The sequence below is a fragment of the Achromobacter sp. FW305-C-30-7 genome, from assembly GCF_058783105.1.
This window is the reverse complement of record NZ_JBYSYI010000003.1, coordinates 226,261-340,663: the sequence shown is the minus strand read 5'-3', so window position 1 is coordinate 340,663 and position 114,403 is coordinate 226,261. Positions and strand designations below refer to the sequence as shown.

The window sequence follows — 114,403 nt, the reverse complement described above, 5'->3', positions numbered from 1 at the left end:
GGTCGGGCGCGCAATGCCGGGCAGGCCACCCGCCACGCGCACCGCCGCATGGGCCAGCGCCGCGTAGCGCAGCGCATTGTCGGTGTGCTCGCAACCGTTCTCGTCCAGGTAAAGGCCCGGCCGGTCATAGAGCGCATCGTTCTCGAGCAGCAGGAAGTCCAGCCCGGACTGGGCGCAATGTCCGGCGAGCAGCCGCGCCTCGCCTCCCGGCAAGTTGTGGAGGGGGGCCACTACCCGGACCCGCTCCAGGCGCTGCCGCACGCCGCGGTACGCCGGCAGCAACACCATCAAGGGAAATCCGGCTTCGCGCAGCGCGCGCGCCATGCCCGTGATGGCATCGCCCAGGCCACCCGTCTTCGCCAGGGGAAATGCTTCACCCGCTACTACCAGGGTTCGAATCTTCGCCATGCCAACTCCCTTTGTGTGGCGGATCGTCCAACGCGTCCGCCGCAAGGCTTTCATCCGCAAGCGCCGTGCCCGCCGCAGGCGCCAGGACGCCGGGAATGGCAATTGCTGATCCCGGCGTTCTGTCGAATGGCGGGCGACCGCGGGAGACTCGAATGAAGACTGTGGCGGACTTTGTGCTGGAGCGGCTGTCCCAATGGGGTGTCAGAAGAATCTATGGCTATCCGGGGGACGGCATCAATGGGTTGATCGGCGCTTTCGGGCGCACTGAGGAACCGTTGGAGTTCATCCAAGCCCGCCACGAAGAAGCCGCCGCGTTCATGGCCTGCGCCCACGCCAAATTCACCGGGCAAGCCGGTGTATGCCTGGCGACTTCAGGCCCCGGGGCGATCCACCTCCTGAACGGCCTCTATGACGCCAAACTGGACCATCAGCCTGTCGTGGCGCTGGTGGGCCAGCAAGCGCGCAGCGCGCTGGGCGGTGACTACCAGCAAGAGGTCGACCTGATCAGCCTGTTCAAGGACGTGGCGCACGATTACGTGCAGATGGCGGCGACCGCCGAGCAGGCGCGGCACATGATCGACCGGGCCATGCGCATCGCCATGGAGCGGCGCAGCGTGACCTGCGTCATTTTTCCAAACGATGTGCAGGATTTGCCGGCGGTGGAAAAGCCTGCCCGCGAACATGGCACCGTGCCCACCGGCATAGGCATGACCTCGCACGCCGGCGTGCCCGGCGATGCCGCATTGCGCAACGCAGCCGACATCCTGAACCGCGGCGAACGTGTCGCCATGCTGGTCGGCGCCGGTGCGCTGGACGCGGGCGAGCAAGTGCGCCAGGTCGCCGAACTGCTGGGTGCGGGCGTTGCCAAGGCGCTGCTGGGCAAGGCGGTCGTGCCGGACAGCCTGCCGTACGTCACGGGCTGCATCGGCCTTTTGGGCACGCAGCCCAGTTGGGACATGATGAACGAGTGCGACACCTTGCTGATGGTGGGCACGTCGTTTCCGTACTCGGAGTTCCTGCCGGCCGAGGGGCAGGCGAGGGCGGTGCAGATCGACCTGGACGGCCGCAAGCTCAACCTGCGCTATCCCGTCGAGCTCGGACTGGTCGGAGACAGCCGGCTGACCCTGCAGGCCCTGATTCCCTTGCTGCAGCCCAAGACCGCGCGCCGCTGGCGCGAGCGCATCGAGAGCAAGGTCGCGCAGTGGCATGAGACCGTCGAAGCGCGCGCGATGGTCCAGGCCAGGCCGTTGAATCCGCAGCGCCCCTTTCTGGAACTATCCAAACGGCTGCCGCCGAGCAGCATTCTCACCTGCGACTCGGGCTCGGCCGCCAACTGGTATGCGCGCGACATCGCCATGCGCGAAGGGATGATGGGCTCGGTATCGGGCGGCCTGGCCACCATGGGCTGCGGCGTGCCTTATGCCCTGGCCGCCAAGCTGGCCCACCCGGCCCGGCCCGTCATCGCGCTGGTGGGCGACGGTGCCATGCAGATGCTGGGCATGAATGAACTGATTACCGTCGCCCATCGGTGGAAGGACTGGGCCAATCCCACCTTGATCGTCATGGTCTTGAACAACGGCGACCTCAATCTGGTCACCTGGGAGCAGCGCGTCATGGGCGGCGATCCGCGGTTTGCGGATTCGCAATGGTTGCCGGCGTTTTCCTATGCGGAGTACGGCCGCCTGCTAGGCCTGGAAGGCATACGCGTCGATGACCCCGATGCCGTCGGGGAGGCCTGGGACCAGGCCCTGGCGGCGACCCGTCCGGTAGTGCTGGAAATGGTGACCGACCCCGAGATGCCGCCTCTGCCGCCGCACGTTCCGCTCAAGCAGGTGGCGGCGTACTTCCAGGCGCTGCGCAAGGAAGACGCCTCCGCGGGCGGAGCGGCCCTGCGCGCGACCATCAAGCAATGGTGGGCAGGGTGAGGCCGCAAGCCGCTCTGCCGCATCGATCACATTTGCCTCTGCAGGAGCCTGACATGACCAAGACCACGCCTTCAAAGCCTGCCCAGCCCCGGGACCGGCAGCAACCGGACCCGGCGCAGCACCCGGCGGAACAGCCAGGGCCCGATCCGGCCGGACAGGAAAAAGACCAGCGCGGCCGCTGGCCGCCCGACAGTCTGCCAAACCCCATGCCCGGGCTGGATCCCCAGCAGACGCCCGGCATCGACCGGCTCGACGGACCGCGTCTTGCGACGGTTCAGAGCGCACGCTTTTTTCACGAGGAGCACGTATGAACAAGCACCATGGATTGCGGGACTTTTTTCAACCGGCTGACAACTCCGCGCGCACGATACGCGAGCTGATCTCCGGAACCGAAGCCTTGCTGCGCAGTACGGCCAGCTACGGCGGCTCGGAGATCGAAGCGGCGCGCGACGGCCTCAAGCAGCAACTGGAAGCCGCGCGCGAACACGCCAAAGGCTGGGAGCAGGCGGCCTGGGACCGGGCCAGGCAGGCCTCCCATGCCGCCGATGAATACGTTCACGAGAACGCATGGAAAAGCCTGGCCGGCGCCGCGCTCATCGGCGTGCTGGCGGGCGTGTGCCTCATGTCAGACCATAAACGCCGCTGAGCGCCTAATCCTTTTTGCCCATTGATGAGACGGGGCGTTTCCAGGACCATGCACGGATTGCGCCGCACCTCCGGAACCCACGATGAACCTCGACCCAGCCGCGCCACGCCGCAAGTCGCCATGGGGGAACGCCTTCGCGGTCTTGACCCTGATTTTGGCCGTGGCCGTCGTGCTGGCGTTTGCTGCCTTGCGCATTGCGGAACAGCGCATCGCGAACATGCTGGGCCCGCGCGGCCAGGTAGGCCACGTCGAGGTCGGATACCGGCAGGTGGTCCTCAAGGACGTGACGATCTCCGGCGGCACCGGCCAGGCGGGCGCCACGGCGCGCCAAGTGATCCTGGAGCCTGAATGGTCCGCCTTCCTGCGGCACGAGGCGGTCTTCAAGACTGTCACCATCGAAGGCTTCGACTTCACCGTGGTGCGCAGGACCAATGGGGACATGGACATCGCGCCCGCCCTGCAATCCTCCTTGCGGGCCGGCGAAGGCGGCGACAGCCAGTCCCGGCCCAGGACGCCGATCCGCATCGCGGAATTGATCTTGCGCGACGGCCGCCTGGATTTCGAGGACGCGGCGATCTCCAGGCCTGCGCACCGGATCCCGTTTTCGGACGTCCAGGCGCATCTGCGGCCGCTGGCCATACCCGGCGACGGCAGTCGCAGCGACATGGAGTTCACTGGCAATATCGAAGGCAACCGCAACGGCGCGGCGACAGTGCGCGCGGAGGGCTGGCTGGTGGTCGGCGGCACGGATGCGGACATCAAGGTCGCGGTGCGCAATATGGACATCAAGCATGCCGCCCCATACCTGGCCGACAATGGCGCCACCTCGCTGGCAGCGGGCGCCATGGACCTGGATATGCGCACCGCCATCGCCAAGCGCCAGCTTCAGGCCACGGGCACGGTGGCGTTGCGCGGCTTGCGCTTCAGCGGCGACGGCAGCCTGTTTTCATTGCCGCGCAAGGCGGTGCTGGCGGCGCTGAAGGACCAGAGCGGCACGCTGCGCTTCGACTTCGCCCTGGCAGGCGACCTGGACAATCCCAAGTTCTCGGTCACGCGCGGCTTTACCGCGCAGGTTGCGCGGGGCTTCGGTCATGCGATAGGGGTGGGCGCCGAGGGCGCGGCGGAGGGCGTCACTGGCGCCGTGAAGGAGCTGGGCAATGCCTTGTCGGATCTGCTCACGCCTAAACCTTGAACGACCCGTGCGCATTCTTGCCGCTACCATCCGCGGGCACGACCGCGTGCGCCCGCCTGTGTCTCAGCTTCACTTCCATCACGGCAAACGCCGTCAGGGCCAGGAACAGCGGAGTGAAGGCATAAAGCGCGCGGTACGTCAGTACCGCGCCCAACACCTCGGTGGCTGGAATCCCGGGCGCGAGCGTGGCCACGAAGATCGCTTCGGTGGTACCCAGCCCGCCCGGCACGCGGATGATGAGGGCAGCGAAGCTGGCGCACAGCAGTATGCCCAGCACGGCGGGGTAGCTGGCCTTGCCCTGCAACAGCAGATAGATGATGGCGCCCATGATGGCCCATGACAGCACGGCCACCAGGCTTTGGGCCGCCGCCATCCAGGCGCCGGGCAGGACGGCGTGCTGTCCCATCCAGGTCCAGGTGCGCTGCCGCGCCCGCGCGCACACCGCCACATAGCCCGCCGCCAGTACCAGCAGCGCCACGCCGAGCGCGCGCAACAGATTCGAGCCTATGGCCCAGCCCTGCGGCACGGGCACCGCGCCCGCGACGAACAGCGCGCCCGCGACCCATGCGTAGCCTATCCAGTTGGAGGCCGCCGAAAACAGGGCGACGCGCGTCGCCAAGGACTTGCGGCAGCCCAGGCGGGCGTACAGCCTGAGTCGCGCGCCCAGGCCTCCCAACAGCACGCCCAGACTGAGGTTCAGGGCGTAGCTCATCATGGCCACGCCCAGCACTTTCGGCCAGGGTAGGGTATGGCGGGTGTAGCGTTTGCTCAGTAGATCCAGCGCGCCATAGCTCAGGTAGCCCGCCACGACGAGTACGGCTGCGGCGGCAATGGTGCCTGGCGGAATCCTGCGCATGGCGATCCAGACCTGGGCCCAGTCGACCGAACGGCCAAAGTAGTACAGCAGCGCTGCGACCAAGGCCAGCACCAGTGCCGGCAGCACGCGCTTGAGGCGGGGCCAGCGATGCCACCATGCACGCGTCAACGTTGAGCGGAACACTCTCATGCCGACTCCCGCTGCGGTTCCATGGCTATGGATTTCAGGCGGGGCTTGTGCGCAGGCAAGCTGCCGGCCCAGGCGGGAAAGCGCCGCAGGAAGTGGAACACGACCACCCCGATCCACAGCCGCCGCAAGCGCCGCTTCGAACCCTCGGGCAGCTCGATGCGTCGGCAATCCTGTTCGATTAGCCGGTCCAGGCTGCCGCGCAGCGCAGTGTTCAATCCGGCGTCGCGCGCCACCACATTGGCCTCCAGATTCAGCGCCAGGCTGAGCGGATCCAGGTTGCTGGAGCCTATCGTGCTCCAGTCCTGGTCCACGCAAGCCACCTTTCCGTGCAGCGGGCGTTTGCAGTATTCGTAAATCTCCACGCCGGCGTCGATCAGATAGTCATACAACATGGACGCCGCCAGCCGCGCCACCAGCACGTCAGGCTCGCCCTGCAGCAGCAGCCGCACGCGCACGCCACGGCGGGCGGCGTTGGCCAGGTCATGCAGCAACTGATAGCCGGGGAAGAAGTAGGCGTTGGCGATCAGCACGTCTTCGCGCGCGGCGCGTACGCCCGCGCGGTAGTAGCGTTCGATGTCGGTCTGATGCTCGACGTTGTCGCGCACCACCAGGCGTCCGCCGCCATCGCCCACCGGCATGGGATCCAGGCGCGCCGGCCGGCGCCGCCGCGGGCGCGCCCAGGCGTCCACGGCCAGCGCGGCGCGGGCAAAGTCCGCAATGTCCGCCGCCAGCGGGCCTTCCAGCCGCAACGCGTAGTCCTGTTTGGCTTCAGGACCGTAATCAGGCAGATGGTCGGCAGAAAAATTGATGCCGCCGACGAAGGCGATCCGGCCGTCCACCGCCACGATCTTGCGGTGCATGCGCCTGAACACATTGGTGCGCACGCCCAGGAAGCGCGGACGCGGGTCGAAGACATGGACGCGGATGCCGCTTTCGGTCATGGCGCCGACGAAAACATCGCTCAGTTCATCGGACCCATAGCCATCCACCGTCAGGTCCACGCTGACGCCGCGGCGGGCTGCCGCGATCAGGGCGCGCTGGAATTCCTGGCCGACGGCGTCGTCGAAGAGAATGAAGGTCTCCACCAACACTTCGCTGCGCGCCGCGCCGATCGCTTCCAGCACCGCCGGAAAGTAATCGGTGCCGTTTTCCAGCAGCGTGTAGCGGTTGTGCTCGCGCCAGCGCAGGTTCATAGCGCGATCTCCGCGCAGATCGGCACATGGTCGGACAGCCGCGACCAGACTCGCGAGGCGAGCGGTACCGGCTGCCAGTCGCGGACATTGCGCACATAGATGCGGTCCAGCCGCAAGAGGGGCCAACGTGCCGGAAACGTGCGGGCAGGGCGGCCCAGGCGCGTAGTAAAGACCTCGCGCGTGCCGCAGCCGGTCATCAAGGCATCGGCGCGCAGGCGCCAATCGTTGAAGTCGCCCGCGATCAGCAGCGGTTCGTCGGCAGGCACGCCGTCCGCCACCAGTTCGCACAGGCGCCGCAGCTGCTTGCCCCGATGCCCCTCCAGCAAACCCAGGTGCACGCATATTGCATGGACCGGGGAAGGTAGCGAGGGCACCCGCAGGACGCAGTGCAGCAATCCGCGCCCCTCATGCCCATGGACGGTGACGTCGTGGTTTTCATGGCGTTCGATGGGATACCTGGACAGCAGCGCATTGCCATGGTGCCCGGCCGGATAGACCGCATTGCGGCCATAGGCGAAATCGGTCCATAGCGAGTCGGCCAGGAATTCATACTGGGACAGGGCGGGCCAGGCCTGGTGCCGTTCCGCATGCCCTTGGTGTTCTCCCAGCACTTCCTGCAGGAACACGATGTCGGGGCTCGCCAGCCTCAAGGCTTCACGCAGTTCATGCAGCATGAAGCGGCGGTTGAAGCTGGTGAAACCCTTGTGCGTGTTCACGGTGAGCACGGTCAGCGTGGTGGCATCGATGTAGTGCGAGGAGGGCATGGACGCTCCGGTAGGGGTCGATCCGCAGTGCGGAGCAATCCGCGTTCCCAAAACGTAAACAGGGGTAACTGACGCAGCGTCACGACAGCCGTGCGCCACAGAAGCTGTGCGCCACAAAAGCTGTGCGCCACAGAAGCTGTGCGCCACAAACCGAATGAGCAAATGAGAAATGCGCAGTTCCCACGCGATCCGGGCAAGCCTACGATCCAGGGCTACTTCGTGGTGGACCACTCATGACCGAATTGCTGCGCATCCAGAATCTGACCGTGAACCTGCCGCCGGGGGCCGACCGTCCGCACGCGCTGAAAGACTTGTCGCTAAGCATCAGCGCGGGCGAGATCGTGTGCGTGGTGGGGGAAAGCGGCTCGGGCAAGTCGCTGACCGCCGGCGCGATCCTGGGGCTGCTGCCGCCGGACGTGCGCGCAAGCGGTGGCCAGGTGCTGTGGGAAGGGCAGGACCTGCTGCGGCTGGCGCCCGAGGCGCTGCGCCGCCTGCGGGGCCAGCGCATCGGCATGATCTTCCAGGAACCGATGACGGCGCTCAATCCGTTGCGCACCATCGGCGACCAGATCGCGGAAGTCTTCCGCACCCATACCCGCCTGGGACGGACCGAGATCCGGCGCCGCACGCTGGAACTGCTGGACGCCGTGCGATTGCCGGACCCGGCGCGGGCGCTGGACGCGTATCCGCACGAACTGTCCGGCGGCCAGCGCCAGCGCGCCATGATCGCCATGGCCCTGGCACTGGAGCCAGCCCTGCTGATCGCGGACGAACCGACCACCGCGCTGGACGTGACCACGCAGGCGCAGATCCTGCACCTGATCCACGACCTGCAGCGCCGCAAGGGCACGGCCGTGCTGTTCATCACGCATGACTTCGGCGTGGTCGCCGAAATCGCCGACCGCGTAGCGGTCATGCAGCGCGGCGTACTGGTGGAAAGCGGCGCGGCGCAGCAGGTGCTGGAACACCCCCGGCACTCGTACACGCGCGCCCTGATCGCGGCGGTGCCGCCCTTGGCGCCGGCCGCGGCCCGGCCGGCGTTGCCGGCCGACGCGCCAGTCATCCTGCGCGCGCAGGGCGTGTCCAAGACCTATCGCAAGCGCGGGTGGTTCGGCCGTCCGGGCCGCGAGACGCGGGCGCTGGACGACGTGACGCTCAGCCTGAAGGAGGGCGGCACGCTGGGCATCGTGGGCGAAAGCGGGTCCGGCAAATCGACCTTGGCGCGCGCCTTGCTGGGACTCGCGCCGCCGGACGCGGGCGGTATAAGCCTGGCCGGCGAACCGCTGGCGCTCAAGGGGACCATCGCGCGGCGCGAGCATGCGCGGCGAGTGCAGATGGTGTTCCAGGATCCCTACGGTTCCTTGAATCCGCGCCAGCGCGTGGGCGAGATCGTGGCGCGCGGCCCCATCGTACATGGCACGCCCAGGAGCGAAGCGCTGGCGCGCGCGCAGGAGCTGTTTGAATTGGTGGGTTTGTCGCCCGACGCCCTGCGGCGCTATCCGCACGAGTTCTCGGGCGGCCAGCGCCAGCGGATCGGGCTGGCGCGGGCGCTGGCGATGCGGCCGCAGGTGTTGATCGCGGACGAACCGGTATCGGCGCTGGATGTGTCGGTGCAGGCGCAGGTGCTGGATCTGCTGGCGCGGCTGCGCGAGCAATTGGGGCTGTCCATCCTCTTCATCACGCATGACCTGCGCGTGGCCGCGCAGGTCTGCGACGACATCGCGGTCATGCAGAACGGCAGAGTGGTCGAAGCGGGCGTCTGCGCCCAGGTCTTCGGCCAGCCCGCGCATCCATACACCCAAGCCTTGCTGGCCGCCGTGCCGGGGCGGCGCTGGGATCCGGCCTCGGCGGCGTTGCGCCAGGCGGCCTGATCCGGGCTGCGCTACACCGTGCGGGCCGCCCAGAACGCCGTACGCACGGCGGGCGAGGCGGCGATGCTGGCGGTGACCCGGTCCAGGTCCAGTTCGTCCACCGACGCTTCGCTGAGCGCGGCCTCGATCTCGACCTCGTTCTCGCCGAACTGGTCGATCTTCAGTTCGGACAGGGGCAGCTGCTCGGTTTCGAGTACGTCTTCCAGCACCGTCATCGCCGCCTGCCGCTGCTCCACGTTTGCGATGACGTGTATCACGGTCGTGACTTCCGTGGTCTGCGCATCCACCGGCTGGCGATTGACGTAGCTGACCACCGGCCGCAGCAAGGTGTTCGCCGCCAGCACGAAGGCCGTGGCGGCAACCGCTTCCAGGATCAGCGATGCGCCCGCGCAGGCGCCGATGGCAGCCGAGCCCCACAGCGTGGCGGCGGTGTTCAGGCCGCGGATGCTGCCGCCTTCGCGCATGATGGCGCCGGCGCCCAGGAAGCCCACGCCAGAGACCACATAGGAAATCACGCGCGAGCCGCCGTCGGCGCCACCCACCCGGAACGCCAGGTCCACGAAGATGGCGGCGCCCACCGCCACCAGCACATTGGTGCGCAGGCCGGCGGTACGTTGGCGGAATTGGCGTTCAAAGCCGACCACGGAGCCCAGCACGAACGCGGTCAGCAGGCTGACCAGGGTATTGGCCAACGTGATGAACTGGATATTTTCGAAGTTCTTCATCTTCTTCTCGATGCTTCAGCATGTTGTGAGGGGAGTGCAGGGCGCTCAGGGCAGGCGCCAGACCGAGGCCAGGACCAGCACCAGCCCCGCCAGCCAGATCAGCGCCAGCGCGACGACGCGCGCAATCATCAGGGTTTTGTACGGATCTTTCATGACAGCCTCCCGGCTGCGGCCGCGGCCGCGCTTATGTCAGGCGGGCAGGACGGCAATGGCCGCGCCCGACTCGCATTCCCAGTGCACCCGGCGCACGTCCGGGCTCTGGCCCAGCCGCAGCGCAACGGCTCCCAGCAGATTGCGCAGGTGCGGCGGGCAATGCAGCGTGACGATGGTCGACGCCAGTTGATCCGATTCGCTGCGCGAAATGCGCACCGCCAGCACGCGCAAGTCCAGGTCGCGCAGTTCGTAATAGAGCTGCTTGCGCAGCGCGTTGAGCGTGTCGCCCAGGCTCACGATAGTGAATTGGTAGATGGGCGGGGCCGCCTTAGGTGCGGCCGGCTTTGGCGGGGTTGCCTCAGGCGCGGCCGGCTTATGTCCGGCCGCCGCCGTCAGTGCGGCGCCGGTCCGATCCAGGAAAGGCAGGAATCGCTTGATACGCATGATCGTCTCCTTAGCGGGGAGTACGGTGGAAGGTCCACATGCATGCGCCGCCTGGCCGGCCGCGGGCGCGCGCAACCCGGCGCAACGCATCGCGTGTCGGCAAGCAGTAGGGGATAGGGCTGTCGGCCCTTGGGAGGGGGCCGGAGAGCCGGGTCCTGGCTTCAGGCAGGACCGGCGCGGACTATGGCCGCGGATCCTGCGTCAAGCGGCGCTTGCAGTCGTGTGTCGACTACATCCGTCGTTGTCCACATTGATCTCGGGTGAGTTGAAAGTGCCGGCAGTATATCGCTGGCCTAGGGTAAACACCAGTAAAAATCCCGCGAAGTTGAAGAAGTACATTGAACTGGCAACTTTGGTCATTGAATTTGCAATGTAGCCTTGCTGCATGGCGGTGCGCTGCTACTGCGTCGTCCCATGCATCTGGAGTTTTGGCCCAACCGTAGTCGTCGAAGGCGGACGCAAGGCTGGGCCGCCATCATGTCTATTTGCCGCCTGGCTCTGCCCCGATAGATTCTCTAGCGAGTTGTTCCCGCTTCTCGATCAGGAAGTCCATCAACGCCCGGATCTTGGCCGGCATCTGCGCGCGCGAGGGCACGTAAAGGAAGAACCCTGGGAACGTCCTGCACCAGGGCGCCAACACCCGCGCCAGCGAGCCCTCTGCCAGGTGATGTCGCACGCACAGATCGATGTGCTGCACCAGCCCCACCCCTTGCAGAGCGCCGCGCAACATGCTCTCGTCGTCATTGAAAACGGCATTGCCCTGCGGCTCGAACACCACCGTGCGCGCCTTGACGTCCGGTGAAGTGAACGACCAACGGTCGATGGTTCCACTCGATGTGAATCGGTAGGCCAAGCAGTTGTGCCGCATCAGGTCAGCCGGAGTTTCGGGCATGCCGTGGCGCGCGAAGTAAGCTGGAGAACCAACGATGGCGTACTGAAGGGGAGGCGTGACCGGCACCGCCACCATCCCTTCATCCAGACTCTCACCCAGGCGTAAACCGGCATCCAACCCCTCGGCCACGATGTTGGTGAAGCCGTCGTCCATTACCAACTCTAATCGCAGCTTTGGGTAGCGCGCCAGAAGTTCGCCCATGTGCGGCTCGATCAGCAGCCGCGCTGCTATGCGCGACGAACTCAAGCGGATCAATCCCGATGGCTCGGCATGCGCCTCGCCCAATTCCGCCACTGCTCGCTCAATTGCGGTGAGCGCAGGTTGCAGAACGTCCAGCAGGCGCCGGCCTTCCTCGGTCAACGACATATCCCGCGTCGTGCGGTTGAGCAGCCGCACGTTCAGGCGCTGCTCCAGCCCCTTGAGGTGCTGCGACAGTGCGGCGCGCGTCACCTCCATCTCCGTCGCAGCCTTGGTAAAACTGCGATTTCTGGCGATATGGGCAAACCAAGTCAGGGATGAGGCGAGGGAGGGTTCAATCGGCATTTGTTTAGATTAACTAATCATTAATGTCTTGAAAAGCCTATTTATCAAATGCAATAGCGTCCTTACCATTGAATCCTGTCTATGTCGTCCAGCGACGATTTTTCATTCCTGACTGGAGAACCTCATGCCCAATGTCTCGTTCAAGAACCTCAACGGCCAAGGCGTTACCATGGCCGCCATCATCAATTTCCCGGCCGGTTTCGATGAATCCCGGAAGTACCCGGCCGTCGTCGTCTCCCACCCTGGTGGCGGCGTGAAGGAGCAGGCCGCAGGTCTCTACGCCAAGAAACTCGCTGAGAACGGCCTCATTACCATCGCCTTCGACCGCTCCTACCAGGGCGAAAGCACCGGCGAGCCGCGCCAGCTGGAGAACCCCTACATCAGCACCGAGGACGTTAGTGCCGTCATCGACTACCTGACCACGCTGCCTTACGTGGATCAGGACAGGATCGGCGCCATGGGCATCTGCGCTGGCGCGGGCTACAGCGCAAACGCCGCCATCAACGACCGCCGCATCAAGGCGCTGGGCATGGTTAGCGCGGTGAACATCGGCCAGATGTTCCGCAATGGCTGGGAGAACACGGTCAAGGACGCCGACGCGCTGCCTTACCTCGAAGCCAGCTCCGCGGCGCGCACGGCCGATGCGAACAACAGCGACATGGCCACCATTCCGCTGGCCCCGCTGAAGGAAGAAGACGCGCCCAATACCGAGTTGCGTGGCGCGTGGGAGTACTACCACACGCCGCGCTGCGAGCACCCCAACGCCCCAGGCTACACGCTGGCGCGCAATCTGACCCAGATCATCACTTACGACGCCTACAACAAGGCTGAAGCCTTCCTGACCCAGCCCGTCCTGGTCGTGGCCGGCAGCAAGGCCGGCAGCAAGTGGATGAGCGACGACCTGATCGCCCGCGCCGCCAGCACCGACAAGATGCTGCACATTGTCGAAGGCGCCGATCACATGGATCTGTACGACGTGCCCCGGTATGTGGACGAGGCCGTCTCGAAGCTGGCGCGGTTCTTCCAGGCCAAGCTGAAGTAAGCCACTGAAACCAAGGCACGATCCGGGGCAGATCGCGCCCCTCCTGTACCGAAAGGAGTTCAACATGAGCGCCATCCAAACCGTTACCTACCAGAACCTGGGCTGGGAATCCGCCGCCGACATCTACCTGCCCCTAGGCTTTGACGAGAGCAGGAAGTACCCCGCCATAGTCAGCACGCACCCCATCGGCAGTTGCAAGGAGCAGACCGCCGGCAACATTTACGCCAAGGGGCTGGCAGAAGCGGGCTTCGTAGTGCTGGTGCATGACGCCAGTTTCCAGGGCGCCAGCGGCGGCACGCCACGTTTCATCGAAGACCCGGCCATTCGCGTCTCCGACATCCGTTTCGCGGTGGACTACCTGCAATCGCTGCCCTACGTGGATGCCGAGCGCATCGGCGCCATCGGCGTGTGCGGCGGCGGTGCCTACACGGTACATGCCGGTATCACCGATCACCGCCTGAAGGCGCTGGTTTCGATCACGGGCGTGAACTATGGCCGGCTGATACGTGAGGGCTTCGCACAGTTCAAGCCGCGCGAACTAGCCGCCAATATTGCGCAGATGCGCACGGCCCAGGCCCAGGGCGCTGCCCGGTATGCAGCGAACCTGCTGCCGGAGTCAGTGGGTACCGCGAAGCAGGCCGGCATCACCGACATCGACGTGCTGGAGGCCACCGACTACTACAAGACCGCGCGCGGCCAGCAGCCCAATGGCGCGACCAGCCAGCTCATGTCGTTCAGCGGTGCGGCGATGGGTTGGGACGCTTTCCTGCACGCTGAGGAGCTGCTGACCCAGCCATTGATGGTAGTGATCGGAGACAAGCCGGGCGGTTTCGGCGCCTTCCGCGACGGCTGGGAAATCTATAGCCGTGCCGCCTCGACGGACAAGCACATGGTTGTCGCCGAAGGCTGGTCGCACTACGACCTGTACGACAAACCCGAGCCCGTGGCTATCGCCATGAACAAGGTGGTGCCGTTCTTCAAGGACCGGCTCTGAAACAGCGGATGGGGCGCCCCCAGGAAACTGACCGGCCAGGAGCCCGCCAACGCCCAGCCGGCGGCGTGGCAACTGGTCGCTGAAGGCATGCACATGGTGTTGGTCGCGCGCCGTAAAGAGCGCATCGACACGCTGGCCGCCGGGCTGGGCAGCGCCGCCCGCGCCCTGGCCGGAGCCAGGCTCGCCAGGATGCACCCGAAACCGGATTCAGGTAGTATTCAGTTTCCTGTAAGAACGAGAGCAAGGCGGGCGCTCTATACGTTTGCTGCCCCGGCAGCCAGAGCCGTCCGCCATTTATGACTGAAGACCCACCTTCTAGCAGGGCGCCGCAAGCAAGCCGGCGCCCCATGCCCCATCTTCCTGCCACGGCCAGGGCAAGCAGCCCGCACGCCGATTCCATCCTCGCCGCCGCGGCCACGCCGCGCCTGGGTTGCCGCGCTCCGCCGCCAGCCTCCAGACGCATTCGCGCCCACACTGAGCCTTCCGCCCGCGTCCGCGGCGCATTTCCCTTGATCCTGTCCGGCGTCACTTGGCGCGCGGTCCCGATTTGCATGGAATCTCGATGATTTTCGATTGGATGTCCGACCCCACCGCCTGGCTAGGCCTGGCGACCTTGGTCGTGCTTGAAATTGTGCTGGGTATCGACAACCTGGTGTTCATCGCCATCCTGGCGGACAAGCTGCCGCCCGCGCAGCGCAACCGCGCGCGCCTGATCGGCCTGACGCTGGCGATGGTCATGCGCCTGGGCCTGCTGGCGAGTATCGCGTGGGTGGTCACGCTGACCGAACCCATGTTCACGCTGCTGGGCGCCGAGATCTCAGGCCGCGACCTGATCCTGATCCTGGGCGGCCTGTTCCTGCTGTTCAAGGGCACCATGGAATTGCATGAACGCGTGGAGGGCAGCGCCAGCCACGACCAGGGCCAGAAGCCGCAGCATGCGGTGTTCTGGCAGGTGATCCTGCAGATCGTGGTGCTGGACGCGGTGTTCTCGCTGGACTCGGTGATTACCGCCGTGGGCATGGTGCAAGACCTGAGCATCATGATGATCGCGGTGGTGGTGGCCATGGCCGTGATGATGCTGGCCAGCCGTCCGCTGATGGCCTTCGTCGGCCGCCACCCCACGGTGGTGATCCTGTGCCTGGGCCTGTTGCTGATGATCGGCTTCAGCCTGGTGGCCGAAGGCTTGGGCTTCCACGTGCCCAAGGGTTATCTGTACGCCGCCATCGGTTTCTCGATCCTGATCGAGCTATGCAACCAGCTGGCGCGCCGCAACCGCGCCAAGGGCACGCACGCCCTGGGCCGCCGCCAGCGCACGGCGCAGGCCGTGCTGCGCCTGCTGCGCGCCGGCCGCGCCGGACAGGCGGGCGCGCAGGCCGACGAGGTGGCCGCGCTGGTCGACGGCGCGGAGGGCGAACCTGCCTTTGCGCCTGAGGAAAGCACCATGATCGAGCGCGTGCTTTCCATCGGCGGGCGGGACGTGCGCTCCATCATGGTGGCGCGCGGCGACATGGTCTGGCTGGACGTGGCCGATACCCCCGAGGCCATCGTGCGCAAGTTCGCCAGCGGCCACTCGCGTCTGCCGCTGTGCGCCGGCGATCCGGCCAATGTACTGGGCGTGCTGCACTTCAAGGACCTGCTGCCGCTGTTGCAGAATCCTGGCCCGATCGATCTGGTGGAGCTGGCGCGCGAACCGCGCTACGTCATGGAAACCACGCCGGTGCTAAAGGTGCTGGACGAATTGCGCGCCTCGCGCGACCACATGCTGATCGTGGTCGACGAGCATGGCGTGTGCGAGGGCCTGATCACGCCCATGGACGTGCTGACCGCCGTCGCGGGCGATCTGCCCGAGCACCAGGAAGACCAGCCCGAAGCCTTGCAACTGGCCGATGGATCCTGGCTGCTGGAGGGCCGGCTGGCGGTGGCGGAAGCCGCGCGCCTGCTGGACGCGCCGGCGTTGGCCGATGAGTATCCGGACGCAACCTTGGCGGGCTGCCTGCTGCGCGCGGGCGGACGGATTCCCGAGACGGGAGACTCGATCGCGTGGCGCGACTGGCGCTTCGAGGTCACCCGGCGCGATGGGCTGCGCATCGATCAGGTGCACGCCAGCCCGCTGCGGCAGGAGGCTGAGCAGGCGGGCTGACGCACGCCGCCGGTAATCGCTGTCCCTGGGGATGCCGCGAGGCATCCCTTTTTCATTTGGCCGTCATATGGCGGCGCGACAGCTTTCGCCGGGCTGAAAAGGCATCGCGCGCCTCGGAAACCCGGCTTGGTGAAAGTAAAACTCTGTGCGAATATTGCGAAGGATTTCTCGACTTTTGGTTTCGGCGCTCATTGCTGAAATCAGCGTTTCCGTACGGCGTGTCTTTGCATCTTGTTATCTCCAGCCGGGGTACATCGCATGGGCAGTACGAGTTCGGCATTCAAGAGAATCAGGGCAGCAGTAACCGCGGCCAGCAGCGTGCTGTTGGCGCGCGCAGTCGTGCTCTGCGCCGCACTGTCGTCGCCCACGGCGGCCTGGGCCACCGAGGGCGCGCTGGGACGTCAGATCACCGGCACCAACGTGCAGCCCAACGCAGGCATCGTGTCGCCCGAACCGATCTGGGCCGTCAACCTGTCGCAGATCTACCTGGACGGAAACATAGGCGGCAGCCGGGAAGTGCCCATAGGAGGACGCACCTCGCTGGGCCTGGACGCGAAGGTCGCGTTCACGCTGGCCACCGTCCTGAAGACCTGGGACACCGGGCCGGGGCGCTGGAACTTCGCCTCCAGTTTCACCTTGCCCTACGTCTGGACCAAGGTGAACTCTACTGTGACGGGATCCGGAGGACGGAGCGCCGGCCAAAGCGATACCGCGTCGAACCTGTTCGACCTTTATTTCTCGCCCATCATCGCGGGCTACCACTTTTCCGAAACCTCGCACATGGCGCTCAGCCTGAATATCTGGGCGCCCACCGGCAAATACAACGCCGACGATATGGCCAACCCCAGCCTGAACAACTGGACCTTCATTCCGCAGGTGGCGTACACCAAGATATTCCCGGACTCGGGCTTTCAGTTCGATACCGTGGCGGGCATCCAGTTCTATACCCGCAACAACGCCACCGATTACCGCAACGCGCCGCTGTTCAGCATGGACCTGATGGGTCGCAAGGTATTCAGCAATGGCGTCAGCGCGGGTTTGATCCTGGGCACCATTCAGCAGCTGGGCAACGATTCCGGGCCGACCGCGGACCGGCTCAACGGTTTCAAGGGACACGATTGGGCGCTGGGTCCCATCGTGACCTATGACAGGAAGCTGGCGGACAAGCGCTCCCTGTCCCTCAGCCTGCGTTGGGTGCCCACGATCAGCAGCACGAACCGTCTGGACAGCAACGACACGGTCATGGCGACCGCGACGCTGGTGTTCTGAACGTCAGCACGATTTCAAGGGGGCTGTCAGCCCCGGGCGCGGCCCCGCCGCCCCTGAACCGCTAGCTTTCGGGTGATTGAAATGGCAAAGCAAACACAAGGAAAGACACGCTACGCCGCAGCATTGCTGCTGGCCGGCGTGGTGTTGGGCGCGGGCGCGAGCACCGCTTATGTGGTCATGGGCAAGGACGGCCCGCCGGCAGCCGTCAAGGTGGTGCTGGGCGACGGCAAGAGCGGCCCAGCCGGCATGGCCTGGGTGCCGGGGCGCGAATTCCTGATGGGCAGCAGCCACAAGCTGGCGCAGCCCAACGAGATGCCGGCGCACAAGGTATCGGTCAGCGGCTTCTGGATGGACGTCAACGATGTGACCAACGCGCAGTTCCGCCGCTTCGTCGAAGCCACGGGCTACGTCACGACCGCCGAGCAAAAGCCCAAATGGGAGGACCTGCAGGTCCAACTGCCGCCCGGCACGCCGCGTCCCGACGAGCGCCTGCTGGTGCCCGGCGCCATGGTGTTCGTCGGCACCGGGAGCGAAGTGTCGTTGCGCGACTATTCGCGCTGGTGGCGCTATGTGCCTGGCGCCAATTGGCGTCATCCGCAAGGACCGAGCAGCTCCATCGCCGGCAAGGACGACCATCCGGTCGTGCAGGTGTCGTATCAGGACGCGGCAGCCTATGCCAAATGGGCCGGCAAGCGCCTGCCCACGGAATCGGAATGGGAGATGGCCGCGCGCGGCGGGCTGGAGCAGGCCACCTATGCCTGGGGCGAGGAACTGCTGCCGCAGGGCAAGCCCATGGCCAACATCTGGGACACGCAGCAACCGCAGCCATTCCCGGTGGTGAAGGATGAGAAGGTGCAGGTCGGCACCATGCCGGTGGGCAGCTTCTCGCCCAACGGCTATGGCCTGTACGACATGGCGGGCAATGTGTGGCAATGGACCGCCGACTGGTATCGCGCCGACGCCTTCAAGATCCAGGCGCAATACCGCCAGCCGCCCGCCAACCCCGCAGGGCCGGCCGACAGCTACGACCCGGACGATGGCATCGTCCCGCCGGGCGCGCCCAAGCGCGTGACGCGGGGCGGCTCCTTCCTGTGCAGCGACACCTATTGCATCAGCTACCGCACCAGCGCCCGGCGCGGCACGGACCCGATGAACGGCATGTCGCACTTGGGATTCCGCACCATCATGACGCCTGAACAATGGAAGCTGGCCCAGACCGCCAGGAACGGCGTCGCCAGCCGCTAGCGCGAAATGCCATCCGTCACGCAGGAGAGGGAATGACCACGAGCAACCGCGACAGCATCCTGGAGCTGGAGCGCGCCATCGCGCGCTCGGTGCTGGGCCAGGGCGCCGTCATACGTGAAGTATTGCTGGGCCTGTTGGCCGACGGCCATCTGCTGCTGGAAAGCCTGCCCGGGCTGGCCAAGACGCGCACCGTCAAGACCCTGGCCCAACATCTGGCCGCTGCCATGAGCCGCATCCAGTTCACGCCCGATCTGCTGCCTTCGGACATTACCGGCGCCGAGGTGCTGCAGCAGGATGCGCAAGGCAATAGCCGCATCCAGTTCCAGCAGGGGCCGCTGTTCGGCAACCTGATCCTGGCCGACGAGATCAACCGCGCGCCGGCTAAGGTGCAGGCCGCGCTGCTGGAGGCCATGGAAGAGCGGCAGATCACCGTGGCGGGCACCACCCACCGCATGCCGCGGCTTTTCATGGTGCTGGCCACCCAGAATCCGATAGAGCAGGAGGGCACCTATCCCTTGCCCGAGGCGCAGATGGACCGCTTCATCATGAAGGTCGTGCTGGACTATCCCGACCCCGACAGCGAAAGGCAGATGCTGGCCATGCTGCGCGGCGAGTCGCGCCAGGACGCGGGCGCCGATTCCGCGCCGCTGACGCAGGAAGCCTTGTTCGCCTGCCGCGCCGACATCGATCGGGTGCACGTGTCCGAGGCGCTGGACCAGTACCTGGTGGACCTGGTCAATGCCACGCGCCATCCGGCCGGGCAGGACGCCGATCTCGCGCGCTGGATCCAGGTCGGCGCCAGTCCGCGCGGCGCGATCGCGCTGGACAAGGTGGCGCGCGCCCACGCCTGGCTGTCGGGACAGGATTACGCCTCGCCCGATGACGTGCGCAGCGTGGCCAGGCCGGTGCTGCGGCATCGTCTGCATCTGTCTTATGACGCGGTGGCCGACGGCGTGTCGGCGGACCAGGTCATAGACAAGCTGCTGGACACCGTCGCGGTGCCGGCCTGAATCCGCCATGCCCTCAGCCGCTCCTTCCCCCGAAGTCCAGGTCCGCATCACAGACCTGATGGCGCTGGAACCCGCCGCGCGCGGCCTGGGGTTCTTCAGCCGCCAGCCCGTGCGCAGCATACTGGCCGGCCAACATGGTTCGCGCCTGCGCGGGCGCGGGCTGGACTTCGAAGAGCTGCGGCGCTACCTGCCGGGAGACGACCTGCGGCAGCTGGATTGGCGCGCCTCGCAGCGCCTGGGCAAGCCCTATGTGCGCACCTACAGCGAGGAGCGCGACCGCCCGGTGCTGGTGGTGGTGGACCAGCGCATGGGCATGTATTTCGGTTCGGTGCGCAGCTTCAAGTCGGTGGTGGCTGCGCGTGTCGCGGCGCTGTCTGCCTGGATGGCCTATCAGGCGGGCGACCGCGTGGGCGGCCTGGTGTTCAGCGACGCGGGCATCGACAGCGTGCGCCCGCTGCGCAGCCGAGAACGCATCCAGGCGCTGTTCGCCGCCATCGCGCGGCGCAGCCAGTCCATGGGCGCCGATCGGCCTGATGTGGACGCGTCTGGCCGGCTGAATGAAGCTCTGCAAGGCGCGCTGGCGCATGCGCCGCACGATTGCCTGGTGTGCGTGGTCAGCGACTTCGCTGGCGCCGACGATATGAGCTTGCGGCTGTTGCGCAGCTTGGCCGCGCACAACGACGTGGTGGCCACGCTGGTGTATGACCCGCTGGCGCTGCGTCTGCCTTTGCGCGGCCGGTTGGTGGTGACGCAAGGCGAGCTGCAGGTCGAGGTGGCGGCGGATCGCAAGCAGGTGCGCGAGCCGCTGTCGGACTTCTTTTCGGGACGACTGCACGACGTGGCCGAGTTGCTGCGACGCAGCCGCGTGCCGCTGCTGTCCATCGACACGGCGGACGACACCGTGGCGCAGTTGCGCCGCGAACTGGGTCGGCAGGCGAACCGTGCGCAAGCCAGGGGCAGGGCATGAGCGCTGACGCCGCACCGTCCATCGAACAGCTGCGGCAGCTTCCGCTGCCCGCACCGGTCAGCTATTGGCCGCAGACCTGGGGCTGGCTGGTCCTGCTGGCCGCTGTGCTGGCGCTGGCCGGCTGGGCTACATGGCGGATTGCGCGCCGCCGCAGGCGCAATCGCTACCGCCGCGAAGGCCTGCGCATGCTGGAAGCCCTGCGGCGGGAAACGCAGTCGGACCCGCTGGCCGCGCGCGCACTGCCGGAACTGCTCAAGCGCGTCGGATTGTCCTCGGTGGCAGAAACCGACAGGGCCAGGGTGGGCGCCTTGCAGGGCGCGGAGTGGGTGGCCTTCATGGACGACGGCATGGCCGTGTTTCCTCCCGACGCCGGCGTCTTGCTAAGAGCGTTGGCCTATGCGCCGCCGCACACCTTGCGGGCCATCGACCCCGCGCTCGTGCGGAACTTGTTCACCGCCAGCCGGCAATGGATGGAGCGTCACCATGTGGCGGCTTGAGTATCCCTGGTTGCTGGCGCTGCTGCCGCTGGGTTGGCTGGCGTACCGCTATCTGCCGCCATATGTGCAGCGCCGCAGCGCGGTGCGCATTCCATTCTTCGAATCGGTGGCGCGCAGCACCGGCCAGACGCCGCAGCGCCCCGGCGTGCGCGGCGACCGCTGGCAACTGGCCTTGAACGCGCTGGTTTGGCTGCTGCTGATTCTTGCCCTGGCACGGCCCGAGCGGGTCGAGCCGCCGCTGGAACATCGCCAGCCGGTGCGCGACCTGCTGCTGGCCATCGACATCTCGCAATCCATGGAGACCGAGGATTTCGTGGCGCCGGACGGCCGCCGCGAGGACCGCTTGAGCGGCGTGAAAGCGGTGGTGGCCGATTTCATCGACCGCCGCCAGGACGACCGGCTCGGCCTGATCGTGTTCGGCACGGCCGCCTATCCGCAGGCGCCCCTGACCCAGGACCATGCCACGCTCAAGCTGCTGCTGGGGCAGGTCAGCACGCGCATGGCCGGACCCAACACCGCCATCGGCGATGCCATCGGCGTGGCGATCAAGCAATTCGAGCACGCCGGCGAGCATGACCAGGTGCTGATCCTGCTGACGGATGGCAACGACACCGGCAGCGCCGTACCGCCCGACCGCGCGGCGGCCATGGCGGCCGCGCGCCATATCGTGGTGCACACCGTCGGCATCGGCGATCCGCAGGCGGAAGGCGAGGAAAAGGTCGATTTCGATGCCTTGCGTGCGATCGCCGCCAAGACCGGGGGCCGTTTCTTTCCGGCGCAGGACCAGGCATCGCTGCGGCAGGTCTACGCCGAGCTGGACCGCATCACGCCGCACGAGGTCCGCGAGCTGCGCCATCAGCCCAAGCAGGATTTCTTCTGGGTGCCGCTGGGCCTGGCGCTGTTGCTGCTGGCGGGCTGGCATCTCGCGGCCGCGCTGCGCGGCTGGCGCCACGGCGCCAAGCCGCAAGGCGATGCAAGCGTGGAGGAGGGCCGATGGAAGTCGATCTGAGCGCCTTCCATTTCCTGCGTCCCTGGTGGCTGCTGGCGATTCCGGCCGCGGCCTTGCTGCTATGGCGGCGGCGGGACGAGGACGGCCAGCTCGGATGGCGCAGCAATATCGCGCCAGCGCTGCTGCCGTACCTGACCCTGCGCACGCAAGGCAGCCGCGGGCCGCGTCCCGCGCAGATGCTGGCCGCCTTGCTGGCGCTGGGGGGCATCGCCGCGGCGGGGCCGACGTGGCAGCAGGACCGCCCGGCCTTCCTGGACAATCTCGCGCCCCTGATCGCGGCGGTGGACCTGTCGCCATCGATGGACGCGGCCGATCTGCCGCCCAGCCGGCTGGAGGCCGCCAAACGCAAGCTGCGCGATCTGCTGAAACGGCGCGCCGGCGCCAAGACGGGCCTGATCGCCTACGCGGGCTCCGCGCACCTGGTGCTGCCGCCCACCGACGATCCCGCGCTACCCGACATGTTCGTGCAGGCCCTGTCCACCGGACTCATAGCCGCGCCGGGCAAGGACGCTGCCGGCGCCATCGCCCTGGCGGCGAGTCTGCTGCAGTCCGGCGAGGCGGGCGGCACCTTGCTGCTGGTGACGGACGGCGCAAACACCGGACAGTTGGCCGAGATCGAGCGCCTGGCCCGAGCCAGTTCCTTCCAGATACTGGTGTGGGCTGTGGGCACCCGCGACGGCGGCGTGGTGCGCGACGCCCGCGGCCAGCCTCGCATCGATGCACAGGGCAGGCCGGTGCTGGGGCATTTCGACGAGGACGCCCTGAAACAGCTGGCGCAGGCCGCCCGCGCACCGCTGGGCAGCCTGACCTTGAACGATGACGACCTGGACTGGGTGACGCTGCACGCCGAGCGCCACTACCAGGAGGTCCAGGACGCGGACAAGCTGCTGCATTGGAAGGACGCGGGCTATTGGCTGTGCTGGCCGCTGGCGCTATTGGCGCTGCTGTCGCTGCGGCGCGGCTGGAACATCAACTGGACGGCCTGCCTGCTGCTGACCGTCATGGCCGCGCTGTACACGCCTCGGGTGGACGCCGGCCCGCTGGCCGACGCCTTCTTCACGCCCGATCAGCAAGGCCGCTGGGCCTATGAGCACAAACGCTATGCCGAAGCCGCGGCCTTGTACGCAGATCCTTACTGGAAGGGCCGCGCCGCCTACGACGCGGGCGAGTACCAGGCAGCGTTGGCGGCGTTCGCGAAACTGGATACGCCCGAGGGCTACTTCTATCTGGGTAATACACAGGTCCGGCTGCGCAGCTACGACGCGGCGCTCGCCGCGTATGACCAGGCGCTACGCCTGCGGCCGGACTTCAGCGCGGCGCGCGACAACCGCGAACTGGTCGCCAGGCTGATCGCCGCCGCCGAAAGCGAGCAACAGGACGACGATTCGGAGAAGCCCGACGAAACCCGCGTGGACAGCAACAAGAGCGCGGGCAAGATGATGCGGACCACGGTGCCGGAGGCCGCATCCGACGAGGTCTGGCTGCGCAACCTGAGCCTGTCGCCTGCCGGCTTCCTGAAGCAGAAGTTCGCCATTGAAGACGCGCGCAAAGCCACGCCGGCGCAGGAGAAGCAGCCATGATCCGCTGCCATGCCGCGCTGTTGCGCCACCTGTGCCTGCTGCTGTTGTTGCAGCTGGGGCTGTACGCCGGCATGGCACGCGCCCAGTCCGCGGATGAGGGGCCGCAACTGCGCGCCGAAGCCCGCATGGCGACGTCCGGGGACCTGATGGCGGGCGCCACGTCCATCCTGCAGGTCGACGTGCTGACTTCGACCTGGTTCACCCAGCCGCCGCAGCTTCCCGCCCTGGATATACCGGGCGCGCTGGTCTCGGGGCCGTCGGGACAGGCCAGCATCATCCGGACCTCGATTGGCGGCGTCGCGTACAGCGGACTGCGCTTTTCGTATCTGATCAGTCCGCAAACGGCGGGTACCCTGCAGGTGCCGGCCATCCACGTCAGCGCGCAGGTGGGGCAGGCGTCCGCGCCGTTGGCCGCGCAGACGCGCCCGCTGGAGGTACGCGCCGCGGGGCCGCCGGGCGGCGTCGCCGGGCGCGCCCTGGCGGCAAGCGCGGTCCAGGCCACCCAGCAGATCCGCTATTCGGCCGAGCCTCCCGCCGTGGGCGACCACGTCAGCCGCGTCATCACCATAGAGGCGCAGGGCGCGCAGGCCATGCTGATTCCGCCGCCGGCCATGGCGGCCGTACCGGGCCTCAAGCTGTACCCGTCGGAGCCCGAGTTGACACAGCTTTCCGACAACCGCGGCGGCTTCCTGGGCGGACGACGGGTGGATCGTCTGGATTATGTGATCGAACGTGGTGGCGCCTTCGAGCTGCCCGCGGTGGAAATCCGTTGGTGGAACATCGCGGCCAATAAGGAAGAGCGCGTGGCGCTGCCGGCGCAACGCTTCGAGGCGAAGGCCGGCGCCGCCTACCAGACGCCATTCTCGGTCGAACAGGACCTGCGGGACATGGGCCGGCAGGTGCAGGTGCGTATCCCGGGAGGGTGGCTGGCGCTGGCCGCCGGGGCGGCGCTCGCGGCGCTGGCCTGGTGGCTGGGCGCGCCCTGGCTGCGGCGGGCAATTGCCCGGCTGCGCGCCGGCTTGCGGGCGCGGCGCGCACAGTGGCGCGCGTCCGAACCCTATGCCGCGATGACGCTGCGCCGCCTGTTGGCGCAACCGCGGCCGCGCCTGGACGCGCTTTACGTCTGGCTGCGGCGCGCTGCTGGGGCAGCCACGGTTGCACAGGCGACGGCTGGCCTGGAATCTGCGCTGCGGCAGACCGGGACCGACGCGCTGCGAGCCATCTATGGCCGCGATCCTGACGCGACGCTGGGCTGGCGCGGCTTGCGCGGGGTGTTTCCACGGTGGCGCCGCGCCTTGGTCGCCCGGGCAAGGCCGGCCGAAGCGCATGGTCTGCTGCCTCTGAATCCCCGGCCAACGGAATCCTCACGCGGACGCGCAGGCATCGCGTCCGGCGAACCTCCAGGAGATCTCCCATGACGACGCCTTTGCTGGTCCGGCGCTGGTTTGCGCTGCTGATCCTGTTGCTGCTGGCCAGCGTGGCGCGCGCGCAGACGCCGTTGCCTTCCTGGAACGAGGGCCCCTCGCGCCAGGCCATACTCAGCTTTGTGCAAGCCGTCACGGCCGAGGGCACCCCGGACTACGTGGCGCCAGCCGACCGCATTGCCGTGTTCGACAACGACGGCACGCTATGGAGCGAGCAGCCCATGTACTTTCAGCTGATCTTCGCGCTGGACCAGCTCAAGGTCATGGCGCCCCAGCATCCTGAATGGACGACGGAGCAGCCCTACAAGGCCGCGATCGAAGGCGACCGCCAGGCGCTGGCCGCGGCGGGCACGGAGGGACTGCTGAAGATCGTCGGCGCCACGCACACCAATATGACGACGCAGGCCTTCAGCGCCGAGGTCAGGCAATGGATCAAGACCGCCCGCCATCCGCGCTTCAAGCAGCCATACACCAGCATGATCTACGCGCCGATGCTGGAGCTGCTGGACTACCTGCGCGGCAACGGCTTCAAGACCTACATCGTGTCCGGCGGCGAAGTGGAATTCATGCGGGCCTGGGCGCAGGACGTCTACGGCATACCCCCCGAACAGGTGATAGGCACCACCTTCGTCACCGAGTTCCAGATGCGGGACGGCAAGCCCGTGCTGATGCGCACGCCCAAGCTCGACTTCAACGACGACGGCCCGGGCAAGCCCGTGGCCATCAACAAGTTCATCGGCCGCCAGCCCATCTTTGCCTTCGGCAATTCGGACGGCGATCTGCAGATGCTGCAATGGACGGCGGCCGGCAGCGGCAAGCGCTTCGCCGGCCTGGTGCACCACACCGACGCGAAGCGCGAATGGGCCTATGACCGCGAGTCCCGGATAGGCCGTCTCGACAAGGCGTTGGATGAAGCGGAACAACAGGGTTGGGTAATCGTGAACATGGCAAAGGAGTGGAGAAGGGTATACGCATTTGAAACACAGTGATTCGTTTACGTGACTGGGAACCGCCCGCAAGGGTCAGGAGAAAGCGATGAACGCAAGAAAACTGTTGAGCGCGGCGCTCTTCGCCGCAACAGGCTTCATGGCACTGGCAAGCGCGCAGGCGCAAACCCAGGCGCCGCCGGCCAATGAGGGCCAGGCGGCGGCATCAGGCAAGAAGCCGAACATCCTCGTGATCTTCGGCGACGATATCGGGCAGGCCAATATCAGCGCCTATGCGCACGGCGTGGTGGGCTATCAAACGCCCAACATCGACCGCATCGCCAAGGAAGGCGCGATGTTCACGGACTACTACGCCGAGAACAGCTGCACGGCGGGCCGCTCGTCGTTCATCACCGGCCAGTCGCCGCTGCGCACCGGTCTGTCCAAGGTGGGCGCGCCCGGCGCGACGGTCGGGCTGCAGAAGGGCGACATCACCATCGCCGAGGCCCTGAAGGCGCAGGGTTACAACACCGCGCAATTCGGCAAGAACCATCTGGGCGACAGGGACGAATATCTGCCTACCCGCCACGGCTTCGACGAGTTCTTCGGCAACCTGTACCACCTGAACGCCGAGGAAGAACCGGAGCGCCCGTACTGGCCCAAGGATCCCAACGATCCTTACGTCAAGAACTTCTCGCCGCGCGGCGTGATCAAGGCCACGGCCGACGGCAAGGTGCAGGACACCGGCGCCTTGACCACCAAGCGCATGGAGACCATCGACGACGAAACCGTGGGCGCGGCGATCGATTACATCGACAAGCACGGCAAAGCGGACAAGCCGTTCTTCGTGTGGATGAACACCACGCGCATGCACATCTACACGCACATCCGGCCCGAGCACAAGGGCAAGAGCGGGATGCCCGGCAATGATTATGCCGACGGCATGTGGGAGCACGACCAGGACGTCGGCAAGCTGTTGAAGAAGCTGGATGACATGGGCATCGCCGACAACACCATCGTCGTCTACACCACCGACAATGGACCGAACGCCTTCACCTGGCCGGACGCCGCCACCACGCCGTTCCGCAGCGAAAAGGACTCCAACTGGGAGGGCGCGTTCCGCGTGCCGGCCATGGTGCGCTGGCCAGGCAAGATTCCCGCAGGGGAAATCAAGCGCGGCATGGTCTCGGGCATGGACTGGTTCCCGACCCTGCTGGCCGCCACCGGCGACGCCAACGTCAAAGAGCGGCTGCTGGAGGGCTGGGCGCCGCAGTCCGGAGGCAACAAGTTCAAGGTGCACCTGGACGGCTACAACCAGCTGGGTTACCTGACCGGCAAGCAGGACAAGAGCGCGCGCGACGAGTTCTTCTACTTCAACGACGATGGGCTGCTGGTAGGCATGCGCTGGGGCGACTGGAAGGCGGTGTTCTGCGAACAGCGCGCGCCTGGGAACTTCAACGTCTGGCAGGATCCCTTTGTCTGCCTGCGCGTGCCGAAGATCTTCAACCTGCGCATGGATCCGTATGAACGCGCCGATATCACTTCGGACCAGTACAACGACTGGCTGGCCAAGAACTCCTATCTGACCGCCATCGCGACCATGAAGGCGTCGGCGTTCCTGGAAACCTTCATCACCTATCCGCCCAGCCAACGGCCTGCCAGCTTCAGCGTGGACCAGGTGCAGGAAAGGGTGAACAAGGCCATGGAGGAACACTTCGAAGAGGTCGATAAGCAGAAGTCGAAGTAAAGCCGGTTCCGGCGCGAGCCGGCGCACGACCGGGCGGCGCCTGTCGCGCCGCCCGGCAACGCAGCAGGAGCAGCACGATGGGTGTGGGGGCAAGCGAGGCGATGCAAGGACCTGGCGTGGAGAACAAAGCCGCCGAGGGGCGGCCATTGACGGCGACCCGGCCGGCCGCGCTGCTGTTCCTGTCTGGAACGGCGGCCTTGGTGTTCCAGGTGCTGTGGATCAAGCAGCTATCGCTGGTGGTGGGCGTGGAGGTCAGCGCCATCGCCGGCGCGGTCAGCGCGTTTTTCCTGGGGCTGGCGCTGGGCGGCTGGCTATTGGGCCGCCAGGCGGACCGCTTGCGGCGGCCGGTACGCTTCTATGCCATGCTGGAAACGGCCGTGGCCCTGTCCTGCATCGCGGTGACATGGCTGCTGGCGCGCAGCGCCGCTGCCTTTGTCGCGGTCGAGAGCCATAGCAGCGTGGCGGCCTGGCTGGCGATAGGACTGCTGCTGGCCATGCCCGCGTTCCTGATGGGCGGCACCTTGCCGGTGCTGCTGCGCGCGGTCAGCCGGCAGGGCGCGGACGTCAGCCGCCGTGGCGGGACTATGTACGCCGCCAATACCTGCGGCGCCATCCTGGGCGCCTTGCTGCCCGCTTTCTGGTTGATTCCACGCTTCGGCGTGCAGGGCGCGGCCCTGGCCGCAGCCTCGTTGAACCTGCTGGCGGCGGCCGGCGCCTGGGCGCTGGACCGCAAGGCAGGCGACAGCGCGACACCCGCCGCCAGCGCGCAAGCCGCCGCCGCGCCCTTGTCCGGCGAAGCGCGCCTGGCCGTGGCGCTGTACGCGGTGGCCGGCGCCGTCGCGCTGGGCTACGAAGTGATCTGGTCGCAGATGATCGTGCCTTTCATGAGCACGCGCGCTTTCGCCTTCGCCATCGTGCTGGTCACCTATCTGGCCGGCCTGGCCCTGGGCGCGGCGCTGTATGCGCGCTGGGCCCACCGCGTGCGCAATCCCTGGCCGGTGTTTGGCTTTCTGATCGCCGGCGCGGGCCTGATCGCGGTACTGGAGGTGGCCTTGCTGGGCAAATGGCTGATCGTGGCCCAAACCCAGGCGGAAGCGGCGGTCTATCAATGGACCGGCAGCGGCTTCGCCGGGATGTGCGCACGCTTCGCGGTGGCGGCGGGCAGCCTGGTGCTGGCGCCCACGCTGCTGCTGGGCGCGGCCTTTCCCGCGGTGCTGCGCATCGCGGTGGGCGATCAGCGCGTGGGGAGGGAGGCCGGCGCCGTGCTGGCCTGCAACACCCTGGGCGGTATCGCCGGCACCTTGCTGACGGGATTCCTGCTGCTGCCTGCCTTGGGGCTGGTGCGGACTTTGGGCGTACTGGCGGCCATCGCCGCCGCGGTCGGGGCCGTGGCGGCCTGGCGCGGACGCTCCGACGGCCGCGCCGCCACCGGCTGGGCGACCGGCATCGCGGGCCTCGCCACGCTGGCCGTGGTTGCCATGTTGCCGGTGGATCAGTTCGCGCGGCTGCTGCCCGGCGCCAGCGGCGCGGGCCTGGTGTTCTATGAAGAAAGCCACGGCGGCACGGTGGCCGTGGTCGAACGCGCCGGCAACGGCAACCGTTTCCACCGGCTCTACATCCAGGGCGTGTCGAATTCCGGCGATGCCATGCCATCGCTGCGCTACATGCGGTTGCAGGCGCTGCTGCCGCTCATCGTCCACAACGCCGAGCCCAAATCCGCGCTGGTGGTGGGCTACGGCACCGGCATCACGGCGGGAGCGCTGTCGCAGTATCGCGGCCTGGAAAAGCGCGCGGTGGCCGAGCTGCTGCCCGCCGTGCTGCGCGCCGCGCCGCATTTCCAAGGCACGTTCCAGGCCGCCACGGACCCCGGCCTGGACAAGCGCCTGCGCGACGGGCGCCGCGAACTGCAGGCCAGCGCCGAACGCTGGGACCTGATCACGCTGGAGCCGCCGCCGCCGTCCGCCGCGGGCGTGGTCAATCTGTATTCGCGCGATTTCTACCAACTGGCCGCGAACCGGCTGGCGCCCCAGGGCATCGTGGCGCAATGGTTGCCGTTGCCCACGCAGAACGAGGACGACACCCGTGCGCTGGTCGCCAGCTTCATCGAGGTCTTTCCGCACGCCCAACTGTGGACCAGCGAGCTGCATGAAATGCTGCTGCTGGGATCGATGCAGCCGCTGGCGCTGGACGCCGCCCGCATCGAGGCGCGCTATAACCAGCCGGACGTCGCCGCCGCCTTGAAGGCGGTGGGCGTGCCGTCGGCCGCCGCCTTGCTGTCCACCTGGGTGACCGACCGCGACGGATTGGCGCGCTTTGCCGGCCGCACGCAGGCCGTGACCGACGACCGCCCAGGCATCGAATACGCGACCTGGGTCCGTCCGCGCGAGGTGGCGCGAGTCCTGCCCGCGCTGCTGGCGTTGCGCAGCGAGCCGCCGCTGGTCGGCGCCTCCGAGGCGCTGCGCGCCGACATGCTGCTGGAGCGGGCGCGGCTGGACACGTTCTATCGAGCCTCGCTGGCGGCCTATGTGGGCGATCGTGAAACCTGGGGCAGGGAAATGAACAAGCTGGCGCGCGACGACGGCGACAACGCCTATTACCGCTGGTTCATGCCGAGCGCCAGGCAATAGGGCTCAGCTGCATATGCGCCGCCACGGCGCGACCCCATGGGGCGAGCAATAACCGGCGCAGGGCGTCGCCATCGACATGCCGCTCTGACAGCGCAGATCCGGCGCCCGTTCGCCATAGGGCACCATGCCTTGGCAATCGCACTGCGCCAGCCCAGCGCCGGACGGCAGCTTCTTGATTGGATCGGCCTCGGCGGTGCGTTCCGCCTTGGCTGTGGGCGGCGCCGGCGCGTCGTCGTCCGCGTCGGCGCGCTCGATCACGCCCCGGATCTTGGCGGACGGCATGTTGCAAGCCTTGGCGATCGCGTTCACCGTGCGGCCGTCGTTGGCCATGGCCAGTATCTTCTTGTCGGCGCAGGCCGCCTCGACGCGCGGCGCGGCCAGGGCAGACAGCGCGAGGGCCGCGGCCAGCAAGATGCCGGATCTGGTCAAGGTCATTGCACGCCTCCTGCACCCATGCCCGAATGAGGAAATACGGCGTAGTCTGCTCAGGCTAGAGGGTTTTGCAAAGAGCGTAGTGCCGGCTGTTTGGGGGTGTCAACGCAGCCCGATTGCCTAGTTCTTCTTGCGGACGCCGGGCCGGCGCCGGCGTTATCCCTAAGCATGAGCCGGCTTGGTGCGCGCGCCATGATGCGACGGCACCAGGCAGTGTCGGACTCAAGCCGCGGCAAGTTCCGCATGCGGACCAGTTGCGAACGGATGCGCGGCGATCTCGGACTGCGCCTGCGCGCGCGCCTCGTGCAGCGCATCCGTGCCGCGCGCCGTGCCTTGCACCGAGAAGAACGTCACGCTCTTCAGGCCTATCGTGCCTAGCACGTGCCTGAGATACGGCGTGAGGAAGTCCGGCTGGCTGTGCTCGCCGCAGCCGAACTCGCCGCCGGACGAAATCGCCACGTAGACCGGACGGTCCGGCAGGCTGCCTTCCTTGCCACGTTCCGTGATCTGGAACGTGCTGCGCACCCGCACCACGTGATCGATCCAGGTCTTCAGCGAGGCCGACACGGTGAAGTTGTGCATGGGCGTCGCGATGACGACATGGGTGGCATCCTGCAAGGACTGGATCAATGCGGATGAACGGCCCAGCGCGCCGCGGTGCTGCCGGCCGTCGCTGGGATCCTGGCGCGCGCTCAGCGCGGCCGCGTAGTCGGTGTCGACCAGGGGCAGGGCGGTTGCGTCCACGTCGACCACGGCCGCGTCCGGCGCGGTGGCGGTGAGCTGGTCGACGATGGTTTGCGACAGGCGATAGCTTTCGGAGGCGCGGCCGCGCGGGCTGCAGATGATGCGCAGGATGTTCATGAGGCGGGAGTTTCCAGGGATTTGCTGAATCGGATGGCGCTGGTCAGCAGACCGGCGCGGAAATAGAAGCGCTGGGCCAGGGCGTTGCCCAGGCCGGTGTCCAGCACCAGGCGGGCGCAGCCGCTGTCGCGCGCGACAGCGTCCAGCGCTTGCAGCAACCGGGCACCCCAGCGCTCACCGCGGCGGCCTTGCGCCACGACCAGGTCGTCGACGTACAGAAAGCGGCCGTAGATCAGGTTTTCCTGCAGGCGGTAGCCGGCCAGCGCAACGGACTGGCCGTCGGCCATGGCTGCCAGCAGACGATAGCCATCCGCGCGCATGCGGCTGACGCGCTCGACGAAATCGGCGTCTTCCTTCAGGTGAGGCCTGAGCTCGCGCATGAGCGGCAGGCATGCCCGCAGATCTTGCGGGCTTTCGAGGTGTTGCATGGCGACTTCTGTCATGGATGCACTAGCGGTGTGAGAGTTCATGAGCAGCCATGTTAGGTGCCGCATGCCATAATTAGAAGGGCCATAAAATCCATTTTTAACTATGCCATGATCAACCCTCAACCCCAGGCGCTGCCAGCATCATCAGGCGACGCCGAGCCCCTGTACCGCCAGGTCTATGAGCGCTTTCGCGGCGCCATCGCCCAAGGCACGCTCAAGCCAGGCGACCGCATTCCGTCGGCGCGGGCGCTGGCCAAGGAGCTGGGCGTGGCGCGCGGCACGGTGGAAGTGGCGTATTCGCTGTTGGCATCGGAAGGCTACATCCAGGCGCGCGGCCAGGCCGGCACGGTGGTGGCGCCCGACGTGCAGCCGCAGCATGCGCCGCCGCCCGCCGCGGCCGTCCCGCCAGAGGCGCCCGGAGACGGCCTGGGCTGGCGCGAGCCATCGGGCCTGCGGCCGTTCCAGATGGGCTTGCCGGCGCTGGACGAATTTCCGCGCAAGCTCTGGGCCAGGCTGGGCGCCCGCCAGCTGCGCGGCCTGCAGGCCGGGGATCTGGCCTATCCGCCCAGCGGCGGGCTGCCGGCGCTGCGCAGCGCGACAGCCGCCTATCTGCAAGTGGCGCGCGGCATCCATTGCCAGCCTTCGCAGGTGTTCATCACCTCGGGCTACAACAGCACGATGGCGCTGATCCTGCAGACGCTGTTCGAGCCCGGCGACCAGGTCTGGATGGAAGATCCGGGCTATCCGCCGACGCGCGCGCTGCTGGAGCAGGCCCGGCTGGAACCGGCGCCCGTGCCGGTGGATCAAGATGGGATCATGGTCGGCGCCGGCATCGAGCGGGCGGGGCAGGCGCGCGGCGCGGTGGTGACGCCGGCCCATCAAAGCCCCTTGAGCATGTCGCTGTCATTGCCGCGGCGCCAGGCGCTGCTGGACTGGGCCGAGCGTCGCGGGGCCTGGATCGTGGAAGACGATTACGACGGCGAGTACCGCTACGTCGGCCGGCCGCTGCCGGCGCTCAAGAGCCTGGATACGCAGGGGCGGGTGCTGTATGCCGGCACCTTCAGCAAGGTGCTGTTTCCCGGCTTGCGGCTGGCCTATCTGGTGGTGCCAGAGCCGTTGGCCGGACGCTTCGCGCAGTCGGCGCGGCTGCAAGCGGGCGCGGCGCCGGGCCTGACGCAGGCCATCCTGAGCGCCTTCATGGCCGAGGGGCATTTCGGCCGCCACATCCAGCGCATGCGCAAGCTGTACGCGGAACGCCGCGCCGCGACCGTGGCGGGCCTGAGCGCGGCGCTGGGGCAACGTCTGCGGATAGAACCCCAGCCGGGCGGCATGCATCTGGTGGCGCGCCTGGATGATGGCCAGAGCGACGTGGCGCAGGCCGGACGGATGGAGGAGCAGGGCATGTACGCGGGTGCGCTGTCGCGCTGGTACGCCGCCCCGCAGCGGCAATCGGCGCTGCTGCTCAGCTTCACCAACATCGCCACGCAGGCGCAGGCCCATGAACTGGGCCTGCGGATCCTGAAGCTGATGCAGTCCTAGTTCAGGCCGGCCTTGTCCAGGCCGTAAGCCGCATCGGCCGAGCCCGGCACGGTGCGGAAGGCCACGTTCAGCCGGTTCCAGCCGTTGATGCCGACCACCAGCAGCGTCAGGTCGGAAATCTCCTGCTCGGACAACTGCGCGCGCGCCTCTTCATAGACGGCGTCCGACACGCCGTGCGCGGACAGGGTGGTGACGGCCTCGGTCCAGGCCAGCGCCGCGCGCTCGCGCGGCGAGAACAGCGTGGATTCGCGCCAGATGGCGACGTGATGCAAGCGCAGCTCGCGTTCGCCCGCGATCCTGGCCTGCTTGATGTGCATGTCCAGGCAAAAACCGCAGCCGTTGATCTGCGAAGCACGGATATCCACCAGTTCGCCGACCTCCCGGACGATGGGGGTCTTTTTCAGCGACATGCTGAATTCCAGGTACTTCCTGGATTGTTCTTCGGATACCTGGAAGTAATTCAAACGCTGCGTCATGTTGCTGCCTTTTCGATGCGTGTAGCCGAGCGGAATCTCGTGCCGACAGGATGACGCAGCTTGGCCCAGGGCAGAAGTGCCATAAATGGAGTTTTCATCTGTGCCATGAGCGCGGCCGCGCAGCGGCAACGCTCAGGCCGGCCAGCGCAGCACGAAGCGGGCGCCGCCCAGGGGGCTGTCGTGTATCTCGATGCCGCCGCCGTGGTTCGCGGCCACGCGCCAGACGATGGCCAGGCCCAAGCCCGCGCCGCCAGTGCCGCGGTCGCGGCTTTCGTCCAGCCGGATGAAGGGTTCGAACACGCGCGCGCGGTCGGCCGGGGCGATGCCGCCGCCGTCGTCGTCCACGATCAGCTCGAAGCCGCCCGCAGGGCACTGGCTGAGCCTGATCTCCACATGGCGGCTGGCGTAGCGCACCGCGTTCTGCACCAGGTTCAGCAAGGCCCGGCTCATGTAGCGCGGATGCAGCCGCACGCGCGGCGGGTAGTCGCGGTGCACATGGCACTGGATGGCGCGCGCCTCGGCCTGGTGCGCGACCTGGGCCAGGGCTTCGCCCAGCCAGTCGCAGGTGTCCACCGTTTCCAGCCTGACGGTGTCGTCGGCGGGGCGCTCCAGGCGCGCGTAGACCAGCAGTTCGGCCACCAGCGTTTCCAGTTCGCAGATGTCGGCCTGCATGTCGCGCAATATCTGGTGCCGCCGGGGCAGGTGCTGGTCGTGGCCCAGCAGCGCGACCTCGAAGGACAGGCGCGCCAGCGGCGTGCGCAATTCGTGCGAGACGGCATTGGTCAGGCTGCGCTGGTTTTCAATCAGCGCCGAAATGCGCTCGGCCATTTGGTTGAAGCTTTCGCCCACGTGCCGCATGCCCGCCAGGCGCGACAGCCGCACCCGCGCGCCGAGTTCACCCTGGCCCATGCGCAGCGTGGCGTTGCGCAGCCGGTCCAGGTCGCGCCACAAAGGCAGGGCCCAGAGCAGCAGCAGGATGATGCCCACGATCAGGCTGAGCGCGGCCCAGGCGGCTATCGTGATCCATCTTTCAACGGCTTGCGGCGCGCGTGGCAGGCTCAACTCCAGCCACTGACGGGGTTCGCCGGGCAGGGGAGCGACGTAGACGTTGTACTCGTCGCGCATGATGAAGCCGGCGCTGGCGAGCTGCTGCCGTTCCGCTGGCGTGGGCTGGGCTTGCGCGTCCGTGAGCAGCTTCAATCCCAGGCCGTAGTGCGGCTGTATCTCGTCGCGCAGGTAATCCGCCCGCGCGCCTTGCGCCAGGCCATCCAGTTCCTTGCGCAAGGCGTGTATCTGCCCCCGGACCGATTGGTATGAGAGGTCCGCGCTCAGCGGGTCCAGCAGATACTCGAGGCTGCGCTGCACCAGCTGCGATCCCGCGATGTAACCGATAGCGGCGACCACGAAGATGCGAATCGCGAACTTGAGCATTGGGGATCTGAACCGGAAATGGCGACCTGGGATGCTATAGGGCCGCGCCCGGGGCAGTCCGCCGATATTTGTACGGTATTTGTAAAGTTGTTTGAAGCGCTTCGGCCCGGCGAGGTAAACCGGCCATATGGCCCGGGCCGTTCAGGCGGTTGAATCCGTCACGCCGCCCGGCTATAAGCATGGGGCGGGGGCCGGACCCTCATGCCCCGCCTGCCGATGAAGCCCGAATCCCATGCCGCCGCTGCCACCCCACCAAGACGAACACGTCGCCAGCAAGCCCGCCACCCCCACGCGCGAACAGTCTGGCCAGGGCTCCTGTCTGGAAGTCTTCCTGGTATTCCTGCGCCTGGGGCTGACGTCCTTCGGCGGGCCGGTCGCGCACCTGGCCTACTTCCGCAGCGAATTCGTGGAGCGCCGGCGCTGGCTGGACGATTACGCGTATTCCGACCTGGTGGCCCTGTGCCAGTTCCTGCCGGGGCCGGCCAGCAGCCAGGTCGGCATGGCGATAGGCTTGAAACGCGCCGGCTGGGCCGGCATGGCGGCCGCCTGGCTGGCGTTCACACTGCCCACCGCCGTCGCCCTGATCCTCTTCGCGCTGGGGCTGGCGCAGTTCGGCTGGCTGTCCGCCTCGGGCGCCATCCATGGCCTGAAGGTCGCGGCGGTGGCTATCATCGCGCAGGCGGTCTGGGGCATGGGGCGCTCGCTCTGTCCTGACCGCGAGCGGGCCGGACTGGCGGTGGCGGCGGCGCTGATCACCATCCTGATGCCGACCACGCTGGGGCAATTGAGCGCGATCCTGCTGGGCGCCATCGCCGGCATGGCCGCGCTGCAAGTGCCGCCGCGTCCGGCGTTGGCGGTGCAGCCGCTGAAGGTGACGCGCCGTGCCGGGTACACGGCCTTGGCGCTGTTCGTGCTGCTGCTGGCGGGCATGCCGGCCTGGGCCGCGATCAGCGGCATGCCGCTGGCGCAGCAGCTATCCGGTTTCTACCGCGCGGGCGCCCTGGTGTTCGGCGGCGGCCACGTGGTGCTGCCCTTGCTGGATTCCGCGGCAGTGGCGGGCGGCATGGTGTCCAACGCCGATTTCCTGGCGGGTTATGGCGCGGCGCAGGCCATGCCGGGGCCGCTGTTCGCCTTCGCCGCCTTTCTGGGCGCAATGTCGTCCGGCCCCTTGTCGGGCTGGGCTGGCGGCCTGATGCTGCTGGTCGCCATCTTCCTGCCGGGCGCCTTGCTGGTGACCGCCGCGCTGCCGTTCTGGGAAAGCCTGCGGCGGCGTCCAGGCGTGCGCAATCTGATCGCGGGCGTGAACGCCAGCGTCGTCGGCATACTGCTGTCGGCGCTGTACGACCCGGTCTGGACCAGCGCCATCCGCGACCGCGCCGACTTCGGCCTGGCCTTGCTGCTGTTCGGCCTGCTGGTCTACGCGCGTTGGTCGCCCGTGTGGGTGGTGCTGGTGGCCGCTGCCGGCGGCTGGGCGCTGGCGTAGCGGGGGCCGCGCGCACGGCCCCGCCCGACAGCGCTAGGACTGCCAGCGCGGCCGGCGCTTCTGCAGGAAGGCGTCTATGCCTTCGCAGGCGTCGGCTTCCATCATGTTGCGCGCCATCACGTCGCCGGCGTAGTCATAGGCGTCCGCCAGCGCCATCTGCCGCTGTTGGTAGAACATGCGCTTGCCGTAGCGGATTGCGGCGGGGCTCTTGGCAAGGATGTCGTCCACCAGCGCGCGCACGCGCTGGTCCAGCTGCGCCTCGGGCACCGCGTCATTGACCAGGCCCCAGTCCCTGGCCTGGCCGGCGTCGATGAAGCGCGCCGTCACCAACATTTCGAAGGCGCGCTTGGCGGACACGTTGCGGCTCAAGGCGACCGCGGGCGTGGAGCAGAACAGGCCGACGTTGATGCCGGATACCGCGAACTTCGCCGTGTCCGCAGCCACGGCCAGGTCGCAGCTGGCCACCAATTGGCAGCCGGCGGCCGTGGCGATGCCATGCACCTTGGCGATCACCGGCACGGGCAGGGCCTGCAGGCCTTGCATCACGGCGCTGCATTTCCTGAAGAGGTCGCGGTAGTAATCCAGCGAGGGCTGGCTGCGCATTTCGCGCAGGTCATGGCCTGCACAGAACGCGCGGCCGCTGGATTCCAGCACCACGCAGCGCACGCTCGCATCGCGCGACAGGGCGTCAAGTTCGGCCTGCAGCGCAGCCAGCAGGCTTTCGGACAGCGCATTGAACTGGCCGGGGCGGTTCAGCCGCAGCGTCACCACGCCGCCTTCGGCATGGCGCGCCAGGACCGGCTCTTGCGCCGCTTCTTCGATATTCATGTCGTCTCCAGGATGGGCTATTCCTGGATAGTAGAGGGATATGGCGCCTGGCGGAGCGGGGCTGGGCCCTCAGCCCGCGGCCAAGCGCCGCGCCATGCCGGGCGACAGGCACAGCAGCGGCCCGACGATGACGGCGCCGATCAGCGCCATGGCCAATTGCGGCGACATGCCGCTATCCAGCAGGACGGTGGCGATGACGGCCGATCCGCTCATCTGGAAAAGGCCATACACCGCGGCGGCGGTGCCGGCGCGTTCGGCGAAGGGCTCCAGCGCCAGGCTAAGGCCCGAACCCAGCGCCAATGAAAAGCCCACGGTCAGCACGGCCACCGGCAGCATGAAGACCCAGGCCGACAAGGGCAGCCACAGCCATGCGGCCAGATGCATGGCCGCCGCCGCAAGCAGGGCAGCCATACCCACGCGCACCATGGTATGGCGGCCAAAACGGGAGATGAAGGCGGGCGCGAGGAAGAAGGCCCCAATGTTGATCGCCGCGTTGCCGCCGAACCAGGCGGAAAAACCCAGCTCGGAATAACCCAGCTGCTGCACCAGCACCACCGGCGCAGCGGAGACGAACACCAGGATCATCGCCATGCCGGCCATGCCGAACGCCGCGAAATACAGAAAACGGCCGCTGGCTGCGATCGGCGCATAGCGGCGCAGGCTGTAGAGCGCGCCTTGCGGCTTGGCGGGCTTGGCCCGCGTCTCCTCGAAACGGATCGCCAGAAAACCCGCCAGCGTCAACGCGAACAGCACCATGAAGACAAAGGTGCTGCGCCAACCCGCGTGGACGGCCAATGCGCCGCCCACCATGGGCGCCAGCGCGGGCACGGTGCACAGCGCGCCATTGAGATAGCTGTAGACGCGCGCGCCCACTGCGGGGCTGAAGCAGTCGCGCACCGCCGCGAAGGCCACCAGCGAGGCCGAGCAGGCGCCCAGCCCCTGGATCACGCGCGCGACGTAGAACACCTCCAGCGAACTGGCCGAGGCGCCCAGCGCCGAGCCCAGCAGATAGGCCAGCGCACCGCCCAGCGCCACGGGCCGGCGGCCATATCGGTCGGCCAGCGGGCCGATCAGGATCTGGCCCACGCCCACGGCGAAGATGAACAAGGTGATGCTGGCTTGCAGCGCGGTGACGGGCTGGCCATAGTCCTGCGCCATGGTGGGCAGGGAGGGCAGATAGATATCGATGCCCATCGGCGTGAGCGTGACCAGTCCCATCAAGAGACCGATCAGCCAGCGTTGGCCGCGAGGGGATAATGCAGACTTCATGGCAGGCTCGGGGTCCGTAGCGAACCCGGGAAAACCCGATATTATCCATGAACCGGCGTAGAATCTTCTTCCTATGAATGCACCCGCCCTCCGACCCCGCATCGTCATCCATTACTGCACGCAGTGCCAGTGGCTGCTGCGCGCCGGCTGGATGGCTCAGGAACTCCTGTCGACGTTCTCCACCGACCTGGGCGAGGTCGTGCTGCAGCCCGGCACCGGCGGGATTTTCCAGGTCACCTACAACGGCGACCTGATCTGGGACCGCAAGAGCGATGGCGGATTTCCCTCGGCCAAAGAGCTGAAGCAGCGCGTGCGCGACCGTCTTGATCCTGGACGCACACTGGGCCATATCGACGGCCACACTGCCGGGCCGCTGGCCACGCCTGACGCCTAGCCTGTACTCTTGTACGGGGCCTTGCACGGGCCCAGAGCATGCAACGGCCGACCCCGCGAGGCCGGCCGATGCAAAGTGAGCGCTCGCGCGGCTACACCGAAGACTCCGCTTGCTTCAAAGCCTCGCGGCCCTTGCGTTGGCGCACCGCCGACATCACCAGCAAAGCGATCAATCCCACGCAGGCCGCCACGAAACCCAGGCTGATGGGCCGCGTCACGAAGATCGCCAGATCGCCGCGCGACAGCAGCAGGGCGCGGCGGAAGTTCTCTTCCACCATGGGGCCGAGCACGAAACCCAGCAACAGCGGCGCGGGCTCGAAGCGCAGGCGGATCAGCGCATAGCCTGCCGCGCCGAACAAGGTCACCATGGCCACGTCGAACAGATTGTTGTTGGTGCTGTAGACACCGACGCAGACGAAGAACAGCGCCGCCGGGAACAGATAGCGGAATGGCACCGTCAACAACCGCACCCACATGCCGATCAATGGCAGGTTCAAGAGCAGCAACAGCACGTTGCCGACCCAGAAACTGGCGATCAGCCCCCAGAACATGTCGGCGTGCTCCACCATCATCTGCGGTCCCGGCTGGATGCCGTGGATGATCAGCGCGCCCAGCATCAGCGCCATCACCGGGTCGCCCGGGATGCCCAGGCTCATGGTGGGAATGAAGCTGGTCTGCGTCGATGCGCTGGTCGCCGCTTCCGGCCCCGCGATGCCCTCGATGGCGCCGCGCCCGAAGCGGCGCGGCTCGCGCGCCACCTTCTTTTCCGTCGCATACGAAATGAACGAGGCGATGGTGGGGCCGGTGCCAGGCAGGATGCCGAAAGCCGCGCCGATGGCCGTGCCGCGCACCAGCGCGCCGCGCGATTGCTTGATGTCGCCGGCTTCGGGCCGCATCGACTTCATGCTGATCTTGGCGGTGGTCACCTTGGCGTCGCCGCCGATGCGGTTGATGTTCTTCAGGAAGTCCGCCACGCCGAACAGGCCCATGGCCAGCGCCACGATCTGCAGGCCATCGGACAGTTCAAGAATGCCGAAGTGAAAGCGCATCGTGCCCGTGTTGACGTCGGTGCCCACCACGCCCAGCAGCAGTCCCACCACCACCATCGCCACGCCCTTGATCGCCGACCCCTTGGCCAGGGTCGCGCCAGCCAGCAGGCCCAGCATCATCATGGAGAAGTACTCGGCGGGACCGAACTTGAAGGCCACGTCCACCAGCATCGGCGAAAACAGGATCATCGCCAGAATGCCCACCGACGCGCCGCAGAACGACGAGAACATCAGCATGAACAGCGCCGAGCCTGCCTTGCCGTTGCGCGCCAGCGGATTGCCGTCCAGGCAGGCCACCGCGTGCGAGGCGGTGCCGGGCAGGTTCAGCATGATGGAGGTAATGCCGCCGCCATACTGCGAACCGTAGTAGATGCCCGACAGCATCACCAGCGCCGCCGTCGGCGTCATGGTGTAGGTAAGCGGCAGCAGGATGGAGATCGCGGCCAGCACGCCCATGCCCGGCAGCACGCCGATCAGGTTGCCCATGAACACGCCGAAGGCGGCCCACATCAGGTTGTCCAGCGCGAAGGCGACGGAGAACCCGTGCATCAGGTTGTTGAGGATTTCCATCGATCAGCCCCAGCGGAACAGCGGGAACTGCAACTGCAGCGCCCAGGAGAACACGGCCACGCCCAGCACGGTCACGCCCGCGGCCAGCAAGGCCGCGCTGCGCGGCGTGTGCTGACGGTCGCCCATTGCGGAAATGAAGACCAGCGCAAAGGTCGCGGGCACCAGACCGCCGTACTTGCCCAACAGGATGAAGGTCATGAGTCCGCCGATGATGCAGCCCCAGCCGCGCCAGTCTGGCGGCGGCTCGTCTTCGGCCTCTTCCTCCACGGCCGCGGGAGCCGCGGCCATGCGCGCGATCATCAAGCCCAGCAGCACCAGCAGCACGCCCAGGATGGCGGGGAACATGCCCGGCCCCATGCGCGCAAGGCTGCCGATGTTGTAGGTGGATGCCTGCGCGATGGCGCCCAGGCCCAGCACGATCATCGTGCCGGCCGCCCAGGCCTCGCGCCGCGCGGCGCTGCGTTTGGATTGCATCTGTAGTCCTCCCGTTGTTGTGCTTTTGCCTGACTACGTTCTGAACAAAAGCTGACTTTTGATTGAACGCGGAAGTCTAGGAATCCAAACTTCCGTTCACCTTTCAGGTGGACGGGCAATGTGCAAAACAGGCCTTTTTCCGGCCAAAACGGGGGAAATCCCTAGGCCGCGTGGGAACCGCGGGCAGGGCAATGCCTTGCGCAATGCGCAGACGGCTACAACGATGAGAAGAAGGAATTGAGTCGCGGCGCGTGTTCAGCCCTTGGGCACCCAGGGCTTGCGCTGGCTGCCGGCCAAGGCGGCGTCCAGGCGCTGCTTGGCTGCCTCGGGCCAGCAGGCGTCCATGTCATAGAACTCGTCGGCCGCCGGCACATTGTCCGGGATGCCCACCCACGGATGCTTGGAACGCACAAAGCAATGCGCGCCAGGCGGAAAATCGGCGGCGCGGTCCAGCGTGCCGGCGTATATCAGCGCCACCGTTTCGCCATAGCCCGGATGATGGCTCCACAACAATCCTGCGCAGGCTGCGCAACGCACGATCACGACAGTCTCGCCGTCATCGGCGGTCCGGTCCGCGGGATGGCGGCACACCTCGCCCTGCAAGCTGCGCACGCGGTTGGATTCGATCACCGCGTTCATGGCGAAGGCGGTGCCGGAATGGCGCTGGCACAAGGTGCAATGGCAGCAATGCACGAACATGGGCGGACTGGCGAGGCGGTAACGCACAGCGCCGCAATCGCAGCCGCCTTCGATGGGAGCTTGGGTCACGATGAGTCTCCTTTGAAGGGGTGCAGCCAGTGTATTGAGGCGGCAGGCGGGCGGGCAGTGGCAATCGCGTCACGATGCCGGGGGGATTTGCGTCAATATCGCGGCGGCCGAGGCCCATGCGCACGCGTCCGGGGCCTGGCCTTCCGTCCGAAAGCGAACGTCCGGCAGCCGCCTAGGCAGGGCGGCCGCCAGCGGCAGCATTGCTTTTTCAGGCAATACGATGCTAAAATACGACAACTTTCGGCAAAATCACAACAAAACCAAGCGCCGAAAAAGTCGCTGGCGGCTGCGGCCGCCATTTTCGTTTGCGTTGCCTGCGCGCATGCCCCCCGCGCCCCAATGGCATCCATTGGAACAGCATCCATGGCACGCACGAATTTCATGCATTGCGCTTAGTGCGGGGGAAAGCCATGCGCCCTGAACAGGAGAACGTTCATGTCTCATCAACTCGTCGGCAAGAAGTGGCAATTCGAGATTCCGCCCCTGGACTGGAAGGCGCCCGAGACCAACAAGGAAGCGGACATCAAGGTCGCTGCCGTGGACGCGGACTCCGCCGAAGACAAGGACGCCTGACCCGGCGCCAAATCAGCCCCTGAGTTTGCCGCCCGGCGGGCAGGGGCGTCAGGCCGCGTGTGTCACCACGCGGTTGCGCCCCTGCTGTTTGGCCGCATACAGCGCGGCATCGGCGGCTTGAAACACCGTGTCGACATCCGCGCTGCCCGCCGGCCATTGCGCCACGCCGGCCGACACCGTGATCTCCAGCGCGCCCTTCAGGCGGTGCGTCTCCGTCCTTCTGCGCAGGCGCTCGGCCATGCCCGCCGCCTCCTTGGCCCCCGCGCCGGGCAGCAGGATCAGGAATTCCTCGCCCCCGCTACGACAGAGTATGTCGGTCGGGCGCGAACAGTCGCGCATCAGCTGCGCCATGCCCTGAATCACTTCGTCGCCAGCCGTGTGGCCGTAGGTATCGTTGACCCGCTTGAAGTGGTCGATGTCCAGCGCGATCACGGCAAAGGGCGTTTCGGCTGCCTGCAACGTCTCCACCGCCTGCAGCGTACCGCGGCGGTTGCGCAGCCCGGTCAGGGGATCGGTGATGCTGGCTTGATTGAGCTTGCCGATCTTGTCCTGCAGGTTGGTGTAGCTCCTGATCACTGCGCGCTTCAGGCGTTCGGCCTCGAAATACCAGGCTTGCACCGAGCGCACCCGTTGCATCGCCACCGCCATGTCGTGATGCTCCACATTGGTCGCCAACTGCGACAAGGGCTGCGAGATCTTGCGCGCGCACCACCAGATCGCCAGCAGGAACAGCAGGGCGAAGGGCGCCGCGTAGCGGATCAGCGCCCAGATGAGGTCGTTCAAGGGTTCCAGCGTGGCCTGCGCGGGACGCTGCGCGACCACGCCCCAGCCGCTGCGCGACACGTGGGCATATCCCGCCAGCATGTCCACGCCGTGCGTATTGACCAGGCGCTGCGCGCCGTCCTCGCCCCGCATCACCGCCGCCACCACCGGGTTGCCGCTCACATCCTCGCCCACGCGTTTACTGTCGAGGTGATAGATCAGCCGCCCATCGCTGTCCACCACATACAGATAGGAGCCGTCCTGGTAGGGATGCTTGCCCAACAGATTATGCAAGGCTCCCTCGTCGCGCAGGTAGATCGTGCCTGAGACATAACCCAGGTAGGCGCCGCTCTCCGAATGAATCGGATGGGAAACGTTGATCAGCAGATTGCCGGCAATGGACACATAGGGCTTGCTGATCAGCGGCTTGCGCGTTTGCAGCGCCATGCGGCTGCTGGCATTGTCGACCCGCGAACCCTCGAAGTTGCGGATGCCCTGGCTGGCGGCCAGCATGATGCCGTCGGCGCGCACGATGCCCACGGAGTTGAAGCTGTCGGTCTGCTCGCGCAGGCGCTCAACTTCCACGGCCAGCAATTCCCGCGAATCGAAGCGCGCCGCCACGTAGCGGGCGCTGTATTCCAGCTGCCGCAGGGCCGAATCCAGAAAGGTGCCGGCGCTTGCGGCCAGCTTGGCGGCGTAGACCCGGTTGGCTTCCAGCGTGTTGGCGATGAGTTGTTCGCGCTGCACCCGATAGCTGGCGTACAGGGCGTTGGCGGTGGCGGCGAGGGCGCTGAATACGGTAAGCGCAAGCACCAGCCCGCGTAGGTTGATTCGCATGTGGATCGTGTCAGGCTGAATTCGGATTGCGGCGAGTGCGCGCGATTTTACCCGCGCGGAGCGTCCGGTTCGTCCAGCAAGCGGGCCGCGGGTGATTCGGCCGCCGCCCCGGCGCGGAAGTAACCCATCACGGTGGCCACGCTGGCGTGGCCGGTCATGGCCATGGTGTCGCCCAGCGGCACGTTCCGGCGGCCCGCCTCGGTCACGAATCCGGAACGCAGGCTGTGAGCTGAATAGTCGCCCTCCAGCCCGGCCAGCTTGCAGCGTTCCAGCACGATGTCCCGCACCGCGGCCGCGGCCAGCGGCTCGCCCAGCACGTCGCCGCGCCGCACCCGCCGGAACAGCGGGCCTTGCGTGATGCCGCTGGCGCGCAGCCATGCATCGAGCGCCTGGGCCGCCACGCCGACGATGGGCTTCTGGTCGTTGGCACGGGCGGCGCCCGATTGATTGGTCTTGGAATGCGCCAGCGCAAACAAGAAGCCCTCGGCCGTGCGCCGCGTGTTTTCCATCGTCGCGCACACCACCTCGGAGCGCCTGCGGCCGCCGCTGGCCCAGGCGAACAGGAGCAGGGCGCGGTCGCGCACTCCGCGCAAGGAATCGTCGCAGGTCGCCAGCATGGCTTCCAGCGGCTCGCGCGTCAGCGCCACCTTCTTGGCCGGCGCCACGCCGCGCCGGGCGTAGGCGCGGCGCGTCCGAGAGAGCAATTCGCGCACCGCCGCAGCACGGCAGGGGTTGGGGTGGCCGTGCAGTTCATGCGCCTTCGACAGCACCGATATGCGCTGCAACAGCGTGTTTAGGCTGGGCGCGCCGAGCCTGCCTTTGGCCTTGAGCCGCACCAGCTCCTGGTCCAGCGCCAAAGGCAACTCCCATTTGAGCCCTTGCTCGGTCGAGCGCTGGGCATGGTCGACCACGAACTGAATCACCGCGGCTTCCGGGACGGGCAGGGCGAAGGGACGGGAATAGCGCAGCTCGAACCATGCGCTCCAGTAGCGGATGGCGGCGCGGTAGCTGGCAACCGTGTTGGCCGAGCTGCCTTCGCGCAGCAGGGCGCTGGCCGCGGCATCGGCCTGGGCGTCCAGGGTGAGTGGGTCCAAGGCGGGCAGCGGCGCCTGCGATTTCAGCTGTGTCATGGGCGGATGAGTAGGGGCAATCTTCTTTCATGCCTATTATTGTGTACTTGGCATGATCTTTCGGATGCATTATAGATTGCCCCGGAAAGCATTATGACGTTGCCGTCAGGCCTGGAAAAAAGCAGCCTTTATTTCCTTCATAAGACCCTTGGCGGCTTGGCTCAGGAGGTGAAAATCCCTGCTCAATAAACAGATGTTTCGGTCCGGGAGATTATCAGTGAGAGCAAGCGGGGAGAGGACCTGACGAAATGCGGCCATGTTGAATGGCGTAGCCGACCATATGCTGATTGCGTCCGAATTCCTTGCCAGCTCTATATACAGTCCGATCGACGCGCAATGAATAATCCGTTCGGGCAATGCGCAGCCCAGCATCTGAAAACACCTGACCAAGGGCGAGGTCTCGTCACTTATCGGGTCGAGTGTAATCCACTCATAATGCAGAATTTCCTCAAGAGTGGTGACGTTCAGGGCGGGATGGCCGGGCCTGACCCCAATCATCGTCTTTACCGTCGACAGTGGAATCGCCGAGCAAGCGGCAGACTCCGCAGGCATCTCGGTCGATATGGCGAAATCAAGCGTCCCATCCCGCATCAAAGTGAGCAGTTTGCCTGGCCGCTCTTCGACAATCGTGATCTGGACATCGGCGTTCCGTTTCCTGAATTCCAGAATCGCCTTCGCCACACCGGCAGTGCCAGCCACCGGCGCGACGCCGATGGTCAATGCGCCAGTGAGGCGTCCCTTTAGCGCCGCAATATCCTGGCGAGCGCGCGCGACCTCCGCATTTATCAAGCGCGCCCGGTCGGCAATCGCGGCGCCGGCCTCTGTCAGCCGCATCCCTTGCGCGGTCCGCACCAGGAGCGGCACTTCCAGATCTGCTTCCAGTTCTCTCAGCGATTTACTTACGGCCGATTGAGTGAGATGCAATCGATCGGCTGCGCGGTTGATGTTGCGTGTCTCCACAACAGCCAGAAAGGCCCGCAATTGGTTTAGTTTCATGAAACCTGGGGCACGGGTTGCGTCGATCCGGGTTTCGCGCGGCTGCTGGCCTCTCTGATCCAACGATACGTAATCCCCGATTTCTTCATTCTGTGGCGCTCCTAAGCGGGGGGATTCTACTTCTGGCTACCGCACCCTTGTGAGGAATTTTCCCTTGCACCTGACTTGGGCCACAACCAAAAGTTTTTTGATCAAAAAAAAGTCGTGAGATCTGCCCAACAAAGGTGACATGATCGATCGGCAATCGCTGCCGATTTTTACCGAGAATTTTCTCAGCGATGGCGATTTCAAGAACCCATCAATCAATTTATTCATATTCGTAATGTTTTTCGAATATGGAAATCGATATAACAGTGCTGGGCAAGGATCGAGACTGCCATGAAAAACCCTCCTTATCGACGCTTCACCCTGACCATGGTGATGGCCGTTGCGGTCATCTGCACCCTGGATAAGCTGATTTTTGCCTTTGCCGGTCCGTCCATCATCCATGACTTGGGCTTGACGCCCGTGGAGTTTGGATTCGCAGGCAGTGCGTTCTACTTCGTTTACTCCTTTGCCGGCGTGGCGGTTGGCTTCCTCGCCAATAGAGTCAAGACCAAATGGATCTTGCTGGCCATGTCGCTGCTGTGGGCCGCTGCGCAGTTCATCGTCAGTTTCGTCAGCAGCTTCGCCGCGCTCGTCGCCAGCCGAGTGTTGTTGGGAGCCGCAACGGGGCCTGCAACCGCCACCACTCAGCATGCCGGCTTCAAGTGGTATCCAGCCAATGAACGTATCGGCGTCTCGACGCTGATACAGGTCAGCATGCTGTTGGGCGGATTGCTTGCCAGCGCAGTCATGCCGTTGTCCATCCAGCACCTAGGCTGGCGGCTCTCCTATCTGTTGCTAGGCGTGGTCAGCGTGGTTTGGGTCGCGCTCTGGCTGCCATTTGGCCGGGAAGGCTCGATTGGCGAGCAGGCGGCGGGCGAAGCAAACTCAAGGGTGTCGTACCGCCGCATGTTGCTGAGCAGGTCGTTCCTGATGATTGCGGTGATGGGTTTCATCGGATACATACCGAACGTTCTGGCCGTCAGTTGGCTGCCCGTCTTTCTGCAGAAAGGAGTGGGGCTAAGCCCTGCGCAGATGTCTGCCTACCTCATATCGACGACCCTGGCGGTCATTCTCACCAATCTGATTGCGTCGGCGCGCAGCAAGAGGGCATTGCAGAAAGGCGCCTCGTTCAGGAAGGCAATGGTCCGGCCTCCGCTCTTTGCCTGCATGGTGGGGGGCGCGATATACCTTGGACTGCAGTACGTAGGCGGAAGCATGCCGGCGACCTTGGCGTTGTTCTTCGCCGGCTCGATCGCCATAAACATCATGCCCGCGTTCGGGTTCGCAATCGTTGCGTACCTGTCGCCGGATTCGCAACGAGCCTCCATGCTGGCGATCTACAACGGCATTATTACCACTGGCGGGATCCTGGCCCCCGCCTTGATCGGCTACATGATCTCCGCCACCGGCGGAGACGTCCTCGCCGGCTTCGGACAGTTCTTCACGGTGTGCGGGGCGGTGGCGGTAGGGATGAGCATCCTCGCCTTGATGGTGCTGGATCCCGAGAAAACACGCAAAGCGCTGGATCAGGACGCTGGCAAAGAAGCGCATCTGCAGTCGCCCGCATCCGTCTGACAAAAAGCACGAGCGGCAACAGGGAATCGTATTGCGCCATACCTCCATCCCGCCGCTCGTCGCCGGCTCCGGCACGCAGCGGTAGGGCGCCAAAACGCGTCACCGCCGCCCCCAGTAGCTCGCGTTCCCGGACGAATAGGGTGCGGCCGCGCTCGGCGAGGGCTGGAGTCCCTACCGCGCGTGTTCATTGGGCGGCGCGAAGTGCATGGCAGCAGGGCCGCCCGGGTCCGAAATCTGTAGGAAATCATATTTCATACATTTCATTATGTATGCTGTATGATATCTAACATAAATATGAAATTACTCACGATAAGGTTCCATTATCGTGAGTAAATATCCTACAGATGCTGAACCGGGCACGGAGCAAGCGCATGGCCACCGGAATTACCGAAACTGACGTCTGGACCGCCGCCGACGCCTTGCTGCTGGAGGGCGCGCGGCCCACCATCGAGCGCGTGCGGCAAAAGATAGGCCGCGGATCGCCCAATACCGTCAGTCCTTACCTGGAAACCTGGTTTCGCTCGTTAGGCGCGCGCATCAAGGACCCGGGCGCGTTCGCCGCGCCCGCAGCGGTGCCGGACCCAGTGGCCCAGGCGGCGGCCCACTTCTGGGAAGCCGCCTTGGCCGAGGCCCGTGCACAACAGGAACAGGCTTATCGTGGACGCTGGGAAGAACTGGCGCGGGAAGGGGAGCAGTTGGCGTCCGACGCCGAACAGCTACAACAACGCGAAACCCAGCTTGCGCATCGCGAACAGGATTTGCAGGAAGCGCTCAGGGTAGCCACTGCCCAATTGGCCGCCGCCGAAGACCGGCTGCAAGCAGCCGAACAGCAGCTGCGGCAACGTGACGAATTGCTCAAGCGGAACCAACTGCAATTGGAAGACGCCCGCAGCGCCACCCAGGCTGCGCTGGCGGAAAGCGAGAATATCCGCGCGCAACATGCCCAGGCGCTCGCAGCAACCGAAACCCGTCACGCCGCCCATGAGCGCCGCTGGCTGAACGAGCTGGACGGCGAGCGCGGCGCCGTCAAGCGGCTGCAGGCGCGGCTGGACGAAGCGCAAGCGGCCAGCCAACAACAGGCGGCCCAGGCCCGCAAGGGATTGGAGCAGGAGCAAGATCAGCGCCGGCAGGCAGAGCAGGACGCGCAGGGCTTGCGCGCCAACGTCCAGGCCCTGCAAATGCAACAGCAGGCTGACCAGGCAGCGGCGAGCGCAGCCCTGGCGGCGGCCCGTGAGCGCGAACAATCGCTCGAAGCCAGGCTCGCGGCCGCCGAGCAGCGCTCGTCCGAGTACCTGGCGCAACTGAAAGGAAAGGACGCGCAGCTGGGCGAATTGACCCGGCATCTGATGGCGCAAGTCCAGAGGCAGGATGCGGCGCTTGCCCCGCCCGATAATTCCCATCCCTAGCGCCTCGATTCGGATTATTGTTATAGACACGGCGGGCCGCGCGAAGCGCCTCGCCGCGCGGCGTACGAAAAGCGTAGCAGCACGACCGGGCCTGCCGGAGGAACTATGTCATTTCGCGTGATTGCCTTGATGCTTTGCGCGCTGTTGCAATGGTTGCCTCCAACGGCCGGGTATGCCCAGCCGGCGAAGGGCAAGGGCGACCCGCTGGCGCTGGCCTACAACGTCAAACCCTGGACCGGCGATTTCGACGGCATGGTCAAGCGGCGCCAGGTCCGGGTGCTGGTGCCCTACAACAAGACGCTGTACTTCCTGGACAAGGGCGGCACCCAGCGCGGCATCATCGCGGACATGATGACTGCGTTCGAGAACGACCTGAACAAGCAGCTCAAGACCAAGAACATCCGCGTGTACGTGGTGTTCCTGCCTACCTCGCGCGAACGCCTCATTCCCGACCTGCTGGCGGGCAAGGGCGACATCATTGCGGCCAATTTGACGATCACCGACGAGCGCCAGAAGCTGGTGGACTTCTCCACGCCCCTGGCGAGTGGCGTGCGGGAACTCATAGTCGCCTCGCCCGGGGCGCCCGAGCTGAAGTCGCTGGACGATCTGGCCGGGCAGGAGATCTTCATCAGCCCGGTCAGCAGCTACTACGGCAGCGTCAAGCAATTGAACGCGGACCTCCAGTCCCGCGGGCTCAAGCCTGCCATCATCCGCGACGCGCCTGGCACCTTCGAGACCGATGACATCCTGGAGATGGCCAGCGCGGACCTGGTCAAGTACACCGTCGCCGACCGCTATCTGGCCAATTTCTGGAAGCAGATATTCCCGCAGATCCGGGTCTATGAAAACCTGGAGGTCGACAGCGGCAACGATATCGCTTTCGCCTTCCGCAAGAACTCCCCCAAGCTCGCGGCGGTGCTGAACCCCTTCATGGAGAAGAACCGCATCGGCACGTCGTTCGGCAATCAGCAGCTGACCAAGTACCTGAAATCCGTAAAGTGGGTAAAGGCCGCCACCGACCCCGAGGAAATCGAGAAATTCCACCGCCTGGCGGACTTCTTCCGCAAGTACGGCGACCAATACAACATCGACTGGCTGCTCATGATGGCGCAGGGCTACCAGGAGTCCAGGCTGGACCAGGACGCCAAGAGCTCGGTCGGGGCGATCGGCGTCATGCAGATCATGCCGGCCACCGGCAAGGAACTGAAAGTCGGCGATATCCGGCGCGAGAAATACAACATCCATGGCGGCGTCAAGTACATCCGCTTCATGATCGACCAGTACTACGCCAAGGAACCCATGACCGATTTGAACAAGGGCTTGTTCGCCTTCGCGGCCTATAACGCCGGACCGGGCCGGATCAGCCAGCTGCGCAAGGAAGCCGCCGCCAAGGGACTGGACCCGAATGTCTGGTTCGACAACGTCGAGCGCGTGGCGGCCGAACGCATCGGGCGCGAAACGGTGCAATACGTGAGCAACATCTACAAGTACTACATCGCCTATACGTTGATCCGCGCCCAGGGCGCGGGCGCGGCGCCGGGCTAGGGCGGGGCGTTCCCACGGCTTGCGGGCGTCCGCGGTATATGTCCGCGGGAATTTCGGATAAATTCGCCACAGGCGCATCCGCATGCACCCATCCGGCAGACGCCCCGCCGGCATCGATGCGCCACAGATCAGGGCCACGGGCCCTGTCAGGAGCAGCGGTTGAATCCTCTTCCACGCCAGACGGTCGATCTCGCCCGCATCATTCTTGTCATCGTGATCCTGGCCGGCCTCATGGCGGGCAGCCTCTACATCCTGCGCCCCTTCCTGCCCGGGCTGGTCTGGGCCACCACCATCGTCGTGGCCACCTGGCCGGTCATGCTGGCGATACAGCGCTATTGCGGCGGGCGGCGCTGGATCGGCACGCTGACGATGCTGGTCATCCTTCTGTTCGTCATCGTGCTGCCGCTGTACGAGGTGATCTCGACGCTGGCGCTGCATAGCGGCACGATCATGGCGGCGGTCAAGAGCCTGCCCGACTACGCGCTGCTGGCGCCGCCCGCCTGGGTCCAGGGGATTCCCTTGGTCGGCCCCAAGATCGCGCACGAATGGCAGACGCTTTCCGACGCCGGCGCCGGCGGCCTGCTGGCCAAGCTGGAACCCTACCTGACCAGCGCCGTGACATGGCTGCTGGGGCACGCCGCCATCGTCGGCGCCTTCATGATGCACATGCTGATCACGGTGGTCGTGGCCGGCATCCTCTATACCAAGGGCGAGGTGGCGGTCGACTTCGTGCGGCGCTTCTTCAACCGGCTGGCGGGCCAGCGCGGCCTGGCGGCGGTCAAGCTGGCCGGGCAGGCGATACGCGCCGTGGCGCTGGGCATCGTCGTCACCGCCGTGGTGCAGTCCGGCCTGGGCGGCATCGGCCTGTGGATCGCGGGCGTGCCGGCCGCAGGCATCCTCACCGCGCTGATGGTGATGCTGTGCCTGGCGCAGCTTGGGCCTTTTCTGCCCATGCTGGGCGGCGTGGTCTGGCTATTCCAGAACGACATGAAGCTGGCGGCCGCGGTGCTGCTGGTCTGGGCGGTGCTGGTGGCGATGCTGGACAACCTGCTGCGGCCGTTGCTCATCAAGCGCGGGGTCAACCTGTCGCTGCTGCTGATCCTGGTGGGCGTGCTGGGCGGCCTGTTCGCGTTCGGCATCGTGGGCCTGTTCATCGGTCCGGTGATCCTGGCGGTGACCCATACGCTGCTCAAGGCCTGGATCGACGAAGTGCCGCCGCCGAGCGCGCTGGCCACCGAAGCGCAGCCGGCCGAGACGCCCGCGGAGCGGGCCGGATTCCCGCCGGTCTAGAACGGCAGGCGCCCTCCAAGATCAATCGGGCGCGCCGGGCAGCAGGCCAGGGAAGGGCGTAACATCTGCCTCACGTCGCGGGCCCATGGCCCGCTTTCCTGGCAACACCCCGGCAATACTTCATGACGATGCACCCTCTGGCGCCGCTCCAAGACGGCTTTCCTTTCTGGTCCGCTACCTGGACCGATTCCGCAGCCTCTCTCCACAAGGCGGTGACGCAATGAGCGCAAGCGTACGCCTGGCCAAGCGCCTGGCCGAGGAACTGTCGTGCTCGCGCGGCGACGCCGAACGATACATAGAAGGCGGATGGGCCGCGGTGGACGGCAAGCCGGTCGAGGAACCAGGCTTTCGCGTCGAGCCCGGCCAATCCGTCGGCCTCCTGCCCGGCGCGCGCCTGGAAGATGTGCGGCCTGTCACCATCCTGCTGCACAAGCCCGCGGGCATTTACGCCAACGACGAGCCCGGCTCGGCGCGCGACCTGATCCTGCCCGAGAACCTGATGCCCGGCGACCGATCCGGGCAACGCTATCTGAAGCGCATGTTCAACGGCCTGAAGCTTGTCACGCCGCTGGAGCGCGCGGCCAGCGGCCTGGTCGTCTACACGCAGGAATATCCGGTGGCGCGCAAGCTGGTGGAGGAAGGGCGCTACGTCGAGCAGGAGTACGTGGCGCAGGTATCCGGCCAGCTCAGCGCTGCCGATCTGGCGCGCCTGCAGCGCGGGATGGCTTATGACGGCCGCGCCGCCACGCCCATGAAGGTCAGTTGGCAGAACGAGACCCACCTGCGCTTCGCCTTGAAGACGCCTGCGCCCGGATTCATCGAATACGTATGCGACGCGGCCGGATTGCGCCTGCAGGCCCTGCGGCGCATCCGCATCGGCCGTCTGCCCATGGCAGGGCTGGTTCCCGGACAGTGGCGCTACCGCCTGGAATACGAACGCTTCTGACGGCAGCAGGAATGACCATGGAACAAGCGCCGCAAGGCTGGCGACCGGAGCCTAGTCCCGGACGCAGGAGTTTTCTGATCAACGCAGGGGGGCTGTGCCTGTCCGCCGCCCTGGCCGGCTGCGCTGCGCCCAAGCCGCCGCGCCGTATGCCGCAATCGGCCAAGCCCGGATCGGCGGCACCCCCGCTAGTCAACGGCAGCGTGGCGCCGGTGCCCGCACTCAAGCCCGGCGCGCGCATCGCCATCGTGGCGCCGGCGTCCGCCGCGCTGAATGCCGCGGACGATGCCGCCGAATGGCTGCTGGCGCGCGGCTACGACCCGCAGGTCATGCCGGCGTCACGCTCGCGGCTGGACGCGCCCTATGACTATCTGGCTGGCGCGGACGTCGACAGGCTGGCCGACCTGCACGCCGCCTTCGCCTCGCCCGAGATCGGCGCCGTCTGGTGCCTGCAGGGCGGCTTCGGCTCCTGGCGCCTGCTGGACCAGCTGGATTTCGATCTGCTGCGCCGCCATCCCAAGCCGTTCATCGGTTACAGCGACATCACGGCGTTGCACCTGGCCATGCAGCGACACGCAGGCTTCGTCACATTCCATGGGCCGATGCTGGCGCAGGACCTGCTGGCCGGCAAACGCGAGCCCACCGAATCGCATTTGCTGTCGATGATCACCGGCCAGTTGGGGCAGGGGGCATGGATTACGCCGCCCCCGTATGCGACCGCCACGGAACTGATATCGGGTACGGCGACCGGACGGCTGATCGGCGGCAACCTGGCGCTGATTGGCGCGCTGATCGGCTCCGACAACGAAATCGACACCCGCGGCGCCATCCTCTTCATCGAGGACGTCAATGAAGCCTTGCCCCGCATCGACCGGCTATTGAACCAACTGGCGGCCGCCGGCAAGTTCGACGAGCTCAAAGGCGTGCTGGTCGGCAACTTCACCCGGATCCTGGGCGTGTCGGGCGACGATGCCCAGGCCCAGGGGCTGCTGTACCCGCTGATACTGGACCAATTCCGCTCCCGCGGCATTCCCGTGCTGGCGGGATGGCCCAGCGGCCACGGCGATCCGAACCTGACCTTGCCGCTGGGCGCGCAGGTGACTTTGGACACGGGGCGCGGCGGGTTGCGCCTGGAGCAGGCGGTAGTCGTTTAGGCAGAATTTGCACTATTAATAAGTCATAAATTTAAGGTATGGCTCATTAATAGATCTTTATCAGGTTATGCCATGACTCATTAATAGTGCAATTCCTTCAATCAAGCACTATTATTGAGTCATGAAAAAGAAGATCGAACCCAGCTTCGATGGCGCCCAAGCGCTTGCCCGGATCGGCGCCAACATCCGCACCGCCAGATTGCGGCGCGCCGAAACCGAGTCCACGCTGGCCAGCCGCATGGGCGTGTCGCGCGCCACCATCACGCGCCTGGAGCGCGGCGACGGCGGCGTGTCCCTGACGCTGGCCATCGAAGCCTTGCTGCAGTACGGCTACGCCGACCAGGTCTACGCCCTGGGCGACCCCGAACTCGACGGCGTGGGCAAGCGCCTGGACGCGGTGCGCCGGCCCAGCCGCGGCAGCGGCAAGGCGCCGAACGCGCACCGCGCCGATCCCACCCAGCTGTAGCGCCGGCCTATGGTGCAGACCCGAAAACACAAGTCGGTGGAAAGCGAGCTGTATGTCTACGTGGACATCCGCGGCGAGGCGGTGCTGGCTGGCCTGCTGACGCTGGACGACACGGACGAAAATCACTTCTACGCCGAATTCACCTATGTGCAGTCCTATGTGAACGACCCGCGCGCCTTTGCGCTGGATCCGCTGAATCTGCCGCTTGTGGACGCGCGCACCACGTTCCGCACCGAAAGCCGCTACGAAACGCTGGGCGCCATCTTCGACGCCGCCCCGGACGCCTGGGGCCGCAACGTCATGCGCGTAGACAACGCCGGCGCCCGCGTGACGGAAGACGAAGTCCTGCTCAAGGGCCGCGGCATGGGCGTGGGGGCGCTGTTCTTCAGCGCCCGCCCGCTCACGCCGAACATGCGCAAGACCTATCGCCTGCCGGAACTCGGCCAGCTGGAATCGCTCGCGGGCCTGCTTACGGACATCGACCAGGGCGTCAAACCCAAGGGCTTGTACCGCGACATCCTGGGCAGCTCCTGGGACATAGGCGGCGCGCGCCCCAAAACCATCGTGCGCGACGAGCATGGCGAAATGTGGATCGCCAAGTTTCCGCGCAAAGGCGACTCCTACGACCGCCAGCGCGTCGAGTACGCCAACCTGGAGATGGCCCGGGCCATCGGCCTGACCGTGCCCGAAATCCGGCTGGTCGAGACGCACCTGGGCGCGGTGCTGCTGACTCACCGCTTCGACCGCGAATTGCTGCCGGCCGGGAAGGGCGGAGATCCGGTGGTCTCCCGCCGGCATTTCCTCAGCGGCGCCTCGCTCATCAGCCCGTCGGCCCAGATCGGCAAGCGCGAACTGGACGGGCCGCGCGGCAAGGCCACCTATTCCTACGCCCGGCTGGCGGACGTGGTCCGCCGCGTGTCGTCCAACCCGGTGCAGGACTTGAAGGAGCTGTACGCGCGCATGATCCTGAACGTGGCCGTCCACAACACCGACGACCACCTGAAGAACGTCGGCTTCCTGAAGGACGCGGGCGCGCAGACCTACCGCCTGTCGCCCTTGTTCGACGTGGTGACGCAGGAAGGCTCCGCCAGGCACTATCTGCACATCGGCGCGGCCGGCCGGGAAAGTTCGTTCCAGAACTGCTTGAGCGAGTACCGGCGCTTCGGCCTGCGCTCGGAATCCGTCGCGCGCGCCATCCTCGATCATGTGCGCGAGGTGGTAGCCGCACGCCAGCGCTACTACGCCATGGCCGGCATGACGGCGGAAGAAATCGGGCACGTGGAAGCGTCCTTGATGGCGTGGCGCCACGGTATATTGCCGGTATGAAAAAGCTGGATATTCCCGCACTGGAGATCTTCGTCGCGGCCGTCGAAGAAAAGAGCCTGTCGAAAGCGGCCGAGCGCGAAAACCTGGTCACTTCCGCCGCCAGCAAGCGCGTGGCGGAACTGGAGCGCCACCTGGAGCGGACGCTGCTGCACCGCCACGGACGCGGGGTCGAGCCGACGCCGGCCGGCGCCTTGCTTTACCAGCGCGCCAAAGCCATCCTGCGCAGCGTGCAGCTGACGGAAAGCGCCATCAATGGCTATTCGACGGATGGTCAGGCGAAAATTCGCCTCGCTTCCAATCCATCGACCATCCTGCAGTTCCTGCCTGGCGTGATGGGCCGCTTCCTGGCCGACCGGCGCGATGTCAGCGTCGACCTGCTCGATGCCCACAGCTACGACATTCCGCGCATGGTGGCGGAAGCCTCGGTCGACATAGGCATCTATCACGCCGACCATCCGGTGCCGGGCGTGTCCTCGTTTCCGTTCCGCCGCGACCGCGTCGGCCTGGTCGTCCCGGTGGGCCATCCCCTGGCCGGACGCGCCGAGCTGTTCCTCGAGGACGCGTTGGACTATGACCTGCTGGGCTACTTTCCGCGCCATTCGCTCGATCAGTTCCTGGCCTATGCGGGCCAGACGCTGACGCGCCCGCCCAACGTCAAGTTGCAGGTCTCCAATTTTGAAACCCGCTGCCGCATGATCCGCGAGGGGCTGGGGATAGGCATCGTGCCCGAAGGCATCGCCCGCAACTATCTGGCCTCGATGGGACTGGTGCTGCTGCGGCTGCGCGATGCCTGGGCCGAGCGCCAGTTCTATGTCTGCGTGCGCGACGCGGCGCAATTGGCGCGCCCCGTGGAAGAACTGCTGCGCGCCCTGACGGCGCCGGCGGCGGACGCAAGCTAGGCGCCGCAGCGTGCGCGGCTGACGGGCGACTGCCCGCAGCTAGCCGCCCGCAGCTATTTCCCCAAACGGGCCGTGGCGGCTTCCTGCAACACCGGCCGCAGATACGACAGGAACCGTTCCGGATCCTCGCTCATGGGGAAATGCCCAATGCCTTCCATGATCTGCCACTTCGAGCCCGCGATGCGGCCCGCCAGGAACTCGGTGTCCTGCGGCGTGCATGAGTAGTCATATTCGCCAGTCAGCAGCCACAGTGGGCAGCGCTGCGTGTCGATCTGAGCCACGCGTTCCCGGATGTCGCCGTCCGCGGTGTAGAAGTGCAGGTCGCCCTTGAACACGCCCGGTCCGCTTTGCATGTAGTGCCATAGCGTCTCCCAGCGGTGTTTGTCCGGACTGCCCGGACCCACCAGGCCCGAAACGATGCCGGCGCAGACTTCTCCACCATGCACGTCGGGACGGTTCAGCCATTCCAGGTCGTAGTAGGGGTCCACGTGGGCGCCCGATTGCAGGCCGATGGCCCCGCCAAAACGTTGGGCATGTTCCAGCGCCAGATGCAGCACCATGCGGCCTCCGATGGAGCAGCCCATGACGATCGGGCGTTCCAGCGCCAGCGCGTCGGCCACGCCCAGGACCGCCTCGGCATAGTCCTTGGAGGTCAGGCGATAGGTCTCTTCGTGCCAACCCTCGGGCGGCGAGGATTTGCCATGCCAGGGCAAATCAAAGGCGATGACGCGGAAATTCCGCAGTATCTCCGGATCGTTCATCAGCGCACGGTACTGGCGGGTATCGGCGCCCGCGGTATGCAGGCACAGCAGGGGCGCGCCGGCGCCGGCTTCTTCAACGTAGACGCGGTGCTCGCGCCCGCCCAATGCCAAGCGCAGGTAGCGGCCGACGACAGGTTCGAATACGGCTTGTTGCGGGTTCACGAGGATGCTCCCGGGGTGCGCGGGCAGGCCAGCACCTCCTTGAAATACAGCAGGTTGGACATGAAGGGATAGAGATCGCCCTCGGCGCGCAGGCGGCGGAACTTGATCATGGCCATCAGGTCATGAAAGCCCGGCGCCGGCCTGGGCGTCCAGTAGCGGGCCCAGTCCTCGGCTTGCGCCCGCAGCGCGAAATCCCAGCGCGGCATGACGAAGGGGCCGCGCCGCACCTGTTCGATGCGACCGCGCGCCACCGTGATCAGGTGTGCGGCATCACCGGCTTCCAGCAGGAACACGGTGTTCAGGTGCCGGCCCCGCCACACCAGCCGTTCGCGCGCGTTCACGGCGCCAGCCAGGCGATGCAGAATGAAATCGTCGTCTTGCATATCGGGTTCCTTGTCAGGACGGCGGTAGATCCAGCCGGTAGATGCCGTCTCCCGCGTCCGCGCGCGGATAGCGCCCGGCCACCAGGGGGTCATGGCCCGGCACGATGTGCGCATCGGAATCCGCCAACGACCGGATGCGCGCATAGCCCTCCAGCATGTCGCCGACATGGAAGATGGCAGGGAAGGGGTTGTGGTCAGTGTAGTTGCGGTAATAGTGCAGCGCGTCGGACGCCAGCACGATCCAGCCGCGGGCGGTATGCACGCGCACCACTTGCAGGCCCGGCGTATGGCCGCCGATCCGGTAGAGTTCCACGCCCGGCGCCACCTGCGCATCGCCGTCATGGAAACGCACCCGTCCGGCATAGAGCCGGCGCACGACCGCCTGCACGTCGTCGGCCGAGAAAAAATGCCGCATCGCCTCGAAGCACATGTAGCGGCCCGTGGCGTAGCGCATTTCGGCATCCTGCAGATGGACCTGCGCCTGCGGATAGGCTTCGACGTTGCCCGCGTGGTCATAGTGCAGATGGGTCAGGACGATATCGTCAATGTCTTCCTGCGCCAGCCCCAGCCGCGCCAGCGCGGCTTCGGGCTGCAGGCTGAAAGCGCGGCCGCGGGCCCGCGCCGAGCAGGCGCTGAAACCGGTGTCGACCAGCACCGCGCGGCCGGCGCCGCGCACCAGCCAGCAATAGAAGTCCAGGGGCATCGGCCCATCGTGCACGTCGCCGCGCGACAGGAAGTTGTCCACGGCCCGCCGCTCCACGCTGGCATAGCGGATCGCATAGACCTCGTGGACGGGCGGGGCCTCGGGTGCCGGTTGCACCGCGCTCATTTCTTGACCAGCTTGCACTGGCTTTCGGCCAGCGGCATGAAGGCCTGGTCGCCCGGCACCGTCTTGACGATCTTGTAGTAATCCCAGGCAGCGGTGGACTCCTTCGGCGACTTCACTTCGACGACGTAGGTGTCGTGGATCAGCTTGCCGTCTTCGCGCAGGCGGGCATTGCGCGCAAAGGCGTCGCGTATCGGCATGCCGCGCAGCGTCCGCATGACCACGTCCACATTGTCCGACCCGGATTTCTCGACCGCGCGCAGGTAGTTCAGCACCGCCGAGTACTGGCCTGCCTGCAAGGCGGTAGGCATCTTGCCTGCGGCCTTGAAGAAGCGTTGCGAAAACGCGCGCGTCTCGTCGTCCATGTCCCAGTAGAAGGTCTCGGCGAAGGTCATGCCCTGCGCCGCCTCCAGCCCCACGCCATGCACGTCGGTAATGCTCATCAGCATGGCGACCAGTTTTTGCCGCTCGGACAGGCCGAACTCGCGCGCCTGCTTGATTTCGTTCTGCAGGTCCGCGCCGGCGCTGGCGAAGGCCACCGCGTCCGCCTTGCTGGATTGGGCAGCCAGCAAAAAGGACGCGAAGTCGGTGCCAGGGAAGGGGTAGCGGACTGTCCCCGCGACCGTGCCGCCGCCGTCCTTCACGAAGCGCATGCCATCGCTTTCCAGCGAATGCCCGAAAGCGTAGTCCGCCGTGACGAAGTACCACTTCTTCGCGCCGGCCTCGACCAGGGGCAGGGTGCCCACCTTGGCCAGCGCGTAGGTGTCATAGACCCACTGCACGTTGTTGGGCGAGCAGTCTTCGCCGGTGATGCGGGTGGCGCCCGCGCCCGTCACCATGGTCATCCGCCCCTTTTCGCGGGCGATGTTCATGACGGCCAGGGCCACGGCGCTATTGCCCAGTTCGGTGACCACGTCGACCTGCTCGCGGTCCATCCATTCGCGGGCGCGGCCCGCGGCCACGTCGGTCTTGTTGAGGTGGTCGGCGGAGAGCATCTCCACAGGCTTGCCCAGGACCTTGCCGCCGAAGTCCTCGATGGCGAGCTTGGTGGCGAGTACCGATCCGGGCCCGACGTTGCCGGAGTAGGCGCCGGACATGTCCGTCAACACCCCGATGCGCACGACGCCGTCCGATATGCCGTCCGCCGATGGCGCCTGTGCCTGCGCCAGTCCGGTGCCGGCGGCGAGCGCCAGCAGGACGGTGATTTTCTTGTTCATGGTTTGTCTCCTGGTTTGGCCTATATCTGGCTTACGTACTTGATCTGCATGAATTCCTGCAGGCCCTCTATGCCGCCTTCCTTGCCCAGGCCGCTGTCCTTGAAGCCACCGAAAGGCGTCTCCGGCAAGGACGCCTGGCAGTGGTTGACGCAGACGACGCCGCTTTCGATGCGCTCGGTCGCGGTCCGCGCGATGCCGGCGTCTCGTGTAAAGACATAGGCGGCCAGGCCGAACGGCAGGCGGTTGGCCAGCGCCAGGCCTTCGTCCAGGTCCCGGAACGGGCTGACCAGCGCCAAGGGGCCGAAAGGTTCAGTGTTGGCGGCGAGACTGTCGGTCGCCACGTCGCGCAGCACGGTCGGCGACCAGAACCAGCCCGGCAGATCGGGCCGCGTGCCGCCGGCCGCCAGTTGCGCGCCATGCGCCAGCGCGTCGGCCACCATGGACTCCATCGCAGCCAGGCGCCTGGGGTTGGCCAGCGGTCCCATCTGCACGCCCGCTTCCAGGCCGTTGCCGACCCGCCATCCGCGAGCGCGTTCCGCCAAGCGCGCCACAAAGCGTTCATATGCGCCTTGCTGCACATACATGCGCGTGGGCGAAGTGCAGATCTGGCCGGAGTTGCGCAGCTTGGCCGCCAGCACGGTATCGGCGGCAGCCTCGGCGTCGGCGTCATTGAACACCAGCACCGGAGCGTGGCCGCCCAGTTCCAGCGTGGCGCGCTTCAGGCCAGCGGCCGCCATCACGGCCAGCTCGCGCCCGATGGAGGTGGACCCGGTGAACGTCACCATGCGGATCAGCGGCGACTCGATCAGCCGGCGCGAGATTTCGCCCGGGTCGCCGAATAGCATGTTGAGCGTGCCGGCGGGCAGCCCCGCGTCGGCTAGCGCGTGGCCGATTTCCAGCGCGATCGCGGGAGTCTCTTCGGAAGGCTTGATGACGACGGAGCAGCCGGCGCCGAGCGCGCCCGCGATCTTGCGCGAAGGCGTGATGGCCGGCGCGTTCCAGCCGGAGAAAGCCGCCACCGGTCCCACTGGTTCCGGAATCGCCATCTGGCGGATGCCGGCGACGCGTCCCGGGATCAAGCGGCCATAAGTGCGGCGGGCTTCCTCGGCCGCCCATTCGAACATTTCGGCGGCCGTGGCCACTTCCTTTTCGGATTCCGCCAGCGGCTTGCCCAGCTCGCGGGTGATCAGCCAGGCCAGGCGCGGCGTGCGCTCGCGCATCAAGGCCGCCGCGCGCCGCAGGATTGCGGCCCGTTCCAGCGCGGGCGTGTCGCGCCAGCGCGGAAAGCTGCGATGCGCCGAGTCCAGCGCCGCGTCGATATCTTCCGATGTAGCGACCGGCAGGCGGCCCAGTACCGCCTGCGTGGCGGGATCCACCACGTCCAGAGTGCGGCGGTTTCCCGCCGGCAGGGCATGGCCGCCGATCAACAGCTTCAGTTCGGGGTAATGCAATGAGTTATCCATTTATTCCGCCTTGGCGATGTTGCCGTCCCGGATCACTTGCGCCCAACGCTCGGTCTGGGACTGGATGTGCCGCGCGAAGTCATCCGCGCTGCCCGTCATCGGAAACTGGCCCAGTTTCAGCAGCGCCTCGCGCGATTCCGGCGTGCCCATGACCTTGTTGACCGCCGTGTTCAGGCGCAGCGTCACGTCGGGCGGCAATCCCGCCGGCGCCAGCACGCCGTTCCAGGGTTCGGCCGTGAAACCCGGGATCCCCGCGGCTTGCGCCACGGTCGGGATGCCGGGCGCGACGGCCGAGGGTTCCGCGCTGGCGATCGCCAAGGCGCGCATCTTGCCGGCCTGCACCTGGGGCATGGCCGCGATCGCGCTGAGGAACGCCATGTCGACCCGGCCCGCGACCAGGTCGGCGATGGCGGCCGAATCGCCCTTGTACGGCACATGCGTGATGTCCAGCTTCGCAGCGCTCTTGAACCATTCGCCCGCCAGATGGTTGACCGCGCCGCTGCCGGCCGACGCGAAGGTCAAGCTGCCCGGCTTCTGGCGCGCCCCGGCGATCAGTTCCTGCACGGTGTTGAAGGGAGAGCTGGAGGGCACCACCAGCAGGTAGGGATAGCTGGCCACCAGCGCCACGGGTTGGAAGTCCTTCAGCACCTGGTAGTCGACCTTCTGCTTGTAGACGGGCTCGATGGACAGGGTGCCGCTGCTGCCCAGCATCAGCGTGTAGCCGTCGGCGGCGGCGCGCTTGACCGACTGCACGGCGACCACGCCGTTGGCCCCTGCGCGGTTCTCGACCACGACGGTCTGGCCCAATTCGGCCTCGAGCTTGCGCGCTAGGTATCGGCCCACCGCGTCGGTGGGGCCACCCGCGGTGAAGCCGATGACCAGCGTGACCGGCTTGGAGGGATAGTCGGCCGCGGCCGCGTTGCAACTGATGATGGCGGCGAGCGCGGGCAGCGCGCACCTGGCTAAGAGTGATTTCATATCAGCTTGACCATCACCGGGTAGTACTCCTTGACGAAGCCGGCTGCGCGGGTACGTTCCAGCAGGTCATGCGTCAGCTTGGCGGAGCGGGCGTCCACCTCTCCCTGCCGAGCCAGTTCCAGCGCCAGCAGGATGTCCTTGATCGCGTACTCGGTCGGAAAGGTCTTTTCGGGATAAGTCTCGGCGGCCAGCGCCTTCAGACCGGGATTGCGCAGCACGAAGCTGTCGGCCGACCCCTTGCTCAGCGCGTTCAGCAGCAGCGCGCCGTCGACGCCGGCGCTGCGGCCTATGGTGATGGCCTCGGCCAGCGCATGCACCGTCATGAACACCACCATGTTGTTCATGATCTTGACCACCTGGCCATTGCCCACGCCGCCGCAAAGCAGCACGTCGGTGCCCATGCACGACAGATAGGGCAGCACGGTCTCGTAGTCTTCGGGCGTGGCGCCCACGGTGATCATCAGCGTGCCCAGCCTGGCGGCCTCGCGCATGCGGGCGACCGGCGCGTCGATCAGCAGGATGCCGTGGCCACGCAAGGTCTCGGCCAGCTTGCGCGTGCGGGTGACGTCGCTGGTGCTCATGTCCACCACGATGCGCACGCGTCCGGCCGCCTCCACCAGGCCCCCCGGACCGGTGCACACCTGTTCCACCTGCACGATGCTGGGCAGGGACAGGAACACGATCTCTGCGCTTTGCGCCACCTCGATGATGGAGGCGCAGGCATGGCCTCCGAGCGCGCCGATCCGCGCCACCGGATCGGGGCTGATATCGGTCACATATACCGGATGGCCGGACTTGCGGACCAGGTTGGCGCACATGGGTTCGCCCATGACGCCCAGGCCGATGAAGCCCAGCGGGGTCTTGCTGTCGCTCATTACTTCCTCCTTTGTGTTGCGGGTTTTTTAGTTGTTGCATGCAGCTTACGGAGCGCGCCGGGCTGCCGGTATGAAAAATTGGCAAAGCAACCTTCTCCATTTCCGTCCCCCCGGGATCAAGAACGCTCGTTTTCCTTTTTATCAACGCTGACCGGCCGGCGACGCATAGAGTGATCGGCAGAGATGAATATGAGCGAGGCGCCGCCGCGCCGCGACGACAACGGAGACACGCATGTTGCTGGACACGATTGCGGCCTATGGCGCGCACGACACCCGGGCCCGCTTGCCCGACGAAGTCATCCACCACGCCAAGCGCGCCTTCCTCGACTGGCTGTCGGCCCTGTATCCGGGCACCCCCGGCCAACCCTGCCTGCAGTTGCTGGGCGCCCATGGCGCGGAACTCGGTGCGGGCAAATCCAGTCTGCCGGGCTGCGCCACCACGGCCTTTCCGGCCACCGCGGCCTGGATCAACGGCAGCGTGTCCCACGCCGTCGAGTTCGACGACATTTACCGCGACGCGATCTACCACCCCGGCTGTCCGACCATCGCCGCGGCGCTGGCGCTGGCGGAAGACGCCGATGCCAGCGGCCAGCAACTGCTCAACGCCATCGTGGTGGGCTACGAGATCTCGACCCGTATCGGCGCGGCGGTCCAGCCTGCGCATTACCGCTATTTCCATACGACTGGCACCGTGGGCTGCTTCGGCGGCGCGGCGGCTGCGGCCGCCTTGTGCGCGCCGGGCGACGCCCAGGTCATGCTGCATGCGCTGGCCACGGCGGGTACGCTGGCCAGCGGCCTGCAGCAGGCTTTCCGCTCGGACGCCATGAGCAAGGCGCTGCACGCGGGGCATGCGGCAGCCGTCGGCGTACGCGCGGGGCAGGGCGCCGCCCACGGCATCACCGGCGTGCCGGACATCCTGGAAGGCGAGGTCGGCTTCGGCGCCGCGCTGGCGCAGGACCCCGACTGGAACCTGGCGATCGACGGCCTGGGCCAGCGCTACAACATCCTGCGCATCACCCAGAAGAACCACGGCTGCTGCGGCCATACTTTTGCCGCGATCGACGGCGCCCTGGCGCTGCGCGCACGCGGCTTGCGGGTTGAGGACATCGCATCCTTGCGCGTGGACGCCTACCAGACGGCCCTGGACGTCACCGGCAACTTCGCCCCCGCCACGGCCTTCGAGGCCAAGTTCAGCCTGCCTTACGTGGTGGCGCACGCCCTGGTCCACGGCTCGGTCCGCCTGGACGCTTTCGAGCCAGAACGCTTGCAAGACCCGCAAGTGCGCCAGCTGATGCAAAAGCTGGAACTGCGCGCCGATGCCGCGCTGACCGCCGGCTTTCCGCGCATGCGCGCCGCCCGCGTCTCCATCACCACCGCCAGCGGCCAGACGCTGGAACACCATGCTCCCTACCGCAAGGGCGATCCCGAAGCGCCGCTCTCCGACGCCGAACTGAATGACAAGTTCGAAGAACTTGCCGGTCCGGTGCTGGGCCGCGAGCGCGCCCTGGCGCTGCGCGACGCCGTCTGGCGCCTGGACGGCATGCCGGTTCGCGCGCTGCGGCTGGCCGCCGACATGCCCCGGCCCTGACGCATTTCCCCTCCGTCCATCCATGACACCAGCCTCATCCATGTCAGACATCTCTTTTGCAGAAGCGCTCCTGTCGCCTCGTGCCATCGCCCTGGTCGGCGCTTCCGGCGACGCGCGCAAGAATACCGCCCGGCCGCTGCGCTTCATGCGCAAGCACGGCTATGCCGGCGCGGTCTATCCCATCAACGCGGGCCGCGCGGAAATCCTGGGCGAAAAAGCCTATCCCTCGCTGGCCGGACTGCCAGGGCCGGTCGACCACGTGTTCGTCATGATCCCCGGCAGCGAAGTCGCGGCCATGCTGGCGCAATGCGCCCAGGCCGGCGCCCGGGTCGTGACCATCTATTCCGACGGGTTTGGCGAGACCGGCGCCGAAGGCCAGGCGCGCCAGGCGGCGCTGGTGGCGCAGGCCCGCACGCTGGGCTTGCGCCTGCTGGGGCCCAACAGCATCGGGTCCGCCAACCTGCATACCGGCGGCATCCTGTCGGTCAACGCCGCGTTCGAGGCGGACACCCTGCTGGCGGGCGACCTCAGCCTGGTGTCGCAAAGCGGTTCGATGATGGGATCGCTGCTGTCGCGTGCGGCGGCGCGCGGCTTCGGCTTTGCCAAGTCCGTCTCCGTCGGCAACGAGAGCGACATCACGGTCGGTGAAGTGGTCGATGCGCTGGTGGACGACCCGCAGACCAGGGCCATCCTGCTGTTCCTGGAAACTTTGCGCGACGCCGCCACCCTGGCCCGGGCGCTGAGTCGGGCGCGAGCCGCGGGCAAGCCCGTGATTGCCTACAAACTGGGGCGCTCCGAACAGGGCGATGCGCTGGCGCAGTCGCACACCGGCGCCATGGCGGGCAATGACGTCGCGGTGGATGCGTTCCTCAAAGCCTACGGTGTCATGCGGGTGCGCAACCTGGAGACGCTGTTCGAGCTGGCGCCTCTGGCGTCGCGCCATTCCCGCGCAGGCAGTTCGCTGCGTGCCCCGGACCGGCCGACGCGGGTCGCTGTGATCACGACCACAGGCGGCGGCGCGGCGACGGTGGTCGACAATCTGGGGCTGCACGGCATGGTGGCGGTGGCGCCGCCCGCCGACTTCGTGCAACGCATGGGCGAGCACGGCCTGCGCATCCGCGAAACACCGGTCATAGACCTGACCCTGGCGGCCAGCAGCGCCCAGTACAAGATGCTGCTGGAACATTTGCTGCGCGCCGGCTGGTGCGATGCGGTGCTGAGCGTGGTCGGCTCGTCCGCGCAGTTTCATCCTGGACTGGCGGTGCAGCCGTTGCTGGAAGCCGACAAACCCGCAGATAAACCCCTGGCGGTATTCCTGGCCCCGGAGGCGCCCGAATCGCTGGCGCTGCTGCGCGCGGGCGGCATCGCTGCATTCCGCACGCCGGAAGCGTGTGCGGACGCCCTGGCGGTGTACTTCGCCGCGGGCGGCAGGCCGCCAGCGGCTGGCGCGGCGATGGCCTGGCCGGCCGGATTGCCCCGCTCAGGCATGCTGAGCGAGCACGAGGCCGGCGCCTTGTTCCGCGAACTGGGCGTGCCGGTGGCGCAGGGTCAGCTTGTGGATCCGGCCACGCTGCAGCATGCCGTGCCGTATCCCGTGGTCGCCAAGATCTGCTCGCGCGACCTGGCGCACAAGACGGAGCTGGGCGCCGTGCGCGTCGGCATCGCCGATGGCGACGCCCTGCGCGGCGCCGTGCAGGAAATGCTGGAAAACGTCCGGCGCCACGCGCCGCAGGCCCGGATCGACGGCATCCTCGTGCAGCCCATGGAAGCGCGCCTGATCGAAATGATCCTGGGCTATCGCCATGATCCCCTGGTCGGCCCGACCGTGCTGCTGGGCGCGGGCGGCGTTGCCGCTGAACTGTCGCCCGACTACGCCGTGCGCCTGGCGCCGGTGGACCAGGAAGAGGCCCGCAGGATGATCCTCGAAGTCCGCCAGACCCGGCTGATACGCGGCTTTCGCGGCTTGCCCCAGGGCGATTGCGAGGCGCTGGCCCGCGCCATTGCCGCGTTTTCCCGTCTGGCTTGCGCCACCGGCGTGCAGATCGAAGAAGCCGAAATCAACCCCTTGTTCGTCCGCGCCGATGGCGTGGTCGCGGTCGACGGCCTGGCCCGTCTGGCCTGAAGCCCGTTCAGATTACCCCTTACCAGGAACCCAAGATGGATTTCAACCTGACTCCGGAACAACTGGATTTTCAAGGCGCCGTGCGACGTTTCGCGCAAGGCGAACTGCGCGCGGGCGCGGTCGAGCGCGCCCATTCCGACGACTACCCTTGGGACGTCGCTCGCAAGATGGCCAGCCAGGGCCTGCTGGGCATCACCATCGCCGAGGCTGACGGCGGGGTGGGCGGTTCGCTGATGGATGCGGTAATCGCCATCGAAACGGTCGCCTCGGTGTGTCCGCGCAGCGCCGACGTGGTGCAGGCGGGCAACTTCGGCGCGATCCGCGTGCTGGCCGAGTACGGCAGCAGCCTGCAGAAGCAAAAGTACCTGAGCGCGCTGCTCGCGGGCGAAGGACTGATCTCGGTGGGCATGACGGAGCCGGATGCCGGCTCGGCGGTGACCGAACTCAAGACCAGCGCCACGCGCGCCGATGGCGGCTGGCGCATCAACGGCACCAAGATCTTCACCACCCACGGTCCGCACGCCAGCGTGATCCTGACCTATGTGCGCTTCGGCCCGGGCACCGGTGGCATCGGCTCGGTGCTGATCGACACCAAGGCGCAAGGCGTCAAGCTGGGCAAGCGCTCGGCATTCATGTCCGGCGAGGAATGGGTGGAAATCTTCTTCGACAACGTGTTTGTCGCCGACGACATGGTGGTGCTGGGAGAGGGCGGTTTCAAGAAGCAGATCGCCGGTTTCAATGTGGAGCGCATCGGCAACACGGCGCGCTCGCTGGCATTGGGCCGCTATGCCTACGAAGAAGCGCGCAACTGGGCCATGCAGCGCAAGCAGTTCGGCCGCCTGCTGTGCGAATTCCAGGGCTTGCAGTGGAAGTTCGCCGACATGCGCATCAAGCTGGACGCAGCCCAGCTGCTGCTGTACCGCGCCGCCAGCGCGGCCGACACCGGCTTTCCTTCGGCCACGGAAACCGCCATCGCCAAGGCCTACTGCAACCAGGTCGGCTTTGACGTCGCCAACGACGCGCTGCAGGTCCTGGGCGGGCTGGGCTACAGCCGCGAATCGCTGGTCGAGTACTGCGTGCGGCGCTGCCGCGGCTGGATGATCGCGGGCGGCTCGATCGAGATCCTGAAGAACCGCATCGCCGAAGGCATCTTCGAGCGCAGCTTCCCGCAACGGCCGCCGCGCTAGGCCCGCTACACCCGCTTGGCCGACCAGTTCCCCCGGCCAGCGGCGCTGCCGCTCATCTGCTTGCCATTGACCGTTCCGGTATAGCGCACGCCGTTGGCGACAAACGAGATCTCGCTGCCGTTCAGGCGCGCCTCCGAGATCGGCGCGCTGCCCAGCTTGCCGGACAGGCGCTGGTAGCGCTGCTCCAGCTGCAAAGGCTGGCCGTCCACTTCCCAGTTGCCCGCCACCTTGGCGGGCACGATCCACAGCAACGCCGTGCAGTAGGTACTGCAATCCTGCCGGATCGTTTCCTCGGCGTCCGGCTCCCAATCGCCCATGCGGAAGGAGTTCGACACGATCCGCGTGCCGGGCGCCAGTTCAAGCAGCCTGGGCCGCAGCTTTTCGTTGATGGTCGACAGGAGGAACATGGTGATGACGTCCGCCCGCGACAGATCGGTGGCGAACAGGTCCGCCGTTACGAAGGTGGCGCGGTCGGCGACGCCGGCGCGCTCCGCGTTGCGGCGCGACAGCTCGACCAGATCCGGGTTGTATTCGATGCCTTGAGCCGTAAGGCCGCGCTGCGCGGCGGTAATGACGGTGCGGCCGTCGCCCGAGCCCAGGTCCATCAGCCGGTCCTTGGGCGTGACTTTCGCCATGTCCAGCATGGTATCGACCAGGGCCTGTGGGGTGGGTACCCAGATGACGTCCTTGCCGTCCTGGCCGACGTCGGGAACATACTCTTTCTGTTCGGCGGACTGCGCCGCCGCGGACGCGCTGTGCGCGGCTGGCGGCACGCAGGCCAAGGCCAGAGCCATCGCCGAGGCGAGCAGGGCGCCGCGCAGCCGCGGCGGGTTTGCCCGGGCGGCGGGCCTGAAGGACGGGATCGCGATTTGCATGATGTAGGCTCCTTGCAGGTAAGGCATGCGGACGGATCGACCTTGCTTGGCGGCCGTCCCGGGAAACAAGGCTAGGCCTGCGGCTGCGCCGGCTCCAGCAGGCGCAGCAAGGGCAGGCCCGCGGCCAGCACTGCCAGGCCGATCAAGGCGCCAGCCCCGGCGTACATGGCGCTGGAGTACACCAGGCCGGCGCAGGTCAGCGCCAGCAGCAGCGGGGGCAGGGGATAGAGCGGCACGCGGAACGGGCGCGGGCGGTCGGGATCGATGCGGCGCAGCCGCCATACCGAGGCCGCGACCAGCAGCATGAAGATCCAGAACACCGGCGCGGTGTAGGCGACCAGGGTCTGCACGCTGTTCTGGCTGAAAGCGCCCAGCGCGATCAGCGCCAGCGTGATCGCCCCCTGGACCAGCAGCGCGGACGTGGGCGTCTGGCCCTGCGCGCTCCAGACCGCCAGCGCCCGCAGGCGCGGCACGTCGCGGCCCAGCGCGCAATACACGCGCGCGCCGGTGATGATGGTGCCGTTGATGGTGCTGAGCGCGGTGGCGCAGATCGTCAGGCTGAGCAAGGCCGCCGCGTACGGACCAGCGGCCAGTTGCATCACGTCGGCGCCCAGGGCCGGCGTGTCGCGCAAGCCTTGCAGGCCGAAGATCTCCAGCAGCGCCAGATTGGTCAACACGTACGCCCCGGTCACGAGCAGCGTGCCGATCAGCAGCACGCGGCTCATGTTGCGGCCGGGATCGCGCAACTCGCCGCTGAGATAGGCGGCCTCGTTCCAGCCGCCATAGGTCAGCAGCACGAACACCATGCCCATGCCCAGCAGGCCCGCGGTGTTGCCCGTCAGCGGCGCCAGTTCGGCATTGGCGCGCGGCGCGCTGTCTCCCGCCGCCGTCAGGCTAGCGACCAGCACCGCAGCCAAAGCCGCCACCGTCAGCGCGGTGAACAGCCATTGCAGGCGTTTCGAGTAGCGAGTGCCCGCCACGTTCAAGGCGGTCAACGCTACTACCGATATGGCGGCGTGCAGCGCCGGGCCATAGGTGCCCAGCGGCGCGAGACGTTGCGCGTAGTCGCCGTAGATGTAGGCCACGACCGCGATGGCGCCGGTCTGGATGACGGAGCAACGCGCCCAGGCGAACATAAGTCCCACACGGCGCCCCCAAGCGCGCGTCAGGTACAGGTACTCGCCGCCCGCGCCGGGATAGGCCGATCCCAGCTCCGCGTAGCAAAGCGCGCCGACCAGCATCACCAGGCCGCCCGCGCACCAGAGCCCGATATAGGCTGCCTCGGAACCGGCGTGCTGTGCCACCAGGGGCGGAAAACCGAATATGCCGATCCCGATCACCACGCCCACCAGCACCATGGTGGCATCCATTACCGACAAGCCGGCTGGCGCGCGCGGCTGGAGCAGCAGGGCCGGATTCGCGGACGAGCGCAGGGTGGGCTGTGTCATCGGAGGCTCTCGGTGGGGCGCGGCGGGCGCGGGAGACGACGGCGTTTCGGGGACGGGGCCTGACAATCACCTGAACAAATTGCGACCGGCAGCGGTGCGTAAAAGTTTCTCCGGGTTTTCCCAGGGAGTGCGTCGATTACGCTAATTCAGCTGGCATTCAGATATTAGATACTACCTAATAAAGAACTCTTAACTCATTGTTTTTGTTATATTTTCAATGCTTTTGAAAGTGCTTTATTTAAAGTAATTTCTTAAGTTCGTGACGATCTCGATATGCCGCGCTTACCGCGCTATGCTGATTGCGCCGGACGCGCGCCACACGAGCCGCCGCCGCAAAGGGAAGGGAGCCAACCGCAATTCAGGAGCAGCGATATGAAGCTATCCATACGCGTGGCAACGGCAGGACTGACGCTTTCCGCGCTGCTGGGCGTGACGCCCGCTGCGCTGGCGCACCATGGCTGGTCTTGGGCCGAAACCGAACAGATGACGCTGCAAGGCACCGTCCAACAGGTGCAGATCGCGCCTCCGCATCCCTGGCTGGACGTGCGCGCCGACGACGGCGTCTGGCGCGTTGAACTGGGCAATCCCACCCAGACCAAGGACGCCGGATTCGTCGAGGGTTCCGCCAAGCCGGGCGATGCCATCATCGCCATCGGCAACCGCGACAGCGAAGCCGGCACCAAACGCATGAAGGCCGTTCAGATCAAGGTGGGCGGCAAGACCTACGACATCTATCCCAGCCGCATCAAGAAGTTCTGAAGCGCGGCTGCGCCCATGCCTGAGCTGCTGCGCCTGGCGCTGGAACAGCTTGAATCGCTGCCGCCGTCGATCTGGCTGCGGCGGTCGGGCACGCTATATCTGCTGGTAAACGCCGCTCACATCGGAGCCATCGGTCTGCTCATCGGCTCCATCGTCCCGCTGGACCTGCGCCTGCTGGGGCTGCTGAAGCCCGGACCGCTGGCCATGCTGGCGCCTGTGCTGGCACGCACGGCGGCCGCGGGCCTGGCGCTGGCTGTGTTGACCGGTGCCATGCTCTTCAGCGTGCGGCCGCTGGAATACCTGGAGAATCCCGCCTTTGGAGTCAAGATGGGTCTCTTGGCCGCAGGCGCGGTCAACGCGCTGCTGGCACGGCGCAGCAAAGCCTGGGAGATGCTCCAGGAGCAGGGCATGGCCTCGGCCGGAATGCGCCTGCGAGCAGGCGCGTCTTTATTTTTGTGGCTGGGTTGCCTGGTCGCGGGGCGCTGGATCGGATTCCTTTGAAAGCTGCCTGAGCCTGCGTCCGCGGCAGGCGCGGTCGCGATTCCGGCGCCCCGAGCTTCAGCGCGTTGCGCTGGTGACGGCCTCGACCGTGATGCGCAGTTGCACTTCGTCGCTCACGCCCGGCGCGAACGCATCCACGCCGAAATCGCTGCGCTTCACGACCGTCATGGCGTCAAAGCCAATGGCCGGGCGTTGCGCCATCGGGTGCATGCCTTGCTTGTTCTGGCGCGCCTGCAGCACCACCGGCTTTTCGATGCCCTTGATGCGCAAGACGCCATTGATGCTGAGCTTGCCGTCGCCATGGTCGGCGACCGAGGTGCTCTTGAACTGGATGTCCGGGTACTTGGCCGCCTGGAAGAATTCCGCGCCTTGCAGCATCTCATCCAGCTTCGGCACGTGGGAAGTCAGACGCGCCACCGGCACGCTCAGATCCACCGCCGACTTTGCCGGCTGGGCGGCGTCGTAGCGGATCACGCCGGTCACGGCGCCGGCATGGGCCGTGGGCTTGGAAAAGCCCAGATGGTCCCAGGTCACCACGATTTCCGTATGTTCCGGATCGATCTGGTAGTCCACGGGCGCGGCATGCGCGGGAAGACTGCCCAAGGTAAGGAGGGATGCGGCCAGGAACGCAGCGTAGGTGTGCTTCATTTGATTCTCTTGATGTTCGGCGCCCGGAGAAGTCCGGGCGCTCATTCCGTCGTCTGCTGGCTTAAACCGAGCTGACAAAGACGGCACGAAAGAAGGATAGGAAATGATGCAATATCGCGGTAGCCGCAAGGAACTGGCCGCAGCGTTCCATTTTTGATGGCAATCAAACTTTGGTGGCAATCAAACCCGTTGCTTGGAGCATCGACGCGCCCCGCAGGCCGTGCTGGCCGGACATCGCATGCCGGCCAGTCCCCGCGGGTTCATTGCATGGGCGTCAGGCGGCGGCCTGCGCTTCGGCCAGCGCTCGCTGCACGGCCGGCCGGGCGGCGACCCGGGCCAGATAGGCCGTCAGCTTGGGAAACTGCGTCAGGTCCACGCCGTCGCCCTCCAGCCAGCTGCCTATGGTGTACAGATAGCCGTCGACCACGCTATAGCGCTCGCCTGCCGCCCAGGGGCCGGCGATTTGCGATTCGAGATAGGCGGCGCAGGCCGTCATGGATTGCGGCACCTTGGCCTGCATGGCGGCATGCGCGGCCGGATCGTCCGCCCAGCGCGCACCGCGGCGCTTGTGCGCGTGCGCCACGTGCGCGGTGGACGCCAGATAGCTGGCCAATTCCTGCATGCGCGCGAATGCGAACGGATCGTCGACCGGCGCCAGCTGCGCGTCCGGAAAGCTCTGCGCCACGAAGGCGAGCAGGGCGGGGGTTTCGGTCAGCACGCCATGTTCGGTCGCCAGCGCCGGCACGCGGCCCTTGGGATTGACGCGCAGGTACTCGGGGCTTTGCTGCTGCAGGGCGCCCATATCAAGCTTGACCAGATCGAAATCAGCGCCTGCTTCGTGCAGCGCGATATGCGTAGCCAGCGCACAGGTGCCGGGGGCGGAATAAAAAGTCCAACGGGACATCTGCATCCTCTTTGTTCAATGGTTGAAAAGCCGGGTCGCCACAACAAGCTGCCCGCGACAGGGTAGCCCGATCACTTGGCGATTCCAATAAAGACGGCCAGACAGCGCTCGACTTCCAGCAGCGTTGCAGCCTCGATGCGGCCGAAAGCAGGGCCAAGCTTGTCCCGCCTCACGGTCAGCGCCTTGTCGACCATGATTTGAGATAGCTGTTGCAAACCGTTCTGAGCAGTCGGCCTTGCGTTGACCCGCAGCAAGGGAGCCTCGACCAGACTGCTGGTCACCGGCAGGACGGTGATGCTTCCATGTTCGCTGAACAGGTCAGCCTGAATGACCAGGGCCGGACGCGGTTTGCCAAAATCGCCTTGCGCCACGACTGTCACCAGTTCGCCGCGCATCAGGGCTCCCAGCCTTCCAGCTCGGACATCGCCTGATGCATCAGGCGATGCGTTGCGTGATCTGCCGCATCGGCCTCGGTCGCCAGGCGCGATTGCCTCAGGCATTCCTCGGCGAAATCCGGCCGTCGGGTATCAGGCACCCAGATCTGGACCGGACGCAAGCCGGCCATGCGCAGCGCGGTGCGATGCTTGTTGACGCGGGCGTTCACACTGGATGTCACCATGGCAGCCTCCCTGTTGCATGTAACAGAGTACACGGGGAAGTCGTTACATACAACGGGTATCCCGGTTGCCGCCACGAGCCGCGTTTCGTCAATCAAGCATGTCATAGCCACGTTGGCCGTCCGTATGGATAGAACCGCTCACGATATCTGATCTACATCATGTCGCAATCCGAATTGACCGCAAGACCCGATGCATCCGCGGCATCTGCTCCGCCCTGCGTGATAGCATCTGCGCCGATAAGGAATCCCTGATGCACGCATCTTCCTATGCCCGTAGACGTTGGGTCGCGCTGGTCGCGATGGCCCTGTTCGTCTTTCAGGCGCTGATCGCGTCCTCCGCGCTGGCGGCCTCCGGCATGGGAACGGCCAAGGCGGGAGTCACCACCATCGTCTGCACCGCCAGCGGCCCGCGCGTGGTCACGCTGGATGTCGATGGGCAGGGGCAGGGCGCACAGCAGCACAGCGGCGCCTTGCCGCATTGCTGCAGCGCAGGCTGCGCCATGCTCAGCGGGGCCACGCCTCCCGAAATTCTCCTGCTCGCCTGGTTCCTGCCGGCGGCGGCGCCCGCCGTCCATCCTCCGGCCGCGGAACCGCAATTCTCCAGCGCTTTAGCCCGGCTGCCACAGCGGTCGCGAGCGCCGCCTCAGTCCGCCTGACCTCCTTCCCTGACGTTATCGACAGGCCATCCGCTCAGCCCGCAAGCCTGCGGGCCTGAACGGCTGCGCCAGCATCGCCGGCACGCACCGGACCACGGGTCCCGCGCGCCGCGGGGAGGGGCGTCCACGTGCCATCGATGCGCGCCTCAGACGTGCGACTGCGGGCCTTCACCCCTGAAGGCGCGGGTTGCCGTCAGTCCGCGCCCGCTACAGAACTTTCCCGATCGATAGAAACCTGACATGACCAAGAAAGAGGAATTCCTGCGTATGAGTTGCCTGGCCGCCGCCCTGGCCGCCTCATTCCCCGCCTGGCCCCAAGCCGCCGAGACGAACAACATCTACACCACCGATCCCGTGGTCATTACGGGCGTGGAACCCAGCGCGCCGTTGACCTTCACCACGGATCCCAAGATCCCGCGCCAGCCGCTGCCGGCCAGCGACGGGACTGACTACCTGAAGACGATTCCCGGCTTCTCGGCCATCCGCAATGGCGGCACCAATGGCGATCCCGTGTTGCGCGGCATGTTCGGCTCGCGCCTGAATCTGCTGACCAACGGCACCGCCATGCCGGGCGCCTGCCCGGCGCGCATGGACGCGCCCAGCTCCTATATCTCGCCCGAGAACTTCGACCAGCTTACGGTCATCAAGGGACCGCAGACCGTGCTGTGGGGACCGGGCGCGTCGGCCGGCACGGTCAAGTTCGACCGCGACACGCCGCGATTCACGGCCGCCGGCGTGCGATTCGACGGCAGCCTGACGGGCGGCTCGTTCGGCCGCAACGACCAGGCCGCCGATCTGACCGTGGGCAACGACAAGGTCTACACGCGCATCACGGCCAACCATTCCCACTCCCAGGACTACAAGGACGGCGACGGCAACACCGTGCCTTCGCGCTGGGACAAGTGGAACGCCGACCTGACCCTGGGCTTCACGCCCGACGCCGACACGCTGTACGAACTGACTGCTGGCACGGGCGACGGCGAAGCGCGCTACGCCGGGCGCGGCATGGATGGCTCCCAATTCAAGCGCGAGAGCTTCGGCCTGCGCTTCGAGAAGCGCAACCTGGGTCCGGTGCTGAGCAAGGTCGAAGCACAGCTGTACTACAACTACGCCGACCACGTGATGGACAACTACACGCTGCGCGCGCCGGACCCCATGAGCGCGATGCCCATGGCCATGGCGGCCGACGTGGACCGCGCGACCTGGGGCGGCCGCTACGCCGGCACCTGGGAACTATCGCAGGATGTCAGCCTGGTCACGGGCCTGGATTTCCAGCAGAGCCGCCACCGCTCCCGCAACGGCACCGACACCGTGCCGTACAGCAGCCAGAGCTGGATCAAGGACGCGGACTTTTCCAACACCGGACTGTTCGGCGAGCTGACCTGGCGCGCCGCGCCGGACAGCCGCGTCATCGGCGGCGCGCGGATCGACTGGGCCTCGGCCAAGGATTTCCGCCAGGACAACGGGTCGATGATGATGCCCATGCCCAATCCCACGGCGGATGAACGCCGCAACGACACGCTGCCCAGCGGCTTCTTGCGCTACGAAAAGGATCTGGCCTCGCTGCCGGCCACGCTCTATGTCGGCCTGGGCCACGTGGAGCGCTTCCCGGACTATTGGGAGCTGTTTTCCCCGGACCGCGGCCCGACGGGTTCCGTCAACGCTTTCCAGGGCGTGAAACCCGAGAAGACCACCCAGCTGGACTTTGGCGCGCAATACAAGACAGAAACGCTGGACGCCTGGTTCTCGGGCTACGCCGGCTACGTCAACGACTACATCCTGTTCAGCTACACCTCGGGCGGCATGATGGGTCCGACGTCGCAGGCCACGAACGTCAACGCGCGCATCGCGGGCGGCGAGCTGGGCGTCTCGTACAAGCCGGCGCCATCATGGAAGCTGGGCGCCACGCTGGCGTATGCCTGGGGCCAGAACCGCAGCGACGGCAGCGCGCTGCCGCAGATGCCGCCGCTGGAGGCCAAGCTCAGCGCCGCCTACGACGACGGTACGTGGTCCGCCGGCGCGTTGTGGCGCGTCGTGGCCGCGCAGCGCCGCTACGCCTTGAACCAAGGCAATGTCGTGGGCAAGGACTTCGGCCCCAGCGCGGGCTTCGGCGTGTTTTCCATCAACGGCGGCTATACGGTCAACAAGCAGGTTCGCCTGTCGCTGGGCGTCGACAACCTGTTCAACAAGACCTACAGCGAGCACCTGAACCTGGCCGGCAACGCCGGCTTCGGCTATGCCGCCAACACCGCGGTAAACGAACCGGGCCGCACGGTCTGGGCGCGCTTGAGCTTCAAGTACTGACGCACCCAGTCCGGCAGGCGCAATCAGGACGCGCGCGGAGCCGTCAACAACCCGACGATACCGCGCACGTCCCGTTCGCCCTCCAGCCCGCGCAGCCTGCGCGCCAGTTCCCGCGTCTGCGCGGCAGGCAAGGGCGGCTGCGCGGAGGCGCAGCAGGCTTCGAACTTCGCATCCTGTTCGGCCACGCCCAATGGGCGTTCCGGACTGCCGGGAAAGGCCGGCATGTCGACCGTGAATTCGCGGCCGTCGTTGAGCCGCAATTCGACCTGCTGGGGGCACATGGCGTTGGGGTCGGGATTGCCATCATCCACCACCAGAATGCGGGCGGCCAGTTCGAAAGTCCTGGCTTCGGCCAGCGCGGGCGGATCGAAATCGGGGATGCCGACCCGGCCGCGCAGCATGGCCGTGGCCATGGCATAACCCATGCACAGCCTGGCGGTGGCGGAATCCATGCCTGGATGGGCCGGGCGTCCGACCAGGCGCACGATCAATGAAGACGCGCGAACCGTGATCTGGTCCACGTCCTCGGGCCGCAGCGCATGGGCGCGCATCAGGTCCAGCACGGCGCCGATGCCGCTGTGCGTGGCGCGGCCGGTCGGATACGGTTTGTGGCTCATGCGGGTGATCTGGAACACCTGGCCTACGTCCCCGCGGACCGCGTCCCAGTCGGCCTGGCCAGCGTCGTAGAGCGCGAAGTAGCCGTAGGGGCCTTCCAGGATGTCGCGCGGCCCGGGGAAGCCCGCGCGCGCCAGTTCGAACGATGTGACGGCGGCCCTGGCGTTCAGGCCGACCTGCAGGCCGACTGCGGGAGAGCCTTCGATATGCGCCTGCATGGTGCCGGAGAGATGGCTGTATGCCAGCCCCAGCGCGTCGCGCGTGGCGGTTTCGTCCAGTCCCGCCAGCTTGCACAGCGTGGCCGTGGCGCCCAGGCCGCCGCACATGGCGGGCCGGAAGAAGCGCATGGGCGCGCGCTGGGCCAGCGCGACGTAGATGGCGAAGTCCAATCCGGCCGCGACCGCCGTGATCAGTTGACGACCATCGATGCCGCCTTCGCGCTCGGCGTAGCCCAGCGCCGCGGGCACGATGCAGGCAAACGCATGCACCACGGCGCGGTCGTGAATCGCGTCGAATTCCTGGTTGAAGACCTGATAGGCGTTCAGCATGACCGCGCTGGCCAGCGGCAACCGCTCGCCGCTGCCCCAGACGGTGGCCTCCGCGCCCTGGCCCAAAGCCCGGGCCGCCTGCCGCAGCGATGCCATGCGGGGATGGCGCGAGCCGGAAAGCCCGACGCCGACCGCATCGAGAATGAAGGTCTGGGCCGCCGACACCGCCGCCGCCGGCAGGTCCTGGTAGCGGGTGCGCAGCAAGTGCGCGACCAAGGTATCGATAGCGTTCATGCGGCGGCTCCGGCGGATTTGGCGGGAACCTGGCTGGCGTACCAGTCATACATTGCGGCGCCGGTGACAAAGGTCGTCATCGGATGCCGCTGCAACAGGTCCAGCATGGCCAGCAGATCGGCGTAGCGGTGCGGCACGCCCATCAGATGCGGATGCAATCCCAGCGTAAGGACGCGCGGACAACCCGCGGCTTGGGCCTCTTGGGCATACAGGTCCAGCGTCCGTTCCAGGCGCCGGCTGAATTCCCCGGTGGCATGCTTTTCCACCGCGTGGATGACGGAATCGTTCAGCTCCAGCGCGTAGGGCAGCGCCAGCAGCGGCCTCCCGGCGGTCTGCATCCAGTTGGGCAGATCGTCCAGGCACCAGTCGAACAGGTAGTCGATGCCGGCCTGGGCCAGGAGATCCGGCGTGTCCAGCGTTTCGCGCAGGCCGGGCGAGAGCCAGCCGCGCGGACGGCTGCCGCTGAAACGCTCGATCCGGTCCAGCGCCGCCGCGATGGTGCGGGCCTGGCCGTCGCCGTCCTCTTGCGACAGCGCCCGCTGGTGGATGCCGTGGCCGATGAATTCCCAGCCGGCCTCCAGCAGCGCCTGCGCCGCCTCGGGATAGGCATCGATGACCGAAGCATTCAGGCTGGCCGAGGCCGGCAGGCCGCGGCCGCGTATGGCGTCGATGATCCGGGGCAGCCCGCAGCGCAGGCCGTATTCGGCCCAGCTGTAGTTGGGCACGTCCGGCACCGTCTCGCGTCCATGCGGCGCGGTAAGCAAGGTACGGGGCATGGGCTGGTCGAACGGCCAGTGCTCCACATTGACCACCAGGTGCACCAGGATGGGCCGGCCGTCCAGCGCCGCCAAGGGGGGGCGCTGGCTGGAAAGCATGAAAGGAATGCGTGGGTTGTTCATGGCATCTTGCTCATGGTTCAGAGACGTCTCAACGGCCGAGAAAGACCGGCTCGCGTTTTTCGGCGAACGCCCGCCGGCCTTCGGCGTAGTCCTCGCTGGCGAAGCAGTCGGCCACCAGGGCATCGATCGCGTCAAGCCGGGCAGGCGCGGGCGGATTCATGGTCGCCAGTATGGCCGCCTTTGCCGCGCGCAGGGAGAGGGGCGCATTGGCGGCAATGCCGCGCACCCGGGCCTGGGTCTGACGGGCGAAATCGTCGTCGGCGTACCGTTCATGGACCAGGCCGCGGCGTTCGGCCTGCTCGGCGTCGAGATTGCGGGCGGTATAGAACAGATCGAACGCGGATGCCGCACCCACCACGTCCACCAGCCGGCGCATGTCGGCATAGGAGTAGCCCAGCCCCAGCCGCGCGGCCGGCATGCGGAAACGGGCGCTGGCGCTGGCATAGCGCAGGTCGCAGGCCAGCGCCAGGCCGATGCCGCCGCCCATGCAGGCGCCCTGTACCAGCGCCACGGTCGGGGCCGCGAATTCGGCCAGCAGCTGTTGCGCGTCCGCCACCGCCTGGTTGTACCTGGCGACCGCGGCCGCGCCATCGCGCGCCTGGTCGAACTCGCTGATGTCGGCGCCGGACACGAAGGCCCGGGTGCCGGCGCCGGTCAGCGCCAGCACCCGGACCCCGGCGCCCTCCAGTTCACGCAGTGCGGCGGCGAGTTGCTGCCACATGGCCAGCGTCATCGCATTGCGCTTTTCCGGATGGCAGACCGTCAGGGTCGCAATCCCTTCCCGGAGGTCCACCTGGATCTGGCCGCCGCTCATACCACCCCCTGGCCATACAGGCGCTCGATGTCGCCCTCGGCATAGCCTATCTCCGCCAGCATCTCGCGGGTGTGCTCGCCCCAGCCGGGGGCAGGCCGAGCGATCTGGGCGGGCGTGCGCGTCAAGGCCACGGGCTGCGAGATCAGGCGGTATTCATGTCCGGTCTCGTCCGCGACCGGCTGCGCCACGCCCAGATGGCGGACCTGCTCGTCCTCGAATACTTGCGGGATGCTGTAGACCGGACCTGCCGGCACGCCGGCGCCGTTCAGCAGCCCGACCCAATGCGCGACGCTTTGCTGGCGGAAGCGCTGCGCCAGCGATTCATTGAGCGCGGCGCGGTTGGCCACGCGCAGCTTCTCGGTCGCATAGCGCGGATCCTCCAGCCATTGCGGCGCGTCCAGGCACTGGCACAGGCGGCGCCAGTTGCCTTCGCCCGACGCGCCCAGGTTGAAGGCGCCATCGCTGGCTTCGAACAGGCCCATCGGGCTGCTGGTCGGATGATCGTTGCCCGCCTGCACCGGCGTGTCGCCGTCGTTCAGGTAGCGCGCCGCCTGGAAATCCATGAGCGCGATCTGCGTGTGCAGCAGGGAACTGTGGACCCACTGGCCGACGCCGGATTGTTCCCGTTCCAGCAAGGCCAGCAGGACGCCGACCGCGGCGTAGATGCCGGTGCCGCAATCGGCGACCGCCAGCCCGGCGCGCAGCGGACCGCCACCGGCAAAGCCCGTGACCGACATGAGGCCGCCCATGCCCTGGATGATCTGGTCAAAGCCTGGCCGATCCGCGTAGGGACCGTCCTGGCCAAAGCCGGAAATGCTGGCCAGGATGATGCGGGGATTGATGGCGCGCAGCGCCTCGTAGTCCACCCCAAGGCGCGCCTTGACGTCGGGACGCCAGTTCTCCACCACCACATCGGCCGTGGCCACCAGCTGCTTGAACACGGCCAGGCCTTCGGGCTTCTTCAGGTTCAGCGTCATCGACCGCTTGTTGCGGTTCAGGTTCTGGAAGTCGCCGCCGGTGCGGTCGGCGGCGAACATGGCTTCGTTGGGATCGATTCCGGCCGGCGGCTCGATGCGGATCACGTCCGCACCGAAATCGGCCAGGATGCGCACGCAGGTCGGGCCGGCGCGCACGCGCGAAAGGTCCAGCACGCGAAAACGCGCAAGGGTGGGGGAGGCATTGATTCTGGCCATGATGAGTCCGTGGATTAGTGTTGCAGGATGGCGGAAAAGGGCAGGGCGAACTGGTGCGCGAAGGCCAGCAGCAGGGCGTCGCTGCCAGGCGCGCCGACCGCTTGCACGCAGACGGGGCGGCCCAGCGCGTCGATGCCGACGGGCAGGACCAGCGCGGGCAGGCCCAGATAGTTGAGGTAGGCGTGGTGGCGATGCAGCGCCGCGAGCGCGCGCGGCTCGAAAGCAGGGCTGCTGGTGGTGACCGCCGAGCAGTCCGGCACCCCTTGCGGCAGGCAGGGCGTGAGCAGCAGGTCCGCATCGGCGAGATACGTGGCGACGAACGCGGCGCGCGACGACGCGATTTGCGACAGAGCATGCCGATACCAGATCGCCGGCATGGCCCAACCAGGCAGCGCGATGGCCTGGGTGGCGGGCGCCAGCGACGCCAATTCGCGGCGCACGCTGCCGGCGAGTGTGGCGGCAGCCTCCGCGTGCAGCACGATCTGCGCCAGGCGGTTGAGGCGGTCCAGATCGGGCCCCGCTTGGGCATCGATCCGCGCCGAATCCCGCAATCGCTGTTCGAAGCACGCCATCGCCGCGCCCACGTCGGCGCGCGCGCCGGCGGTCGCGAGCGTGGACGCCACCCGCCAGCGCCGGGGCCTGGAAAGTTCCTGTTCGATACCCGCCGCATCCGTGGGCAGCCCCGGCGCGACCGTCGCCGATGGCAGCAACGCGGCATAGACGCAGGCGGCGTCCAGCGCGTCTCGGCCGATCACCCCCACCGTGTCCAGCGTCGGCGCCAAGGCCGCCACGCCGTCCGCCGGGATCACGCCTTGGGTCGGCTTGAGCCCCACCAGGCCGCAGGTAGCCGCCGGCATCCGCACCGAGCCGGCCGTGTCGGTGCCGAGCGAGGCGGGCACCAGGCCGGCCGCCACCGCCACCGCACAGCCGCTGGAAGAGCCGCCCACCGCGGCGGCGGGATCAAGCGGATTGACCAGGGCCGGGCCATGCGGATTCTCGGCCGTGGCCCCGCAGGCGTGCTCGGCCATCGCCAGGGCGCCGAGATTGAGCGCGCCCTGATCCTGCAAGCGCCGCAGTACGGTCGCCATCGGTCCCGGCGCATCGTCGCGCAACGGCCGGCCACGGCCAGGCGCATGCGCGCCGGTCTCGAATGCATCCTTGTGCGCGAGCCCCACACCTTCCAGCAGACCGCCGGACCGGCCGGCAGGCGGGCAGGGCTGATAGATGCGCGTGGCGCAGTGCAGCTCAGCGGCGCTGCGCTCGAACGTGGCGGCCTGCGCCGAAACCAGCTCGGCGCGCTCGCCCGGCGTGGCCTGGCCATAGCGCCTGCGCATGTCGCCGATGGAAAGATGAGCGCGGAGGTCAGGCATCCTCATCCCCGCAATTCGCGATATCCGCCTCGATAACGGAGAGGCGCAGCAAGCCGCGCGCGACCGCCGCTTGGGTTTCGGCGGGCACCGTCAGGCCATGGGTACTGCACACCAGGGCCACCCAGGCCTGCCACGCCTGCTTGGACGAGTCTTCCATGCTCATTACCTCCTGCCGCACTTTGCTCGGTAAAATAAAAGTCTAGTCTCATAAATATATTTATATAAGTCAAGAAAATACTATGCTGTGGATGACTTTTCTTTATCCCCTGACCGGAGTCCGCCATGAAAGCCGCTGAGCGCATCCGCCTGTCCGTCGAAGAGTCGATCCGCGACGGCAGCCTGTTGCCGGGAGATCCCGTCGACGAACAGATGCTGATGCAGACCTACGACGTCTCGCGCACGCCGGTGCGCGAGGCGCTGCTGCAACTGCAGGCGCAGGGGCTGGTGGCCAGCCTGCCGCGCGGCGGCATGGTGGTGGCCAAGATGGATGTGGCTCAGCTGATGGCCATGTGGGAGCTATTGGCCGAACTGGAGGGAATCGGCGCGCGCCTGGCTTGCGAACGCATGACGCCCGCGGAACGCGATGAGCTGGCGGTCATCCATGAGCGCGCCGCCGCGGTGGTGCGGCGCGAGGACACCGACGCCTGGCAGGAGCACAACCGGCGGTTTCACGATGCGCTGTACATGGGCGCCCGCAATCCCTATCTACGCCAGGAGATCCTGCGCATGCGCTCGCGCACGGGCGCCTACCGGCTCCACGCCTTCTCGGCCTTCGGCCGCCTTGCGTCGTCGTGGGAGCAGCATGGCCAGCTGCTCGAGGCGATCCAGGCGCAGGACTCGGCCCGCGCGGCCGCGGTCATGACGCTGCACATGAGCCCCGGGCAAGGGTCGATCAGCTTTGCTTCCTTTGTTGCCGCATTGCCCAAGAACCTGCTGGCGTGACGATCCGGCGTTGGGGCAGGACTCGTCCCGCGCACGGACAATGCGGGTAAATCCTCATTATTGTATTTTTTCAAAATGGCAAAATATATTTATAGCAGCCGAAAACATCTGCTCGCGTGACCTTGCCCCGGTATCGGCGGGCTAGGGCGCACTCCTGATCCGCTCCACCGAGGAACCCGCTATGGATGCTGTTTCACCGCAACCCCTCTCCGCGCCGCCACAAGACGCCGCGTCGGCCGCCGCCGATCCAGGCCTGATGCACCGCAAGGTCGCCTGGCGACTCATCCCCTTCCTGATATTCCTGTTCCTGCTGGCATGGATCGACCGCGTCAATGTCGGCTTCGCCAAGTTGCAGATGCTGCAGGACCTGCGCTTCAGCGAGGCCGTGTACGGCCTGGGGGCGGGCATCTTCTTTATCGGCTACTTCATCTTCGAGGTGCCCAGCAACCTGCTGCTGCAGCGCATCGGCGCGCGCAAGACCCTGGCCCGCATCACCATAATGTGGGGCCTGACGTCGATGGCGATGGCATTCGTCACCACGCCGACTTCCTTCTACGTCTTGCGTTTTCTGCTCGGCGCCTTCGAAGCCGGCTTTTTCCCCGGGGTGATGCTCTATCTGACGTACTGGATTCCCGCCAGCCGGCGAGGGCGCATCAATGGCTGGTTCATGACGTCGTTCGGGCTGGCCGGCATCGTGGGCGGGCCGATAGCCGGTCTCATCATGAGCGGCATGGACGGCGTGGCCCCGCTGCGCAACTGGCAATGGCTGTTCGTGCTGGAAGGCATTCCGTCCGTAATCGCCGGGATGGTGGTGCTGGCGTATCTGCCGGACCGCCCCCAGCAGGCGCGCTGGCTCAGCGCGGCGGAAAAGGCCGCGCTCACGGCTGAACTGGACAGCGAGCGCCTGGATCCCGCCAAGCACGCCAGCTTCGCTCAGGCCTTGCGTCTGCCAGCGTTGTGGCTGTGTACCGCCGCCTACTTCTGCATCGTCGGCGGCAACGCGACGCTGGCGTTCTGGATGCCCTCGATCGTGCGCGAACTGGGAGTGCAAGGCACCCTGAACATCGGGTTGCTGTCGGCCATTCCCTTCATCCTGGGCACCGCCGCGATGGTGATCAACGGCATGCATTCCGATTCCACCCGCGAACGCCGGCTGCATTGCGCGGGCGCCACCCTGGTCGGCGCGCTGGGCCTGTCCTTGACCGGCGCCTATATCGGCAGTCCGGTATTGGCGATGGCCTCCTTGAGCATCGCCGCCATCGGCGTGCTGGGCGCCTTCCCGGTGTTCTGGGCCATCCCGGCGGCATTCCTGACCGGCACTGCCGCGGCCGGCGGCATCGCCTTCATCAATTCGGTGGGCAACCTGGCGGGCTTCGCCACGCCTTTCATGATGGGCTGGCTCAAGGAATGGACGGGCGGCGTCGCCGCCGGGCTGTACGTTGTGGCCGGCATGCAGCTCGTCGCCACGGCGGTCGTCGCGCTGACGATGCGCAGGCTGGCGGTCTAGGCCGGCACGGCTCCAGGCGGAATGACTCAGACGAGCCCGCCGGAGTATTGTTCATGGACAGCCGCCATGGCGGGAGCACATCATGCACGACAACCCCACACTCGAGCCCGGCACCTCCCAGCTCGGCAACTTGCTGCAATTCCTGGCCTGGATCGCCGAGCGGCCGCGCACCTATGCGCAGACCATGGACGCCTGGCGCAGTTCGTGCCCGTGTCTGTCGGCCTGGGAAGACGCAACCGCCAATGGGCTGGTCGACATGTCCCGGGACCGGGAAGAAGCGCATACCGAACCGGTCGTCATCCTGACGCAGAAAGGACGGACGCTGCTGGCGTCGGCCAGCGGCTCTACCCGTTCCTGATGTGCGGGGCGGCGGCGCCTCCAGGGGCCTAACTTTCGCTTACACCTAAGCCCGGACCCAATGTAACGATGTGGTTTTTTTTGCGGATTTCGTCGAAAAAAACCACTGATTCGTCGAAAAAAAGTTGCACGCAGCGCGCACCCTGCGGATTCTAGTGGCGAAACTTTGCCAGTTACTACTGAGCGCGCCCCCGGGCATCCGGGCGGCCTTCGCGCTCAGGCCAACAGAATCCGCGAATCGATGAAGCCCATCTCTTTCTCCGTGCGCAACCCCGGCCTGCCTTTCCCTCTGCTGCGGCAGAACACCCTGCGATTGGCCGTGGTGTCGGCGCTGGGCGCCTGCGCCTGGGGCGCGACGGGCAGCGCGCAGGCCGGCTACGCCTGTGCCGGCGGCCCTTCGCTGAATGTGTCGTCGGGAAACTACCCAAGCGCCCAGGCCATCTGCGAAGGCGATAGCGGGGTGGACCACAACGACGAGAAGGACGGCCAGAATGGGCCTGATGTGTCCGTCACCTCATCGGGCAATTACAACGCCGACGCGAATCAGACCCGGCTGAACCCGCTGGGCGTGGTCACGGCCCTATCGCGCGGCGGCGACGGCGTGGACGAAGGCACCGCGGGTGACGGCGGCAACGTCACCGTGTCCAGCAGCGGCGACGTCGCGCTCAACGGCACGGCGCTCAGCAACTTCAACAGCCTGATCATGGCGGTATCGTCCGGCGGGATCGGCGACCCTGCCAACGACAACAACGACTCGAACGGCGGCCACGGGGGCCTGGGCCAGACCGTCACCGTGACCAACTCCGGCAACCTGACGATGTCGGGTTCCTTGCCCACGCCGCGCCAGGGCCTGTACGGCATCAATGCCCGCGCCTTGGGCGGGGCGGGCGGCGACCAGAACGACCCGACGCTGGAATACGGCGAGCAGGTGGGCGGCAATGGCGGCAACGCCAGCACGGTCACGGTCAGCAATACCGGCGCCATCAACCTGGGCAGCAGCGCGGCGCGCCTGCGCACCTATGGCAACGGCGCCGCCATCTACGCGAATTCCGTGGGCGGCATGGGCGGCTACAACAACGGCAATGCCGGCACGGGCGGCACGGTGCAGGTGACGCACCAGGGCCAGGCCTACAGCTACTGGCAGGTCTACGACAGCGCCACGGTCTTTGGCATCTACGCGCAGAGCATCGGCGGCGACGGCACGGCCTCGACCGACAATAGCGACAACGGCGGCAACGGCGGCGGCACCTCGGACAGCTGGACCCAGAAGGTGACGGTGGACGTCAATGGCTCGGTGCTGCTGGATGTGGCCGGTTCGGCCGCTGGCGCTACCATCGAAGGCGCGGGCGTCGCTGCCCGCGCCATAGGCGGCAAAGGCGGCATGGGTCCCGACAAGGACCACTCGGGCGGCAATGGCGGCGCGGGCGGAAGCGTCGCCATCAATCTCTATCAGGGCGCCAGCGTCGCCACCCGCGGCGACAATCTGCCTGGCCTGGCGGCGCAAAGCCTGGGCGGGCAGGGCGGCGACGGCAGCGACAGCACCGCGCTGGCCGGGCAGGGCGGCGGCGGCGGGTTTGGCGGCAACGCCAGCGCGGTTAACGTCGTAGCCGCGAGCGGCAGCGCCATCAGTACCACGGGCAGTTTTGCGACCGGCATCGTGGCGCAATCGATCGGCGGTGGCGGCGGCACCGGCAGCGACTTCGTCTCGGTGTTGGGCGGCCAGGGCGGCAACGGCGGCAATGGCGGCAACGCCGGCACGGTGACCGCCACGACCGGCGGAACCATCACGACCAGCGGCGACCACGCCTATGGCGTGTTGGCCCAGTCCATCGCCGGCAGCGGCGGCGCGGGTGGCGCGGACACGGCCGAACTGGTTTCGCTGGGCGGGGATGGCGCGGGCGGTGGCGCGGCCAGCCAGGTCACCCTGAACAACACGGGCTCCATCGCCACGTCGGGCTACAACTCGCACGGCATGATCGGCCAGTCCATCGGCGGCGGCGGCGGGGCCTCCGGCAGCGCCACTGGCCTGCTCAGCGTGGGCGGCAGTTCGGCCGGGGCCACCGGTTCATCCGGCAGCACGGTGGTGCTCGGCAACACCGGCTCCATCACGACGGCCGGCAACGCCGCCATCGGCATGGTGGCCCAGTCCATCGGCGGCGGCGGCGGCAGCGGCGGCGACAGCATCGGCGTGCTGGGCGTGGGCGGCGGCGGCGCCGGGGGCGGCGCGGGCGGCAACGTGATCATCCAGGATCTGGGTTCTATCCAGACGGCCGGCCAATTCGGTGCAGGCGTGCTGGCCCAGTCGGTGGGCGGGGGCGGCGGCAACGGCGGCGACACCTTCACCGCATCGGTCGGCGTGTCGGTGGCAATCGGCGGCAGCGCCAGCGGCGGCGGCGACGGCGGCTCGGTCTGCATGAGCAATCAGGGCGGCTGCGATGGCACGTTGACGTATTCGACGTCGAACATCGCCACTCACGGCAACTATGCGCCGGGCATCATCGCGCAGAGCGTTGGCGGCGGCGGCGGCACGGGTGGCAGCGTCAAGAACGCCAGCGTGGCCTCGTTCGCCGCGCTGCAACTGGGCGGCAGCGGCGGCGGCGGGGGCAAGGCCGCCGAGGTCAAGGTGGGCTACAGCAACCTCAACATCAGCACCGGCGGCGCCCACTCGGCCGGCATCCTGGCCCAATCGATAGGCGGAGGCGGCGGCAATGGCGGTGACGCCAGCTACTACGACGTCACCGTGGGCTTCAACGCGGCCGTGGTGCTGGGCGGCAGCGGCGGCTCGGGCGGCACCGGCTATTCCTCCATCGTGAACCTCAGCAGCTCCCATGTCGCCACGGGCATGGACTACGCCAGCCCGGGCATCGACCCGGACACCTACGCGCCCAACGACTCGTTCGGCATCCTGGCGCAGACCATAGGAGGCGGCGGCGGCAACGGCGGCAGCTCCAGCGCCAGCGATCTGGTGCTGGCGGTGCCCACCGGCGAGGGCGCGTCGCTGGCGTTCAACTTCGAAGCGGCGGTAGGCGGCAGCGGCGGGGCGGGCAGCGACGCCTGCCCGGCCGGAGATGCCGCCTGCGTCACGCAGGTCAACCTCAGCAACGGCTCCACGGTCGTCACGCTGGGCGACGGCTCCCACGCGGTGATGGCGCAGTCGGTAGGCGGAGGCGGCGGCAACGGCGGCGATTCATCCGTGCTGTCCACGGTGCTGGGCGATGAAACCACGATCTCGCTGTCCGCCGGCATGACCTTGGGCGGCTCCGGCTCCGGCGGCGGCAACGGCGGCGCGGTCAGCGTGGGCCTGGGCGACGCCAACGGCGCCTATGCCGGCTTGCCCCCATCGCTGTTGACGCCGCCGGGCGTACGCATGCCGCCGGCGTCCACCATCGTGACCTATGGCGATTACGCCAATGGCGTGCTGGCGCAATCCATAGGCGGAGGCGGCGGTAATGGCGGGGTGGGCAGCAGCAACGCCTACACGCATGGCGGCCCCACCAACGTCAAGCTCACCCTGGCCCTGGGCGGCACGGGCGGAGCGGGCGGCACCGGCGGCAAGGTGGACGTGACGCTGAACCCCAACTACACCATCCGCACGCTGGGCTCGGGTTCGCGCGGCATCGTGGCGCAATCCATCGGCGGCGGCGGCGGGGCCTCGCAGGGCGGCACGCTGAACGTGGCCGGCAGCGCGGAAGATCGGCCGTCCGCCCGCTTGCAGGTGGGCCTGGGCGCCACCGGGGGCTCGGGCGCCACGGGCGGCGACATCAATGCAACCTTGCAAGGCGCGATCCGCACCGAAGGCGGCGACGCCGATGGCGTCCTGCTGCAATCCATCGGCGGCGGTGGCGGCCTGGGCGGATCGTTGGGCGCCGACGCCTCGTCCTATCCCATCCTGGACCGGATCGGCAACCACAGCGACAACAAGGAACGGCTCGACGACGAAAACAGCACCTACCAATTCGGCGTGGACGTGGGCGGTACCGGCGGCACGGGCGGCCATGGCGGCAATGTCAGCGTTAACTACGCGGGCAAGATCGCCACCGCCGGCGACTGGGCCGACGGCCTGGTTGCCCAATCGATAGGCGGAGGCGGCGGGGTAGGCGGATCGTCCAGCGCCTCGGGCAGCAAGATCAAGGCCAACGCCATCATCGGCGTGGGCGGCAGCGGCGGCGCCGGCGGCGACGGCGGCAACCTGAGCGTCTCCTTCGACGACGACCATGGCAACAGCATTTCCACTGCAGGCTACAGCGCCTATGGCGTGCTGCTGCAATCCATAGGCGGAGGCGGCGGGCAGGGCGGCGACGGCTCGGACCAGGCACAGGGCACCATCACCGTCGGCGCCTCGTTCGGCGGCACCGGCGGCGTGGCCGGCAACGGCGGCAGCATCCTGACCTCCGGCGGGGGCGGATGGCTGAACGTCCAGACCTCGGGCGACGACGCGCCAGCCCTGGCGATGCAGTCGGTCGGCGGCGGCGGCGGCACGGCCGGCGCCGGCAACAGCAGTTCCAAGCTGCAGCAGAACAGCCATTCCATGAGCGTCTCGGTGGGCGGCAGCGGCGGCTTGGCCGGTTCGGGCGGCGCCATCGACGTCGCCACCGGCATCGCCGCCACCACGCAAGGCGCGCGCGCCTATGGCGTGCTGGCGCAATCGATCGGCGGCGGCGGCGGCCTGGGCGGCGCGGGCGACGCCAGCAACCTGACCGGCGTGTCGCTGGGCGGGCGCGGCGGCGCGGCCGGCGACGGCGGGGCCGTGACCTTGACCTTGAATGCCGGCGGCCACATCAGCACCAGCGGCGCGGGCTCGCATGGCGTGATCGCGCAGTCCATCGGCGGCGGCGGAGGTATCGCGGGCGACATCAGCAAGGGGCTGCAACTGGGCTCGGGCGCTTGGACCCCGGGCAGCGGCCAGACGGGCGGCAGCGGCAGCGGCGGCACGCTCAACCTCAATGTCGCCAGTAACATCACGACCCAAGGCGACTACGCCTACGGCGTGATCGCCCAATCCATCGGCGGCGGGGGCGGGCTGGGCGGCAACGCCGCCGGCGGTTTCGCGGGCAGCACGGCGGGAGCTGGCAGCACGGGTTCGGGCGGGAACGTCACGGTGACGCAGAGCGGCAGCATCGCCGCCACCGGCGCCGGCGCCACCGGCATCTTTGCACAAAGCGCGGGGCCGCAGGGCTCGGGGCAGGTCGCGGTCACCGTCAACGGTGCCGTCAGCGGCGGCAGCGGCGCGGGCGCCTATGGCGTCTGGATCGTGGGAGACAAGCAGAACACGCTGACCGTGGGCACGGCGGGCACGATCACGGCCGGCTCCGGCGGCAGCGCGGTGCGCTATGACGGCGCGTCCTTGCAGCAAGCAAAGACCGCAAGCTTCCTCGCCAGCCCCTCCGGCGCCAACCTCGCCATCAACAATGCAGGGACCGTCCTGGGCAACATCGAATGCGGCGGCGGCGCGGGCGGCATCGCCTGCAATGTCTGGAACGCTGCCACCGGCACCCTGAGCGACGCCACGCTCTATCAGGCCAACATCGACAACGCCGGCCTGGTGGCCATCGGCCGGTCCGGCGCGTTCGACAACCTGACGGTGGCGGGAAACTTCAATCTGCAAGCCGGCGGCATCCTGCAGGCGGACGTGGACTTCGCCAACCTCAAATCCCCGCGCATGGTGGTGCAGGGAGACACGCGGTTGAACGGCCAGGTAAATGTGCAGCCGATCACGCTGCTGCCCGATTATGAAGTCACCGTGGCGACGCTGCAAGGCGACGTCCAGGGCAGCCCCGCGGCCAAAGACAGCCCGGTGATCGACTACGACGCCAGGCTGGACGGCCAGGACGTGCGCGTGCGCGCGGTGCAGGCCGACTTCGCCGCGCCGTCCATGCAGCTGGCGGCCAACCAGCGCTCGGTGGCGCGGCATATGCAGGGCGCCTGGAACCTGGGCGGCAATGCCGCCATGGCGTCCTTGTTCGCGGCGCTGGACATGGCCTCCCGGGAAGGCGCCGACACCTATTCGAACCGGCTGTCCGACCTGTCGGCGGGCGTCACCGTGGCGCCCGCCGCGCAGATGCAGGCCAGCATGGCGCGCTTTACCGGCGCCATGATGTCGTGCCCGGCGTTCCAGGGCGGCGACGCGCTGACCGGCGAGCAGGATTGCCTCTGGGGCCAGGTGTCCGGCATCAATACCAACCAGGATGGCGACGGCGGGGTCTCCGGCTTTTCGTTCGATGGCGTCACCTACCAGTTCGGCGGCCAGCGCCAGGTAAAGCCGGGCTGGTTCCTGGGCGGCTCCGTCGCCTATCAAAACAGCCATCTGAGCGGGGACGACGGACGGGTCAGCGGCAAGGGCGACAGCGGCTACGCCGGCGTGGTGCTCAAGCGCGAAACCGGACCCTGGACCTTGTCCGCGGCCCTGGGCGGCGGCTATGGCCAGTACGACATCGACCGCAGTATCCGCATCCCCGGCATGCAGAGCACGGCCAACTCGGACCTGGACGTCTATGGCGCGGCCTTGCGTCTGCGCATCGCCCGCACCTATGCCGCCGAACACGTTTATCTGAAACCCTATGTGGACCTGGACGCGTCCTACACCCACATGCCCGGCTACAGCGAATCCCGCAACGCCCTGCATCTGGACGTGGAAAGCAGCAACCAGTTCGTCATGGCCCTGTCGCCGACGCTGGAGTTGGGCGGCAAAGTGGCGCTGAAGAACGGCGCCACCATGCGCCCCTACATGTATGGCGGCGTGTCCTTCCTGTCCAAGGACGAATACACGGTCAAAGCGCGCTTGCAGGGCGCGCCGGCCGGCTCGGGCGCCTTCGAGACCTCGGTGCCCATGGACGACGTCATCGGCCGCATCGGCGCGGGCCTGCAGGTGTCGAACGCGGGCGGCATCGATTTCCGGCTGCAGTACGACGGCGACTTTTCGTCGCACATACAGAGCCACCGCGGCACCTTGAAGGTGGTGGTGCCGTTCTGAAGGCATAAGGCGGCAGACTTCAAGAAGCTTGAGCGCTCGCTGCCGCCAGTTCGATACTGCGAACGGTTCTTGGTATCATTTACCCCGATTGGCCGCCGGCGCTATCGCCCGGCAGGCCGCCGTTCCGTGTCATCGCGCTGCCTATCGGGGCGTTCGAGCATGTCCAACCCCCTACAGCCGCTACAGCTACTCTGCGAAAACCACTACGAATGGCTCTGCCAATGGTGGCGGCATCGCCTCGGCCATGGCGATGAGGCATCCGACTTCGCGCACGACACTTTTCTACGCGTGCTGCGCAATCCCGAGGAAGTCCGCACGCTGCGCCAGCCCAGGGCCTATCTGACGACCATCGCCCGGGGGCTGCTCAACGATCACTGGCGCCGCCGCTCGCTGGAACGCGCCTGGCTCGAGGCCATGGCCGCGCTGCCACCGGAATTGGAGGCTACGCCCGAGATGCTGCTGGGCGTGCAGCAGGCGCTGCAACAGCTGGACCGCATGCTCGGTAACCTTGCGCCGCAGGCGCGCGAGGTGTTCGTCCTGTCACAGCTGGAAGGTCTCACCTACGTCGAGATCGCCGCGCGCACCGGCCTGAGCGACCGTACGGTAAAGCGCTACATGGCCCAAGGCTTCGAAATCTGCCTGACCATGCTGGACTCCTGACAAATGGACGCGACAGGATCCAAGCCGATCGATGCCTCGGTCATTCGGGAAGCCGCCCGCTGGCTGGTGCGCCTGCACTCCGGCGAGGCAGGGCCGGCCGATCATGCAGCCTTTGAACGCTGGCGCCATGGCAATCCCGAACGCGAGCTTGCCTGGCAGCGGGCGCAGCGCCTGATGCAGCAATTCGACGCCGTGCCGGCCTCGGTAGGCGTGCCGCTCTTGACGCGTGCGCCGCAAGTCAGCCGGCGCACGGTGCTGCGCACCCTGGCAGCGCTGGGGCTGACGCTGCCGCCCGCCGCCTTGCTGGCCTATCGCATGAATACGCAGCCGGCGGGCGCCTATCACACGGCGGTGGGCGAAAGCCAGGATCTGCACCTGGCCGACGGCAGCCAGGTTCACCTGAATACCGACACGGCCATGGACGTGCGCTATTCCGACGAAACACGCCTGCTGCAGTTGCGCGGCGGCGAGGTCTATGTGCGCACGGCCGCCGACCCGTCGGGCAGGGCGCGGCCCTTTATCGTGGAGACGCCCCAGGGCCGCTTGCGCGCCTTGGGTACCCGCTTTGTGGTGCGGCAACTGGATGACGGCGACGCCCTGACCGAACTGGCCGTACTGGAGCACCGCGTCGCCGTGAACCTCAGGAACGGCAGTCCGGAACGGATCTTCAACGCCGGCGAGTCGGTCCGCTTCACCTCCGATGCCTTCCTGCCCAGCGCGCCCGCCGGATCGGAGTCGCCCGGATGGACGCGCGGCGTCATCGAAGCCGACAACATGCGACTGGACATGCTGCTGGCCGAGGTATCGCGCTACCGGCGCGGCATGGTGCGTTGCGATCCGGCGGTGGGCAGCCTGCGGGTGTCCGGTGTGTTCCGCCTGCAAGACACCGACGCGCTACTCGCCGTTGTGGCCAAGACGCTGGACCTGCGCGTCGTGGCGCGCACGTCCTACTGGGTCACGCTGACGCGCTGACGCGTCGCCAGTCCGTCCAGGTTTCACTTATTTACAACTTTGCCGCATCGTGGTTGTCCCTTTCCCCCGGCCTCATCCGGCATACCGCGCATTGATGACCTGTAGGGATGTGACCAAGTGGCAGTCGAAGACCAAACCCAAACCCGCGTCCTGCGGCTAGCCGGATTGACGCTGAGCCTGGCGGCCGCGTTCGCCGCGGCGCCGCCCGCGGCAGCCCAAAGCGCGGCTCCGTCCGCAATGCATGACTATCGCATCCCGGCAGGTCCCTTGGACCAGGCGCTTTCCGCCTTCGCCAAGGCGGGCGGCATCACGCTTTCCTTCCGGCCCGAGGACACGGGGGGGCTGCGGACCCAGGGCCTGGATGGCAGCTACGGCGTGGAGTCCGGGTTGGCCCAACTGCTGTCCGGCACCGGCCTGGTGGCGGTGGAGCAGGGCGGCCAGGGGTACGTGGTGCGCGCGCCGGCTCCCGCCGCCAAGGCCATACCAGCAGGCAACGCCAACACGCTGGAGTCGATCCAGGTCAGCGGCGACTGGCTGGGCACCGGCCTGGAAAACAGCGTGCAGACCTTCGGCGGCGCCCGCACGCTGGTCAAGCGCGACGAAATTCAGAACAGCGGCGCCACCAGCGTGGCCGACGTGCTGCGCCGCGTGCCCGGCGTGCAGATCAGCGGCAGCACCAGCGCCAGCGGCAGTTCGGTAGGCCTGCATGTCGGCATCCGCGGCCTGAACCCGCGCAATTCATTTCGCACCACCATGCTGCTGGACGGCATCCCCATGGCCATGGCCCCTTACGGCCAGCCGAACCTGGTGATGTCGCCGACCAGCCTGGGCAATATCGAGGCCATCGACGTGGTGCGCGGCGGCGGGGCGGTGCGCTATGGCCCGCAGAACGTGGGCGGCGTGATCAACTTCAAGACCCGCTCGATTCCGACTACCCCCGGACTCACCGCCGAGGCTTCCGCCCGCTACAACATCTTCAGCCAGGGCGGCACCAATACCCAGTACACCGGCTTCATGGGCACGCAGTTCGAAAACGGCCTGGGCGTGGCGCTGATGTACTCCGGCATGGACGGCGAACAATGGCGCGATGCCAGCCACGACCGCTACAACGACGTGGCGCTGAAGTGGCGCTATGAGCTGACGCCGACCTCGGAAATCTACGGCAAGTTCGCGCATTACGACGTCAAGTCCATGACGCCCGGCGGCCTGACCGTGGCGCAGTACCGCGATGATCCGTTCCAGAACACCCATCCCACCGACTACTGGAAAGGCCAGCGCGACCAGGTCGACATCGGCTACCTGAACTCCATCTCGGACACTCAGGAGTTCGAGGCCCGCATCTATCACTACGACAGCTCGCGCCAGAGTTCGCTGATCAACACCACGGCGGGACGCAACGACTACCAGCCGCGCAACAACCAGGTGCTGGGCATAGAGCCACGCTACACGCAGCGCCTGGAATGGGGCCCGACCACGCACGACGTGACCATCGGCTATCGCTACATCCACGAAAGCGGCCAGGATCGGCGCTATTCGGAATCCCTGGCCACCGGCCAGCGCGTCGGCGTCGCCCAGGTTTTCGACAACAAGACCGAAGCGCACTCCATCTACCTGGACGACCGCATCGCCTTCGGCAAATGGCGCGTGACGCCCGGCGTGCGCTATGAACACATCCGCACCAACCGCCAGCCCAGCGGCACCGTCAACGACACACCGTTCGACCTGCGCAACAGCCGCGGCCTGCCGTCGCTGAACGTGGCCTATCTGGTCGACGACGCGCTGACGCTCTATACCAACTACAACACCTCGTTCGGCGCGGTGCAGTACACCCAGCTGAACTCGATGTCGGCGTCCAACCCGCTCAGCCCCGAAGTCGCCAAGACCATCGAAGCGGGCCTGCGCTACTCGGGCGAACAGACCCACACCGAATTCACGGTCTTCGACCTGCGCTTCGACAACCAGATCCTGTCGATCCCCGGCACCAATCCGGCCGTGTTCCGCAATCTGGGCGCCACCACCCACAACGGCGTCGAATTCGCCATCGACTACGACTTCGACAAGTCCGGACCGCTCGCCGGCCTGAATCTCTACGCCAACTACACCTACGTGCGCGCCATCCAGAAATCCGGCGAGTTCGAAGGCAACGACGTGCCGTTCTATTCGCGCCAGACCGGCACGCTGGGCGGCCGCTACACCCGCAACAACTGGACCTTCAACCTCTACACCACCGCGCAGAGCGGCCAGTATTCGGACACGGCCAACACCGAAGACGAGAGCGCCGACGCGAGCGAAGGCCGGGTGCCGGGCTTCAGCGTCTGGAACACGCAGCTGAGCTACAAACTGCCGCAATGGAAGGGCAGCGAACTGGCCGTCGGCGTAAACAATCTGTTTGACCGCCGCTACTACACCCGCAACGTCGACACCAACGGCGGCCGCATGGTCGGCGCGCCGCGCATGGTCTACCTGCAGGCGCGCCTGGCGTACTGATGCCCAAGCGCATCTGGCTGCTATGCCATCGCTGGGTGGCGCTGAGCCTGGGCGGGATCCTGATCCTCTCCGGGTTCAGCGGCGCCTTTCTGGTGGCTGCCCGGCCGCTGGACAAACTGCTGCATCCGGAATTGTTCCGGGCCGAAAGCGCAGGCGTCGGCCAGCCGGCATCGTTCGAATTCTTGCGCCGCAATCTGGCCGCCGGGTTCGGGCCGCAAGCCTCCTTCACCTTCCGTCCGCCGCGCGATCCGGGCGAAACCATGCAGGTCAGGGTGAGGGCGGCTGGCGCCTGGGACGGCACGGTCTATCTGGATCCGACCAGCGGCCGGGAGCAAGGGCAGAAGGGGGGAGGACGAGGGCATCGTCGCCCTGGTCTATAAGCTGCACAGCGCCCTGATGCTGGAACAGACCGGCAAAGCCATACTGGCCTGGACGGCGCTGGCCTATCTGGTGCTGATGGTGTCCGGGCTGGTCGTATGGTGGCCGCGCAAATGGCCGCCGTCCTTGCGCATGGCGTTCGATAAGGGCACGTTGCGCGCCTTGTTCGACCTGCACCGCAACGGCGGCGCCATCCTGGCGCTGGCGCTGGGCGTCTGCATAGCCAGCGGCGCCTACATGGCCTGGCGTCCGATAGGCGGCTGGATCACGCTGGCCAGCGGCCAGACGCCGGTCGTGGCGCCCAAGCTGCCGGCGCGGCCCGCAGGCGCCATCCAGCCTCAGTCCCTGGACGAACTGGCCGCCGCCGCCCAGGCGGCATTTCCGGACGGCTCGATAGGCTATTTTCTTTACACCCCGCGCACCGACCGGCCCTTGGCCATCCGAATGAGCGTGCCGGACGATCCGCATCCCAACGGACGGTCCACCGTCTGGCTGGACCCGCGCGACGGCAAGGTGCTGGCGGCGCAGCGCTGGAACGAACTCGATCCGGGCGCGCGGATCAATTCCGTGCTTTATCCGCTGCACACGGGCGAGTTGGGCGGCGTTGCGGGCGAAACCGTCGTGGCATTGCTGGGCCTGGGCCTGGGCACATTGGGCATCAGCGGGGTCTGGCTCTGGTGGCGCAGGAGGTCGTTGAGATTGCATGGCCCGCGAATACGCCCATCCCACCGTGCATGACCATAAGTCCCGGGCGCGCCTCACCCATGGGCGGCCAGCACCGCCGCCAGGCCAGCCTGCAGATCCTTGACGAAATCCTCGGGCGCTTCCAGCGACGGGAAATGCCCGCCGATGTCGGGCGTGCGCCACCGGACGATCCGCCGATACCGCTGCTGCGCCCAGGGACGCGGACATTTTTCGATGTCGCGGGGGTAGATGCTGATGGCCGACGGCACATCGACCCGCAACTCGGGGTCCAGCGAGTCGTGGCTTTCGTAATAGATACGCGCCGACGACGCGCCGGTCCGCGTCAGCCAATACAGGGTGACGTTGTCCAGGATGCGGTCCCGCGAAATCCGCTCGAACGGGCTGTCTACGTTATCCGTCCACTCCGCGAATTTATCCAGGATCCAGGCCAGTTGCCCGACCGGCGAGTCGACCAGCGCATATCCTATCGTTTGCGGCCGGGTCGCCTGCTGTTTCGCGTAGGCGGCCCGGTAGCGCCAGAAGTCGCGGGTGTCCTCGGCCCATTTGCGTTCAGCGGCCGTCAGCCCGTCCAACGGCAACCCTGGCGGGGCCTGCGCGAGCGTGGTGTGGATGCCCATGACCCGCGCCGGAAACCTGCCGCCCAGGATCGCGGTGATCACGCCTCCCCAATCGCCGCCGTGGGCCAGGAACTTGTCATAGCCCAACCGTTCCATCAGTTCCACCCAGGCGGTTGCGATCCTCTCGGTTCCCCAACCCGTCGCTGCCGGTTTGTCGCTATAGCCGAATCCCGGCAGCGACGGCGCCACCACATGGAACGCCGGCGCGCCGGCGTCCTTCGGATTTGCCAGCTCGTCCACGATATCGACGAATTCAACGATGCTGCCCGGCCAACCATGCGTCAGCAGCAGAGGAGTGGCGTCCGCGCGCCGCGACCGGCGGTGCAGGAAGTGGATACCCAGGCCATCAATCACGGCGCGGAACTGCCCGATCCGGTTCAGGCGCGCCTCGAACGAGCGCCAATCGTACGCGGTGCGCCAGTAGTCCACTACGCTGATGAGGTCGGACAGCGGAACGCCTTGCGCCCAGCGGCGGGCGCCGGGCGCCGCGCCCTTAACGGTTTCGGCCTCCGGCAAGCGCGCCGCGGCCAGTCGAGCCCGCAGATCGTCGAGATCCGCATCGGTGGTGCGGGCCTGAAATACGTGTACGTCGTTGTTTGAAGCAGGCATGCGATCTCCTGGTCATCGTGGTTTGAAGTACGAGCCATTGCGAACCGGCTTAGATGGTTCTAACATACCGCCAATTTCACGGTCAACCGGCTTGGGGGATCTCATGCGCGCCGATTTTCCTGAATTCCGCCTCGGCAGCGTGCTGGCGACGTGCTTCACCGGAACCTTGACGGAGCGTCAAGGCGATTCCGTGGAGCGTATTCCCACACCGCGCCGGTTCCTGGATTGGCTGGCGCTGAACGGCCTGGCCGTGAAATCCTGCACCAACGCCCAGCTCGAGCTGGCCTGGGAACTGAGGGAAGCAATCCACGCCGCGGCGAGCGCGTCCGCGTCGGGAGACCCGCTGCCTGCGTCCGCCGTCAAAGTCATCAATGCCCGCAGCGTCGAGAGCAAGGCCGCGGCAACCCTGTCATCCGAAGGCAGGCGGCAGTGGTGGCTGGGCCCGGCGGCCCGCGTGGAAGACGCCCTGGGCGTCATCGCCGCCGACGCCATCAGCGTCGTCGCAGGCGAACGAGACGGAAAGCTGGCTTTGTGCGCATCGACTAGCTGCCAGGCCGCGTTTTTTGACACCAGCCAGAGCCGCACGCGGCGGTGGTGTGACATGAACACCTGCGGGAATCGCCAGAAGAAGGCCCGCTTCCAGGCCAGCAAGAGCAAAAAGAACAGTCCGACGGGATCCAGAGAGTAGGGCAGAGAGCCACTGTATCTATCGCTGTGGCCTGTCGGACTGCTGCTAGTGCATTCTGAAGTTCACTGAACCAGCGGGAAACATGGAAGCACAAGTTCCGCAATCAGACCCCCGCCTGCCCGGGGCTTCAGATTCAGCGTCCCTCCGAATCGCTCGGCAATGGCATGCACGATCGAGATACCAAGACCAGCACCGTCGTTGCGGCTTCGGCCTTGGTCTCCGCGCCAGAAGCGGCGCCCAATTTTGGCTACTTGATCCTCACTGAGTCCTGGCCCGCGGTCGGTCACGATGACGCGGCATTGTCGGGTCGGGGACTCGAAGTGCGCCGCGACTTCGACAGTCATGTTTTCGGGGGAATAGCGGATTGCATTGTCTACAAGGTTGCGGACGGCAGCCTCCAGCATCCCGCGGGGAATCGAGCTGCCGCTATCGGACCCATGGATGGAAAGCGCCAAGCGCGCCTGTGCCTCGACCGTTGTTGCATTGATGACGCTGGAGATGACTTCCTGGATGGATGCGCACCTGTCTTCCGGGTTGATCGATGCCTCGGCACGAGCAAGAACCATCATTTGGTCCAGGGTGCGCCGCAGGCGCTTTACGCCTTCTTCGGCGCTACAAAGTGAAGACGCGGCTTCTTCGCCTTCAGTCAGCCTGGCCACTTGCAGGTGAGTGTCGATCACGGTCAGTGGGGTACGCAATTCATGCGCTGCCGCATCCGTAAATGCCCGCTGGCTTGAGAGTGCCTGGGCCAGCCGTCCCAACAGTCCGTTCATCGCATCCAGGACCGGACGAAGCTCCGTTGGCGGCCTCGCGACGGCAATAGGCGTGGTGTCGTCCGTCTCCTTGGCCCGCAACTGCATGCGCAAGGCTTGCAGCGGCGCAAGGCCTTGCCCAATACCGATCCAGAGAGCAGCCAGTCCGCCAAGAAGCGCGATCAGGAATGGCACGCCTGCCGCAAACAGCAACTCATTGATCAGCGAGTTCCTTTGATCGACACGATCCGCTGTCGTTATCTGGTAGCTGTCGTCACGAAGCACATAGATCCGCCATTCCTGCCCCGCTATCATGCGCGTGCTGTAACCGCCAGGCAGGCTTTCGAAGTCCGAGGCCGGACTGCCGCTGGTGCGCGCCAAAACTTCGCCGCGAAGCGCGCGAATCTCGCAAGCGATTCCTTCGCTGCCATTGACACGAACCGCTTGCGCGAAATCCGTCGGCTTGGCGTTGGGATCTATGGCCGAGCCTGCAAGCAGGCCAGAGACCATGCGAGCCGACATGGCCAGCCGGCCGTCGAGTGTACGAGCAACGTCGGCACGCACACCCAGCATCATCCAGGCGGCTGCCGCCGCCCATAAAACCATCAGAGAAATTCCTGCGATCAGGACCGCGCGCAGACGCAAGCTCATGCGTTGATTCTCCAACCCAGCCTGTATCCCAATCCACGCGAAGTCTCAATCACTTCAGCTCCAAGCTTGCGGCGCAGGTTGTGAATATGGACATTGAGCGCGTTGCTGCTTACTTCTTCGCCCAACCCGTACAGGCGTTCACTGAGCAGATCAGGAGCAATCCATCTCGCATCGGCAGTGGCCAGATGAGCCAGCAGATCCACCTCGCGACGCGATAGCGAGATGGCTTGGCCTTCCAGCCAGGCAAGCCCGCTTTCAGGTTCCAGACGCAACGGTCCCGCCGCAATGATCTGGGCTGCGCGCCCCTGTGTGCGTCTGACCAGCGCATGCAATCGCGCTGCCAATTCCCGCAGATCAAACGGCTTGGTCATGTAGTCGTCGGCGCCCTGGTGCAGGCCCGCTATCCTGTGCTCTATGGCATCCCGAGCGGACAGTATCAGCACGGGCAAACACGGTTCTATCGCGCGCACAACGGAGAGCAACTCCATGCCGTCACGGTCGGGAAGCCCCAGGTCGAGCACCAGGGCATTGAAGGAGTTCCCGGTTTGGGCGGCTTCAGCTTCCACTGCCGTGCAAACGTGCTGCACCATGATGCCGTGCGCGCGCAAGCCAGCCACAATTCCCTTGCCGATCAGTTCGTCGTCTTCTACCAGCAATACCCGCATTTGCATCCCAATCCGCTGCAGCCAAGGATCCATATGTTAGGCCAGAAATTGTTGGCCCAGGCAGGTCGGCTCCCGGATTTCCAAGCTCTCCGCGCCTGCGTTCCCTTCTTTAGTTTCAGTTAATCGACCTCCTCCATCATCGCTGGATATGCTCCCTTTCACCGCCGCATGAGGGTGGTTGGGGGCCGACTATTGCCCGGAGGAATCAGGTTGTTTGTATATCGGCGAGTACTGGCCATTGTCTTTCTGTGTTTGCTCGCCATTGGCAGTGCGTGGGCGAGTACCGGACTGTTTTCCTGGAAGGAGGAAGCCGAATTCCTGGATCCGGTCGATGTATTCAAACTGGCGCAAGTGCAGCAGCAGGGGAGGGAACTGGCGGCGCAAGGGCGCATTGCCGATAACTACTATGTTTATCGTCACTCGTTGAAGCTGGTTTCCGGGCAGGGCGAGGAGGTCCGCCTGGATCTTCCTCCAGGCACGCCAAAGAATGATGAGTTCTTTGGCGATACGGAAATCTATCTCGGAGATGCGCTGCGCCTGCGTTTTCCTGCATCCGTGACAGGTCCGTTGACGCTGCATTGGCAAGGGTGTGCGGAAGGAGGCATCTGTTATCCGCCGCAGACCATGGCCGTGAATTTGCCCGTGACGGCGGCAGGAGCCTCTGCAGCCGCTGCCGTTCCTGCTGTCCCACCTCCGGCAAGCGCCCGTCCACGGGAGGCGGGCGCAGGCGGCGGCGCCAACGTCGCCGAGGACCAGGCTGCGGCACAACGTCTTGCGACGCTGGGGCCGGTCGCAGGCACCTTGCTGTTCTTCGGCTTCGGGCTGCTGCTGGCTTTCACGCCTTGCACCTTACCGATGATTCCTATCATTTCCAGCATGGTCGTCGGCAATCAGGCCAAGCCGCGACGCGCCTTCATCACGTCCCTGTTCTATGTCTTGGCCATGGCCGGCACCTATGCTGCCGTGGGTGTCGCGGCAGGCTTGGCAGGCGCCAATCTCCAGGCGACCCTGCAATCGCCCTGGCTGCTGGGAGCGTTTGCGGCCTTGTTCCTGATTCTCGCCAGTTCCTTGTTCGGAATGTTCGAGCTGCGCTTGCCGTCCGCGTTGTTGAACCGACTCGGATCCGCCAACCAGGGACGTTCTGGCGGCAGCGTGGTCGGCGCTGCGGCGCTGGGTTTCTTGTCAGCATTGCTGGTCGGCCCCTGCATGACCGCGCCCTTGGCGGGAGCGCTGCTCTATATCAGTCAGACGGGCAGCGCGCTGTATGGCGGCCTGGCGCTGTTTTCCCTGGGCCTGGGCATGGGTCTGCCGCTGTTGGCGATCGCTGTCTGCGGCGCCCGCATACTGCCCAAGCCCGGGGCCTGGATGGATAGCGTACGCGTCGCCTTCGGCTACGTCATGGTCGGAATGGCGGTGATGATGCTCGACCGCTTCCTGCCAGCTACCGTAAGCCTGGTGCTGTGGGGGGCTTGGATACTATCTATCGCCATCGGCCTGCTGGCCTGGGCGCAAGCGCTGGCGCAAAGACTGCGTCTGATGTGGACCTTGCGCACACTGGGAGCCATTGCCGGCCTATGGTCCATCTTCATGCTCGTGGGCGCCGCGTCGGGAGGCGAGTCGGCGTCGCAGCCGTTGGCGCATCTGCGCGCCGCGTCTTCGGCAGCCGCGTCAGCGACCGCCAAACCGGCCTACGTCGAGGCCAAGTCTGTCGAGGACGTCGATAAGCGCCTGGCGCAAGCGGCTGCGCAGGGCCAATGGACCTTGATCGATTTCTACGCCGACTGGTGCATCAGTTGCCACGTGATCGAGCGCAATGTGTTTGGCGACCCGGCCGTGGCGCAGCGGCTGGCGCGCATGCAGGTACTGCGGCCGGACGTGACGCGCAACGACGCCACCGATCAGGCCCTGCTCAAGCACTGGGGCGTCATGGGACCGCCCACGCTTATCCTGGTGGGGCCTGACGGCACGGAACGCAGGGACCTGCGTGTGGTGGGTGAGGTCAGCGCGGCTGATTTCCTGGGGCATCTGAACCAGGCGGGCACGCCATGATAGGTATCGGTCCGTTCTCCATTCAGAGCATTGGTGTCGTCGCGGCTGTACTGCTTTCCTGGCTGGTGACCCGCGTACTGGCCAAGCGCTTGCCGGAAGCCTCTCATCGGCTTGCCGGCGCCGTACTGCTCGACGCAGTTTTTTGGGGCGTCGTGGCAGCCCGCCTGGGATACATCGCCTTCTGGTGGGAAGACTATTTCGCGGCGCCCATGTCGATGATTGCAATCGGCGATGGTGGATATTACTGGTGGGTTGGGGTGCCGGCGACGATTGCGTTCGTCTGGTGGCGAACCCGGTCCATGTCTGTGCCGCGCCGCCCCATTTACGTCGGTGTACTAGCCGGAGTTGTGGCCTGGTTCGCTGGTAGCGGAGCGTTTTCATTGCTGCTTGAAGCGCCACGCCTGCCGGACCTTCAGTTGGCAACACTGGATGGAAAACCAATCGCGCTGAGATCGTACGAAGGGCGCCCGTTGGTCGTCAATCTTTGGGCGAGCTGGTGTCCGCCTTGCCGCCGCGAGATGCCGGTCTTGGAACAAGCGCAGTCTGAATTTCCGGGTGTCGGCATCGTCCTGCTCAACCAGGGTGAGAGCGCGCAACTGGCGCGTGATTTTCTTCACAACGAGGGCCTGGCATTGAGCAATGTGCTGCTCGACCCCGCGTCCTCATCCATGCAGGCGATGAATTCGCGGGGCCTGCCCACGACCCTGTTCTTTGACGCGGAGGGACGATTGGTGGATTCGCATCTGGGCGAGATCACCATGGCCAGCTTTAAGGACAAGATTTCGCGCCGCTTCAATCTTGCTTCAGGCGCCTCTCAAGATTTACCAAGATAAGGAATGATCATGTTCGCAGTACGCAAGAATTTATCCTCCATCGCAGCTATCGCCCTCATGCTGGTGGCTGGCCAGAGTCAGGCGGGGAAGGGGACCCGGCCGCCAGTCGTCCAGGCACTGGAGGCGCAAGGTCTCATGGTGATGCAGGAATTCGATGTGGGCGGCGGCTTGCGCGCCTTCGCAGGCACTGCAGGCGATCGCCCCGTTGCCGTCTACGTCACCAGCGACGGCAACGCCATCGTCGGTACGCGTCTGGACGCCAAAGGCACGCCGATCGACAGATTGACGCTGCGGGACCTGGTTGAGAAACCGATGGGCGAGAAGACGTGGGTTCAATTGGAGTCCGCTGCCTGGGTGCAGGACGGAAAACCCGACGCGCCCCGCATCATCTATGCCTTCTCCGATGCAAATTGTCCTTATTGCCACCAATTCTGGGAAGCCGCGCGTCCCTGGGTGGACGCAGGCAAAGTCCAGCTTCGCCATCTGCTCGTCGGCGTGATCCGGGCAGACAGTCCAGCCAAGGCTGCGGCGATCCTTGGCGCGCCCGATCCATCGGCTGCGTTGGCGGAGAACGAACACAAGTTTGACCAGGGTGGCATCAAGCCCGCCGATAGCGTCCCCGACGATGTACTCCGGATCCTAGAAGACAATCATATGCTGATGATATCGGCTGGTTTCCGCGGCACGCCTGGCATCGTGGTCCGGGAGGGCGACGGCTCGGTCAAGAAGTTCAACGGCATGCCCCAGGGTGCGCAATTGGCCGAAGTACTAGGGCCGCGCTGAACAGCACGGCCGATCTGCTGGGGATGATTACTCTGTCATCCCAAGCGTAATTCGTACTTTACATAATACACATTATGCGCATAACACCAACACCAGACCCAGGCATCCCTGGACACCGGCAAACCGCTTTAACCGCCTTCGTCAGCGTCCTGACGTGACTATCCATAAGTTGGCTCTGCTGAGGTCCTGAAAACCAAACCTTGCGTCCCGTCCGCGACTCTTCTAAAAGGTATCCATATCATCATCAGAGAGGCAATCTTGCGAGTTTCAACCCTGCGCGGTATCCGTCTATGCCTGCCGTTGATACTCCTTGTGCTGAGCCTGGGTTTCATCCCGACCTCATCTGCAGCGCTGCCCAGCCTGACCGGATCGACTTCCAGCAAACCCGTCGACAATGCGCAACTGAACCAGTCGCTGGACCAGGTCATCCAGACGCTTGAAAACGACAAGCAACGCGCTGATCTTCTGAACCAGCTGAAGCAGCTGCGCGACGCGACCAAGCAAGGCGCGGAGAACGAAAAGGACGGCATCCTCGCCCTCATCCGCGACACCGCCGAAAGCCTGGAACGACGCCTGGACGGCCCCGAAGGCGCCTTGACCCGCTGGGGCATGCTGTACCGGCAAGCGCGTGCCGAACTCGCCACCGGTTTGCCGGCATGGCGCGAATGGCCCACGCTGATCGCCGATTTCCTGATCGTGCTGGCGATCTGGGCCGGCCTGGCCCTGGCGCTGCGCTGGATAGGCCGACGCCTCGAACGGCGCCGGGCGCCGGCGGACGCAGCGCCGGTCCGTCCGAAGACCCGCCAGCTGCTCTGGCTGGCGGCGCGGCAGTTGGCGCCCTGGGCCATCGCCTTCGTGATCATGCTCTCCCTTTCCGTCCTGACGCCGGACTCCGTGGGCCGGCTCGGGGCCCTGGTACTGGCCTACGTGCTGCTCGTCGGCGCGCTGTTCTCTTCGCTCTGCCTGATCGCCCTGACCTTGCTGGACGGCGCGCACCGCGGGCGGGCGCTGGACATCCTGCAGCGCCGCGCCGCCCTGCCGCTTTGGCTGATAGGCAGTCTGGCCGCACTGGGCGACGCCTTGCACGATCCCGAGGTCACCAGCGTGTTCGGACTCGGCATCGCGCAGTTCGCCGGCCTGCTCGCCAACGTAGCCGCCGCGACGCTGAGCGCGCTGTTCATCCTGCGGTTCCGCCGCCCCGTCACGCACCTGATCCGCAACCAGCCCAAGGAGCGCCGGGTCAAGCGCCAAGGGCTGCACAAGCTGCTGCGGCTGATCGGGCCGCTTTGGTTCGTCCCGTTCCTCATCCTGGTGGGTATCTCGCTGTTCACCACCCTGGCTACCGCCAACGACAGCGATCAGGTGATACGCCGCGCCCTGCTCTGCGCGCTGGTGGCAATCGCGGGCATGGCCGTCAGCGGCATCATCCGCCGCGCCTACCTCAGTTCCAGCCGCGCCGCGAATCGGCGCACGGCCTATCTGGGACAGCTCAGGTACTTCGGCTACACCCTGCTCTGGATCGCCAACCTGCTGGTGTTCCTGGAAATCGGCTTGCGCGTACTGGGCCTGTCTCTGATCGCGCTCATGGAAAGCAGCGGATCGGCGATCGGCCCCAAGGTGGCAAGCTTCGTCGGCACCCTGCTGGTAGCCTGGCTGATATGGATCCTGACCGACACCGCGCTGCAGCACACCCTGGGCACCAGCGGCAAGAACCGGACCAATGTCCGTGCGCTGACCATGCTGCCGCTGATCCGCAACGTCCTGCTTGCCACTATTTTCGTGATTGCCGTGATCGTCGCGCTGGCCAACATGGGCATGAACGTCACGCCGCTGCTGGCCGGCGCCGGCGTCATCGGCCTGGCCATCGGCTTCGGCGCGCAATCGCTGGTGGCCGACCTGATCACGGGCCTGTTCATCATCATCGAGAACTCCCTTTCCATCGACGACTACGTGGACGTGGGCAACCACCTTGGATTTGTCGAAGGCCTGACCATACGCACCGTGCGCCTGAGAGACCTGGACGGCGTAGTGCACACGATTCCGTTCAGCGAAATCAAGACCATCAAGAACTACTCGCGCGAGTTCGGCTACGCCATGTTCCGCTGGCCGGTGCCGGCCACCATGCCGATCGACGACGCCGTGGCGCTGGTCCGCGAAGTGGCCCTGGAGTTGCGCACCGATCCGGCGATCTATCCCTTCCTGTGGTCGCCCATCGAACAGCAAGGCGTGGAGAGCTTCGACAACGGCCAGGCGATCCTGCGCTTTCGCTTCAAGACGGCGCCGCTGCGGCAATGGGAAGTCCAGCGCGCCTTCAACATGCGCCTGCGGCGCCGGCTGGACCAGGCCGGACTGGAACCTTCCATGCCGCGCATGAACGTGCAGTTGTCCCGAGCACGTCCGCCCAAACGCTCGGCCACGGCTTCGGAACAGGACGCATGACTCCCCTTCCCTACGCCTCTGGTCCAGGACGGCCGGGCAAACTTCCAGGCCCGTCATTTGGACCGGCTGCCGCGCAATGGGCGCCCTACTTTTCCGCTGCCCCGTCGCCACGCCAGCCTCCGCCCAGGGCTCGAAATAACGAGGCCAGCGCGATCTGGCGCTCGGTCCGGACTTCGATCAACGCGATCTGATTGGCGAAGTCGCTGCGCTGGGCATCCAGGTAGCGCAGATAGTTGTCCACGCCGCCGCGATAGCGCGCCTCGGACAGGCGCAGCGCGGCCTGGCTGCTGTCGGTCTGCGCGCGCAGCGCGTCCTCCTGCCTGCGCAAGGTGTCGGTCGCCGCCAGCCCGTCCATGACCTCGCGGAACGCGGTCTGGATCGACTGTTCGTACTCGGCCACCGCCGCTTCCTTGCGGACCCGGGCCAGATCCAGGTTGGCCTGGTTGCGGCCGCCGTCGAAGATGGGCAGCGTGATCTGCGGCGCGAAGGACCAGGCGCGCTGGCCGCCCGAGAACAGATCCGACAGGTCCGAACTGGCGCTGCCGAACATGCCGGTCAAGGAGATGCGCGGGAAGAACGCCGCGCGCGCGGCGCCGATATCGGCGTTGCGCGCCCGCAGCCGATGTTCCGCGGCCAGGATGTCTGGACGGTAGGTCAGCAGCTCTGACGGCGTGCCCGCCGCCAGTTGCTGCACCAGCATGGGCACCGCGCCGTCATGGGGCGCCAGATAGGGGCTCAAATCACTGACTCCGGCCAGCAGCGTCAGCGCATTGGTCGACTGCCGGTACTGCCGTTCCATGCGCGCCAGATCGGCGCGCGCCTGGTCCGTCAGGCCCTTCGCCTGCTCATAGTCCAAGGCGCTCCCGATGCCTTCGGCGCGGCGCCGGGCGATCAGTTGCAGCGACTGCTCGCGCGATGCCAAAGTGCGCTCGGTATGCAGCCCGCGTTGGCGCGCGCCTTCGCGCGTGAGGTAGGCGTCTATCACCTCCGCGATCAGGCTGATGCGGGCGCTGCGCGCGCCGTTCTCGGTGGCCAGATACTCTTGTAGCGCCGCTTCCGACAGGCTGCGCACGCGGCCGAACAGGTCCAGCTCGAAGGCCGTGACGCCCACGCCGGCGCGCCACTCGCTCTGCACGCCGGACGTGCCGTTGGCATTCAGATCCGCCGGATTGTGCTGCCGCGTGCCACCAGCCTGGGCGCCGATGGATGGCAACTGCTCGGAACGCTGCACGCGGTACATCGCGCGCGCCGCTTCGACGTTGAGCAAGGCCCGGCGCAAATCCCGGTTGTTGGCCAGCGCGGTTTCGATCAGTCCGCGCAGCGACGGGTCGGTCACGAAACCGCGCCAGTCCAGCGTGGCGGCGGCCGAGCCCGGTCCGGACGCGAAGTCCGCCTGGCCTTCGACTCCCCACTGCTGAGCGACAGGGGACGCTGGGCGCTCATAGGTCGGCGCCAGCGCGCAGCCCGCCAGCATTGCCACGACGGCTGCGGCCGCGGCCAGCGGCTTGAGCCGCTGGAGGGTAAGGGTCATCGCTTTCATTTCTCACCTGCTTGATTGGTCGCCAACTGGCCGGGCGCGACATGCGCCTTGGGGCGCTTGAAAACAGATAGCGTCCAGACGAAGAACACGGGCACGAACAGCACGCCCAGGATGGTGGCGCTGAGCATGCCGCCCAGCACGCCGGTGCCTATGGCGCGTTGGCTGGTGGCGCCCGCCCCCGTCGCGATGACCAGCGGCACCACGCCCAGGATGAAGGCAACCGACGTCATCACGATGGGACGGAACCGCAAGCGGGCGGCCTCGATCGCGGCCTCCTTCAGTGAACGCCCCTGCTCATGCAGATCCTTGGCAAACTCGATGATCAGGATGGCGTTCTTGGCAGCGAGGCCAATGATGGTCACCAGCCCCACCTTGAAATACACGTCATTGGGCAAGCCGGCCACGATCACGGCGGCCACCGCGCCCAGCGCGCCCACCGGCACGATCAGCAGCACGGACGCAGGGATCTTCCAGCTTTCGTACAGCGCGACCAGCACCAGGAACACCACCAGCAGCGCCAGCGCCAGCAGCATGGGCGCTTGCGAACCCGTGGCCTTTTCCTGGAACGACAGGCCGGTCCACTCGAAGCCGATGCCCTGGGGCAATTCCGAGATCAGCCGTTCGATTTCCTGCATCGCCTCGCCCGTGCTGCCTCCGGCCGCGGCATCTCCGATCAGCTTGATGCTGGAATAGCCGTTGTAGCGGATCAATTGAACCGGACCATGCTTCCAGCCAATCTCGCTGAAGGATTCGAGCGGCACCAGTTCGCCCGCGCGATTGAGCACATTCAGCTTGGCTACCGATTCCGGCGTGTCGCGACTTTCAGGCTGGGCTTGCACGATCACGCGCTGCATGCGGCCCTGGTTGGGAAACTCGTTGACCAGCGCCGAGCCGAACGCGGTGGACAGCGCCGAGTTGATGGCATCAAACGACACGCCCAGGGCCTCGGCCTTGCTGCGGTCGATGCGCAGGTCAAGCTCCGGCGCGTCGGAAAGCCCCTCGATCAGGATGTAGGAGAAGACCTTGGGATTCTCGTACACCTTCTTCATCAGGGTCTCGGTGGCCGACAGCAAGGCCTCCCGGCCCAGGCCGGCGCGGTCCTGCAGGCGCAGCGCAAAGCCCGAGGAATTGCCCATGCCTTCCACGGAAGGCGGCACCACCGAGAACAGCACACCATCGGGAACGCCCGCAAGGTCCTGATTGGCCTGGTCCGCTTCGGCCATGGCCGACTCGTTCTTTGCGCGCTGGGCCCAATCCTTGAACATCACGAAGCCCAGGCCCGCGTTCTGGCCTTGCCCGGAGAAGCTGAAACCTTGCACCGTGAGCACGTCCGAAACGGCCGGGCGCGTGTCCAGGTACTGTTCCAACTGCTGGGTCGTTTCCAGCGTGCGCGACAGCGTGGCGCCCGGCGGCAACTGTATGTCCGTGTTCATGTAGCCCTGGTCCTCGGTCGGCAGGAAGGCCGACGGCAGGCTCGCATAGACGTAGCCCAACCCGCCAACAAGGACGGCGTACAACACCATCATGCGACCGCTGCGCGTAAGCAGGCGCGCGTTGGTCGCCGAATAGCGCTCGGTCATGCGCGCAAACACCCGGTTGAACCAGCCGAAGAAGCCCTTCTTTTCGTGATGCCCCTTTTCAATCGGCTTGAGCAGCAGGATGCTGAGCGCGGGCGTCAACGTCAGCGCCAGGAAACCCGAGAACAGGATGGACACGGCCAGCGACACCGAGAACTGGCGGTAGATCACGCCTACGGAGCCCGTCATGAAGGCCAGCGGCAGGAACACGGCGGCCAGCACCAGCGTGATGCCCACGATCGCGCCGCTGATCTGCCCCATGGCCTTGATGGTCGCCTCTTTCGGCGACAGGCCCTCTTCGGCCATCAGCCGTTCGACGTTCTCGACCACCACGATGGCGTCGTCCACCAGGATGCCGATCGCCAGCACCATGCCGAACATGGTCATCATGTTGACGGAGAACCCCAGCGGCAGCATGACCGCCAGCGTGCCCAACAGGCAGATGGGAACGACGATGGTCGGGATCAGGGTGTAGCGGAAGTTCTGCAGAAACAGCAGCATCACCAGGAACACCAGGACGACTGCCTCGGCCAGCGTCATCAACACCTTGGAGATGGCCACCTCGACGAAAACCGAGGTGTCGAACGGCACGCTGTACGCCATATCGCCGGGGAAGTTCTTGGACAGCTCGGCCAGGCGCGCCTTGATGCCTTTGGCGGTTTCCAGCGCGTTGGCGCCGGGTGCAAGCTGCACGCCCATGGCGGCGGCCGGTTGGCCGTTCAGGCGGCTGGACAAGCGATAGTCCTGGCGGCCCAGTTCGATGCGCGCGACGTCGCCAAGACGAACCGTGGAACCATCCGGGTTGGCGCGCAACACAATGCCCTCGAATTCCGGAATCGTTGTGAGCTGGCCCTGGACCATGATGGTCGCTGTGATTTCCTGGGTCGACGGGCTGGGCTGTTCACCCGTGGAGCCACCCGAAACCTGGACGTTCTGCGCGGCGATGGCCTTGTTGACCTCATCGACCGACAAACCGTAGCCGACCAGCTTGGCCGGATCGATCCAGATGCGAAGCGCCCGTTCGGCCGCGAACATCTGCACCCGGCCCACGCCCGGCACGCGCCGGATTTCGTTATTGATATTGCGGGCCGCGTAGTCAGCCAGGCCCACCTGATCCTTGCCCGCATCCTTGTACGTCAACGCGTAGATCAGCAGGAAGCTGGAACTGGCTTGCTCGAGCTGCAGGCCCTGCTGGATGACCGCCTGCGGCAGTCGCGATTCCACCCGCTTGATGCGGTTCTGCACGTCGACTTGCGCCAGATCGGGATTGGTGCCCGGCTCAAAAGTCACCGTGGTTTCCGCCACGCCCGAACTATTGCTCTGCGACTCATAGTAGAGCAGGCCTTTGGCGCCGTTGAGTTCTTCCTCAATCAGGCTGATCACGCTGTTGTTGATGACTTCGGCGGATGCGCCGGGATAAGTCGCCTTGATGATGACCTGCGGTGGCGCAACGCTGGGGTACTGGGCCACGGGCAGCGCAAAGATGGCGAGCAGGCCCGCCAGGGAAATGAAGATCGCAATGACCAACGCGAAGTTGGGCCGCTGAATGAAGAAGTTCGGCATGATGTGACCGCCTGGGCTCAAGTTGGTTTGACGGTCAAGGGCGTGCCGGCGGGGATCTTGGCGACGCCGTCCACGATGACCTTGTCGCCCGCCGCCAGTCCCTGCGTGATCTGCCACTCCGTACCCTGCATCGCGCCGGTCTGCACCGCGCGCTCTTCCGCCTTGCTGTCGTCGGACACGACCAGCACCTTGGCTTGGCCGTCCGCCCCGCGCATGATGGCGCGCTGGGGGATGAGAATCGCGTTCTGGTCCACGCCCTGTTCGGCGTTGACGCGCACATACATGCCGGGCAAGAGCAGCCCGTCGGGATTGCTGAATTGGCCGCGCAGCAACACCTGGCCCGTGCCCGGATCGACGGAGACGTCGGAGAACAGCAGCCTGCCCTGGGCCGTGTAGTTCGTGCCATCCACCCGCACGCTCACCGCCGATTCGGCCTGGCCGCCAGTCTGCATCCGACCGCCCGCGGCTGCCTCGCGCAGCTTCAGCACCGCATTGACAGGCTGCCGGAAATCCGCATAGATGGGATCGATCTGCTGGATCAGCGCCATGGGCGTCGATTCGCCCTGCCCGACCAGGCTGCCTTCGGTCACCAGGCCGCGGCCGATGCGGCCCGAGATGGGCGCCCGCACGCTGGCGTAGCCCAGGTCCAGCTGCGCGGCCTTTACGTCCGCCTGGGCGGACTGCTGATTGGCCTTCGCGGTCTGAAGCGAGGCCAACGCGTCGTCATATTCCTGACGGCTGACAGCCTCGATCTTGACCAGGGGCTGATACCGGCTGACCAGCGCCTGGGCCTGCTTGACCTGGGCCTGGGCCCGCGCCAGTGCGCCTTGGGTACGCGCTAGCGAGGCCTCCAGCGGCGCCGGCTCGATCGTGAAAAGCAGATCGCCCTCCTTCACCGTGGCCCCTTCCTCGAAATGGCGCTTCTGGACGATGCCCGCGACCCGCGCGCGCACTTCCGCCACGCGCACAGGGGAAATCCGCCCGGGCAGATCGACCATGATCGCCTGGGGCCGGGGGGCAATCACCAGGGGCTCCACTTCGACGGGCGGCACCTGCGCCGCTTGCGGGTCCTGCTCGCCACACCCGGCGAGAACGGCGAGCAGGCATAGCGCCATGGCGCTGGCTCTGAATCGGGTCATCTAGTCCTCTGACATCCAAATGCCGCCTCAGGCTGAGGCGATCGAGGACCCGATAGTACTTATTGGATTTAAATGAGTCAATATTGATTCAATAGATTTTTAATAGACTCATTAGATTCGTAGTAGACTTTATGTGTTTGTTTTTAACCACAAATGAATTCAAAAAGACTCAGCAATATCGGTCGCCAGGAGAACCCCATGTCTGAAGCCCTCGACGACAAGCTCGCCCGCGCATTGGCCCTATCCGTCTCCCAACAGCCCAGGGCGAACCTGCAACAGCTGGCGCGCAGCGCCGGGATCAGCAAAGCGACGCTGTACCGGATATCGCCCACCCGCGAAGGG

The 114,403-nt window shown here is 66.5% G+C and carries 99 protein-coding genes (2 of these 99 running past the window's edge); 54 read left to right on the top strand and 45 right to left on the bottom strand.

Translation table 11 applies throughout. The features are described from left to right. Positions 1-408 carry the beginning of a glycogen synthase GlgA gene (gene glgA, locus AC3WOB_RS12255; RefSeq protein WP_013393874.1) on the bottom strand. It extends 1,161 nt beyond the left edge of the window, so only the first 408 of its 1,569 coding nucleotides appear in the window; its start codon is at positions 406-408; its stop codon lies beyond the left edge, outside the window. Between the two features lie 152 nt (positions 409-560). Here glgA and AC3WOB_RS12250 point away from each other — a divergent pair, with 152 nt between their 5' ends. From AC3WOB_RS12250 to AC3WOB_RS12235, 4 genes are all read left to right on the top strand, one after another. Then, complete coding sequence (locus AC3WOB_RS12250; protein ID WP_013393873.1) at positions 561-2,333, top strand: thiamine pyrophosphate-requiring protein; 1,773 nt, start codon at positions 561-563, stop codon at positions 2,331-2,333. A 53-nt stretch (positions 2,334-2,386) separates the two neighbouring features. Beyond that, complete coding sequence (locus AC3WOB_RS12245) at positions 2,387-2,644, top strand: hypothetical protein (protein WP_013393872.1); 258 nt, start codon at positions 2,387-2,389, stop codon at positions 2,642-2,644. Continuing rightward, positions 2,641-2,979, top strand: a complete 339-nt coding sequence (locus tag AC3WOB_RS12240) for an ElaB/YgaM/YqjD family protein (RefSeq protein ID WP_013393871.1) — start codon at positions 2,641-2,643, stop codon at positions 2,977-2,979. The genes AC3WOB_RS12245 and AC3WOB_RS12240 overlap by 4 nt, the downstream gene beginning before the upstream one ends. A gap of 82 nt (positions 2,980-3,061) precedes the next feature. Next, on the top strand, positions 3,062-4,171 hold the full coding sequence (locus AC3WOB_RS12235) for a DUF748 domain-containing protein (RefSeq protein WP_492275181.1): 1,110 nt from the start codon (positions 3,062-3,064) through the stop codon (positions 4,169-4,171). Here the strand turns inward: AC3WOB_RS12235 and AC3WOB_RS12230 are convergent. Genes AC3WOB_RS12230 through AC3WOB_RS12220 form a run of 3 tightly spaced genes read right to left on the bottom strand, consistent with a single transcriptional unit; the run spans position 4,161 to position 7,134 of the window. Then, positions 4,161-5,177, bottom strand: a complete 1,017-nt coding sequence (locus AC3WOB_RS12230) for a lysylphosphatidylglycerol synthase transmembrane domain-containing protein (protein ID WP_492275180.1) — start codon at positions 5,175-5,177, stop codon at positions 4,161-4,163. The genes AC3WOB_RS12235 and AC3WOB_RS12230 overlap by 11 nt on opposite strands. Beyond that, positions 5,174-6,370 (bottom strand): cardiolipin synthase ClsB, encoded by a 1,197-nt coding sequence (clsB, locus tag AC3WOB_RS12225; protein ID WP_492275179.1) that lies wholly within the window; start codon positions 6,368-6,370, stop codon positions 5,174-5,176. The genes AC3WOB_RS12230 and clsB overlap by 4 nt, the downstream gene beginning before the upstream one ends. Then, entirely contained in the window at positions 6,367-7,134 is a 768-nt protein-coding gene (locus AC3WOB_RS12220) for an endonuclease/exonuclease/phosphatase family protein (protein WP_492275178.1), read from the bottom strand. Before AC3WOB_RS12220 ends, clsB begins: the two co-directional genes overlap by 4 nt. Before the next feature lie 233 nt (positions 7,135-7,367). Between AC3WOB_RS12220 and AC3WOB_RS12215 the strand changes: the two genes are divergently transcribed. Beyond that, positions 7,368-9,005 (top strand): ABC transporter ATP-binding protein, encoded by a 1,638-nt coding sequence (locus AC3WOB_RS12215; RefSeq protein WP_492275177.1) that lies wholly within the window; start codon positions 7,368-7,370, stop codon positions 9,003-9,005. Between the two features lie 11 nt (positions 9,006-9,016). Here the strand turns inward: AC3WOB_RS12215 and AC3WOB_RS12210 are convergent, their stop codons facing one another. From AC3WOB_RS12210 to AC3WOB_RS12200, 3 genes are all read right to left on the bottom strand, one after another. Further along, positions 9,017-9,730 carry an MgtC/SapB family protein gene (locus tag AC3WOB_RS12210; RefSeq protein ID WP_492275176.1) on the bottom strand — a complete coding sequence of 238 codons (714 nt, stop codon included), beginning with the start codon at positions 9,728-9,730 and terminating at the stop codon, positions 9,017-9,019. Between the two features lie 189 nt (positions 9,731-9,919). Continuing rightward, positions 9,920-10,327, bottom strand: coding sequence for a hypothetical protein (locus AC3WOB_RS12205; protein ID WP_492275175.1), 408 nt, complete (start codon positions 10,325-10,327; stop codon positions 9,920-9,922). Positions 10,328-10,808: 481 nt separating this feature from the next. Beyond that, the gene (locus tag AC3WOB_RS12200) at positions 10,809-11,762 is read right to left on the bottom strand and encodes a LysR family transcriptional regulator (protein ID WP_492275174.1); all 954 of its coding nucleotides are present in this window, start codon (positions 11,760-11,762) and stop codon (positions 10,809-10,811) included. Between the two features lie 124 nt (positions 11,763-11,886). Between AC3WOB_RS12200 and AC3WOB_RS12195 the strand changes: the two genes are divergently transcribed. The 14 genes from AC3WOB_RS12195 to AC3WOB_RS12130 all read left to right on the top strand — a co-directional run bounded on the left by AC3WOB_RS12195 (position 11,887) and on the right by AC3WOB_RS12130 (position 30,239). Continuing rightward, positions 11,887-12,804 carry an alpha/beta hydrolase gene (locus tag AC3WOB_RS12195; RefSeq protein ID WP_492275173.1) on the top strand — a complete coding sequence of 306 codons (918 nt, stop codon included), beginning with the start codon at positions 11,887-11,889 and terminating at the stop codon, positions 12,802-12,804. 64 nt (positions 12,805-12,868) lie between these two features. After that, the gene (locus AC3WOB_RS12190) at positions 12,869-13,798 is read left to right on the top strand and encodes an alpha/beta hydrolase (RefSeq protein ID WP_492275172.1); all 930 of its coding nucleotides are present in this window, start codon (positions 12,869-12,871) and stop codon (positions 13,796-13,798) included. Positions 13,799-14,360: 562 nt separating this feature from the next. Beyond that, positions 14,361-15,938, top strand: a complete 1,578-nt coding sequence (locus AC3WOB_RS12185) for a TerC family protein (protein WP_013393862.1) — start codon at positions 14,361-14,363, stop codon at positions 15,936-15,938. 258 nt (positions 15,939-16,196) lie between these two features. Next, entirely contained in the window at positions 16,197-17,207 is a 1,011-nt protein-coding gene (locus AC3WOB_RS12180) for a SphA family protein (protein ID WP_492275171.1), read from the top strand. Positions 17,208-17,288: 81 nt separating this feature from the next. Further along, a complete protein-coding gene (locus AC3WOB_RS12175; protein WP_492275170.1) occupies positions 17,289-18,452 on the top strand; it encodes a formylglycine-generating enzyme family protein in 1,164 nt (387 codons plus the stop codon). A 32-nt stretch (positions 18,453-18,484) separates the two neighbouring features. Beyond that, the gene (locus tag AC3WOB_RS12170; protein ID WP_492275169.1) at positions 18,485-19,462 is read left to right on the top strand and encodes an AAA family ATPase; all 978 of its coding nucleotides are present in this window, start codon (positions 18,485-18,487) and stop codon (positions 19,460-19,462) included. A gap of 7 nt (positions 19,463-19,469) precedes the next feature. Continuing rightward, positions 19,470-20,429 (top strand): DUF58 domain-containing protein, encoded by a 960-nt coding sequence (locus AC3WOB_RS12165; protein ID WP_492275168.1) that lies wholly within the window; start codon positions 19,470-19,472, stop codon positions 20,427-20,429. Continuing rightward, entirely contained in the window at positions 20,426-20,926 is a 501-nt protein-coding gene (locus tag AC3WOB_RS12160; RefSeq protein ID WP_492275167.1) for a DUF4381 domain-containing protein, read from the top strand. The genes AC3WOB_RS12165 and AC3WOB_RS12160 overlap by 4 nt, the downstream gene beginning before the upstream one ends. Continuing rightward, a complete protein-coding gene (locus AC3WOB_RS12155) occupies positions 20,913-21,935 on the top strand; it encodes a VWA domain-containing protein (RefSeq protein ID WP_492275166.1) in 1,023 nt (340 codons plus the stop codon). The genes AC3WOB_RS12160 and AC3WOB_RS12155 overlap by 14 nt, the downstream gene beginning before the upstream one ends. Further along, a complete protein-coding gene (locus AC3WOB_RS12150; RefSeq protein WP_492275165.1) occupies positions 21,920-23,515 on the top strand; it encodes a vWA domain-containing protein in 1,596 nt (531 codons plus the stop codon). Before AC3WOB_RS12155 ends, AC3WOB_RS12150 begins: the two co-directional genes overlap by 16 nt. Further along, the gene (locus AC3WOB_RS12145; protein ID WP_492275164.1) at positions 23,512-24,933 is read left to right on the top strand and encodes a BatD family protein; all 1,422 of its coding nucleotides are present in this window, start codon (positions 23,512-23,514) and stop codon (positions 24,931-24,933) included. Before AC3WOB_RS12150 ends, AC3WOB_RS12145 begins: the two co-directional genes overlap by 4 nt. Further along, complete coding sequence (locus AC3WOB_RS12140; protein ID WP_013393853.1) at positions 24,930-25,928, top strand: HAD family hydrolase; 999 nt, start codon at positions 24,930-24,932, stop codon at positions 25,926-25,928. The genes AC3WOB_RS12145 and AC3WOB_RS12140 overlap by 4 nt, the downstream gene beginning before the upstream one ends. Positions 25,929-25,974: 46 nt before the next feature. Beyond that, a complete protein-coding gene (locus AC3WOB_RS12135; RefSeq protein WP_492275163.1) occupies positions 25,975-27,612 on the top strand; it encodes an arylsulfatase in 1,638 nt (545 codons plus the stop codon). 77 nt (positions 27,613-27,689) lie between these two features. Continuing rightward, positions 27,690-30,239 (top strand): fused MFS/spermidine synthase, encoded by a 2,550-nt coding sequence (locus AC3WOB_RS12130; protein ID WP_492275162.1) that lies wholly within the window; start codon positions 27,690-27,692, stop codon positions 30,237-30,239. Between the two features lie 3 nt (positions 30,240-30,242). Here AC3WOB_RS12130 and AC3WOB_RS12125 read toward each other — a convergent pair whose 3' ends face one another. The 3 genes from AC3WOB_RS12125 to AC3WOB_RS12115 all read right to left on the bottom strand — a co-directional run bounded on the left by AC3WOB_RS12125 (position 30,243) and on the right by AC3WOB_RS12115 (position 31,960). Further along, complete coding sequence (locus AC3WOB_RS12125) at positions 30,243-30,674, bottom strand: hypothetical protein (protein ID WP_013393850.1); 432 nt, start codon at positions 30,672-30,674, stop codon at positions 30,243-30,245. A 219-nt stretch (positions 30,675-30,893) separates the two neighbouring features. Continuing rightward, entirely contained in the window at positions 30,894-31,532 is a 639-nt protein-coding gene (locus AC3WOB_RS12120) for an FMN-dependent NADH-azoreductase (RefSeq protein WP_492275161.1), read from the bottom strand. Further along, the gene (locus tag AC3WOB_RS12115; protein ID WP_492275160.1) at positions 31,529-31,960 is read right to left on the bottom strand and encodes a GNAT family N-acetyltransferase; all 432 of its coding nucleotides are present in this window, start codon (positions 31,958-31,960) and stop codon (positions 31,529-31,531) included. The genes AC3WOB_RS12120 and AC3WOB_RS12115 overlap by 4 nt, the downstream gene beginning before the upstream one ends. A gap of 108 nt (positions 31,961-32,068) precedes the next feature. On the opposite strand from AC3WOB_RS12115, the gene pdxR reads away from it, so the two are divergent. Beyond that, the gene (gene pdxR, locus AC3WOB_RS12110; RefSeq protein WP_492275159.1) at positions 32,069-33,499 is read left to right on the top strand and encodes a MocR-like pyridoxine biosynthesis transcription factor PdxR; all 1,431 of its coding nucleotides are present in this window, start codon (positions 32,069-32,071) and stop codon (positions 33,497-33,499) included. Here the strand turns inward: pdxR and AC3WOB_RS12105 are convergent. Beyond that, positions 33,496-33,975 carry a carboxymuconolactone decarboxylase family protein gene (locus tag AC3WOB_RS12105; protein ID WP_492275158.1) on the bottom strand — a complete coding sequence of 160 codons (480 nt, stop codon included), beginning with the start codon at positions 33,973-33,975 and terminating at the stop codon, positions 33,496-33,498. The two genes, pdxR and AC3WOB_RS12105, sit on opposite strands and share 4 nt — an antisense overlap. 132 nt (positions 33,976-34,107) lie before the next feature. Next, a complete protein-coding gene (locus AC3WOB_RS12100; protein ID WP_013393845.1) occupies positions 34,108-35,406 on the bottom strand; it encodes an ATP-binding protein in 1,299 nt (432 codons plus the stop codon). Between the two features lie 232 nt (positions 35,407-35,638). Here AC3WOB_RS12100 and chrA point away from each other — a divergent pair, with 232 nt between their 5' ends. Continuing rightward, positions 35,639-36,889, top strand: a complete 1,251-nt coding sequence (chrA, locus tag AC3WOB_RS12095; RefSeq protein ID WP_492275157.1) for a chromate efflux transporter — start codon at positions 35,639-35,641, stop codon at positions 36,887-36,889. Between the two features lie 33 nt (positions 36,890-36,922). Here chrA and AC3WOB_RS12090 read toward each other — a convergent pair whose 3' ends face one another. After that, the gene (locus tag AC3WOB_RS12090) at positions 36,923-37,717 is read right to left on the bottom strand and encodes an enoyl-CoA hydratase (RefSeq protein ID WP_492275156.1); all 795 of its coding nucleotides are present in this window, start codon (positions 37,715-37,717) and stop codon (positions 36,923-36,925) included. Positions 37,718-37,786: 69 nt separating this feature from the next. After that, positions 37,787-38,986 carry a multidrug effflux MFS transporter gene (locus AC3WOB_RS12085; protein WP_013393842.1) on the bottom strand — a complete coding sequence of 400 codons (1,200 nt, stop codon included), beginning with the start codon at positions 38,984-38,986 and terminating at the stop codon, positions 37,787-37,789. Between the two features lie 73 nt (positions 38,987-39,059). Here AC3WOB_RS12085 and AC3WOB_RS12080 point away from each other — a divergent pair, with 73 nt between their 5' ends. Beyond that, positions 39,060-39,380, top strand: a complete 321-nt coding sequence (locus AC3WOB_RS12080; RefSeq protein ID WP_013393841.1) for an Rdx family protein — start codon at positions 39,060-39,062, stop codon at positions 39,378-39,380. 91 nt (positions 39,381-39,471) lie between these two features. Here AC3WOB_RS12080 and AC3WOB_RS12075 read toward each other — a convergent pair whose 3' ends face one another. From AC3WOB_RS12075 to AC3WOB_RS12065, 3 genes are all read right to left on the bottom strand, one after another. Then, positions 39,472-40,998, bottom strand: coding sequence for a tripartite tricarboxylate transporter permease (locus tag AC3WOB_RS12075; protein WP_492275155.1), 1,527 nt, complete (start codon positions 40,996-40,998; stop codon positions 39,472-39,474). A gap of 3 nt (positions 40,999-41,001) precedes the next feature. Then, positions 41,002-41,472 (bottom strand): tripartite tricarboxylate transporter TctB family protein, encoded by a 471-nt coding sequence (locus AC3WOB_RS12070; RefSeq protein ID WP_492275154.1) that lies wholly within the window; start codon positions 41,470-41,472, stop codon positions 41,002-41,004. Between the two features lie 255 nt (positions 41,473-41,727). Next, positions 41,728-42,240, bottom strand: coding sequence for a GFA family protein (locus AC3WOB_RS12065; RefSeq protein ID WP_013393838.1), 513 nt, complete (start codon positions 42,238-42,240; stop codon positions 41,728-41,730). A 435-nt stretch (positions 42,241-42,675) separates the two neighbouring features. On the opposite strand from AC3WOB_RS12065, the gene AC3WOB_RS12060 reads away from it, so the two are divergent. Next, entirely contained in the window at positions 42,676-42,813 is a 138-nt protein-coding gene (locus AC3WOB_RS12060; RefSeq protein ID WP_013393837.1) for a hypothetical protein, read from the top strand. Between the two features lie 48 nt (positions 42,814-42,861). Here the strand turns inward: AC3WOB_RS12060 and AC3WOB_RS12055 are convergent, their stop codons facing one another. The 3 genes from AC3WOB_RS12055 to AC3WOB_RS12045 all read right to left on the bottom strand — a co-directional run bounded on the left by AC3WOB_RS12055 (position 42,862) and on the right by AC3WOB_RS12045 (position 46,538). Then, on the bottom strand, positions 42,862-44,412 hold the full coding sequence (locus AC3WOB_RS12055) for a sensor domain-containing diguanylate cyclase (protein WP_492275153.1): 1,551 nt from the start codon (positions 44,410-44,412) through the stop codon (positions 42,862-42,864). Positions 44,413-44,459: 47 nt separating this feature from the next. Next, positions 44,460-45,542 carry a site-specific integrase gene (locus AC3WOB_RS12050; protein WP_492275152.1) on the bottom strand — a complete coding sequence of 361 codons (1,083 nt, stop codon included), beginning with the start codon at positions 45,540-45,542 and terminating at the stop codon, positions 44,460-44,462. A gap of 105 nt (positions 45,543-45,647) precedes the next feature. Continuing rightward, positions 45,648-46,538, bottom strand: coding sequence for a LysR family transcriptional regulator (locus tag AC3WOB_RS12045; RefSeq protein ID WP_492275151.1), 891 nt, complete (start codon positions 46,536-46,538; stop codon positions 45,648-45,650). Positions 46,539-46,916: 378 nt separating this feature from the next. Between AC3WOB_RS12045 and AC3WOB_RS12040 the strand changes: the two genes are divergently transcribed. The 9 genes from AC3WOB_RS12040 to AC3WOB_RS12000 all read left to right on the top strand — a co-directional run bounded on the left by AC3WOB_RS12040 (position 46,917) and on the right by AC3WOB_RS12000 (position 57,229). Next, positions 46,917-48,200 (top strand): MFS transporter, encoded by a 1,284-nt coding sequence (locus tag AC3WOB_RS12040; RefSeq protein WP_492275150.1) that lies wholly within the window; start codon positions 46,917-46,919, stop codon positions 48,198-48,200. Between the two features lie 371 nt (positions 48,201-48,571). After that, positions 48,572-49,606 (top strand): DNA-binding protein, encoded by a 1,035-nt coding sequence (locus AC3WOB_RS12035; RefSeq protein WP_492275149.1) that lies wholly within the window; start codon positions 48,572-48,574, stop codon positions 49,604-49,606. A 105-nt stretch (positions 49,607-49,711) separates the two neighbouring features. Further along, positions 49,712-51,151 (top strand): MltF family protein, encoded by a 1,440-nt coding sequence (locus AC3WOB_RS12030; protein ID WP_492275148.1) that lies wholly within the window; start codon positions 49,712-49,714, stop codon positions 51,149-51,151. A 159-nt stretch (positions 51,152-51,310) separates the two neighbouring features. Next, complete coding sequence (ydiK, locus tag AC3WOB_RS12025; RefSeq protein ID WP_013393830.1) at positions 51,311-52,441, top strand: AI-2E family transporter YdiK; 1,131 nt, start codon at positions 51,311-51,313, stop codon at positions 52,439-52,441. Positions 52,442-52,661: 220 nt separating this feature from the next. Then, positions 52,662-53,387: an RNA pseudouridine synthase gene (locus AC3WOB_RS12020; protein WP_013393829.1), complete on the top strand. Its 726-nt coding sequence runs from the start codon at positions 52,662-52,664 to the stop codon at positions 53,385-53,387. Between the two features lie 209 nt (positions 53,388-53,596). Further along, positions 53,597-54,538: a S66 peptidase family protein gene (locus AC3WOB_RS12015; RefSeq protein WP_492275349.1), complete on the top strand. Its 942-nt coding sequence runs from the start codon at positions 53,597-53,599 to the stop codon at positions 54,536-54,538. Positions 54,539-54,659: 121 nt separating this feature from the next. After that, positions 54,660-55,004: a helix-turn-helix transcriptional regulator gene (locus AC3WOB_RS12010; RefSeq protein WP_492275147.1), complete on the top strand. Its 345-nt coding sequence runs from the start codon at positions 54,660-54,662 to the stop codon at positions 55,002-55,004. Between the two features lie 9 nt (positions 55,005-55,013). Next, positions 55,014-56,330 (top strand): type II toxin-antitoxin system HipA family toxin, encoded by a 1,317-nt coding sequence (locus AC3WOB_RS12005; RefSeq protein ID WP_492275146.1) that lies wholly within the window; start codon positions 55,014-55,016, stop codon positions 56,328-56,330. After that, positions 56,327-57,229: a LysR family transcriptional regulator gene (locus AC3WOB_RS12000; RefSeq protein WP_013393825.1), complete on the top strand. Its 903-nt coding sequence runs from the start codon at positions 56,327-56,329 to the stop codon at positions 57,227-57,229. Before AC3WOB_RS12005 ends, AC3WOB_RS12000 begins: the two co-directional genes overlap by 4 nt. Positions 57,230-57,282: 53 nt before the next feature. On the opposite strand, the gene AC3WOB_RS11995 is transcribed toward AC3WOB_RS12000, so the two are convergent. The 7 genes from AC3WOB_RS11995 to AC3WOB_RS11965 are packed head-to-tail and all read right to left on the bottom strand — an operon-like array spanning position 57,283 to position 63,894. Beyond that, positions 57,283-58,152 carry an alpha/beta fold hydrolase gene (locus AC3WOB_RS11995; RefSeq protein WP_492275145.1) on the bottom strand — a complete coding sequence of 290 codons (870 nt, stop codon included), beginning with the start codon at positions 58,150-58,152 and terminating at the stop codon, positions 57,283-57,285. Beyond that, complete coding sequence (locus tag AC3WOB_RS11990) at positions 58,149-58,535, bottom strand: hypothetical protein (protein WP_492275144.1); 387 nt, start codon at positions 58,533-58,535, stop codon at positions 58,149-58,151. The genes AC3WOB_RS11995 and AC3WOB_RS11990 overlap by 4 nt, the downstream gene beginning before the upstream one ends. A 13-nt stretch (positions 58,536-58,548) precedes the next feature. Then, entirely contained in the window at positions 58,549-59,364 is an 816-nt protein-coding gene (locus AC3WOB_RS11985; protein ID WP_492275143.1) for an N-acyl homoserine lactonase family protein, read from the bottom strand. After that, complete coding sequence (locus AC3WOB_RS11980) at positions 59,361-60,578, bottom strand: ABC transporter substrate-binding protein (RefSeq protein WP_492275142.1); 1,218 nt, start codon at positions 60,576-60,578, stop codon at positions 59,361-59,363. Before AC3WOB_RS11980 ends, AC3WOB_RS11985 begins: the two co-directional genes overlap by 4 nt. A 20-nt stretch (positions 60,579-60,598) precedes the next feature. Beyond that, on the bottom strand, positions 60,599-62,041 hold the full coding sequence (locus AC3WOB_RS11975; RefSeq protein WP_492275141.1) for an NAD-dependent succinate-semialdehyde dehydrogenase: 1,443 nt from the start codon (positions 62,039-62,041) through the stop codon (positions 60,599-60,601). After that, entirely contained in the window at positions 62,042-63,019 is a 978-nt protein-coding gene (locus AC3WOB_RS11970; protein ID WP_013393819.1) for a Bug family tripartite tricarboxylate transporter substrate binding protein, read from the bottom strand. Continuing rightward, the gene (locus AC3WOB_RS11965) at positions 63,016-63,894 is read right to left on the bottom strand and encodes an NAD(P)-dependent oxidoreductase (RefSeq protein WP_492275140.1); all 879 of its coding nucleotides are present in this window, start codon (positions 63,892-63,894) and stop codon (positions 63,016-63,018) included. Before AC3WOB_RS11965 ends, AC3WOB_RS11970 begins: the two co-directional genes overlap by 4 nt. A gap of 232 nt (positions 63,895-64,126) precedes the next feature. On the opposite strand from AC3WOB_RS11965, the gene AC3WOB_RS11960 reads away from it, so the two are divergent. The 3 genes from AC3WOB_RS11960 to AC3WOB_RS11950 are packed head-to-tail and all read left to right on the top strand — an operon-like array spanning position 64,127 to position 68,791. Further along, complete coding sequence (locus tag AC3WOB_RS11960) at positions 64,127-65,482, top strand: MmgE/PrpD family protein (RefSeq protein WP_492275139.1); 1,356 nt, start codon at positions 64,127-64,129, stop codon at positions 65,480-65,482. 40 nt (positions 65,483-65,522) lie between these two features. Continuing rightward, positions 65,523-67,604, top strand: a complete 2,082-nt coding sequence (locus AC3WOB_RS11955) for an acetate--CoA ligase family protein (protein WP_492275138.1) — start codon at positions 65,523-65,525, stop codon at positions 67,602-67,604. Positions 67,605-67,639: 35 nt separating this feature from the next. Then, on the top strand, positions 67,640-68,791 hold the full coding sequence (locus AC3WOB_RS11950; RefSeq protein ID WP_013393815.1) for an acyl-CoA dehydrogenase family protein: 1,152 nt from the start codon (positions 67,640-67,642) through the stop codon (positions 68,789-68,791). A 5-nt stretch (positions 68,792-68,796) separates the two neighbouring features. Here AC3WOB_RS11950 and AC3WOB_RS11945 read toward each other — a convergent pair whose 3' ends face one another. Both AC3WOB_RS11945 and AC3WOB_RS11940 read right to left on the bottom strand, forming a co-directional pair. Continuing rightward, positions 68,797-69,666, bottom strand: a complete 870-nt coding sequence (locus AC3WOB_RS11945; protein WP_492275137.1) for an SAM-dependent methyltransferase — start codon at positions 69,664-69,666, stop codon at positions 68,797-68,799. A 71-nt stretch (positions 69,667-69,737) separates the two neighbouring features. Beyond that, the gene (locus tag AC3WOB_RS11940; RefSeq protein ID WP_492275348.1) at positions 69,738-71,036 is read right to left on the bottom strand and encodes an APC family permease; all 1,299 of its coding nucleotides are present in this window, start codon (positions 71,034-71,036) and stop codon (positions 69,738-69,740) included. A 450-nt stretch (positions 71,037-71,486) separates the two neighbouring features. Between AC3WOB_RS11940 and AC3WOB_RS11935 the strand changes: the two genes are divergently transcribed. Then, positions 71,487-71,873 carry a DUF6152 family protein gene (locus AC3WOB_RS11935; RefSeq protein WP_492275136.1) on the top strand — a complete coding sequence of 129 codons (387 nt, stop codon included), beginning with the start codon at positions 71,487-71,489 and terminating at the stop codon, positions 71,871-71,873. A 15-nt stretch (positions 71,874-71,888) separates the two neighbouring features. Next, complete coding sequence (locus AC3WOB_RS11930; RefSeq protein ID WP_492275135.1) at positions 71,889-72,374, top strand: DUF6644 family protein; 486 nt, start codon at positions 71,889-71,891, stop codon at positions 72,372-72,374. A gap of 57 nt (positions 72,375-72,431) precedes the next feature. Here the strand turns inward: AC3WOB_RS11930 and AC3WOB_RS11925 are convergent, their stop codons facing one another. The 4 genes from AC3WOB_RS11925 to AC3WOB_RS11910 all read right to left on the bottom strand — a co-directional run bounded on the left by AC3WOB_RS11925 (position 72,432) and on the right by AC3WOB_RS11910 (position 74,545). Then, positions 72,432-73,022 carry a YceI family protein gene (locus AC3WOB_RS11925; protein ID WP_492275134.1) on the bottom strand — a complete coding sequence of 197 codons (591 nt, stop codon included), beginning with the start codon at positions 73,020-73,022 and terminating at the stop codon, positions 72,432-72,434. Between the two features lie 274 nt (positions 73,023-73,296). Then, a complete protein-coding gene (locus AC3WOB_RS11920; RefSeq protein ID WP_492275133.1) occupies positions 73,297-73,926 on the bottom strand; it encodes a glutathione S-transferase family protein in 630 nt (209 codons plus the stop codon). 71 nt (positions 73,927-73,997) lie between these two features. Next, positions 73,998-74,321, bottom strand: a complete 324-nt coding sequence (locus AC3WOB_RS11915; RefSeq protein WP_013393808.1) for a type II toxin-antitoxin system PemK/MazF family toxin — start codon at positions 74,319-74,321, stop codon at positions 73,998-74,000. Continuing rightward, entirely contained in the window at positions 74,321-74,545 is a 225-nt protein-coding gene (locus AC3WOB_RS11910) for an antitoxin MazE family protein (RefSeq protein ID WP_013393807.1), read from the bottom strand. The genes AC3WOB_RS11915 and AC3WOB_RS11910 overlap by 1 nt, the downstream gene beginning before the upstream one ends. Positions 74,546-74,796: 251 nt before the next feature. Between AC3WOB_RS11910 and AC3WOB_RS11905 the strand changes: the two genes are divergently transcribed. Together AC3WOB_RS11905 and AC3WOB_RS11900 are read left to right on the top strand one after the other, a co-directional pair. Continuing rightward, complete coding sequence (locus AC3WOB_RS11905; protein ID WP_492275132.1) at positions 74,797-75,201, top strand: DUF2946 family protein; 405 nt, start codon at positions 74,797-74,799, stop codon at positions 75,199-75,201. A 240-nt stretch (positions 75,202-75,441) separates the two neighbouring features. After that, positions 75,442-77,505 carry a TonB-dependent copper receptor gene (locus tag AC3WOB_RS11900; RefSeq protein ID WP_492275131.1) on the top strand — a complete coding sequence of 688 codons (2,064 nt, stop codon included), beginning with the start codon at positions 75,442-75,444 and terminating at the stop codon, positions 77,503-77,505. A gap of 23 nt (positions 77,506-77,528) precedes the next feature. Here the strand turns inward: AC3WOB_RS11900 and AC3WOB_RS11895 are convergent, their stop codons facing one another. The 6 genes from AC3WOB_RS11895 to AC3WOB_RS11870 are packed head-to-tail and all read right to left on the bottom strand — an operon-like array spanning position 77,529 to position 83,341. Continuing rightward, the gene (locus AC3WOB_RS11895; protein WP_492275130.1) at positions 77,529-78,902 is read right to left on the bottom strand and encodes an MmgE/PrpD family protein; all 1,374 of its coding nucleotides are present in this window, start codon (positions 78,900-78,902) and stop codon (positions 77,529-77,531) included. After that, positions 78,899-79,801 carry a polysaccharide deacetylase family protein gene (locus AC3WOB_RS11890; protein WP_492275129.1) on the bottom strand — a complete coding sequence of 301 codons (903 nt, stop codon included), beginning with the start codon at positions 79,799-79,801 and terminating at the stop codon, positions 78,899-78,901. The genes AC3WOB_RS11895 and AC3WOB_RS11890 overlap by 4 nt, the downstream gene beginning before the upstream one ends. A 28-nt stretch (positions 79,802-79,829) precedes the next feature. Continuing rightward, positions 79,830-80,615, bottom strand: a complete 786-nt coding sequence (locus AC3WOB_RS11885) for an enoyl-CoA hydratase (RefSeq protein ID WP_492275128.1) — start codon at positions 80,613-80,615, stop codon at positions 79,830-79,832. Next, a complete protein-coding gene (locus AC3WOB_RS11880) occupies positions 80,612-81,808 on the bottom strand; it encodes a CaiB/BaiF CoA transferase family protein (protein WP_492275127.1) in 1,197 nt (398 codons plus the stop codon). The genes AC3WOB_RS11885 and AC3WOB_RS11880 overlap by 4 nt, the downstream gene beginning before the upstream one ends. Before the next feature lie 14 nt (positions 81,809-81,822). Further along, a complete protein-coding gene (locus AC3WOB_RS11875) occupies positions 81,823-83,178 on the bottom strand; it encodes an amidase (RefSeq protein ID WP_492275126.1) in 1,356 nt (451 codons plus the stop codon). Next, positions 83,171-83,341, bottom strand: coding sequence for a hypothetical protein (locus AC3WOB_RS11870; RefSeq protein ID WP_492275125.1), 171 nt, complete (start codon positions 83,339-83,341; stop codon positions 83,171-83,173). Before AC3WOB_RS11870 ends, AC3WOB_RS11875 begins: the two co-directional genes overlap by 8 nt. A 119-nt stretch (positions 83,342-83,460) precedes the next feature. Here AC3WOB_RS11870 and AC3WOB_RS11865 point away from each other — a divergent pair, with 119 nt between their 5' ends. The 9 genes from AC3WOB_RS11865 (at position 83,461) to AC3WOB_RS11825 (ending at position 98,189) form a co-directional block, all read left to right on the top strand. Then, positions 83,461-84,120, top strand: a complete 660-nt coding sequence (locus AC3WOB_RS11865) for a GntR family transcriptional regulator (protein ID WP_013393798.1) — start codon at positions 83,461-83,463, stop codon at positions 84,118-84,120. 181 nt (positions 84,121-84,301) lie between these two features. Continuing rightward, the gene (locus AC3WOB_RS11860) at positions 84,302-85,627 is read left to right on the top strand and encodes an MFS transporter (RefSeq protein WP_013393797.1); all 1,326 of its coding nucleotides are present in this window, start codon (positions 84,302-84,304) and stop codon (positions 85,625-85,627) included. A gap of 82 nt (positions 85,628-85,709) precedes the next feature. Further along, the gene (locus tag AC3WOB_RS11855; protein ID WP_492275124.1) at positions 85,710-85,985 is read left to right on the top strand and encodes a hypothetical protein; all 276 of its coding nucleotides are present in this window, start codon (positions 85,710-85,712) and stop codon (positions 85,983-85,985) included. A gap of 240 nt (positions 85,986-86,225) precedes the next feature. Next, positions 86,226-92,954, top strand: a complete 6,729-nt coding sequence (locus tag AC3WOB_RS11850; RefSeq protein ID WP_492275123.1) for an autotransporter outer membrane beta-barrel domain-containing protein — start codon at positions 86,226-86,228, stop codon at positions 92,952-92,954. 159 nt (positions 92,955-93,113) lie between these two features. Further along, positions 93,114-93,614: a sigma-70 family RNA polymerase sigma factor gene (locus tag AC3WOB_RS11845; RefSeq protein WP_013393794.1), complete on the top strand. Its 501-nt coding sequence runs from the start codon at positions 93,114-93,116 to the stop codon at positions 93,612-93,614. Positions 93,615-93,617: 3 nt separating this feature from the next. Beyond that, positions 93,618-94,586 (top strand): FecR domain-containing protein, encoded by a 969-nt coding sequence (locus AC3WOB_RS11840; RefSeq protein ID WP_492275122.1) that lies wholly within the window; start codon positions 93,618-93,620, stop codon positions 94,584-94,586. Positions 94,587-94,823: 237 nt separating this feature from the next. Next, complete coding sequence (locus AC3WOB_RS11835) at positions 94,824-97,073, top strand: TonB-dependent siderophore receptor (RefSeq protein ID WP_492275121.1); 2,250 nt, start codon at positions 94,824-94,826, stop codon at positions 97,071-97,073. Continuing rightward, positions 97,073-97,453 carry a PepSY domain-containing protein gene (locus tag AC3WOB_RS11830; RefSeq protein WP_492275120.1) on the top strand — a complete coding sequence of 127 codons (381 nt, stop codon included), beginning with the start codon at positions 97,073-97,075 and terminating at the stop codon, positions 97,451-97,453. Before AC3WOB_RS11835 ends, AC3WOB_RS11830 begins: the two co-directional genes overlap by 1 nt. Positions 97,454-97,469: 16 nt before the next feature. Next, a complete protein-coding gene (locus AC3WOB_RS11825; RefSeq protein WP_492275119.1) occupies positions 97,470-98,189 on the top strand; it encodes a PepSY-associated TM helix domain-containing protein in 720 nt (239 codons plus the stop codon). A 20-nt stretch (positions 98,190-98,209) separates the two neighbouring features. On the opposite strand, the gene AC3WOB_RS11820 is transcribed toward AC3WOB_RS11825, so the two are convergent. Further along, complete coding sequence (locus AC3WOB_RS11820; protein ID WP_492275118.1) at positions 98,210-99,382, bottom strand: epoxide hydrolase family protein; 1,173 nt, start codon at positions 99,380-99,382, stop codon at positions 98,210-98,212. Positions 99,383-99,485: 103 nt separating this feature from the next. Here AC3WOB_RS11820 and AC3WOB_RS11815 point away from each other — a divergent pair, with 103 nt between their 5' ends. Beyond that, positions 99,486-100,070 carry a CGNR zinc finger domain-containing protein gene (locus AC3WOB_RS11815; RefSeq protein WP_492275117.1) on the top strand — a complete coding sequence of 195 codons (585 nt, stop codon included), beginning with the start codon at positions 99,486-99,488 and terminating at the stop codon, positions 100,068-100,070. A 62-nt stretch (positions 100,071-100,132) separates the two neighbouring features. Here AC3WOB_RS11815 and AC3WOB_RS11810 read toward each other — a convergent pair whose 3' ends face one another. Then, on the bottom strand, positions 100,133-101,473 hold the full coding sequence (locus AC3WOB_RS11810; RefSeq protein ID WP_492275116.1) for an ATP-binding protein: 1,341 nt from the start codon (positions 101,471-101,473) through the stop codon (positions 100,133-100,135). Then, positions 101,470-102,138 (bottom strand): response regulator, encoded by a 669-nt coding sequence (locus AC3WOB_RS11805; RefSeq protein WP_013393787.1) that lies wholly within the window; start codon positions 102,136-102,138, stop codon positions 101,470-101,472. The genes AC3WOB_RS11810 and AC3WOB_RS11805 overlap by 4 nt, the downstream gene beginning before the upstream one ends. A 168-nt stretch (positions 102,139-102,306) precedes the next feature. Here AC3WOB_RS11805 and dsbD point away from each other — a divergent pair, with 168 nt between their 5' ends. The 4 genes from dsbD (at position 102,307) to AC3WOB_RS11785 (ending at position 108,242) form a co-directional block, all read left to right on the top strand. Next, positions 102,307-104,187 carry a protein-disulfide reductase DsbD gene (dsbD, locus tag AC3WOB_RS11800; RefSeq protein ID WP_049797798.1) on the top strand — a complete coding sequence of 627 codons (1,881 nt, stop codon included), beginning with the start codon at positions 102,307-102,309 and terminating at the stop codon, positions 104,185-104,187. Then, positions 104,184-105,020, top strand: coding sequence for a prolipoprotein diacylglyceryl transferase family protein (locus AC3WOB_RS11795; RefSeq protein WP_492275115.1), 837 nt, complete (start codon positions 104,184-104,186; stop codon positions 105,018-105,020). Before dsbD ends, AC3WOB_RS11795 begins: the two co-directional genes overlap by 4 nt. 9 nt (positions 105,021-105,029) lie before the next feature. Beyond that, positions 105,030-105,803 (top strand): thiol:disulfide interchange protein DsbG, encoded by a 774-nt coding sequence (gene dsbG, locus AC3WOB_RS11790; protein ID WP_492275114.1) that lies wholly within the window; start codon positions 105,030-105,032, stop codon positions 105,801-105,803. 312 nt (positions 105,804-106,115) lie between these two features. Continuing rightward, entirely contained in the window at positions 106,116-108,242 is a 2,127-nt protein-coding gene (locus AC3WOB_RS11785) for a mechanosensitive ion channel family protein (protein ID WP_013393783.1), read from the top strand. A gap of 85 nt (positions 108,243-108,327) precedes the next feature. Here AC3WOB_RS11785 and AC3WOB_RS11780 read toward each other — a convergent pair whose 3' ends face one another. Genes AC3WOB_RS11780 through AC3WOB_RS11770 form a run of 3 tightly spaced genes read right to left on the bottom strand, consistent with a single transcriptional unit; the run spans position 108,328 to position 114,061 of the window. Further along, positions 108,328-109,773: an efflux transporter outer membrane subunit gene (locus tag AC3WOB_RS11780; protein WP_492275113.1), complete on the bottom strand. Its 1,446-nt coding sequence runs from the start codon at positions 109,771-109,773 to the stop codon at positions 108,328-108,330. A gap of 5 nt (positions 109,774-109,778) precedes the next feature. Then, entirely contained in the window at positions 109,779-112,922 is a 3,144-nt protein-coding gene (locus AC3WOB_RS11775) for a multidrug efflux RND transporter permease subunit (RefSeq protein ID WP_492275112.1), read from the bottom strand. Positions 112,923-112,939: 17 nt separating this feature from the next. Further along, the gene (locus tag AC3WOB_RS11770) at positions 112,940-114,061 is read right to left on the bottom strand and encodes an efflux RND transporter periplasmic adaptor subunit (RefSeq protein WP_492275111.1); all 1,122 of its coding nucleotides are present in this window, start codon (positions 114,059-114,061) and stop codon (positions 112,940-112,942) included. Between the two features lie 198 nt (positions 114,062-114,259). On the opposite strand from AC3WOB_RS11770, the gene AC3WOB_RS11765 reads away from it, so the two are divergent. After that, positions 114,260-114,403: the 5' portion of a TetR/AcrR family transcriptional regulator gene (locus tag AC3WOB_RS11765; RefSeq protein WP_492275110.1), read on the top strand. 423 nt of this gene lie beyond the right edge of the window; the window shows 144 of its 567 coding nt (coding positions 1-144); the start codon lies at positions 114,260-114,262; the stop codon falls past the right edge of the window.

Coding starts and splice junctions, on each gene's coding strand:
- AC3WOB_RS12010 (WP_492275147.1), top strand. CDS start 54,660: ATGAAAAAGAAGATCGAACCCAGCTTCGATGGCGCCCAAGCGCTTGCC.
- AC3WOB_RS11855 (WP_492275124.1), top strand. CDS start 85,710: ATGCACGACAACCCCACACTCGAGCCCGGCACCTCCCAGCTCGGCAAC.
- AC3WOB_RS12165 (WP_492275168.1), top strand. CDS start 19,470: ATGCCCTCAGCCGCTCCTTCCCCCGAAGTCCAGGTCCGCATCACAGAC.
- AC3WOB_RS11900 (WP_492275131.1), top strand. CDS start 75,442: ATGACCAAGAAAGAGGAATTCCTGCGTATGAGTTGCCTGGCCGCCGCC.
- AC3WOB_RS12220 (WP_492275178.1), bottom strand. CDS start 7,134: ATGCCCTCCTCGCACTACATCGATGCCACCACGCTGACCGTGCTCACC.
- AC3WOB_RS11830 (WP_492275120.1), top strand. CDS start 97,073: ATGCCCAAGCGCATCTGGCTGCTATGCCATCGCTGGGTGGCGCTGAGC.
- AC3WOB_RS12185 (WP_013393862.1), top strand. CDS start 14,361: ATGATTTTCGATTGGATGTCCGACCCCACCGCCTGGCTAGGCCTGGCG.
- AC3WOB_RS12105 (WP_492275158.1), bottom strand. CDS start 33,975: ATGACGCAGCGTTTGAATTACTTCCAGGTATCCGAAGAACAATCCAGG.
- AC3WOB_RS11870 (WP_492275125.1), bottom strand. CDS start 83,341: ATGAGCATGGAAGACTCGTCCAAGCAGGCGTGGCAGGCCTGGGTGGCC.
- AC3WOB_RS12120 (WP_492275161.1), bottom strand. CDS start 31,532: ATGAACATCCTGCGCATCATCTGCAGCCCGCGCGGCCGCGCCTCCGAA.
- AC3WOB_RS12100 (WP_013393845.1), bottom strand. CDS start 35,406: ATGCTCAAGTTCGCGATTCGCATCTTCGTGGTCGCCGCTATCGGTTAC.
- AC3WOB_RS12170 (WP_492275169.1), top strand. CDS start 18,485: ATGACCACGAGCAACCGCGACAGCATCCTGGAGCTGGAGCGCGCCATC.
- AC3WOB_RS12135 (WP_492275163.1), top strand. CDS start 25,975: ATGAACGCAAGAAAACTGTTGAGCGCGGCGCTCTTCGCCGCAACAGGC.
- AC3WOB_RS12145 (WP_492275164.1), top strand. CDS start 23,512: ATGATCCGCTGCCATGCCGCGCTGTTGCGCCACCTGTGCCTGCTGCTG.
- AC3WOB_RS12060 (WP_013393837.1), top strand. CDS start 42,676: ATGTCTCATCAACTCGTCGGCAAGAAGTGGCAATTCGAGATTCCGCCC.
- AC3WOB_RS11795 (WP_492275115.1), top strand. CDS start 104,184: ATGATAGGTATCGGTCCGTTCTCCATTCAGAGCATTGGTGTCGTCGCG.
- AC3WOB_RS12070 (WP_492275154.1), bottom strand. CDS start 41,472: ATGCAATCCAAACGCAGCGCCGCGCGGCGCGAGGCCTGGGCGGCCGGC.
- AC3WOB_RS12240 (WP_013393871.1), top strand. CDS start 2,641: ATGAACAAGCACCATGGATTGCGGGACTTTTTTCAACCGGCTGACAAC.
- AC3WOB_RS12155 (WP_492275166.1), top strand. CDS start 20,913: ATGTGGCGGCTTGAGTATCCCTGGTTGCTGGCGCTGCTGCCGCTGGGT.
- AC3WOB_RS12055 (WP_492275153.1), bottom strand. CDS start 44,412: ATGCGAATCAACCTACGCGGGCTGGTGCTTGCGCTTACCGTATTCAGC.
- AC3WOB_RS11975 (WP_492275141.1), bottom strand. CDS start 62,041: ATGGATAACTCATTGCATTACCCCGAACTGAAGCTGTTGATCGGCGGC.
- AC3WOB_RS12250 (WP_013393873.1), top strand. CDS start 561: ATGAAGACTGTGGCGGACTTTGTGCTGGAGCGGCTGTCCCAATGGGGT.
- AC3WOB_RS11955 (WP_492275138.1), top strand. CDS start 65,523: ATGTCAGACATCTCTTTTGCAGAAGCGCTCCTGTCGCCTCGTGCCATC.
- pdxR (WP_492275159.1), top strand. CDS start 32,069: ATGATCAACCCTCAACCCCAGGCGCTGCCAGCATCATCAGGCGACGCC.
- AC3WOB_RS11915 (WP_013393808.1), bottom strand. CDS start 74,321: ATGCGCGGCGAACTGGTGACAGTCGTGGCGCAAGGCGATTTTGGCAAA.
- AC3WOB_RS11805 (WP_013393787.1), bottom strand. CDS start 102,138: ATGCGGGTATTGCTGGTAGAAGACGACGAACTGATCGGCAAGGGAATT.
- dsbD (WP_049797798.1), top strand. CDS start 102,307: ATGAGGGTGGTTGGGGGCCGACTATTGCCCGGAGGAATCAGGTTGTTT.
- AC3WOB_RS11965 (WP_492275140.1), bottom strand. CDS start 63,894: ATGAGCGACAGCAAGACCCCGCTGGGCTTCATCGGCCTGGGCGTCATG.
- AC3WOB_RS11985 (WP_492275143.1), bottom strand. CDS start 59,364: ATGAGCGCGGTGCAACCGGCACCCGAGGCCCCGCCCGTCCACGAGGTC.
- AC3WOB_RS12175 (WP_492275170.1), top strand. CDS start 17,289: ATGGCAAAGCAAACACAAGGAAAGACACGCTACGCCGCAGCATTGCTG.
- AC3WOB_RS12075 (WP_492275155.1), bottom strand. CDS start 40,998: ATGGAAATCCTCAACAACCTGATGCACGGGTTCTCCGTCGCCTTCGCG.
- AC3WOB_RS11890 (WP_492275129.1), bottom strand. CDS start 79,801: ATGAACAACCCACGCATTCCTTTCATGCTTTCCAGCCAGCGCCCCCCC.
- AC3WOB_RS11875 (WP_492275126.1), bottom strand. CDS start 83,178: ATGCCTGACCTCCGCGCTCATCTTTCCATCGGCGACATGCGCAGGCGC.
- AC3WOB_RS12125 (WP_013393850.1), bottom strand. CDS start 30,674: ATGACCTTGACCAGATCCGGCATCTTGCTGGCCGCGGCCCTCGCGCTG.
- AC3WOB_RS11840 (WP_492275122.1), top strand. CDS start 93,618: ATGGACGCGACAGGATCCAAGCCGATCGATGCCTCGGTCATTCGGGAA.
- AC3WOB_RS11920 (WP_492275133.1), bottom strand. CDS start 73,926: ATGTCCCGTTGGACTTTTTATTCCGCCCCCGGCACCTGTGCGCTGGCT.
- AC3WOB_RS12040 (WP_492275150.1), top strand. CDS start 46,917: ATGAAAAACCCTCCTTATCGACGCTTCACCCTGACCATGGTGATGGCC.
- AC3WOB_RS11865 (WP_013393798.1), top strand. CDS start 83,461: ATGAAAGCCGCTGAGCGCATCCGCCTGTCCGTCGAAGAGTCGATCCGC.
- AC3WOB_RS11950 (WP_013393815.1), top strand. CDS start 67,640: ATGGATTTCAACCTGACTCCGGAACAACTGGATTTTCAAGGCGCCGTG.
- AC3WOB_RS11770 (WP_492275111.1), bottom strand. CDS start 114,061: ATGACCCGATTCAGAGCCAGCGCCATGGCGCTATGCCTGCTCGCCGTT.
- AC3WOB_RS11990 (WP_492275144.1), bottom strand. CDS start 58,535: ATGCAAGACGACGATTTCATTCTGCATCGCCTGGCTGGCGCCGTGAAC.
- AC3WOB_RS12190 (WP_492275172.1), top strand. CDS start 12,869: ATGAGCGCCATCCAAACCGTTACCTACCAGAACCTGGGCTGGGAATCC.
- AC3WOB_RS12160 (WP_492275167.1), top strand. CDS start 20,426: ATGAGCGCTGACGCCGCACCGTCCATCGAACAGCTGCGGCAGCTTCCG.
- AC3WOB_RS12140 (WP_013393853.1), top strand. CDS start 24,930: ATGACGACGCCTTTGCTGGTCCGGCGCTGGTTTGCGCTGCTGATCCTG.
- AC3WOB_RS12080 (WP_013393841.1), top strand. CDS start 39,060: ATGAATGCACCCGCCCTCCGACCCCGCATCGTCATCCATTACTGCACG.
- AC3WOB_RS12200 (WP_492275174.1), bottom strand. CDS start 11,762: ATGCCGATTGAACCCTCCCTCGCCTCATCCCTGACTTGGTTTGCCCAT.
- AC3WOB_RS11930 (WP_492275135.1), top strand. CDS start 71,889: ATGCCTGAGCTGCTGCGCCTGGCGCTGGAACAGCTTGAATCGCTGCCG.
- AC3WOB_RS12090 (WP_492275156.1), bottom strand. CDS start 37,717: ATGAATATCGAAGAAGCGGCGCAAGAGCCGGTCCTGGCGCGCCATGCC.
- AC3WOB_RS11880 (WP_492275127.1), bottom strand. CDS start 81,808: ATGGCCAGAATCAATGCCTCCCCCACCCTTGCGCGTTTTCGCGTGCTG.
- AC3WOB_RS12045 (WP_492275151.1), bottom strand. CDS start 46,538: ATGAAACTAAACCAATTGCGGGCCTTTCTGGCTGTTGTGGAGACACGC.
- AC3WOB_RS11810 (WP_492275116.1), bottom strand. CDS start 101,473: ATGAGCTTGCGTCTGCGCGCGGTCCTGATCGCAGGAATTTCTCTGATG.
- AC3WOB_RS12150 (WP_492275165.1), top strand. CDS start 21,920: ATGGAAGTCGATCTGAGCGCCTTCCATTTCCTGCGTCCCTGGTGGCTG.
- AC3WOB_RS12035 (WP_492275149.1), top strand. CDS start 48,572: ATGGCCACCGGAATTACCGAAACTGACGTCTGGACCGCCGCCGACGCC.
- AC3WOB_RS12030 (WP_492275148.1), top strand. CDS start 49,712: ATGTCATTTCGCGTGATTGCCTTGATGCTTTGCGCGCTGTTGCAATGG.
- AC3WOB_RS12210 (WP_492275176.1), bottom strand. CDS start 9,730: ATGAAGAACTTCGAAAATATCCAGTTCATCACGTTGGCCAATACCCTG.
- AC3WOB_RS12235 (WP_492275181.1), top strand. CDS start 3,062: ATGAACCTCGACCCAGCCGCGCCACGCCGCAAGTCGCCATGGGGGAAC.
- AC3WOB_RS12245 (WP_013393872.1), top strand. CDS start 2,387: ATGACCAAGACCACGCCTTCAAAGCCTGCCCAGCCCCGGGACCGGCAG.
- AC3WOB_RS11935 (WP_492275136.1), top strand. CDS start 71,487: ATGAAGCTATCCATACGCGTGGCAACGGCAGGACTGACGCTTTCCGCG.
- AC3WOB_RS11845 (WP_013393794.1), top strand. CDS start 93,114: ATGTCCAACCCCCTACAGCCGCTACAGCTACTCTGCGAAAACCACTAC.
- AC3WOB_RS12195 (WP_492275173.1), top strand. CDS start 11,887: ATGCCCAATGTCTCGTTCAAGAACCTCAACGGCCAAGGCGTTACCATG.
- AC3WOB_RS11940 (WP_492275348.1), bottom strand. CDS start 71,036: ATGGATGCCACCATGGTGCTGGTGGGCGTGGTGATCGGGATCGGCATA.
- AC3WOB_RS11885 (WP_492275128.1), bottom strand. CDS start 80,615: ATGAGCGGCGGCCAGATCCAGGTGGACCTCCGGGAAGGGATTGCGACC.
- AC3WOB_RS12005 (WP_492275146.1), top strand. CDS start 55,014: ATGGTGCAGACCCGAAAACACAAGTCGGTGGAAAGCGAGCTGTATGTC.
- AC3WOB_RS11775 (WP_492275112.1), bottom strand. CDS start 112,922: ATGCCGAACTTCTTCATTCAGCGGCCCAACTTCGCGTTGGTCATTGCG.
- AC3WOB_RS11860 (WP_013393797.1), top strand. CDS start 84,302: ATGGATGCTGTTTCACCGCAACCCCTCTCCGCGCCGCCACAAGACGCC.
- chrA (WP_492275157.1), top strand. CDS start 35,639: ATGCCGCCGCTGCCACCCCACCAAGACGAACACGTCGCCAGCAAGCCC.
- AC3WOB_RS11945 (WP_492275137.1), bottom strand. CDS start 69,666: ATGCAAATCGCGATCCCGTCCTTCAGGCCCGCCGCCCGGGCAAACCCG.
- AC3WOB_RS11910 (WP_013393807.1), bottom strand. CDS start 74,545: ATGGTGACATCCAGTGTGAACGCCCGCGTCAACAAGCATCGCACCGCG.
- AC3WOB_RS11835 (WP_492275121.1), top strand. CDS start 94,824: ATGCATGACTATCGCATCCCGGCAGGTCCCTTGGACCAGGCGCTTTCC.
- AC3WOB_RS11970 (WP_013393819.1), bottom strand. CDS start 63,019: ATGAAATCACTCTTAGCCAGGTGCGCGCTGCCCGCGCTCGCCGCCATC.
- AC3WOB_RS12050 (WP_492275152.1), bottom strand. CDS start 45,542: ATGACACAGCTGAAATCGCAGGCGCCGCTGCCCGCCTTGGACCCACTC.
- AC3WOB_RS12215 (WP_492275177.1), top strand. CDS start 7,368: ATGACCGAATTGCTGCGCATCCAGAATCTGACCGTGAACCTGCCGCCG.
- AC3WOB_RS12180 (WP_492275171.1), top strand. CDS start 16,197: ATGGGCAGTACGAGTTCGGCATTCAAGAGAATCAGGGCAGCAGTAACC.
- AC3WOB_RS11815 (WP_492275117.1), top strand. CDS start 99,486: ATGCGCGCCGATTTTCCTGAATTCCGCCTCGGCAGCGTGCTGGCGACG.
- AC3WOB_RS12020 (WP_013393829.1), top strand. CDS start 52,662: ATGAGCGCAAGCGTACGCCTGGCCAAGCGCCTGGCCGAGGAACTGTCG.
- AC3WOB_RS11895 (WP_492275130.1), bottom strand. CDS start 78,902: ATGAACGCTATCGATACCTTGGTCGCGCACTTGCTGCGCACCCGCTAC.
- AC3WOB_RS12205 (WP_492275175.1), bottom strand. CDS start 10,327: ATGCGTATCAAGCGATTCCTGCCTTTCCTGGATCGGACCGGCGCCGCA.
- AC3WOB_RS11960 (WP_492275139.1), top strand. CDS start 64,127: ATGTTGCTGGACACGATTGCGGCCTATGGCGCGCACGACACCCGGGCC.
- AC3WOB_RS12000 (WP_013393825.1), top strand. CDS start 56,327: ATGAAAAAGCTGGATATTCCCGCACTGGAGATCTTCGTCGCGGCCGTC.
- dsbG (WP_492275114.1), top strand. CDS start 105,030: ATGTTCGCAGTACGCAAGAATTTATCCTCCATCGCAGCTATCGCCCTC.
- AC3WOB_RS12115 (WP_492275160.1), bottom strand. CDS start 31,960: ATGCAACACCTCGAAAGCCCGCAAGATCTGCGGGCATGCCTGCCGCTC.
- AC3WOB_RS11850 (WP_492275123.1), top strand. CDS start 86,226: ATGAAGCCCATCTCTTTCTCCGTGCGCAACCCCGGCCTGCCTTTCCCT.
- clsB (WP_492275179.1), bottom strand. CDS start 6,370: ATGAACCTGCGCTGGCGCGAGCACAACCGCTACACGCTGCTGGAAAAC.
- AC3WOB_RS11825 (WP_492275119.1), top strand. CDS start 97,470: ATGCTGGAACAGACCGGCAAAGCCATACTGGCCTGGACGGCGCTGGCC.
- AC3WOB_RS12130 (WP_492275162.1), top strand. CDS start 27,690: ATGGGTGTGGGGGCAAGCGAGGCGATGCAAGGACCTGGCGTGGAGAAC.
- AC3WOB_RS11905 (WP_492275132.1), top strand. CDS start 74,797: ATGCACGCATCTTCCTATGCCCGTAGACGTTGGGTCGCGCTGGTCGCG.
- AC3WOB_RS11780 (WP_492275113.1), bottom strand. CDS start 109,773: ATGACCCTTACCCTCCAGCGGCTCAAGCCGCTGGCCGCGGCCGCAGCC.
- AC3WOB_RS11980 (WP_492275142.1), bottom strand. CDS start 60,578: ATGAACAAGAAAATCACCGTCCTGCTGGCGCTCGCCGCCGGCACCGGA.
- AC3WOB_RS11820 (WP_492275118.1), bottom strand. CDS start 99,382: ATGCCTGCTTCAAACAACGACGTACACGTATTTCAGGCCCGCACCACC.
- AC3WOB_RS12085 (WP_013393842.1), bottom strand. CDS start 38,986: ATGAAGTCTGCATTATCCCCTCGCGGCCAACGCTGGCTGATCGGTCTC.
- AC3WOB_RS12230 (WP_492275180.1), bottom strand. CDS start 5,177: ATGAGAGTGTTCCGCTCAACGTTGACGCGTGCATGGTGGCATCGCTGG.
- AC3WOB_RS11925 (WP_492275134.1), bottom strand. CDS start 73,022: ATGAAGCACACCTACGCTGCGTTCCTGGCCGCATCCCTCCTTACCTTG.